Here is a 113150-nt window from a genome sequence, read left to right as displayed (position 1 = left end):
GCGTACAGGTCGCGGACCGTACGGAAGACGTCCGCGTCGACGAGGAGCCCGTCGTCGTCGAGCTCGACCGCCACGTCCACGTCGCCGAAGTCGCGCAGGCGCGCCAGGGCGACGTTGCGGCCGCCGGGGCAGCCGAGGTTGTCGTCGAGTTCGACGGTCGTGACGGTGAAGGGCAGGCCGGAGCCGGAGAAGTCGGGCAGCGGCGAGCCGTTGCCGACGAGGACGACCCGCGTCGGCGGCACGTCCTGTTTCGCGACCGCCGCCAGGAGGGCGTCGACCTCCCTGGGCCTGTTGCCCATCGTCACGATCGCGACGCCCAGACGCGGCGGTTGCTCCACGGCCGACTCCCCATTTCCTCGGACATCCCGGTGCGGTGCCCGCGATCGTAGCCGTTCACCGGGAAGTCACCGGGCAGCCAGGGGGAGTTGGGATCAGGTGCCGGGTTCCGCCGTCCATCCCGTCTCGGCCGCCCAGGGTTCCGCGACGGCCACCACCAGGTCGACCACCGGGTCCTTCACGTCGGCGTAGGTGCCGGTGTCGGCGACCCGGGAGGCGAGGGCGTACTTGAAGTGGGCGTAGGCCGTGACCGCCTCCGGGTGGGTGCGGAACCAGTCGCGGAAGAGCAGGGCCAGGCGTTCGTTGGGGGAGCCGGCGAGACGTACGTGCAGGTTGACCGGCTCCGCGGGCGTGCCGCGCCGGGACCAGAAGCGCTTGGCCCAGCGGGTCGGTACGTCGTCCAGGCCCGCCGGTACGTGGTCGCGGCGGTAGGGGGAGATCCGGAAGCCCAGGTCCGCGAGGGGGCCCGCGAAAGCGGCCTCCGCCTCGTCGAGGTCGGCGACGCTCACCTGGAGGTCGTAGACCGGCTTGGCCGCCATTCCGGGGATGGCCGTGCTGCCGATGTGTTCCGTCCGCAGGGCCATCGGGCCCAGCGCCGCGCCGAGTTCGGCACACAGCGCGCGGCCCCGCTCCGGCCAGGCCGGGTCGTACGGGGCGACGACGGGGATCTCCGACTCGGGCATCATCAGACGGCTGCCAGCGCGACGTGCGGCCCGGCCGGCAGGACCACGCGGATCGCGTCGCCGGGGCGCACCACGCCACCGGTCCGCACCACGCTCATGATCCCGCCCTTGCGGACGACCGCCCCGTTCTCGTCGCGCCCGACGACCCGCTTGAGCAGCCCGTCCTGGAAATGGTCGATCTGCCGGCACGGGTTGCGCAGGCCCGTGACCTCGACGACGGCGCCGCCCTCGCCCAGATGCAGGAGCGTGCCCGCGGGCAGGGCGAGGAGGTCGATACCGGTCGTCGTGACGTTCTCGCCGAGGTCGCCGGGAGCCACGTCGTGGCCCTGCTCGGCGACCTCGGCGAACAGCTCCTCGTGCATCAGGTGGACCTGCCGCAGGTTCGGCTGCGTCGGGTCCTTCGCGACGCGGGAGCGGTGCTTGACCGTGACGCCCGCGTGCACGTCGCCCTCGACACCGAGCCCGGCGAGCAGCGTGATGCTCTCCCGGTTCGGCTTCGTGAAGGAGTACGTCTCGTTGCTGCTGACCGCGATGACCTCGCCGCCGTCGAACCTGCCCATGCCGGGCCCCCGTTTCCGCGCCGGTGATCCCTGATCCCGGCCGCCTGATCCGTGATCCCGGCCGTCCGGACCGCGATCCACGCCGAGCCTAACCCTGCCGAACACGAAGGGCTTCAGCCCGCGTGCTCCGCGATCCGCGCCGCCACGTCACCCGGCGCCCGCTCCGTCGTGCCGACGACGGTCGCCGCGCGCGCCGGCCGGACGATCACGAGGCGAGCGACCTCTCCGCCACCCGGCGCAGATGCGCCGCCAGCACTTCGGGGGCCTCAGGGGTGAGCGAGCGCAGGGCGACCAGGGCCGTCACCACGACGTCGCACAGTTCCGACTCGACGTCCTGCCAGGAGTGGCTCTCGCCCTTGCGCGGGTTCTGGCCCTTCGCGCCGATGACCGCCTGGGCGACCTCGCCGACCTCCTCCGACAGCTTCAGCACCCGCAGCAGAAGGGCCTCGTCCGCGCTGCGGCGGTTGTGCGATTCGAGCCAGGCGTGCAGCCCGTCGACGGTCTCCCACACGCTGTCGTACGTGGGCGGGGCGAGGTCGTGCCGGGCGCTGGGCCGCGTGGTGTCGGACATACCCGCAGCCTGCCACGGATGGGCTACTCGTCCGTGCCCTCCGGGGAATACTCTCCCGGACCCGGCTGCGGACCCGGCCCGCGCACCCGCTTGTTGCGCGATGCCACGACCGCGAGCGCCGCCGCGGCGCTGCCCACGAGCGCGGCCGGGACCATCCAGTGCCGGTCCAGGGTGTGGCCGAGCGCGTGGTCGAGGGAGTAACGGCCCGCGCCGGTCACCGCGAGTCCCGCCGCGATGAAGCCGAGGAAGGCCGGGTACTCGTAGCCGCCGCCCTGGGCGAAGAAGCCGTTGGGCGCGTGCACCGCGGCCGCGCCGGCCATCGTGCCCGCCGCGGCGGCCCCGCCGACGGGGGTGGCGAGGCCGAGGGCGAGCAGGACGCCGCCGCCCGCCTCGCCTAGGCCGGCGGCCAGGGCGCTCGCCTTCGGCGGGGCGTAGCCCATGGCCTCCATCGCGGCGGTCGTGCCGCGCAGGCCCCCGCCGCCGAACCAGCCGAGCAGCTTCTGCGCTCCGTGCGCGGCGAGCACACCGCCCGTGCCCACGCGCAGCACGAGCAGTCCCAGGTCTTTGCGGTCCACACAAGGCTTGTGGCAGGTCATGGTCCTACGGTGCTTGTGACAGGTCATGCTCCTACGGTCCGGCAGGCCGGGCCGCGGCACCCGGCGCGCGGGCCCGTTCGGGTGGCGTGTCCCGGGCCGCGGTGTGAGTCTGGGCCGGGGGCCCGGGCCCCCGTGGGGCCGGGGCCCCGACCCGGCGACGAACGACCGGAAGGTCCGGAACCGTGGCGCCGGAAGGAGAGGCAGGAGAAGGCGTAATGCCCATCCAGACAACCAAGCTCAGCGACCCGGCCGTCCGGGCCTTCGTCACCGCGGTGAACGCCCACGACCGGGAGGCCTTCCGCGCCGCCCTCGCGCCCGGCGCGACCATGTCCGACGACGGGTCCGACCGGGACATCGAGGACTGGACCGGCCGCGAGATCTTCGACTCCAACGGACACATGGAGATCGAGAAGGAGTACGCGCACGGCCTGGCCCTGACCGCCCTCTACCGCAACGACGCCTGGGGCGAGATGCGGACGAAGTGGCAGTTCGTCGTGGCGGGCGGCAAGGTGACCCGCTTCGAGACCGGTCAGGCGTAACTCCCCGGTCCGCACTACCGGTCAGCCGGGAATCCGTACCGCCGCGCCGCTCACCCGGACCCGAGGGTCGCCCTCGCGCAGTGTCACCGTCAGCTCGCCCGGGCGGCCCATGTCCTCGCCCTGGTGGAGGGTGAGGACCGCCTCGGAGGGGACGAGTCCGAGTGCGCGCGCGTACGCGCCGAACGCGGCCGCGGCGGCGCCCGTCGCGGGGTCCTCCACGACACCGCCGACCGGGAACGGGTCACGGGCGTGGAAGACGAACTCCGAGGCACGCCACACCAGTTGGACCGTGGTCAGGTCGAGGCGGTGCATCAGGGCCTCGAGGCGCGCGAAGTCGTAGGAGAGGTCCGCGAGCCGCGCGCGGGTGGCGGCCGCGAGGACGAGGTGGCGGGCACCCGCGTACGCGATGCGCGGCGGGAACGCCGGGTCGAGATCGGCGGCCGGCCAGCCGAGCGCGGCGAGCGCCTCGGCCAGATCGTCGGGCGCCACGTCGGTGATGTGCGGCTCGACGCTCGTGAGCGTCGCGCGCGGGGTGCCGTCGGCGCCCCGGTCGACCGTCACCGGCACCTCGCCGGCCTGCGTCGAGAAGAGGTAGTCGCCGGGGCCGTGGATCTCGCCCAGCGCGACGGCCGTCGCCACGGTGGCGTGCCCGCAGAACGGGACCTCGGCCTTGGGGCTGAAGTAACGCACGGTGTACGAGCGCTGCGCGCCGTCGGACGCGGGGGCGCCGCCGGGCGCAGGGGTCAGGAACGCCGACTCGCTGTATCCGAGGCGCGCCGCGATGGCGAGCATCTCCTCGTCGTCGAGCGCATGCGCGTCGAGCACGACACCGGCGGGGTTGCCGCCCGCGGGGTCCGTGGTGAAGGCGGTGTACCGCAGCACGTCGGAGTTGGTGTTCATGACGGGGGAGCGTAGCGCGGGCAGCCGCAGCGCGGCCCGGGTCCTCCCGCGGTCCCGTCGGCAGGTCCCCCCTGCCCCGGGCCGTGGAACGGCTGCCCGCCTTCCCCCTCGGAAGTGGCTCAGTGGCAGCTGATCCCGCCGGGCCCGTCGCCCCACGAGCAGGAGTCGAGCTGAGCGCCGCTCGGCTTGATGAGGCGGGCCTTGTCGCCGGTGTTGTTCCAGACGTACGAGCCGCGGCCCCAGTAGCGCACACCGGAGGCGTTGGTGCCCTTGCCGGTGCGGACCTTGACGGTCTTGCCGGCGCCGATGTTGTAGCTGCCGAACGTGTACGTGTAGCCGGTGTTGTCCTTGAGCTTGTAGCCCTTGAGCTGGATCGCGGAGCGGGTGTTGTTGTGGATGTTCACCCACTCCGCGTTCAGCGAGGAGTTCGACCGGTTGTCGCTGCCGGGGCTGTCGTACTGGATGTAGCCCAGGTGCAGACCGCCCTGGTGGGCGGCCGCGGAGGCCGGGGACGTGGCGAGCAGCGAGACCGACAGGGCGCCGGCAGCCAGGGCGGCGGTGACCGTGGAACGTGTGCGCAAAGTGTGCTCCGGTTGTGAAGTTCTCATGGAGAGATGCTGAGCATACGGGCAGCGCTGCCCTGAATTGGGGTGGTAGGTCCCATTCCGCTTGTGGAGATTAACCTCTCAACCGCGCCCGATGTACGGCATGTTGGTCGCCAGGACCGTCGCGAACTGCACGTTCGCCTCCAGGGGCAGCTCGGCCATGTGCCGCACCGTGCGCGCCACGTCCGCGACATCCATCACCGGCTCCGGCGCCAGCCTTCCGTCGGCCTGGAGGATCCCGGTCTGCATGCGTTCCGTCATGTCGGTCGCCGCGTTGCCGATGTCGATCTGGCTGCACGCGATCCGGTACGGACGCCCGTCCAGGGACAGTGACTTCGTCAGCCCGGTCAGCGCGTGCTTCGTCGTCGTGTACGCGGTCGAGCGCGGCCGCGGCGTGTGTGCCGAGATGGAGCCGTTGTTGATGATCCGGCCGCCCTGCGGGTCCTGCTCCTTCATCTGCCGGAACGCCGCCTGCGCGCACAGGAACGCGCCGTTGAGGTTCGTGTCGACGACGTGGCGCCAGGCGTCGTACTCCAGGTCCTCGACCGGGACCGCCGGCCCGAACGTGCCCGCGTTGTTGAAGAGCAGGTCGAGGCGGCCGAACCGGTCGCGCACGGAGGAGAAGAGGGCGGCCACGTCCTCGGGGCTCGAGACGTCGGTGCGTACCGAGAGTGACCTGGCCGCGCTCTCGGGGGCGAGGGCCGCCGTCGCGTCGAGGGTCTCGGTGCGGCGGCCCGCGAGCGCCACCTGCCAGCCCGCGCGCAGCAGTTCGACGGCGACGGCCCGGCCGATGCCGGAGCCCGCGCCGGTCACCACGGCGGTCGGTACGTGCGGTTCCGGGGCGTTGTTCTGAGCGTTCATGGCCCCGGAGCGTACGGCAGGAGGGGTCATACGGAGATCACTCATCCGCCATGTGGCGGCCGTGCGCATGACAGGTCACCGTCGTCCCGCGGCACTCCAATTTCCTCTGACAGCAACCGTCAGGGGAGGGCCACATGACAGCCGAAGGACGCCATCCGAACCAGCACTCGCCCGAACTGCGCGTCGCGGCGGGCCACTTGGGCCGCCGCCGCTTCCTCACCGTCACGGGAGCCGCCGCCGCGCTCGCCTTCGCCACGAACCTGCCGGCCGCGGGAACCGCGAGCGCCGCCGAGTTCGACGCGGGGAAGATCACCGCCGACCCGTTCACGCTCGGCGTGGCCTCCGGCGACCCGCTGCCCGGCTCCGTCCTGCTGTGGACGCGCCTGGCCCCGTCCCCGTACGAGGCGGACAGCGGACTGCCCGCCCAGCGCGTAGCCGTCGAGTGGGAGCTCGCGCACGACGAGCGCTTCCGGCGCGTCGTCAGACGCGGCACGGCCACCGCGCACCCCGAGTTCAACCACTCCGTCCACGTCGAGGTCGACCACCTCGCGCCGGGCGGCGTCTACTACTACCGCTTCCGCGCCGGCAAGTGGGTCAGCGGGACCGGCCGGACGCGCACGGCGCCCTCCGCCCACGCCCGCACCTCGGCCCTCACCCTCGCCGCGGTCTCCTGCCAGGCCTACCACGACGGCTACTTCACGGCCTACAAGCACCTCGCCGCCGACCCCTCCGTGGACGTCGTCTTCCACCTCGGCGACTACCTCTACGAGTACGCCGTGAACTCCGCCGGCGGCGCCCGCGCCTACACGGGCGGTGAAGTACTGCCCGCCCACTTCAACCGCGAGACCGTGACGCTGGAGGACTACCGGCTGCGGTACGCGCTCTACAAGTCCGACCCGGACCTGCGGGCCGCGCACGCCGCGCACCCCTTCATCGTCACCTGGGACGACCACGAGACCGAGAACAACTACGCGGACGACATCGACGAACAGGACGGCCCGCCCGCCGAGTTCCTGCTGCGCCGCGCCTCCGCGTACCGCGCCTACTGGGAGAACCAGCCCCTGCGCCGCCCGCAACTCCCGCAGGGTCCCGACGCCCAGATGTACCGGCGCCTGACCTGGGGCAAGCTGGCCCAGTTCGACATCCTCGACACCCGCCAGTACCGCTCCAACCAGGCGTACGGCGACGGCTCCCACGTCCCCGGGCCCGAGTCGGACGACCCGGCGCGCACCATCACCGGCGCCACGCAGGAGCGGTGGCTGATCGACGGCTGGCGCCGCTCGCGCGCCCTGTGGAACGTCGTCCCGCAGCAGGTCACCTTCTCGCAGCGCAAGCTCGACCTGAACGCGGCCGCGAAGGTGTCCATGGACGCGTGGGACGGCTACCGCGCCTCGCGCCAGAGGGTCCTCGCCGGAGCCAGGGCCGCCGGCGTCGACAACCTGATGGTGCTCACCGGCGACGTGCACGTCGGCTACGCCTTCGACATCAAGGACGACTTCGACGACCCGTCGTCGAAGACCCTCGGCACGGAGATCGTCGCCACGTCCATCAGCAGCGGCAAGGACGGCTCGGACAAGCCGGCGAACTGGGGCACCTACACCCAGGCCAACCCGCACCTGAAGTTCTACAACGGACGCCGCGGCTACGTGACGGTCGCGCTCGGCGAGCACGAGGCCCGCGCCGACTTCAAGACGGTCCCGGCGGTGACGACGCCGGGAGCCCCGATCACCACGGCGGCGTCGTTCGTGACGGCGGTGGGCAAGCAGGGGCTGCGCCCGGCATAACGGGGGCGGCCGCCGCCACCCCGCGCCCCTGAGTGCTTTTCGGGGGCGCGGGAGTCGCTTCATCGGCGCGGGCAGCTTCCTTTCGAGCGGGCCCGGGGCCGCCTTCTCGGAGGCGCAGGTACTTGTCGTCAGGGGCGCGGGGAACTGCGCGACAAGCCCTCTCCGGGCGTCACCCGGCGACGAAACCGCAATGTGCCGGCCGGGATGCCGCTACCCCTCCGATGGATACCGCACCCCGATCCGCTCCCGGACGGAGTCCAAGGTGCGCATCACGGCGAGCGACCCCGCCAGCGGCACGAGCGGCGACTCCGTGTCGCCGGCCCGCACCCGGTGCATCACCTCGCCCGCCTCATGCCGGAGGCTGTCGCGCGGCCCGTCCCCCGGCTCCGCCGTGAACTCCTGCGGCTCCCGCCCGTCGCGGTGCAGCACGAACCGGTCCGGGTAGAAGAAGCCGTGCGGAATGTCGATACGGCCCTTGGAGCCCGTGATCGACGCGGTGACCGGAGTGCCCGCGTCGATGGAGCAGTTGAGCAGCGCGTGAGCGCCGCTCTCCCACGAGAGCAGCATTCCCGTGCGGAGATCGACGCCCTCGTCCGAGAGCGCCGCTCTCGCGGTCACCTCCGACGGCTCACCGAGGATCAGGTGAGCGAACGACACCGGATACACGCCCAGATCGAGCAGCGCGCCCCCGCCCTGCGCGGGATCCCGCAGCCGGTGTGCCGGAGGGAAGGGCCCGGCGAGGCCGAAGTCGGCCTGCACCGTGCGGACTTCACCGATCGCGCCGTCGTCGACCAGCGCCTTCAGCCTCCTGATCAGCGGATGGCAGTACATCCACATGGCCTCCATCAGGAAGAGGCCGCGGCTGCGGGCGAGCGTCACCAGCTCCTCCGCCTCGCGCGAGTTCAGCGTGAACGCCTTCTCGCACAGGACCGCCCGGCCCGCCTCCAGGCACAGCCCGGCGGCCGCGCGGTGCGCGGAGTGCGGGGTCGCGACGTACACGACGTCGACGTCCTCGTCCTCGGCGAGCGAGGACCAGTCCCCGTACGCCCGAGGGATCCCGAACCGCTCCGCGAACGCCTTCGCCGAGGCGTCGGAGCGGGACGCCACGGCGACGACCTCCGCGTCCGGCATGTCGAGAAGATTCGCCGTGAAGGACGCGGCGATGCCCCCGGTCGCCAGGACGCCCCACCGCACACGCTCACGTTCCACCACTGAAGGCCCCCTGCCAGGTCCCGGCCACTGCCCTGGCCGGCACGTCACGAAATGTGGTCTCAACCAATGCACCTGAGCTGAGAGCATAGGTAATCGAATGAACGACCGGGAGGGGAACCGCATGCCGGATCACGGCCGCCAGCACGCGTCCGCGCGTGAAGCGCAGCGCATACCCGGGGCACCACCCGTCGCGGGCCCCACGCTCACCGCCCGCCGCCGCACCGGCTTCCTGGTCACCCTCGTACTCGGCGGACTCACCGCCGTACCCCCGCTGTCCATGGACATGTACCTCCCGGCACTGCCGGAGGTCACCGACGCGCTGCACACCTCGGCCGCCACCGCCCAGCTCACCCTCACCGCCTGCCTCACCGGCATGGCGCTCGGACAGCTCGCCGTCGGCCCGATGAGCGACAAGTGGGGCCGCAGGCGCCCCCTTCTCGTCGGCCTCCTCGTCTACATCGTCGCCACCGCGGTCTGCGCCCTCGCCCCCACGGCCCCGCTCCTCATCGGCTTCCGCCTGATGCAGGGCCTCGCCGGGGCCGCCGGCATCGTGATCGCGCGGGCGGTCGTGCGCGATCTGTACGACGGTGTCGAGATGGCGCGCTTCTTCTCCACCCTCATGCTGATCTCCGGCGTCGCCCCGGTCGTCGCGCCCCTCATCGGCGGCCAGGTCCTGCGGATCACGGACTGGCGCGGCATCTTCGTCGTCCTCACCGTCGTCGGCATCGCGCTGACCTCCCTCGTCTGGAAGTGCCTGCCCGAGACGCTCGCCCCCGAACGGCGGCACGGCGGCGGCACCGCCGAGGCGCTGCGCACCATGCGCGGCCTCCTCACCGACCGCGTCTTCACCGGCTACATGATCGCGGGCGGCTTCGCCTTCGCCGCGCTGTTCGCGTACATCAGCGCATCGCCGTTCGTGGTCCAGGAGATCTACGGCGCCTCGCCCCAGACCTTCAGCCTCCTGTTCGGCATCAACTCGGTCGGCCTGATCGCCGTGGGCCAGATCAACGGCAAGCTGCTCATCGGCCGCGTCAGCCTCGACAAGGCGCTCGCCGTCGGCCTCTGCGTCATCGCGCTCGCCTCCGCCGCGCTCCTGCTCATGGCGACCGGGGTCTTCGGCGACGTGGGACTCGTACCGATCGCGGCCGGACTGTTCGTCCTCATGTCCGCGATGGGCCTCGCCATGCCCAACACCAACGCCCTCGCCCTGATGCGCACCCCGCACGCAGCGGGCTCCGCTTCCGCGCTCCTCGGCACCTCCTCCTTCCTGGTCGGCGCGATCGCCTCACCGCTCGTCGGCATCGCGGGCGAGGACACCGCCGTCCCGATGGCGGTGGTCCAGCTGGCCTGCGCCCTGGCGGCCATCGCATGCTTCATGGGACTGTGCCGCCCCTGGCGGCGCGGGACCGAGCCGACGCGGGAGGCGGAGCACTGAGTACCCCACGACTGCGCCCCGGCACCCCCGAACGCGCCGGGCTCGACTCCGAAGAGCTGCGCCGCCTCGTCCAGGACGTGCGCGAACTGCCCCGCGGGGCGCGCCCCTGGTGCGCGGGCGCCGTCGTCCTCGCCGGCCGCGGCCCGGTCGTCGCCGCGCACGAGGCGGCGGGCTGGGCGATGCGGTACCTCGCCTACGACGAGACGGCTGACCGGGGCGTCGAGCTCCCGCCCGCGTCCCGCGTCCCCATGCGCCCCGACACGGTCTTCGACCTCGCCTCCCTCACCAAGCTCTTCACGACCGTCGCCGCCGTGCAGCAGCTGGAGCGCGGCACCCTCGGCATCGACGCGCGGGTGGGCGCCTACGTCCCCGAGTTCACGGCCGCCGCCGAGCACGACGTCACGATCCGCCAGCTCCTCACCCACACCTCGGGCCTGCGCCCAGAACTCCCGCTGTACGACTGCCCGGACGACGCGGCGCGCCTGACGGCCCTGCGCACCGAGGCCCCGTCGTCCCCGCCCGGCGCCCACCTCTACTCCGACCTCAACATGCTGCTGCTCCAGCACGTCCTGGAGCGCATCGCGCAGCGCCCCCTGGACGCCCTCGTGCGCGACGGCATCACCCGGCCCCTCGGCATGACCGCGACGGGCTTCGGCCCGCACCCCGGCGCCGCCGCCACCGAGGACCAGCGCCGCCCCTGGGCCAAGGCAGACCGGGGCCTCGTGCGCGGCATCGTCCACGACGAGAACGCCTGGGCCCTCGGGGGCGTCGCCGGGCACGCGGGCCTCTTCTCCACGGCGTACGACCTCGCGGTCCTGTGCCGCACCCTGCTCAACGGCGGCTCGTACGGCACCGCACGCATCCTCGGCCCCGACTACGTCGAGCTGATGCTCACGGCCCCCGGCCTCGGCTTCCAGCTCGACCAGCCCTGGTTCATGGGCGAGCTCGCGGGCCGTGGCGCGGCCGGACACTGCGGGTTCACCGGCACGTCGCTCGTCCTCGACCGCGTCACGGACACGTTCCTGATCCTCCTCGCGAACACGGTCCACCCGCGCCGCAGGCCCCCGCAGAACGGGCCGCGCGCCTCGGCGGCGACGCGTCTCGCGCGGGCCGCGGGCGCGTAGGCGGCCCCCGGGGCGACCGTAGAATCACGGGGTGAACGCCCCCCTCTCCTCTTACTCGCCGGCCTCCCCGGCCGACACCCTGCGCGCGGCCCTCGCGGGGCTGCTCGACGGGCTGCCGCCCACGCAGGCGGCGCGCGCCGTCGAACGGCTGATCGCGAGCTACCGGGGGACCACCCCGACGGACGCGCCGATCCTGCGGGACCGTGCCGACGTCGCCGCCTACGCCGCGTACCGGATGCCGGCCACCTTCGAGGCGGTCCGCTCGGCGCTCGGCGCGCTCGCCGACGCGGCACCGGAGGGCTGGGCGCCCGGCAGCCAGGTCGACGTGGGCGGCGGGACGGGCGCCGCGGTCTGGGCCGTCGCCGACACCTGGGCGGGCGAGCGCGATGTCACCGTCCTCGACTGGGCCGAGCCGGCGCTCGCCCTCGGGCGTGAACTGGCCGGTTCCTGCGACCGGTTGGCCTCCGCGCGGTGGCAGCGCTCACGTATCGGAGCGGCGCTCACTATCGAGAGCACCGATCTCGTGACGGTGTCGTACGTCCTCAAGGAGCTGACCGCCGACGACCGCCGCGCCGTGGTCGACGCCGCGGCCGCCGCCGCGAGCCCCGACGGGGCCGTGGTCGTCGTCGAGCCCGGCACCCCCGACGGCTACGAGCGGATCATCGAGGCGCGCCGGCGCCTGATCGACGCCGGATTCCACGTCGCCGCGCCCTGTCCCCACAGCGCGGCCTGCCCCATCGAGCCCGGCACCGACTGGTGCCACTTCTCGGCCCGGGTCAGCAGGTCGTCGCTGCACCGTCAGGTCAAGGGCGGCTCCCTCGCGTACGAGGACGAGAAGTTCAGCTACGTGGCCGCGACCCGGTTCGCGCCCGAGCGTCCCGCGGCCCGGATCACCCGCCGTCCCCAGATCCGCAAGGGCCAGGTACTCCTGGACCTGTGCGAGGCGGAGGGCGCGCTGGGCCGGGAGACGGTGACGAAGCGGCACGGGCCGCTGTACCGGGCGGCCCGCGACGCCGACTGGGGCGACGCCTGGCCTCCGGCCCCGTAGAGGGGGTGACGCGGGGGTGCCGCCCGCCGTTTCGCCGTGGTGTGCGGGCAGCCACGACGCGGCCCGCACTCGCAGCCACGACGCGGCCCGCACTCGGCGGACCGGCTCAGGCCCCGAGTTCCAGGCCGGCGCGCGACTCCTCACCGCGAAGCTCCGACGTGCAGCACTTCACGCTGCCGCCTCCCTTGAGCAGCTCCGAGAGATCCATTCCGATTGGCTCGAACCCACGGGCCCGCAGCGGTTCGAACAGACCGACGGCCGCCTGCGGCAGCAGCACATGGAGGCCGTCGGAGACGGCGTTCAGGCCGAAAACCGCGGCGTCCGGCTCGGTGGCGATCAGCGCGTCGGGGAAGAGGCGTTCGAGGACGGCCCGGCTGCCCGGCGAGAACGCGTCCGGGTAGTACATGACCTCGTCCGCCCCGTCGTCGAGGACGGCGAGCGCGGTGTCCAGGTGGTAGTAGCGCGGGTCGACGAGGTCGAGGCCGATGACCGGGCGGCCGAAGAACTCCTGCGCCTCGGGGTGCGAGAGCGGACTGGAGCGGAAGCCGCGGCCGGCCAGGACGTACGAGGCGGTGACCGCGAAGTCGCCCTCGCCCTCGTTGATGTGGACGGGCTCGTGGACCGCCGCGTAGCCGCGCTCCCTGAACCAGTTCAGGTGGGCCGCGGCCTCGGCGGTGCGCTGGGGATGGGCGAAGCGGGCGCCGAGCACCCGTCCGTCGACGACGGTCGTGCCGTTCGCCGCGAAGACCATGTCGGGCAGGCCGGGGAGGGGTTCGAGCTCGTCGACGCGGTGACCGAGCGAGCGGTAGCGGTCCCGCAGGTCCTCCCACTGCGCGAGCGCGAGCGGGACGTCGACCGGCTTGGCGGGATCCATCCAGGGGTTGATCGAGTACGTGACTTCGAAGTGTGCCGGTGGGCACATCAGGTAACGCCGGGGTGTGGCGCGGCGACCAGGCAATGAGGGCTCCTCACGACCGCAGTGGCAGATGCGCCCATGGTGCGGTGTGAGGAGCCCTCACCGCTGTGCACCGAACGGGTGGTCCCTCTGTGTCACCGGCCCGGTTGTCGCGGGCCGGCAACCCACCGGCCCGCGTGCCACCGGCACACAGCCCGCCGACCCCGCCACGCTCAGAGGCCGCCACCCGCCCGGGCCCCGCTCTCACGACGGCGTCACGAACCCTCGCCCGCCGTGCGTTCCTCCCGGAGCCTGCGCAGCAGCTCCCGCTTCTGCGCCTGCGGGTCGAGCCCGCCGCCGACCCGGCCGCCGCGGCCGCCGCCGCGCAGGGTCTTGCGGGAGAGATTGCTGCGGGTGCCGCCGACGCCCAGCATGTTCCCGGATCCACCTCGGCTCATCGTGGTCTCCCTTCGACCTTCGAATGGTGCTGTCCCGGGCAGGAGTCGAACCGCCCGGAGCGAGACGAGGCGTCTCGCCAACGACATCCACTGTCGGCGAGACGGATCGTCTTGTCAAGAGAGTTGAGACGGTACGTCTCGCCTCGCTCGCTGATACATTCGAGCCATGGCCCACAAGACCGCTCCCGACTCCAACCGCCGCAGCGAGCGCTCACGCCGCGCGATCTACGACGCCGCCCTCGCCCTCGTCGGCGAGATCGGCTACCCCAAGACGACCATCGAGGGCATCGCCGCCCGCGCGGGCGTGGGCAAGCAGACGATCTACCGCTGGTGGTCCTCCAAGGCGGAGGTCCTCATGGAGGCCTTCATCGACCTCGGCGTCCAGGCGGCGGAGGCGGCCGGCGCGGGCGACTGGGCGGAGGCGGACGGCATCCCGGACACCGGCGACATCGAGGCCGACCTCAAGGCGGTCCTGCGCGCCACCGTCGACGAGCTGCTCGACCCCCGCTACGACGCCCCGGCCCGCGCCCTCGCCGCCGAGGGGGTCGCCAACCCGGCCTTCGGCGAGGAGTTCGTCGGCCGCCTCCTGATGCCTTCCCTCGAGCTGTACGCACGCCGGCTGCGCGCCGCGCAGGACGCCGGTCAGATCCGTGCCGACGTCGACCCGTACATCGCCCGCGACCTGTTCTCCGCGCCGCTCGCCCAGCGCTGGCTCCAGGGCACGGGCCCCCTGGACCACGCCTACGCCGACGCCCTCGTCGAGTACGCCCTCTACGGGCTCAGCCCGCGCTGACCCGCGCCCGCGCGTCCGACGGCGTGCGGGCCAGCAGGCCCGGCGCGTCCGAGATCACGCCGTTGCAGCCGAGCCGCAGCACCCGGTCCCGCTGCCGCGGCGAGTTCACCGTGTGCGCCCACACCCGCGGGATGCCGGACCGCGCGGCCCGTGTGAGATCGGCGTCGCGCGCCTGGTAGTCCACGTCGAGCAGGTCGACGAACCGGGCCCAGCGCGCCGGGCGGTCCGTGCGCATCTGGGTCTTCGAGCGCCACAGCTGCGAGGTGAGGCCCATGTGGTGGGCGCGCAGGGCGACGGCGGGGTCGTTGGAGTTCACGAACACCGACTTGACCAGGCCCCGGCGCCGGATCATCGCGGCGAGCCCGTCCAGGCTCCGCGGGTCCTTCGCCTCCAGGGTCAGCACGATGCGCCCGCCCAGGCGGTCGAGGACCTCGTCGGCCGTCGGCAGCGGCTCGGCGCGCCAGCGGCCGGGCAGCGAGGCCTTCGGGCGCATCCGCACGCGCGCCCACTGCCGCGCGTCGAGCCTGTCCACCGGGCCCGACGCGGAGGTCGTGCGGTCCAGGGTCGGGTCGTGCATGACCACGATCGTGCCGTCGCGCAGCATCCGGGTGTCGAAGTCGAGGACCTGCGCGGTACCGCGCGCGTAGGCGGCCGTCAGGCCCGACATGCTGTTCTCCGGGACCTCGAGGGCGCCGCCGCGGTGCGCCGTGTAGACGATGCCGTGGAGGCTGTCCACGGTCAGGGGGCCGGAGCCCCATTCGAGGGGGGAGAGGGTCAGTGGGGCGAGAGCCAGGAGCCCGCCGAGGCCCGTCAGCGCAATCCGTGTGACCATGCCGACCACGGTAGGCGGGCAAATCCACGTAAACCCGCTAATGACACCCGATTATCTTCCGCGTCTCGTATCGCTCGGCATCGTCCCGGGTACCCCGGATGTGGACTGTGGCCACCCGCGGCGCAGGATGGTGCGACCATGGGACATGCTTTCCGGTACTACGGCGAGGTGAGGGGATTGATGGGCGCGGAGCACGGCCGCCGGTCCGGCGGACAGGGCAGGATCTCCCAGTGGCTGCGCGCCAGGCGCCCCAAGGAGGCCGAGGGCGACGACGGCCGCGAGGCGCTGCTCCTGGCGGCGGCCGACGCGGGACTGCCGCTCGCACCCGCCGCGTACCCCACCGACTACCGGTGTTCGTGCAGCCGCATCGGCTGTCCCACGCCCGGCAGGCACCCCGTCTCGTTCGCCTGGCAGACGCAGTCCACGACGGACCGCGGCCAGATCGAGCGCTGGGCCAGGCACCAGCCGCAGGCCAACTTCATCACCGCGACCGGCATGGTCAACGACGTCCTGGACGTCCCCCTGGAGGCGGGCCGCGAAGCCCTCGAACGCCTCCTCGCGGCGGGCATCGACGTCGGCCCCGTCGCCGAGTCCGGCGGCGACCGCATGCTCTTCTTCACCGCCACCCGCGGCACCCCCGAGGACGAGGACGAGTGGTGGCCCTGCGAGCTGGACTGCCACCCCGAGACGATGGACGAGCACCCCGGCCTGCGCTGGCACTGCCGCGGCTCGTACGTCCCGGTGCCGCCCGCCCGGCTCCCCGGTGACCTGACCGTCGACTGGCTGCGCGGCCTCGAACACCCGCTGCCGGACCCGCTCACCCTGCTCGAAGCCCTCACGGACGCCTGCGCACGCTACGTGGGCGAGGAGAAGGACTTCACGACAGCCTGGCCCTCGCGCGGCTGACGCGCGAAGGCCGGAAGCCCACGGAGCGTCCCCGGGCTCCGGCGCCTAGCTTCCCTTCGCGCCCGTCAGGCCTTCGAGCCGTGTCAGTATCTCGACGTCGCCGCCCTTGGCCGGGTCGACGGCGACCTGGTTCGAGACGCGCTCCAGCGTCAGCGACTGCTTGACGTCGCCGGTCATCAGGGCCTTCACGTTCTCGTTGTCGACCGTGATGCTCAGGCCCTTGGACGCCGTCTGCTTCTCGTAGTGGTGCGTCGCGAAGAACACCAACGCCCCGCCGTCCGCGGTCCGCAGACCCAACGGCGCGTAGTCGCCCGACGTCATCGGCTCGTCGACGTACTGCCGGGCGAGACCCGGACGGCTCGCGTTCTTCTCCCGCGTGGTCCGCCACTGCGACGTGTGCCGGCCCGGAGCGAAACCGTCGCCGCCGTCCTTCAGATACGTCGCGTACTTGCGGCTCATGTCCTGCGGCGCCACCGCGAGCCCCGCGGCGTCCGCCGTCACGGGCCGCGCCCAGCCGTCCTTGTCCGTCTTGAACTCGGGGACGTCACCGGGCGACATGAGGGTCAGATACGCCACCCGCCAGGGCCGGTTCACATCGTCGCGGGTGAAGACGAGCATCCACCGGAAGTCGCCGCCCCGGTTCGCCTTCGTGTTCGCGACGAACCAGCGGGGCCAGCCCGCCTTCTTGGGGATGGTGAACTCGGCGTCCGACAGCTCCAGATCCGAGTGGTTGGGGTTGCCGTCGGGGTAATTGGTGTGCCCGGCCTTCAGCTTGGCGGCGTCGATCGCGCCGAGCGCGCCCGTCACATGGTCCTCGTCGAGGGACCCGTCGTACGCCTTGTCGGCCTTGTTGTACGCGGTGGTGAAATCCTTCAGGGCGCGGGCGGCCTCGGCCTTGGTGGCCGCCGGGAGGACCTCCCGCTCCCCGTGCACCGTCACACACCCGCTCGCCGTCAGCGCCACGGCGGTCGCGAGGGCCACCGCCGTAACCGGCTTCCTGAGACCACGAGGCCTGCGGAGGAGCTTGCTCATCGGTTCTCTTCACCTTCCCCTTCCCGGGCCCGAACCCTATCGGGGAGGGGAGCGGCGCGAGCGTCCGGATCAGGCTTTGGCGGACTCGCGGGGCGACTGTGCCTCGGACTTCGCCTTCCGGGACAGGAAACCGGCGGGCGCGAGGAACACCGCGAGCGTCGGGATCAAGTACAGCAGCCAGACGACGACTTGGAGGACCGTCGGATCGGGCTGGAAGTTGAACACGCCCTTGAGGAGCGTGCCGTACCAGCTGTCCGGCGGAATCGTCGCGCTGACGTCGAACGCCTTGCTGGACAGGCCGCCCAGGAACTGCGCCTCCTGGAGGTCGTGCACGCCGTACGCGAGGACGCCCGCCGCCACGATCACCAGCATGCCGCCGGTCCACGTGAAGAACTTCGCCAGGTTGATCCGCAGGGCGCCCCGGTAGAACAGCCAGCCGAGGACGACGGCCGTCAGCAGGCCCAGCAGGACACCGATCAGCGGCCCGTGCGTGCCGTCGTTCGACGCGCGCACCGACGCCCATACGAACAGGGCGGTCTCCAGACCCTCACGGCCCACCGCCAGGAACGCGGTCGCGACCAGCGCGGCCGTGCCCATCTGGAGCGCCGCGTCCAGCTTGCCGTGCAGCTCCGACTTCAGGTGCCGCGCCGTACGCCGCATCCAGAAGACCATCCACGTCACCAGGCACACGGCGACGATCGACAGCGAACCGCCGAGCGCCTCCTGCGCCTCGAACGTCAGCTCCTGCGAGCCGAAGGTCAGCGCGAAACCGAAGCCGAGCGCCACGGCGACCGCGATGGCGATGCCGATCCAGATGGGACGCAGCGCGTCACGCCGGTCCGTCTTCACCAGGTACGCGATGAGGATGCAGACGACGAGGCTGGCCTCGAGTCCCTCGCGCAGACCGATCAGGTAGTTGCCGAACATCGTGTCCTCATGCCTCCTTGGAGAACAGCGCCCGGCCCCACCAGTCGCCGGAGTCCCGGACGCCCGGCGGGACGGCGAAGACGGCCGAACTCACGTGCTGGATGTACTCGTTGAGCGCGTCGCTGCGCGACAGGTTGCGCTGCACGCGGATGAACCCCTTGCGCACGTCCTTCTGGTAGGCCAGGAAGAACAGGCCGGCCTCCAGACGGCCGAGGCCGTCCGTGCCGTCGGTGAAGGAGTAGCCGCGGCGCAGGATGGTCGCCCCCGCGTTGGAGTCGGGGTGCGCGAGCCGCACGTGCGCGTCCGGCTTCATCGCCTTCAGGAACGGCTCGTCGCGCTCCTTGGCCTTGCCGACCGGGGCGCCCTCGCCCTTGTCGCGGCCGAAGACGTCCTCCTGCTCCTGGAGCGACGTACGGTCCCACGTCTCGATGTTCATCCGGATGCGTCGCGCGACGAGGTACGAACCCCCGGTCATCCAGGACGAGTTGGCGTCCGTGTCCTTGGCGTCGACCCACACGTGCTCGTCCAGACGGGCCTTCTCGGTGCCGGCGATGTTGCGGGTGCCGTCCTTGAAGCCCATCAGGTTGCGCGGGGTCTGCGCGTCCGGGGTGGTCGAGGACGTCTTGCCGAAGCCGAGCTGGGACCAGCGGACGGCGACCTTGCCGAAGCCGATGCGGGCGAGATTGCGGATGGCGTGCACGGCGACCTGCGGATCGTCGGCGCAGGCCTGAATGCACAGGTCGCCGTCACTGCGGGCCTTGTCGAGATTGTCGCCGGGGAACTTCGGCAGGTCGACGAGAGCCTCCGGCCGCCGGTCCGCAAGCCCGAACTTCTCGAACAGGGACGGGCCGAAGCCGATGGTGAGGGTGAGCCGGGACGGCTTGAGGCCGAGCGCCTCGCCGGTGTCGTCCGGCGGCGCCTCGGGCAGCCCGCCGTACGCGCCCTCACCGACCGCGTGCCCCTCCGTCATCCGGGACGCGGCCTTCGTCCAGTCCTTCAGGAGCTGCACGAACTCGTCGCGGTCGTCGGTCTTCACGTCGAACGACGCGAAGTGCAGACGGTCCTGCACGGCGGTGGCGATTCCGGCCTGGTGCGCGCCGTGGAACGACACGGCGTCGCCCGAGTCGGCGACCGGCTGCGGATCGTCACCGGTCCGCGTCACGGCGACGGCGCCCCCCGCGGCGGCGGCACCGAGCGCGAGCCCGGCCCCGCCGACCGCGAGCAGCGAACGGCGCGACGGTGTACGGGCGTTGTCCGACCCGACCGAGACATCGGCGGCGGTGTCCGTCATTCCTGACCCCTTACCTGAGTACCCGGAGGGTTACTTGACGACGACGGCTGCGGCGAGCTTGGACAGCGGCTCCGCGAGCGCGTTCACGGCGTCCGAGAGCTCCTTGCGGTCCGCCTTGCCGACCTTGTCGTAGGAGGTGAACTCGTAGGAGGTCTTGTCCTTGCGGTACTTGTCGAGCAGCGTGTCCAGGGCGGCGAACTGCTTGTCGAGCTCCTTGGTCAGCGCGGCGTCGTTCTCCGCGGCGACGGGCTTGAGCAGGTCGTACGCCTTCTCGGCACCCTCGACGTTGGCCTTGAAGTCGACGAGGTCGGTGTGCGAGTAGCGCTCCTCCTCGCCCGTGACCTTGCCGGTGGCGACCTCGTCGAGGAGCTCCTTGGCGCCGTTGGCCATGGAGGTCGGCGTGATGTCCGCCTTGCCGACGCGGGTCTGCCAGTCCTTGAGGTCCTTGTCGAGCTGCGTCGCCAGCTCCTTCTCCCGCGCCCCGATCTTCTTGTCCTGCCACAGCGCCTTCTCCAGGCGGTGCCAGCCGGTCCAGTCCGTCTTCGGGTCCTGCCCCTCCTCCAGGCCGTCCGCGCGGACGTCGACCTTCGGGTCGATGTCACCGAAGGACTCGGCGACGGGCTCGGTGCGCTCCCAGCCGATACGGGACGGCGCGTACGCGGCCTGCGCGGCCTTCAGGTCACCCTTGCGCACGGCGTCGGTGAACGTCGTGACCTTGGGCAGCGTCTCGTCGGCCTGCTCCTGCGCGTACGTCCGGTAGGCGGCGACGGCCTTGTCCAGACGGGCGTCACGCTTGACGGCCTTGCCGCCGGTGACGGTCACCTTCTGCCGGATGCCGTCGCCCTTCATGCCGGGCTTGCAGGCGATCTCGTACGAGCCGGCCTTCACCTCGGCGGTGAGCTTCTGCTTGGTGCCGGGGCCGATGTTCTCGCGCTCGCTGACGATCCGGTCGTCCGGGAACAGGACGTAGACCTCGGTGACCTTGGAGCCCTTGTTCTCTATGGACAGCTCGACATGGCCGGCCGGGAACTCGGTCTTGGAGACATCGCACTTGTCGTCCGTGGCGGTGACCTCGACGACGTGGTCGCCACCGGACTTGGCGTCGCTCTTCTGGGTGCAGCCCGTGACGGCGGCCAGGGTCGCCGCGGTGGCGGCGGCGGTGACAACAGTGAGTCGGACGGCTCGCATACGGGCTCCAAGACGGTGAGGCACAGTGAGTGAGGCGGACCTAACTTAACCGAGGCTTACCTCAGTGCTACCCAGGGGTCCAGTGATTCAGCTCTCACAAGAAAGGCACCGATCGCGCCCCGGCTACGAGCGACCCATGGGCGACCCGAAGGCCGGTAAAGGGAAGGCAAAAACCCACGGCCTCCCCTCGAATGATTGACTGTCCTGGTGACGGACTACGACGTGCTCCGAGTCTTCTGCGGCCCCCACGGCGACCACGGCAATGAGCTCGGAGTCGTACGAGAGGGAAGCGACGTCCCCGACGAGGGCGAGCGGCAGGCGCTGGCGGCGAAGCTGGGCTTCAGCGAGACGGTGTTCGTGGACGACCCCGAGCGCGGCGTCATCGACATCTACACGCCGACCACGCGCCTGCCCTTCGCCGGACACCCGTGCGTCGGCACGGCCTGGCTCCTGGACGTACCCGAACTGGTCACGCCCGCGGGAGTGGTGGGCACACGACTGGACGGGGAGTTCACCTGGATCGAGGCGCGACCGGAGTGGGCGCCGCCGCGGACGCTGCGCGAGTACGGCTCGGCGGCGGAGGTGGAGAAGCTCCAGGTCCCCCCGCCGGGGGAGTGGATCTACGCCTGGGCGTGGGAGGACGCGGCGGCGGGAAGGGTGAGAGCCCGGGCGTTCCCGGGCAGGAACGACGGAATCGACGAGGACGAGGCGACGGGAGCGGCGGCACTCCTGCTCACGGCGCACCTGCACAGAGCCCTGAACATCACACAGGGCAAGGGCTCCCAGATCCTCACGGCCCCCCAGCCCGAAGGCCTGATCGAAGTGGGTGGCAGGGTCCGCCTGACCTGATCAGGCGGCGCTGCTGAACTCCTCGCCAAGAGCCCTGAAGACGGCGGTGTTGAGGGCGAACGCCCGCTTGCACTCGGCCACCATGCGCAGCTTCTCGAGCTCCTCGACACGAACCTCGTCAAGCAGGACGCGATAACTCCGCTTGAAGGCGGCGGGGTTCGGAACGCCCTCGAACACGTAGAACCGGACGCCGTCTCCCTTGCGGGCGAAGCCCCAGTTCTTCTCGGCCTTGTCGCGGATTATCTGGCCGCCGGACAGATCCCCCAGGTACCGGGTGTAGTGGTGGGCGACGTAGCCGCCGGGCCAGTCCTGGGCGCAGTCGGCGACGCGTGAGGCGTAGGCCTGCGTGGCCGGCAGCGCGGAAAGGCCGTCGCGCCATCCGGCCCCCCTCAGGTGGGCCAGATCCCGCTCGATGGCGGGAACCCGGAACAACTCGGCCTGGATGAACGGACCGGCGACGGCGGACGCTTCCAGCCCTTCCGCCGCCTCCTCCAAGGCCCGGTAGACGAACCAGAGTTGCTCGGTGTACCGGGCGTAGGCGTCGACGCCGAGGGCTCCGCCGAGGAGGTCGCTCATGAACGTGGTGCTCTCGGCCTCTGTGTGCTGCTCGTGGGAGGCGGTGCGGATCAGGGTGGAGAACGGCGTGTCCATGAGGCCTCCAGATCGCTAAACTTAGGCTTGCCTAACCTACCAGGTTCCCGACGCCCTGTCGGTAAAAACGCTACCCCGATCGCCGACCGGGGCAACACAAAAGGCCCGCCCCGCAGAGGGACGGGCCTACGGGCGATTCCGCGTCAGGGCAGAGTGAGGATGTCCGCACCGGTGTCGGTGACAACGAGCGTGTGCTCGAACTGAGCGGTCCGCTTGCGGTCCTTGGTGACAACGGTCCACCCGTCGTCCCACATGTCGTACTCGTGGGTGCCGAGCGTCAGCATCGGCTCGATGGTGAAGGTCATCCCGGGCTGGATGACGGTGGTGGCGTGCGGGCTGTCGTAGTGGGGAATGATCAGGCCGGAGTGGAACGACGAGTTGATCCCGTGCCCGGTGAAGTCCCGCACGACTCCGTAGCCGAAGCGCTTGGCGTACGACTCGATGACGCGGCCGATGATGTTGATCTGACGCCCGGGCCGGACGGCGTTGATGGCGCGCTTGAGGGACTCACGGGTCCGCTCGACGAGAAGCCGGGACTCCTCGTCGACGTCACCGACCAGATAGGTCGCGTTGTTGTCACCGTGGACGCCGCCGATGTACGCGGTGACGTCGAGGTTGACGATGTCGCCGTCCTTGAGGACGGTCGAGTCGGGGATCCCGTGACAGATGACCTCGTTGACGGAGGTGCACAGCGACTTCGGGAAGTTGCGGTAGCCGAGGGTCGAGGGGTACGCGCCGTGGTCGCACATGTAGTCGTGCGCGATCCGGTCGAGCTCGTCCGTGGTCACACCGGGCGCGATGGCCTTGGCGGCCTCCTCCATGGCCCGCGCGGCGATCCGGCCGGCGAGGCGCATGGCCTCGACCGTCTCCGGGGTCTGGATCTCCGGACCCTTGTACGGCGTCGGCGCGGGCTTGCCCACGTACTCGGGACGCCGGATGTTTCCGGGTACGGAACGAGTGGGAGAGAGCTCCCCTGGTACGAGCAGCGACTGGCCAGACATGCCAGCGAGTGTAACGAGCGGCCGTGGGGGACCATGGTCATGGCGAGAGGAGCCGCAGATGGCCCTGTTCAAGAGGCGGACCGTCGGGAAGCCCGGCGAGTGGTACTACTGCCTGGAGCACCAGAAGGTCGAGGAGGGGCCCGAGTGCCCCAACAAGGACCGTTTCGGCCCGTACACGACGCGCGCCGAGGCGGAGCACGCGATGGAGACGGCGCGTGAACGAAACCTCGAATGGGAGACGGACCCCAAGTGGCACGACGCCACGGCCAAGGACGAGAACGACAAATCCTGAAGCCGCCGAGGGGCGCCCGAAGGACGGCTGAGCCGCACCCGGCCTGGGCGCCCCACCGCCACCACCGACCCCCGCACGAGCCAAGGCCGGGCGCCAGGGACCAGCACAGCCCCTGCGAACGCCGAACGGTCAGGAGCGTACGAGACGGGGCTGGGCGTCAGCGAGCAGCGCACCCCTGCGAACGCCGAACGGTTGGCCGCGTAAGAGCCACGGCCGGGCGCCAGCGAGCAGCGCAGCCCCTGCGAACGCCGAACGGTCAGGCGCGTACGAGCCATGGCCGGGCGTCAGGGATGGCGCACCCCCGCCGAACGGTCAGGCGCGTACGAGCCATGGCCGGGCGTCAGCGAGCAGCGCACCCTCACCGAACGGTCAGGCGCGTACGAGCCATGGCCGGGCGTCAGCGAGAAGCGCACCCCCACCGGCCGTGAGGCGCCGACGAGACGGGAGGGGACGTGGGGGCATGTGCGCGCGGAGCCACCAGCACCACGTACAGGCAATCAGCTAGCTGACGTGCACCCGTAGAACAGCGAGCACGTACATGCCCCCGCGGCCCCGCACCCGAAAACACAACGGCCGACGCCACCCCGCACCCGCCGGCGCCCCAGCACCCCCACCCACCCTTCAAGCGCCCCTACCACCCGGCGGGCGGCGGCGAGGTCAGATGATCCGCGAGACGGGACAGCCGATCACGGAAGCGCCGCCGAGGCCCCCGGGCCGGCCCCCCGACAGGGTTCTCGCCGGCCGCCGCGCTGACCAGATGCTGCGCCGTATCGAGGTCGAGATCGGGCCCGGGCGTGAGCGCCTCATGAGCCATGGCATGCAGATCACGGTCACCCGAGTCGATGGCCAGGACCGTGGCCCCCGCCCGCCGAGCGTCATGCACCCGCTCCAGCAACTCCTCACCGGGCGCCCCAGGCGCCACGACGAGCAGGGTCTCGCCCCGCCGGGCCGCCTCGATGCGCCCGAGCCCCACCGCGAGATGGGCGGGATCCCCCACCCCCGCCCGGTGCCGCACGAGCGTGGGCGACAGCTCGGGCATGCCGGACCAGGCGGCTTCGTCCACCAGATGCGCCGCGAGATGCCACGGCTCGTACTCGGGCGTGCCGACGAGGAGCAGCCCACCCCCATGCGGCACGACGGAGGTCCGCAGCGCACCCGCGAAGCGGCGCGCGGAGCCCAGCCACTCGGTCCCGGCGAGTACTTCCCGCAGCAGTGCGACCCGTACGGCGTCCATGCCTGCGCATACTGCCGCAACCGTCCACTCGTCAGGCCGAGTTCACCGGGAATTCCCTCTGGGTGGGGAGGGATGGGGGGTGCTGACTGAGACGTCTGTTCCCTTCCGCGCGGGGCGCGAGGGATACGCGAGTTTCCGGATCCCCGCGGCTGTCACGACACGCTCCGGCGTGCTGCTCGCGTTCTGCGAGGGGCGCGTGGGGTCGAGGGAGGACCACGGGAACATCGACGTGGTCCTGAAGAGATCCACGGACGGCGGCCGCACCTGGGACCCGCTCCAGGTGGTGGCGGCGAACGGCGACGACCTGGCGGGAAACCCGGCGCCGGTGGTCCTGGACACGGGACGGGTGCTGATCGTCCACGTACGGAACGCGGCGCAGGCCACAGAGGCGGCGATCAGACGGGGCGAGGTGGTGCCCGAGGACGGGCGCCGCATCTGGGTGCAGCACAGCGACGACGAGGGAGTGACCTGGTCCGCACCCAGGGAGATCACGGCGCAGGTGAAGGAGAAGGCCTGGCGCTGGTACGCCACGGGCCCGGGCCACGCGATCCAGACACGGAGCGGACGCGTGGTGGTGCCGGCCAACCACTCGCTCCCGCCCGCCGGGGGCGACACCGGCACGGAGGGAAAGTACGACGGAGGCCACTGCCTGCTGAGCGACGACAGGGGGAGGACCTGGCGGCTCGGCTACGTGGACGACCACCCGGACGGCTATGTGAACGTGAACGAGACGACGGCAGCCGAACTGCCCGACGGGCGGCTGTACTTCAACGCCCGCAACGACTCGCCGGCGCCGGGCACGAGGGCGGACGCGACATCGGAGGACGGCGGCGAGAGCCTGGTCAGGGCGTTCCGGCCGCAGGCGGGCCTCGTGGGTCCGGTGGTGGAGGGGAGCCTGCTGAGGCTGGGGGAGGTGCTGCTGTTCGCGGGCCCGGCGGACCCCGGGTCCAGGGCACTGATGAGCGTGCGGGCGAGCGAGGACGAGGGCGTCACCTGGCGAGTGGTCCACACGGTGGACGGCCTGCCCGCGGCCTACTCGGATCTCGTGCAGACCGACGACGAGACGGTCGGACTTCTCTACGAGACGGGAGACTTCGGCGCGTACGAGACGATCACGTTCAGACGGATCCCGGTCGCCGTGCTACTGGCCCGTACGCCTGAGTAAGGTCACCGTATGACCTCTACCGACAGTGTGCAGAAGGCGCCCGCGAAGGACCCCTGGGACCTCCCCGACGTATCGGGCCTGGTGGTCGGCGTGCTGGGCGGCACGGGCGACCAGGGCCGCGGGCTCGCGTACCGGCTGGCCCGGGCGGGCCAGAAGGTGATCATCGGATCCCGCGCGGCGGAGCGCGCCGAGGCGGCAGCGGACGAGCTGGGCCTGGGCGTCGAGGGCGCGGACAACGCGGAGTGCGCGCGCCGCAGCGACATCGTGATCGTGGCGGTGCCGTGGGAGGGCCACGGCAAGACGCTGGAATCGCTGCGCGAGGACCTCGCGGGCAAGCTCGTGGTCGACTGCGTCAACCCGCTGGGCTTCGACAAGAAGGGCGCGTACGCGCTGAAGCCGGAGGAGGGGAGCGCGGCGGAGCAGGCCGCGGCGCTGCTGCCGGATTCGAGGGTGACGGCGGCGTTCCACCACCTGTCGGCCGTGCTCCTCCAGGACGAGGCGATCGACGAGATCGACACGGACGTGATGGTGCTGGGCGAGGAGCGGGCGGACACGGAGATCGTCCAGGCGCTGGCGGGCCGTATTCCGGGCATGCGGGGAGTCTTCGCGGGCCGCCTGCGCAACGCGCACCAGGTGGAGTCGCTGGTCGCGAACCTGATCTCGGTGAACCGCCGCTACAAGGCACACGCGGGCCTGCGCATCACCGACGTGTAGAGCGCGGCCACCGCGGTACCCGGCTCACGCGGAGCCGACGTGCAGCCGCGAAGCGGGCATGGGGGACACTTGTCGACGTACGACCTCTCCGTCCGACAGGAGCCGACCCCCATGCCCCGCCTCGCTCTGTACGCTCTCGTCGTCTGCGTCCTCTCGGTGGCCGCCGCCGTGGTCGCCTTCGTGCAGGGCAGCCTGCTCGGCATCGTCTGGGTGCTGCTCGCGGGCCTCACCTCGAACATGACCTGGTACTACGTGCGCCGGGCCAAGGCGGAGAAGCAGGCGAAGGCGGCGGTCGCGCCTACTGCGTGACGACGGGGATCTCAGGCGTGCCCTGCCAGAAGCGATAGAACTCCTGCCCCCAGTAGGTGTCCCACTCGGTGACTCCGAGGGAGCGCAGAATCGCGTGGATCGCGTCGAAGAACACCCCGTTCACCTCGGGAATCCACAGGATGCCGAAGACGGCGAGCAGCCCGAACGGGGCGAACGGCTCCACCTGCCGCCGGAAGCTGTGGGACAGCCAGGGCTCGATGACGCCGTAGCCGTCGAGGCCGGGGATCGGCAGGAAGTTCAGGATCGCCGCGGTCACCTGGAGCAGGGCGAGGAAACCGAGCGCGTAGCGGAAGGTGTCCGGCACCCCGTTCAGCGCGCCCAGCCAGAACGGCGCCGTGCACACGACGGCGAACAGGACGTTGGTCAGCGGGCCCGCCGCCGAGATGAGGCTGTGTCGCCAGCGGCCCCGGATCCGGCCCCGCTCGATGAAGACGGCGCCGCCGGGCAGGCCGATCCCGCCCATGATCACGAAGATGACGGGCAGCACGATGCTGAGCAGGGCGTGCGTGTACTTGAGCGGGTTCAGGGTCAGATAACCCTTCGCGCCGATGGAGATGTCGCCGCTGTGCAGGGCCGTGCGCGCGTGGGCGTACTCGTGCAGACAGAGCGAGACGATCCAGGCGCCCGTCACGAACAGGAAGACGGCGATGCCGGGCGTCGCGGCGAAGTCCGTCCACACGGCCCAGCCGGCGACAGCGGTGACGGCGGCGATACCGAGGAAGACGGGGCTGATCCTGCGATCGCTGCGACGGGTGGCGGCGGTGGTCATGGAGGATGGCTCCCGGGGTGCGTGCGGCCTGGTGCGGTGCGGGGTCGACGGGCTGACCGTATCGGTGGTGCGGTGTGGGGGGAACGTGCCGGGGCAGCCCCCGGGTTCCGCGAAACCGGCGAAATCGTGCCCACTGCCTCAGCCCCGACGGGTGGCTGCCCGCCGCCGAAACCGATCCTCCACGCCCCGGATCGCCCTCCCGCCGAAACCCGGGCGCGGTCCGGCGGCCCGTTTGGGGACAATGGGCCAGTGCGCTACCGCATCCTCGGCTCCACACAGGCACTCCGCGACGACGGCACGGCCGTCCCCGTCGGCGGGGCGCGGCTGCGTGCCCTGCTGACCGTGCTCGCGCTGCGCCCCGGCCGTACCGTCCCGCCGCAGGTGCTCGCCGACGAGGTGTGGGGCGCCGAACCGCCCGCCGACGCGACCGGCGCGCTCCAGGCGCTCGTGGGCCGGCTGCGCAGGGCGATCGGCGCCGACGCGGTGCACTCGCTCGACGGCGGCTACCGGCTGGCCGCCACCTCCGAGGACATCGACCTGTTCCGCTTCGACCGGCTCGTGAGGGACGGGGTACGGGCGCTGGCCGACGAAGACCCGGGCAAGGCCGCGGCCGTCCTCGACGACGCGCTCGCCCTGTGGCGCGGCCCCGCGCTGGCCGATCTGCCGGACCGCTCGGCGGACGCCGCCCGCTGGGAGGCCCTCCACCTCGACGCCCGGCGCACCCGGCTCGCCGCGTCACTCGCGCTGGGCGCGGCCGAGACCGCCCTGCCCGAACTGACCGCGCTGTGCGACGCGCATCCGCTCGACGAGCCGCTCCAGGCGCTGCGGCTGCGCGCCCTGCGCGACGCGGGCCGAACGGCCGAGGCGCTGGCCGCCTACGAGGGCGTACGCGTCGAGCTCGCGGAGCGGCTGGGAACCGACCCGGGCCCGGAACTGCGCGCCCTGCACGCCGACCTCCTTGCGCCGCACCCCTCCGCCCCCTCCCCGCAGGACGCCGGCCCGTCCGCCCGCGTCAGGGCACCCGCCCCCACCGGCAACCTCCGCGCCCGGCTCACCTCGTTCGTGGGGCGCACCGGGGACATCGGGGCGATCCGTGAGGACCTCGGACGCGTGCGGCTCGTGACGCTGCTCGGCCCGGGCGGCGCCGGGAAGACCCGGCTGTCCCAGGAGGCCGCCGAGGGCATGGATCTGCCGGACGGCGTGTGGCTGGCCGAGCTCGCGCCCGTCGAGGACCCGGACGCCGTCCCGGAGGCGGTCGTCACGGCGCTCGGGGCCCGCGAGACCGTGCTGCGCGGCGCCGGCGCCGAGGAGCTGCGGGTCGCGTCCGACCGGCACGGCGAGGACCCGCTCGTACGCCTGGCCGAGCACTGCGCGCACCGCCGCATGCTGCTGATCCTCGACAACTGCGAGCACGTGATCGAGGCCGCCGCCCACCTCGCCGAGCAGCTGCTCAGCCTGTGCCCCGGCGTGACGGTCCTCGCGACGAGCCGCGAACCCCTCGGCGTGCCGGGCGAGTTGCTGCACCCGGTGGAGCCGCTGCCGGAGCCGTTCGCCCTGCGCCTGTTCGGCGAGCGGGGCGCCGCCGTGCGGCCCGGGTTCCGGGTCGGGGACGACGAGCGGGCCGCGGCCGAGATCTGCCGCCGCCTCGACGGGCTGCCCCTCGCCATCGAACTCGCCGCCGCCCGGCTGCGGATGCTCACGCCCCGCCAGATCGCCGACCGACTCGACGACCGCTTCCGCCTGCTCACCTCGGGCGCCCGCACCGTCCTGCCGCGCCAGCAGACGCTGCGGGCCGTCGTCGACTGGTCCTGGGACCTCCTCGACGAGGAGGAGCGGACCGTCCTGCGCCGGCTGTCGGTCTTCAGCGGCGGCTGCGACCTCGCGGCCGCCGAGGCGGTGTGCGGCCCCGGCGCCCTCGACGCGATCGGCTCGCTCGTGGACAAGTCCCTTGTGGTGGCGGCCCCTTGGGGCGGCGACGAGCCTGAGGCGGAAGGCGAAGGGGGCGACGCGCGCGCCGCGGACGACACCCGTGACCAGGACGGCGCCATGCGCTACCGGCTCCTGGAGACCGTCGCCGAATACGCCGGCGACCGGCTCGACGAGGCAGGCGACCGGGCCGACGCCGAGCGCGCCCACCTCACGTACTACCGCGAACTGGCCCGCACCACCGACCCACAACTGCGCGGTCACGGCCAGCGCGCCGCCATCGCCCGCCTGGAACGCGAGTACGAGAACCTGCGCACCGCCCTGCGGCACGCCGTCGCCGCCCGGGACGAGCAGGAGACCCTCTCCCTGGTGCTCTCGCTGGCCTGGTTCTGGCAGATGCGCGACCTGCGTCTCGACGCCCGCAACTGGTCACGGGAGGCCACCGGGCTCGGCCCCGACCCGTTCACCCCGCCCGCCACCCCCGCGCCCCCGCTCCACGAGCGCTGCACCGACGTCCCGCCGCCGCTCGGCCCCGAACTCCTCGTGGAGGCGCGGCGCGGGGTGCATCTGCTCCGGCTCGCCTACATGGACATGGAGATGGAGACCTGGCAGACGGAGGAGGGCGGCGCGAAGCTGCGCGCCATCGCGCAGGCGTACAGTCCGGGCCTCCCGCAGACCTGCCGCTCGCCGGGCAACCTCTGGTTCTACGCGGTGATGATGAGCGGCGACATGGAGGCGCTGTGGAACCTCGCCGACGTCACCGTGCGGACCTGCCGCGAACTCGGCTACACCTGGGAGCTCGCCCTCACGCTCCAGCTGCGGGCCAACATCCTCGCCAACCGCAGCGACTGGGCGGGCGACGCCGTCCGGGACGCGGACGAGGCCCTCGAACTGTTCACCCGGCTCGGCGACCGGTGGGGCGTCGCCGAGGCGCTGTCCGCGCGCGGCGAGGCCCATGAGCGCAGCGGCGCGTACGCCGCGGCGGCCGAGGACTACACGGCCGCCATCGAGGGCGCCGAACGCCTCGGCGCGCAGGCGCAGGTGGCGATCCTGAACGCGCGGCTCGGGCAGGCGCTCATCGAGGACGGTGACGGCGAGCGCGGCGAGCAGCTGCTGCTCGGCATCCTCGACCCCGGCAAGCGCCATACGAACGAGGCCTGGCCGGCCGCCCGCATGTTCCTGTCCGGGCGGTACGGCTCCACCGGCCGGGTCGCCGAGGCGCGTGAGCAACTGCGGCTCCTCCAGGACGAGTTCAAGGCGATGAATTTCGTCGTCTTCCGGGGCTTCATCGTCGGGATGAACGCCTGGCTCGACTCGGAGGACGGCCTCGCGGAGGAGGCCCTGGCCGGCGTCACCGAGGCCCTGGCGCTGTCGACGGATCCGCTGTCCCTGGTGATCGCCCCGCACATGCCCGCCATGCACCTGGTCACCGCCGCCCGCTCCCTGAACCTGAGCGGCGACACGGCCGACGCCCGCGACGCCGCCCGCCTCATGGGCGCCGCCGACGGACAGCTTCCGTCCCGGCATGTGCGGTCCTACCTGGAGCGCGACGCCCGCGCGTCCGCCGAGTCCGCGATCCGTGAGGTCATCGGGGACCGCGCGTACGAGTCCGCCTACGCCGAGGGCGGCGACCTGTCTCTCGACGAGGCCGCCGCCCTGCTGGGACGCGATCGTGGTTGATCTTCCGATCCGGCTGAACGTCAGTTCTTCGTACGGAACTTGTGGATCGCGATCGGGGCCATCACGAGCGTGAGGACCGCGGACCAGATCACCGTCACCCACACGTCGTGCGCGACCGGGCCGCCCACCATCAGGCCGCGCGCGGAGTCCGCGAGCGAGGAGAGCGGGTTGTAGTCGGTGAAGGCCTGGAGCCAGCCCGGCATCGACTGCGTCGGCGCGAAGATCGACGAACCGAACTGCAGCGGCATCAGGACCAGGAAGCCCATGCCCTGCACGGCCTGGGCGCTCTTCATCACGACGCCGAGGACCAGGAAGATCCACATGATGGACGTGCCGAAGAGGGCGGTGAGGCCCACGGCGGCGAACAGGCCGGGCCAGTTCGTGATGTCGAAGCCCACCAGGATGCCGACGATCATCATGATCGTCGTCGCGATGAGGAGCCGCATCAGCTCCACCACGATCTTGGCGAAGAGGACCGAGCCCTGACCGATCGGCAGGGTCCGGAAGCGGTCCATGATGCCGTTCTGGAAGTCCTGGTTGAACCCCGTGCCCACCGCCATGGCGATGTTCATGCTCATCATCGCCATCATGCCCGGGACCACGTACTGCACGTACTGGTCTTGGCCGCCGCCGAGCGCCTGGCCGATGGAGCCGCCGAAGACGTACACGAACAGGAGCGTGAAGACGATCGGCATCAGGACCGCGTCGAACATCGACTCGGGGTCCTGGCGGATCCACAGCAGGTTGCGGCGGACCAGCGCGCCGGTGTGCCGGATGTGGGAGCGCAGGGAGATGCGCGAGTCGGCCTCGAGATTCAGGGGAGGCGTCAGCGTGGTGGCGCTCATACGGCGGCCCCTTCGAGCTCGGAGGTACGGGTGTCGTCCTGCGGGGCACTGGCCTTCTGGCCGGTGATGGACAGGAACACCTCGTCCAGGCTGGGCAGTTCGGTGGCGATCGAGCCGATCGTGATGCCGCGCGCGGTGACCGCGCCGACCACGGCGGTGAGCTGCTCGTCGCTGAGGATCGGGACCAGGACGGCGCCGGCCTCGGCGTCCACCGTCGACGTGGCGAGGCCGGTGAGGCCCATGTCGTCGAGGGCGGCGGCCAGTGGCCGCAGCTCCAGCGGGTCGGCCGGGCGGATGCGCAGGGTGCGGCCGCCGACCTTCGCCTTGAGGTCGTCGATGGCGCCGCCCGCGATGACCTTGCCGCGGTCGATGACCGTCAGCTCGTTGGCGAGCTGCTCGGCCTCCTCCATGTACTGGGTGGTGAGGAGCACGGTGACGCCGTCGCCGACCATGCGCTTGACCTCGCTCCACACCTCGTTGCGCGTGCGCGGGTCGAGGCCGGTCGTCGGCTCGTCCAGGTAGAGGACGGCCGGGCTGCCGATCATCGACGCGGCGAGGTCGAGCCTGCGGCGCATGCCGCCGGAGTACGTCTTCGCCGGGCGCGTGGCGGCGTCGGTGAGGGAGAACCGCTCCAGGAGCGCGTCGGCGCGGGAGCGGGACTCCTTGCGGGACAGGTCGAGGAGGCGGCCGATCATGTACAGGTTCTCGCGGCCGGAGAGCTTCTCGTCGACCGCGGCGTACTGGCCGGTGAGGCCTATCACGCGGCGCAGCTGCCGGGGCTGCTTCGCCACGTCGTACCCGGCGACGAAGGCCGTGCCCGAGTCGGGGGTGATGAGGGTGGACAGGCAGCGGACGAGGGTGGTCTTGCCCGCTCCGTTCGGACCGAGCACACCCATGACCGTGCCTTCGTGCACGTCCAGGTCCACGCCGTCCAGCGCCTTGGTCTCGCCGTAGTGCTTGACCAGCCCCCGCACGGTGACGGAGGCAGTCCGGCCGCCGTCACCGTGCGGGGACTTCTTGTCGATTCGCGTCATGACGTACAAGGTGCCAGGTGCCACCGACAATCCACCGACAGGCGGCCGACAGCCCCTCGTACGGCACCTGCAGAACGCCGACAGGGGTTGCGGAAACGGCAGCAGCCCGCCGACGGGGGAAGATCGGCGAGCTGCTGTGGTGCCACTGTGGTTCAGGTGGTCCGGGTCAGTGGACCGAGTGCTCCTCCTGGGGGAACGTTCCGCCGACCACGTCCTGCGCGAAGGCCTTCGCCGCCTCGCCCATGACGCCGCGGAGATCCGCGTACTGCTTCACGAAGCGCGGCATCTTGCCGCCGGTGAGGCCGAGCATGTCGGTCCAGACGAGGACCTGGGCGTCGCACTCGGCGCCCGCGCCGATGCCGACGGTCGGGATGTGCAGGGACCGGGTGACCTCGGCGGCCAGCTCGGCCGGGACCAGTTCGAGGACGACGGCGAACGCGCCGGCGTCCTGCGCGGCCTTGGCGTCACGCAGCAGTCGGTGCGCGTCCTCGTCGCCGCGGCCCTGGACGCGGTACCCCATCGTGTTCACGGACTGCGGGGTGAGGCCCAGGTGGGACATGACCGGGATGCCGGACTGCACGAGCAGCTCGGTCTGGGGCAGGGAGCGCTCGCCGCCCTCCAGCTTCACGGCGCCGACCCCGGCCTCCTTGACCAGGCGCGTCGCGGACCGCAGGGCCTGTACGGGACCCTCCTGGTACGAGCCGAAGGGGAGGTCGCCGACGACGAGGGCGCGCTTGGTGCCCCGTACGACGGCGGCCGAGAGCATCGTCATCTCGTCGAGGGTGACGGGCACGGTGGTCTCGTACCCGAGGTGACAGTTGCCCGCGGAGTCGCCGACGAGCATGACCGGGATGCCGGCCTCGTCGAAGACGGACGCGGTCATCGCGTCGTACGCCGTGAGCATGGGCCACTTCTCGCCGCGTTCCTTGGCGAGCGTGATGTCGCGCACCGTGATGCGCCGGTTGCTCTTGCCTCCGTACAGCGCCTTGCTGCTGCTGTCGGGGGTGTTCTGGGCAGCCGAGAGCTGCGTCATCGCAACGGCTCCTTCTGTTGTCTCGAGGCGCCCTTACGGCGTCCCCGGATCCCCACCATGGTGGCACCGCGTGCCGAGGAATGGCTAGAGGGACGGGTGCCGGGTGGGTCACCCCGCGAGCGGGTCGCCCGTCGGGTTCGTAAAGTCTTCTTAAGGACTTCCAATACGAGACGGTCTCGTATCGAAATGGCCTTAGGCTGAGCCTCATGACCACTCCTGCCGTTCCCGCACAGCCGCGCATACCCGAGGCTGTGCACCGCCGTCGCTGGGCGATCCTCGGCGTGCTGATGCTCAGCCTGCTGATCGTCGTGCTCGACAACTCCATCCTGAACGTCGCGATCAAGACGATCTCGACCCCGGCCCCCACGGGCCTCGGCGCCACGCAGGGCGAGCTGGAGTGGGCGATCAACGCCTACACGCTGGTCTTCGCCGGACTGCTGTTCACCGCGGGTCTGCTCGGCGACCGGCTCGGGCGCAAGAAGGTGCTCGTCGGCGGCCTCGTCGTCTTCGGCCTCGGCTCCGCCCTCGCCGCCGAGTCCGGCTCGCCGGTCCAGCTCATCATCTTCCGGGCGGTCATGGGCATCGGCGCGGCCTTCGTGATGCCCGCGACGCTCGCCGTCCTCATGAACGTCTTCGAGCGCGACGAGCAGCCCAAGGCCATCGGCATCTGGGCGGGCGGCGTCGGTCTCGCCATCGCGATCGGCCCCATCACCGGAGGCCTGCTCCTCGACCACTTCTGGTGGGGCTCGGTCTTCCTGGTCAACGTGCCGATCGTGATCATCGCGGTCGTCCTGATGCTGGCCATCGTGCCCGACTCCCGCGACCCCAAGCCGGGCCGTATCGACCTGGTGGGCGTCGCTCTCTCCGTCGTCGGACTCGTCCTGCTCGTCTACGGCATCATCAAGGGCGGCCAGCTCGCCGACTTCACGGACCCCGCGGTCCTCCTGACCAGCGGGGCCGGACTCGCCGTCCTCGTCGGCTTCGTTCTGTACGAGAAGCGCAGCGACCACCCGTCGATCGACATCTCGTACTTCAAGAACAAGGTGTTCTCCGCGGCGATCGCCGCGATCGCGCTCGTCTTCTTCGCGCTGATGGGCGTCACCTTCTTCTCGGTCTTCTACACCCAGAGCGTGCGCGGCTACTCGCCGCTGCAGACCGGCCTCCTGATGCTGCCGCTCGCCGCCGCCCAGCTGATCTTCGCGCCGCGTGCCCGGCTCGTCGTCGACCGCTTCGGCGTGCGCGCCGTCACGACCGGCGGCCTGGTGATCCTCGCCGCGATGCTCGCCGCGTTCACGATCCTCGACGCGGACACGCCCATCTGGATCCTGGAGGTCATCTTCTTCCTCATGGGCATGGGCATGGCGCACGTCATGACCCCCACCAGCGTCGTCATCATGCAGGCCCTGCCGCGCGAGAAGGCGGGCTCCGCGTCGGCGCTCAGCAACACGTTCCGCCAGGTCGGTGGCGCCCTGGGTATCGCCGTACTCGGTTCCGTGCTGTCCACCGCGTACCGCAGCGGCATCGAGGACAAGCTCGGCCTGCTGCCCGCCGGACTGCGGCACACGGCCGGCGAGTCCATCGAGGCCACCCTCGGCATCGCGGCCAAGCTCGGCCCGCGCGGTGACGCGCTGGTCGGCGCGGCCAACGACTCCTTCCTGCACGCCATGCACGTGACCGCCCTGTGCGGGGCCGGGATCGCGCTGGTCAGCGCCGTCGTCACCGTCCTGTTCCTGCCGGGTCGCCCGCCGCGGGCGACGGCCGAGGAGAGCACCGAGGAGACCGTCGGGGTGAGTCGCTGACAGCACCTGTCCGGGCAGGTCGGTGACCTGCTGAGACAATCGCCGCTACACCGGGCGGCGGGAAGGCGGAGAGGCGGAGTGGTCGTGGACGTGGATGCGGGGCGCGCGGTGCGGGGGCGCCCGCGCAGCGAGGCCGTCGAGCGGGCCATCGTCGAGGGCGTCCTCAAGCTGATCGAGGACGGTGTCCCGCTCACGGAGCTGTCCATCGAGCGGATCGCCCGCACCGCCGGCGTCGGCAAGGCGACCATCTACCGGCGCTGGTCCGGCAAGGAGGAGCTCTTCGTCGAGGTCCTGCGCATCATGGAGGAGCCCGAGCCCGAACTGCCGGGCATCTCCATGCGCGACGACCTCATCACCCTCCTGGAGCACCTGCGCAGACGGGGCGTGTCCCTCCGCTCCTCGGCCCTGCTGCACAACGTCTTCGCGCAGATGAAGAGCCTGCCGAGGCTCTGGGACGCGTACCACGCCACCGTCATCGAGCCGCGCCGCCGCGTCATGTTCGACGTGCTGCGGCGCGGCGTCGAGAACGGTGAGCTGCGCGCCGACGTCGACATAGAGCTCGCCAACGACTTCATCGTCGGGCCGATGCTGCTGCGCACGATGATCCGGCCCGACGCGCCGCTCGCCGACGACCTCTCGGCGCGGATCGTCGACTGCGCGCTCGCCGGATTGCGGCCACCGGACTGAATATGCGCGTTTCGTCACAGAGGCCCCATGCATACCGCCGATCCGGAACCCCGGGCGCCCATGCCTTCGTCCTCGTGCCCGTACGGCCGTCGTGGACGGCGAGGAGGGCGCCGATCATCCCCTAGGGTTTCAGGGCGAGGTCGGTGTGCACGGCAGGGCAGTGAGGCGACGACGGTATGGCGCAGGGGTTCAGGACGGAAACGGGTGGCGGCGGCTCGGGGCACCAGCCTTCCAGAGACCCGCTGCGCCGCCTGACCGGCGGATGGCGTGACCGCGGGATCTGGCGCCGCGGGGCGGTCCTCGCGGTGCTGGCCGTGCTGGTCGCGCTCGTGATGCTCTTCCACGCCCAGATCCCCAACACCCTCGGAAACCTGGGCTCCCTCACCGAGACCTTCCTTCCCTGGCTCGGTGTGTTCGTGCCCGTCCTGCTCGTCCTGGCCGTCGTGCGGAAGTCCGCGACGGCCCTGATCGCGGTACTGGTCCCGGGCATCGTCTGGCTCAACCTCTTCGGCGGACTTCTCACCGACAAGACCGCGAGCGGCGGCGACCTCACCGTCGCCACGCACAACGTCAACGCGGAGAACCCCGACCCGACCGGCACCGCCGACACGATCGTCGCTTCCGGGGCGCAGGTCGTCGCCCTGGAGGAGCTGACGTCCGACGCCGTTCCCGTCTACGAGAAGGCGCTCGCGAAGACGTATCCGTACCACTCCGTCGCCGGCACCGTCGGGCTGTGGAGCAAGTACCCGCTGAGCGCGACGCGGCCCGTCGACATCCAGCTCGGCTGGACGCGCGCCCTGCGCACCACCGTCGCCACGCCCCAGGGTGACGTCGCCGTGTTCGTCGCGCACCTGCCGTCGGTCCGGGTCAAGCTGCACGCCGGCTTCACCGCCAGCCAGCGCGACACCTCCGCCGACGCGCTCGGTGAGGCCATCGCCGACGAGACGCTCGACAAGGTCATCCTGCTCGGCGACCTCAACGGCACGATGAACGACCGCGCGCTGAACGGCGTCACGTCCCAGATGCGCTCCACGCAGGGTGCCGCCGGCAGTGGCTTCGGGTTCAGCTGGCCCGCGTCGTTCCCCATGGCCCGTATCGACCAGATCATGGTCAAGGGTGTGGAGCCGGTCACGTCGTGGACCCTGCCCGAGACCGGCAGCGACCATCTGCCGATCGCGGCGAAGGTCGATCTCACCCGGTCCTGACGTCCGCGTTCGCTCCCCGCACCCGTTGTTGACTCGGTGGAAACCGGGGCCTCACCTCACGGAATACTTGGCACGGGAGAGTTTGTTCCGCCCGTAAACTTACGGATTCCCGCGTCTCCCGCCCGTCTTCCCGTGGAAGGTCTCTTCTTCATGCCCCTGGCCCTGCTCGCCCTCGCCGTGGGCGCCTTCGGCATCGGCACCACCGAGTTCGTGATGATGGGCCTCCTGCCCAACGTCGCCGACGATCTGCACATCTCCATCCCCTCCGCCGGCCACCTCGTCTCCGCGTACGCCCTCGGCGTCGTCATCGGCGCCCCGCTCCTCGCCGCCCTCACCGCGCGCATGCCCCGCCGCCGCGTCCTCGTCGCGCTCATGGTGCTCTTCGTCGCCGGCAACGCCGTGTCCGCCGCCGCGCCCGACTACCACCTCCTGATGGCCGCGCGCTTCGTCAGCGGGCTGCCCCACGGCGCCTTCTTCGGCGTCGGCGCCGTCGTCGCCACCTCGCTCGTCGCGCCCGAGCGCAAGGCCCGGTCCGTGTCCCTGATGTTCCTCGGGCTCACCGTCGCCAACGTCATCGGCGTCCCCATCGCCACGCTCATGGGCCAGCAGCTCGGCTGGCGCGCCACGTTCCTCGCCGTCAGCGTCATCGGGCTCGCCGCGATAGCCGCACTCCTGCTGCTCGTTCCCGCCGACCACGGCCACGGTGAGACCGGCGGGCTGCGCGGTGAGCTCAAGGCCCTCGGTTCCCTGCCCGTGTGGCTCTCCCTCGGCACCACCGTCGCCGGGTTCGGCGCGCTCTTCGCCGCATACAGCTATGTGACGCCGATGCTCACCGGCACCGCCGGCTTCGCCGAGGCCGGCGTCACGCTGCTGCTCGCTCTGTTCGGCGTCGGCGCCACCGCCGGGAACCTGCTCGGCGGGCGGCTCGCCGACCGGTCCCTGCGCGGGACCCTGTTCGGTGGGCTCGTCTCGCTCGGTGTGGTGCTGGCGCTGTTCCCCGTGCTGATGCGTGCCGAGTGGAGCGCCGCCGTCGCTGTGGTGCTGCTCGGTATGGCCGCCTTCATCACGGGGTCGCCGCTCCAGCTCATGGTCATGGAGAAGGCCTCCGCCGCGCCCTCCCTGGCCTCCTCCGCCAACCAGGCCGCCTTCAACCTCGCCAACGCCGGCGGCGCCTGGATCGGCGGGCTCGCCCTCGCCGCCGGGTTCGGGCTCACGTCCCCCGCGGTCGCCGGGGCCGGGCTCGCCGTCCTCGGGATCGGGGTCGCCGGGGTTGCCTACGGGGTCGACGTGCGTCGCTCCCGGGCCCTTGTCGCTTCCGCTTCCGCTTCCTCCACGTCGGGGCATGGGCTCCTCGTGGCCTCGCATCTGCCCGATGTCGTTCCGGCTCCGGACGCGGGGGAGCCCACTCGTCGTCTGTGAGGTGTTGCGGTGAGGTGTTGCGCCGGGACGGGTGGGCTCTCCTGGCGGCTGGGCTTTGGGGCCGGGGGACAGGCGCGGTGACTGCTACTGCGCCGACTCCCGCCACCTGTTCGTGATCGGCAGGCGGCGGTCCTTGCCGAAGCCCTTCGCCGAGATCTTCGTGCCCGGCGGGTACTGGCGCCGCTTGTACTCCGCCGTGTCCACCATCCGCAGCGTCTTCGTCACCAGGTCCGCGTCGAACCCGGCCGCCACGATCGCGTCCGCGCCCTGGTCCCGGTCCACGTACATCTCCAGGATCGCGTCCAGCACCGGATAGTCCGGCAGCGAGTCCGTGTCCACCTGGTCCGGACGCAGTTCCGCGCTCGGCGGCTTCGTGATCGAGTTCTCCGGGATCGGGGGCGTCTGGCCGCGCTCCGCCGCCGCCCGGTTGCGCCACTCGGCCAGCCGGAAGACCGACGTCTTGTACACGTCCTTGATCGGGCCGTACGCGCCCACCGAGTCGCCGTACAGGGTCGAATAGCCCACCGCCAGCTCGGACTTGTTGCCCGGCGCGAGCACGATGTGGCCCTCCTGGTTGGAGACCGCCATCAGCATCGTGCCGCGCAGCCTCGACTGGAGGTTCTCCTCCGCGAGGCCCGACAGGCCCAGCGACCCCATGTACGCGTCGAACATCGGCTCGATCGGGACCGTACGGAAGTTGAGCCCCGTACGGTCGGCCAGCTCCGCCGCGTCGCCCTTGGAGTGGTCCGACGAGTACTTCGACGGCATCGCGATGCCGTACACGTTCTGCGCGCCCAGCGCGTCGCACGCGATCGCCGCCGTCAGCGCCGAGTCGATACCGCCCGACAGGCCGATCAGCACCGAGCGGAAACCGTTCTTCGCGGCGTAGGCGCGCAGGCCCACGACCAGTGCCGAGTAGACCTCCTCGTCGTCGTCCAGGCGGTCCGCGTAGCCGCCGGTCAGCTCCGGCTCGTACGCCGGGACGTGGTCCTCGGAGAGCGTCAGGTGGTCGATGCGCAGGCCGTCGTCGACCGTCCCCGTCGGGGCGTCCGGCTCCGCGGCCGGGAGCTCCAGGTCCAGGACCACACAGCCCTCCGCGAACTGGGGTGCCCTGGCCACCACTTCGCCCGCCGTGTCCACCACGATCGAGTCGCCGTCGAAGACGAGCTCGTCCTGGCCGCCGATCGTGGCGACGTACGCCAGCGTGCAGCCCGCCTCCTGGGCGCGCTTGCGCACCAGGTCCAGACGGGTGTCGTCCTTCTTCTGCTCGTACGGCGACGCGTTGATCGAGATCAGGAGGCCGGCGCCGGCGGAGCGCGTGGCCGGGACGCGGCCGCCGTCCTGCCAGAGGTCCTCGCAGATGGCGAGCGCCACGTCGATTCCGCGTACGCGGATCACGGGCATCGTGTCGCCCGGCACGAAGTAGCGGAACTCGTCGAAGACGCCGTAGTTCGGGAGGTGGTGCTTGGCGAACGTCAGGGCCACGCGGCCGTTGTGGAGGACGGCGGCGGCGTTCTGGGGGGCGCCGGCGGGCTGGCCGTACTTCGGCTGCGCCTTCTCCGAGCGGTCCAGGTAGCCGACGATCACGGGGAGGTCGCCGTGGCCCTCGTCGGCCAGTCGCTTGGCCAGCGCGGCCAGTTCCCGGCGGGATGCCTCGACGAAGGACTCGCGCAGGGCGAGGTCCTCCACGGGGTAGCCGGTCAGGACCATCTCGGGGAACGCGACCAGGTGCGCTCCCTGTTCGGCGGAGTGCTTGGTCCAGCGGATGATCGCCTCGGCGTTCCCGGCGAGATCTCCGACGGTCGAGTCGATCTGATTCAGGGCGAGACGTAGTTGAGGCACGGCCTCAGTTTAATCGTCTGACTGACGCGATGTCCTCTTGATCTGTGGAGTGGATGGGTGGTGGGCGGTGGTGGTGCGTTCCTGGGTGCGGGGTGTCGGTCGCCGTTGTGTTTTCGGGTGCGGGGCCGCGGGGGCATGTACGTGTTCGCTGTTCTATGGGTCGCCGTCAGCTAGCTAATTGCCTGTACGTGGTGCTGGTGGCTCCGCGCGCACATGCCCCCACGTCCCCTCCCGTCTCGTCGGCGCCCGACCGTTCGGTGGGGGTGCGCCATCCCGGGTGCCGGGTCTTCTCTCGTACGCGGGTGTCCGGTCGGTGGGGCTCGCCGCTGGCTTCCGGGCCGCGTCTCGTAGGCGGCCGGTTGTTGGGTGGGGGTGCGCCATCCCTGGCGGCGGGCCTTGGTCCGTACGCGGCTGTCCGCCCGGTGATGTCTGGCGGCGGGCCTTGGCTCGTGCGCGGGGTGTCTGTGTGCTCAGTGGTGGTGGGGGCGGACGCTGTCTCTGATCACTATGTGTGTGCCCAGGAGGTGGCGTTGCTGGCCCGGGCGAGACGTGCCTGTCAGGGCCAGTCTTACGGCCGTGCGGCCCATTTCCGCCGCCGGGATGTGCACCGTGGTGAGGCCGGGGGTGATGTCCGCCGCTACCGGGTCGTCGTTGTAGCCGACCACCGAGATGTCCTCGGGGACCCGTAGGCCCGCCTCCGCCAGTGCGCGGATCGCCGCTGCCGCCACGCGGTCGTCGCCCGCGAAGACCGCCGTGAAGTCCGGCTTGCCGTTGCACTTGTCGAGGAGGTCCCGCATCGCCTCGTAGCCGTGGTGCTGGCCGAAGCCGATGCCGTGCAGGATCGCGTCCGAGCGGGGGACCCCGTGGTCGTCCAGGGCTCTGAGGTAGCCCGTTACGCGGTCCTCGCCCGTGGTGTTGCCCGGCTGGTAGCCGATCATCGCGATCTTCCGGTGGCCGGCGCCCAGCAGATGGCTGGTTATCGCGTGCGCGCCCGCTCCGTTGTCGTACTCCACGACCAGCGCGGGGACGTCGGGTGCCGGTGCCGGCCTGCCGCACAGGACCAGGCGCGAGCCCGCCGCCGCGAGTGCCTCCGCGTAGTGCGCCATCCGCTCGCGGTACTCGTCGTCCTCGATGACCCCGCCGACCAGGACCACGGCCTCCGCCGCCTGTTCGCGCATCATCTGGACCAGGGCCAGCTCGCGGGCCGGGTCGCCGCCCGTCGAGCAGACCAGGGTGAGTCTGTTGTGCTGGGCCGCTTCCATCTCCACGCCCTGCGCCACGGCCGCGTAGAACGAGCTGACCACGTCGAACATCAGGACCGCGATCGTCTTGCGTCCGGCGCCGGCGAGGGCTCGGGCGTGCGCGTTGACCACGTAGTCCAGGTCCTTGACCGCTCTTTGGACCTTGGCGCGCGAGGCCGCCGATGTCGGGTAGTTGCCCGCCAGGACCCGCGAAACAGTCGCGACCGAGACGCCCGCGCGCGCGGCCACATCACGGATGGTGACCCGCTCACCCACTGTTGTGTCTCCTCAACTTGCCCGTCCGGGGCGGGCGATGCCGCCCCGGACCATCATGGACGATGCCGTACGGTCAGTGCGCCGCCTCGTACTCCTTGGCGAATTCCTCCAGTGCCTGCTGCCCGCCCTGGTTCAGCCACTTCTTGTACACGGCGTCCCAGTCGGAGACCTTCCGGCGCCCCGTGACCGTGGCCGTCACGCCGTCGCTGATGATCTGGTCGAGCGTCGCGCCCTGCTTGTTGTACGTGTCCGACTGCAGGCCCCAGCGGTCGTTCGGCACCATCATCGGGATCACCTTCTGCTGCCACGCGTGGAGGCGTTCGATGATGTCCCCGTAGCCCGGCGCGTACAGGACCTGCGGTGCGTCGCTCAGATACACGAACGGCAGGTTCACCTTCGACTCGACGAGGCCGAGCGGTGTCGCGATCGGGTTGTTGTCCTTGTCCCGCTTGAAGTGTGTTCCCTCCAGGCCGAAGTGCACCAGCTCGTACTCCTCGGTCCCGAACGGTGAGGCCAGGTAGTCGAGGACCCGCAGCATCATCTTCACGCGGTCCTTCGACGCCTTCTTGATCACCGTGTAGCCGAAGATGCCCTGCGACTGCTGGTAGCCGGGTGTGGTGCCCTCAGGGGTGTAGGGGACCAGTGCGTCCAGGTCGAAGGCGTCCTTGATGCCTTGCGCCGAGCCGGGGTACGAGAGGAAGCCGTCGGTCATCGAGAGGACCGTGCCGTTCCAGAACTGCGTCTTGAGGTCCACCTGGGAGACCGACGTCGCCTCCGGGTAGTACACGCCGGCCTTGCGCAGGTTCGACATGAACTCGAGCGTGGTCTTGAACTCGTCCGTGCTCGCGAAGAACGTCGCCTTGTTGTCCTTGATGCGCCACTGGTTCGGCGCCCCGTGCCACGTGGCGTGTGTCTTGAAGCCGAAGTACGCGGTCGACGAGGCGCCCAGGGCCCACTTCTTGGAGGTTGTCGTCTCCTTCGCCATCGCCGCGAAGTCCTGCGCCGACATGCCCGGCTTGTAGCCCGCCTTCGCGAACGCCTGGCCGTTGAAGTACATCGTGTCCTGCGGCTTCGGGCGCTCCACCGGGACTCCGAAGATCCGGCCCGAGATCCGGCCCATGCCCTGCCAGGCGTACGTCGGGATACCTGCCAGGTTCGGGTAGTCCTTCACCGCGTCGCCCGACAGGTACTCGGTGAGGTCCTCGCAGCGGGTCTTCACGAACTGCGCCTCGCGCGGCAGGACGTAGCCGCCGCCGATGTTGATGATGTCCGGCAGGTCGTCGCCCGCGAACAGCGTCGCCATCTTGGTGCGGAAGTCCGCGTCCGGGACCACGGTGAACTCGACGTCCACGCCGAGCGCTTCGTTGATCGCCGCCCACAGCTTGTTCTGCGCCGCCGGCTTCGGCGGGGTGCCGTACGTGATGGAGAGGACCTTGATCTTCTCCTTGCCCGTGCCGGGCTTCTCGGCGACGGCCTTGACCAGCTTCGCGGGGTACGTGGTGTAGCCCGCCTGGACGCCCTCCGCGGTGGCCGCCAGATCCGGCTTCGCGCCGGTGGCGGGGGTGTACGTCGGCCACGCGGCCGCCTTCTTGCCCGCGTTGGAGACCGAGCCGCCGCCACCGGAGTCGGTGGAACAGGCGGTGAGGAAGGACGGGGCGGCCAAGGCGGCGCCGCCGACGGCTATGGAACGCAGCAGGGTGCGACGCGACATCGAGGAACCGGACACGTGAGTGGACCCTTCGGGAAAGGCGGGCAGCTGACTAGCTCTTGACGGCGCCGGTGAGCACGCCCTTGGTGAAGTACTTCTGGAGGAACGGGTAGACGAGGAGGATCGGGACGGTGGCGATCACCAGGACCGCCATCTGCGTCGTCTGCGGGGCCGAGACCATGCCGGCCTCGCTGAGGCCCGTGTCGCTGATCTGCGCGCCGCCGATCACATAGGTGCGCAGGACCTGGGAGAGCGGCCAGTGGTCGGACTCCAGGTAGATCGAGGCGTTGAACCAGGCGTTCCAGTAGCTCACCGCGTAGAACAGGCCGACCACCGCGAGGGCCGCCTTGGACAGCGGGAGCACGATCCGCCAGAACACCGTCCAGTCGCCCGCACCGTCGAGGCGCGCCGCCTCGTACAGCTCCTCCGGTATGCCCTGGAAGAAGCCTCGCAGGACGACCAGGTTGAAGACGTTGATCAGGACGGGGGCGATGAGGGCCGCGTACATGTTCTGCAGTCCCAGGCCCTTGACCAGGAGGAACGCCGGAATCATGCCCGGGGGGAAGAGGAAGGTGAAGAGGATGATCAGGAGGATCGGCTTGCCGCCCAGGACTCCTGGGCGGCTGAGCGCGTAGGCCAGGAACGAGGTGCAGGCCAGGGAGGCCAGGGTGCCGATGAGGGTGACGCCGACGCTGACGCCCAGGGCCTTGGTGACGATGCCGCCGCTGAGGATGTTGCGGTACGCGCGCAGCGTCGGGTCCGTGGGCCACAGGACCCAGCCGCCGTTGGCCACCACTTCCTTGTTCGAGGCCAGTGACGTGGAGATGATCACCAGGAACGGGATCAGGACCAGGGCCAGGACGACGGTGATCGCCACCGCCTTGGCCGCTTGGGTGGCCGGCTTGGGGTTCTCCTTCCAGGCCGGGCGCGTGGGGTTCTTGGTGCTTACGGCTGTGGTCATTTGTAGATCCCCTGTTCGCCCAGCTTGTGCGCCACCCGGTTCGCGGTGAAGACGAGCACCGCGCCCACCAGGCCCTTGAACAGGCCCGCCGCTGCCGCGTATCCGGTGTCGCCGCCGACGATTCCCTGCCAGAACACGAAGGTGTCCAGGACCTCGCCCACCTCCGGGCCCACCGACTGGCGCTGGAGCAGCATCTGTTCGAAGCCGACCGACAGGATGTCGCCGAGCCGCATGATCAGGAGCAGCACGATGATCGGGCGGATGGACGGCAGCGTCACGTGCCAGAAGCGGCGCCAGGGACCCGCGCCGTCGATCGCCGCCGCCTCGTACTGCTGCTCGTCGACCTGCATCAGTGCCGCGAGGAAGATGATCGTGCCCCAGCCGGCGTCCTTCCAGACCACCTCGGCGACCACCAGCGGGCGGTACGCGTCGGGGTTGCCGATGATGTCGACCGTGTGGATCCCCGAGTCGCCCAGGAACGAGTTCAACAAGCCTGTGTCGGAAAGGACTTGCTGGAAGAGCGCGACGACGATGACCCACGACAGGAAGTGCGGCAGGTAGACGACGGACTGGACGAAGCGGCGCAGGAAGTCCGACGTCAGGCTGTGCAGGAGCAGGGCGATGGCCAGGGGGATCGGGAAGAAGAACGTCAGCTGGAGCACCGCTATGTAGAAGGTGTTCCACGTCGCGTGCCAGAAGTCCGCGTCGCCGAACATCCGGGTGAAGTTCTCGAAGCCCACCCAGGGGCTGGCCCAGAGGCCGTCGAACGGGACGTACTCCTTGAACGCCACGACGTTGCCGACGAAGGCGCCGTAGTGGAACAGCAGGAAGTAGGCCAGGCCCGGAACCATGAGCAGCAGGAAGGTACGGCTGCTCCGAAACCGTTTTCTGAAGCTGTCCTGCCTGGGTTTGTGCGTATTTGACCCGCTGCCCGGGATGCCGGGGGGCTTCACCGCCTCGGTCTCGGGCCTGTCCTTCGCCACCGTGGGCACGGAAACCCCTCCGTCGTTGGAACAAGGTGAGCGGGAATCTAAAACGGTTACTACGCCGGGTCAACCCCCCTGTCTCCGCCAACTCTTGACCATCTCTCAGCGTTGGGCCTAGCCTCCTGACATCTTGAGGTAACCGGTTACTAAGAATCTGCAGCTGGAGGGTGGTAGCGCGTGGCAGCACACCGACCGATCGCGGCACTGGCCATGGACGCCGAGGTGCTCGACCGGGTCATCCCGTCGGACCTGCGGCAACGGCTCGGGCGGTGCGCCGACCTCGCGCCCGTGCCGCTGACCGGACCGCTCGGCACCCCCGAGGCCCGCGCGGTCCTCTCCGGGGCCGAGCTGCTCGTCACCGGCTGGGGCTGTCCGCAGCTCACCTCGGACGTCCTGGCGCACGCGCCCCGCCTCCGCGCCGTGGTGCACGCCGCCGGATCGGTCAAGCCCGTCGTCTCGGACGCGCTGTGGGACCGGCCCGGCATCGCCGTGTCCTCCGCCGCCGACGCCAACGCGGGTCCCGTCGTCGCCTTCACGCTCGCCGCGATCACCTTCGCCGCGAAGAAGGCGCTGCCCGTCGCCGCCCGCTACTCCGGCGGCTGGCCCGGCTTCACCGCGCGCGAAGGTGCCGACGGCCGCGTCGTCGGGATCATCGGCGCCTCCCGCATCGGCCGCCGCGTCATCGCCGGGCTCCGCGCCTCGGACGCCGGGTACCGGATCCTGCTCACCGATCCGTACGTCACCGAGGCCGACGCCGCCGCCCTCGGCGCCGAGCTCGTCGGCCTGTCCGAACTGTGCCGGCGCAGCTCCATCGTCAGCGTGCACGCGCCCCAACTGCCGGAGACACGTGGATTGTTGGGAGAGGAGATGCTGAAGCTCGTGCCGGACGGGGGTGTCGTCGTGAACACGGCCCGGGGCTCGCTCGTCGACACCGAGGCGCTCGCTCGTGAGTGCGCCACCGGCCGGCTCGACGCGTTCCTCGATGTCACCGCCCCCGAACCCCTGCCGCCGGGTCACCCGTTGCTCACCCTTCCCAATGTCCTGGTCACCCCGCACATGGCGGGCGCGCAGGGCAGCGAGGTGCGCCGGCTGGGGTTGTACGCAGTGGAGGAGGCCGAGCGGTTCGCGCGCGGTGAGGAACTGCTCGGGCGGCTTCGGCGGGAGGATCTCGCCCGGCTCGCCTGAGGGGGTCCGGGGGAGTGGGGCTCGGCTCATCCGAGGGGTCGACGGGGTGTCGAGGGAGTGGCGGGGCTGGTGAATGTAACCGGTGGATGTAACCGTTTCCCGCCCGACCCATTGACCTCAACCACCTTGCTGGGCACGGTACTTGCCGAACTCCTCTCCCATCCCCAGGAGTAAGAATGGCACCGGTTACATCCGGGCTCCGAAGAGCCTGCACCACGCTCGCGGCCGGTCTCGCGCTCGCCGCCTCCGCCCTCGTCTCCCCGCCGGGCGCCCAGGCCGCCGGGTCCGCGCAGCCCGGCCATCCGCCGCACCCCTCGCAGTCCGCGAGCACCCCCTATTACGTGGACTGCTCCGCCGCAGCGAACGGCGACGGCAGCCTCGCCGCGCCCTACAACAGCCTCGCCGCGGCCAACGCCGTCACCTACGGGCCCGGCGACCGGCTCTACTTCAAGCGCGGAGCCACCTGCCGCGGTCAGCTCAAGCCCACCGGATCGGGCTCCGCGGCCGCCCCCGTCAGGGTCGCCCCCTACGGCTCCGGCGGCGCCCGGCCCGTGATCGAGGGCGGTGGCACCGTCTACGCCGCCGTCCATCTGCTCAATGTCGAGCAGTGGGAGATCCGCGGTCTGGAGGTCACCAACAAGGGCGCCACGGACGCCGAGCGCAACGGCATCCTCGTCGAGCTCGCCGACCACGGCACCGGCACCCACTACGTCCTCGACGACGTCTACGTCCACGACGTCAACGGCGGCGACACCAAGAGCAGCAACGGCATCCAGTTCCGTGTCTCCGGCACCGCGACGCCGACCCGCTTCGACGACGTACTCGTCGAGGACAGCGAGATCTACAAGGTCGACCGCGAGGGCCTGACCACCCAGTCCAGCTGGGCCTGCCGCGCCGTCTACGGCTGCACCGGCGGTCCCGCGTGGACGGCGAGTACGCGTGTCGTGTTCCGCGGCAACAAGATCCACGACATCGGCGGCGACGGCATGGTCGTCCGCGTGACCCGGGACGCGCTGGCCGAGCACAACGAGGCCTACGACATCTGGATGCGCTCGGCCGGCAACAACGCGGGCCTGTGGACCATCAACAGTGACGGGACCGTCTTCCAGTACAACGAGGTCCACCATGTGCGGCGCAAGGCGGGCATGAACGACGGCATGGCCTTCGACGCCGACTTCGGCACGCGCGGCGCCCTCTTCCAGTACAACTACAGCCACGACAACGAGGGTGGCTTCCTGCTGCTGTGCGGGGCCTGCGGCAGCGGCGCCGACACGGCCGGCACGGTCGCGCGTTACAACCTCTCCGTCGACGACGGCTCGCGCATCCTGTACGCCGTCGGCGACGCGGCCGCCCAGATCCTCAACAACACCTTCTACATGGGTGCCGGTTCCACCACGTCCGTCGTGGAGAGCAGCGGTGGCGCGTCCACCACGCTGTGGAGCAACAACATCTTCTACAACCTCGGCACCGGCGGCTACGGCGGCAAGCCCGCCGAGCACACCTGGCGCGACAACGTCATGTACGGCAACCACCCGGCGTCCGAGCCCGCCGACCCCGGCAAGGTGACCGCCGACCCGCTCCTCGCCGACCCGGGCTCCGCCGATCCCGCGGGGTACGAGCTGAAGGCCGGATCCCCGGCACGCGGCGCCGGGCAGGTCACCACCGGCTCCGGCGGCAAGGACTACTTCGGCTCTCCCGCTCCGGTCGCCTGTCGTCCCGACATCGGCGCCCACCAGGTCTCCGCGTTCGATGACGCCGCCTGTTCGGGCGGGACCAACCTGGTCGCCGATCCCGGCTTCGAGACGGGCGTCCCGCCCTGGGTGCCTTCGGGGGCCGTCGCGGCCGACACCGCGAATCCGCACGGGGGCGGCTCCAGCCTGCGCGTCTCGGGGACCCCGAGCACGGCCGAGCAGAAGATCACCGTCGCGCCGAACACCACGTACACGCTCTCCGGCTGGGGGCGCGTCGACGCGTACGACACCCAACTCGCCGTGGGCGTGAAGAACTTCGGCGGGACCGAGACCCGGATCCCGGCCTTCAGCGGCTTCGGGTGGCGCACCGGCAGCATCACCTTCACCACGGGCGCCACCAATACCTCGGCGACCCTCTACTGCTACACCCGCACCGGTAAGGGAAGCGGCTGGTGCGACGACCTGAGGGTCGTCAAGCAGTAGCCGGTGGAGGGGAATTGAGGGCGGCGCCCGTCCCGGGGACGTCCCCGGGACGGGCGCCGCTCTTCTCGGGGTCAGCGACGCCCGAAGGACGTCACATAGCCCGGCGCCGGCGAGCCGACACCCGTCACGTCGTCGTAGCCGCGGACGGCCTTGAGCGAGCTGTCCTTGCCGAGGCTGCGCAGGGAGGTCAGCAGGCCGTCGGCCGCGTCGAACCCGTTCGCGTAGTCGACACGGACCACCGCGAGGTCATGACCGTTCGGCTTGTCCGTCACGTCGTGGTAGATCTTCGAACCGGAACGGTCGTAGATCGCCGGGTTGGCGAAGCCGAGCGCGTGCCCGCCGCGGGCCTCCTGGACCAGCGCCTGCACACCCGCGATGACGGGCGCCGCCAGCGACGTGCCGCCGATGCGGTACTCGTCGTACTTGAGCGAGCCGTCGGGGAACGTCTGCGACTGGCCGACGAGGAAGCCGGTGTTCGGGTCGGCCACCGCGGAGATGTCCGGCACCGTACGCATCTTCTGCGAGCCGCCGTTGGCGCGCGCCAGCGAGTTCGGCACGACACCGCTCTGGTAGAACGGCTGCTTCACCGTCTTGCTGGTGCCGCCGCCCGCACCCGAGGTGTACGCCCCGGGGAAGGCGTCCCAGCTCTTGCCGTCGGCCGACAGGTTGGCCTTCAGCGTGCCCCAGCCGGTCTCGAACTGGTACTTGTCGCCCTTGCCGACGGCCAGCGACGTACCGCCGACGGACGTCACCCACGCCGAGTTGGCGGGCACGTCGACCTGCTTCGTGCCGGTGTGCGCCACCTCGTCGCCGTTGTCGCCGGACGAGAAGTAGAAGCCGATGCCCTCGATCGCGCCGTACTGGAAGATCTGGTCGTACGCGGCGGCGAGGTCGGGGGTCTGGTTGGCCTCGATGTCGCCCCACGAGTTCGACACGATGTCGGCGAGGTGGCCGTCGACGATCTTGCCGAGCGAGTCGAGCAGCGCGTCGTCGTAGCAGGACGCGGCGCCGACGTAGGTGATGTCGGCCGCGGGAGCCACGGCGTGCACGGCCTCGACGTCGAGGGTCTCCTCGCCGTACCAGCCGGACGCCCCGCACTCCTCGGTCTTGGTGTAGTCCGCGGGCAGGACCTGCTTCAACTGGCCGCTGCGGTAGGCCGCGTCACCGTTGCGCTTGGCGTAGGTGGCCGCGTCCTTCGCGATGGTCGGCGAGGCGTACGCGTCGGTGATGGCGACACGGACCCCCTTGCCGGTCTTCTTGCCGGCGCCGTAGGCCGCCCGCAGCTGCTTGCCGGTGTAGCCCTTCACGGCGTACGGGGCCTTCTGGCCGTACGCGGACGGCAGGGTGCTCGCCGTCTTCGAGCCGTAGTACGACGAGAAGGGGCCGGCGTTGTGGAACACGGCGTCCGGCGGCGGCAGCGTCTCGTCGTGGTCCGCCTTGTGCGGCGCGCTGTCCAGGCCGGTCACGGTGAGGACCGCGCCGTTGAGGGACGCGGGCACCGTCGCGGCGGCCGTGGGCGCGCGGTAGGTGTGCTTGCCCTTGGTGTAGTTGTGCAGCTGGGCGCCGAACGCCTTCTCGGCGGCGGCGACTTCGCCCGAGACGGAGATGTAGTGCTTGCTGACGTCGGTCACGGTGAGGCCCGAGGACTCGAGCCACTTCGTGACCTCGGCTATCTGCGCCTTGGTCGCGCCGAAGCGGGCCTGGGCCTGCTTGGCGCTGAGGTACTTGCCGTACGACGCCGACTGCGGGTCGGACACGGCCTTCGCGTACGCCGCGAGGCCCGCCGCGTCACGCCCCGCGAGGTAGACGCGGGCGTGCACGGTGGAGCTGTTCGACGTGGCACCCTGGTCGGCCTTGGCCGTGGCCCACAGCGGCTTGGTGCCGGTCAGTGCGTCGCGGGCGCCCGGGTTCGGGTCGGCCTGGGCGACGGGTGCTGCGATGGCGAGCGCGCCGGCGAGCAGTGGCAGTGTCGCTGCCAGGCTGAGCCCGGCGCGGGCCGCGGCACGGGTGGATCTCATACAACCCCCTGCGATGTGGTTCGTCGCGTGTGGCGACTGTGATGCGCGTGCACCAGGTCGACCTGGGCACGCAACTGATCACTGTTGCGCCGAACCGTTCATGCAAGGGGAATGGAAGCGCCAAGAAGAGCCCAAGGAACGCCATCCGAGGGCGATTTGGGGCGGTACGTGATCGGGGCGGGGGTTCCCGGGACCCCGTCTGGGGTCCCCCTGCCTACGACCGGTCCTTCAACATCCCCGCCATCAGGTCGATTTCAGACTTCTGCGAGGCGACCATGCCCGCCGCGAGCCGCTTCTCCACCCCGACCTTGCAGCGCTCGACGCACCCCTCGGCCATATGGACGCCGCCCTTGTGGTGCGCGGTCATCAGCTGGAGGTACAGCACCTCGGCCCGCTTGCCGTTCGCCTTGCGGAGCTCGTCGAGCTGTGTGTTCGTGGCCATGCCCGGCATCAGCGCGCCGTCCTGTCCCGGCGGCATGTCACCCATGCCCATCCAGGACATCGGCGGCTTCGCGGACACCTTCGGCAGCCCCCACAGGTCGAGCCAGCCGAGCAGCATGCCCCGCTGGTTGGCCTGCGTCTGCGCGATGTCGTAGGCGAGGCGGCGCACCTCCTCGTCATCCGTGCTGTCACGCACGATGTACGACATCTCGACGGCCTGCTGGTGGTGGACCGCCATGTCCCGCGCGAACCCGGCGTCGGCGGACTCGGCGCCCGGCACCCGAACGGCCGACGAACCGCCGCCGTCCCCGTCGGCGACCGCGTACGTGACCGCCCCGGCCGCGACGAGCACCGCCGCCACGGCCGGCGCGATCCAGGCCGCGCGCCTCACTGGGACAGGCCGTTGGTGCAGGCGGCACCCGGCTCGGGGGTCTGCTTGCCCTGGACGAACGTCGAGAAGAACGAGGCCACGTCCGGGTCGGTGGCGCTCTTCACGGTCCGCTGGTGACCCCAGGCGCTCAACATGATCGGGTCCTTCTGGTCCTGGTCCGGGCTCATCAGCGAGTACGGCGTCTGGCGGACCTTCGCCGCGAGCTTCTGCACGTCGCCCGGGTCGGCCTTGTCCGTGTACGTCACCCAGACCGCGCCGTGCTCCAGGGCGTGCACCGCGTTCTCGTTCGGGATCGGCTTCTTGTAGACGTCGCCGTTGCAGTTCATCCAGACCTGGTTGTGGTCCCCGCCCACCGGCGGCGTCATCGGGTACGTCACCTTCTTCGCGACGTGGTTGCGGGCAAGCTTCCCCGTCCAGGTCTTCACGCCGTCCGAGCCGGTCTTGAACGACCCGGCCCCCGACTTCGCGTCCGTCCCGCCCTTGGAGTCGTCACCCTTCATGAGGGCCCACGCCCCGAATCCGGCGAGGCACACGACGACGACGGCGCTCACCACGATCACGAGGACACGGCGCAGGCGCTCGCGGGAGCGCTCGGCGCGGCGCATCTCCTCTATCCGGGCCTTGCGCGACGCGGTGCCGGTGTTCTTGGCGGAACCCATGGTGAGTCCTTCTGGGAAAGGGACGGGACGGCTGAACGGGTCCGCTGATCGTAGTGGGGAGTACGGGGCTGTTGCCATGCCGTGTAGCCGGTGCTCCGGGCGGCAGGGACTATGGGACGAGGGGCCCCAGCAGGCACTATGGGCACGGAGTCGTATACATCTGCCGTTCGCACGATGTTCGGTCCCGGGTCGGCCAGTCGATCAAGGTCGGCAACGCGCATGAAACGGTGATGTGGTGGGATGCTCAGGAGCCTGCCGACGGTGTCCCGCAGGGCGCGGACGCAGGCGGCCTGACCAGCAAGGATGGGTGGAAGCGGAAGATGGACAAGCAGCAGGAATTCGTGCTCCGGACGCTCGAGGAGCGGGATATCCGGTTCGTCCGCCTGTGGTTCACGGATGTCCTCGGCTTCCTGAAGTCGGTGGCCGTGGCCCCGGCGGAACTGGAGCAGGCCTTCGACGAGGGCATCGGCTTCGACGGCTCCGCGATCGAGGGCTTCGCCCGTGTGTACGAGTCCGACATGATCGCCAAGCCTGATCCGTCGACGTTCCAGGTGCTGCCCTGGCGTGCCGAGGCCCCCGGCACCGCGCGGATGTTCTGCGACATCCTGATGCCCGACGGCTCCCCGTCGTTCGCGGACCCGCGCTATGTGCTGAAGCGGGCCCTGGCCAAGACCTCGGACCTGGGCTTCACCTTCTACACGCACCCCGAGATCGAGTTCTTCCTCCTCAAGGACAAGCCGCTCGACGGCTCACGTCCCACCCCGGCCGACAACTCCGGCTACTTCGACCACACCCCGCAGAACGTCGGCATGGACTTCCGCCGCCAGGCGATCACCATGCTCGAATCCATGGGCATCTCGGTCGAGTTCAGCCACCACGAGGGCGCCCCCGGCCAGCAGGAGATCGACCTGCGGTACGCGGACGCGCTCTCCACGGCCGACAACATCATGACGTTCCGTCTGGTCATGAAGCAGGTGGCGCTGGAGCAGGGCGTGCAGGCGACCTTCATGCCGAAGCCGTTCTCCGACCACCCCGGCTCCGGCATGCACACGCACCTCTCCCTCTTCGAGGGCGACCGCAACGCGTTCTACGAGTCCGGTTCCGAGTACCAGCTGTCCAAGGTCGGCCGCTCCTTCATCGCCGGCCTGCTCAAGCACGCCGCCGAGATCTCCGCCGTCACCAACCAGTGGGTCAACTCGTACAAGCGCATTTGGGGCGGCGGCGGCCGCACGGCCGGCGCCGGCGGCGAGGCCCCCTCGTACATCTGCTGGGGCCACAACAACCGCTCGGCCCTGATCCGCGTCCCGATGTACAAGCCCGGCAAGACGGGCTCCGCGCGCGTCGAGGTCCGCTCCATCGACTCGGGCGCGAACCCGTACCTGACGTACGCCGTGCTGCTCGCCGCCGGACTGAAGGGCATCGAGGAGGGCTACGAGCTCCCGCCGGGCGCCGACGACGACGTGTGGGCCCTGTCCGACGCCGAGCGCCGCGCCATGGGCATCGAGCCGCTGCCGCAGAACCTCGGCGAGGCCATCGCCCTCATGGAGCGCAGTGAACTCGTCGCCGAGACGCTGGGCGAGCACGTGTACGACTTCTTCCTGCGCAACAAGAAGCAGGAGTGGGAGGAGTACCGCTCCGAGGTGACCGCGTTCGAGCTGCGGAAGAACCTGCCGGTGCTGTAAGGGCAGGTCAGAGCGGTTTCGCGCCGCGTCGAGCCTCTGGGGCCGTCGGTCTGTGACCGGCGGCCCCGTCGCGTGAGCCGGCGGTTGGGCCGTCTGTGGGCCGTCAGGCGGTTGGGCCGCCTGTGGGCCGTGGGCCGTCGGATCGGGCCCCCGGATCACTCAAGGGGCCGCCTTGTAACGGCCGGCAGCTCGGCCACATCCCCAAGGGTGTCCACATCCGCAAGGGTGTCCCACATCCCGGGCCCGCCAAGGCAGAACACCGCTGGAGCACCTTCGCCCTTCGCCGACCCGGGTCGCCCGGAGCCGGACCCCGTCGTCCGTCAGCACGTCTCGTCCATGCCCATGAGTCCTGCAGAAGCCGGGCAGCAACAGTCCTGAGCTCGTGGGAGCAGCCCCGCAAGCGGTCACGTTCAGCGCAGTCCGGCTGGCAGAGCACGGTGGCGGACCAAAGGATGTGATGTGACGGTCATGGGCGTTCATTGCTGCTCGGCCGGCGCACTCATCGTGACGGCTCCCAAGAGCCGACCGGCCTGGAGGAAGAATGTCCCGAACTCCCCCTGAGCTCCTGTTGGGCGACGTCTTCGCGTCCCAACGCCGTAGCGCACGGCGCCAGTGGCTCGACCGGTCGAGCGTCATCCTGGCGGCACTTTCCATCGCTCTCCTGCCCGCCATGACTCCTCACGCCTCCGCAGCGCCGCAGAAAGACCGGCTCAGTCATCGCCTTTATGTCGTCAACGGCGGCTCGGACACCGTGTCGGTGATCGACACCAAGACCAACAAGGTCGTCGGTCGCCCGATCCACGTCGGCAAGGGCCCCGCCGGGGTGGCCGTCGACAGGGTCCGCGGCCGCGCCTACGTGACCAACTCCGGCTCGCACACCGTGTCGGTGATCAACACCAAGACCAACAAGGTCGTCGGGCACCCGATCCACGTCGGCAAACTCCCCGCGGGGGTGGCCGTCGACAGCCTCCGCCGCCGCGCCTATGTGACCAACTCCCTCTCGGACACGGTGTCGGTGATCAACACCCGTACCAACGCGGTCGTGGGCTCCCCGATCCACGTCGGCGACTTCCCGTACGCGGTGGCCATCGACAGCGTCCGTGGCTGCGCCTACGTGGTCAACGCCCACTCGTACGCCGTGTCGGTGATCGACACCAAGACCAACAAGGTCGTCGGGCACCCGATCCCCGTCGGCAACCTCCCCCTCGGGGTGGCCGTCGACAGCCTCCGCGGCCGCGCCTACGTGACCAACGGCATCTCCAAGACCGTGTCGGTGATCGACACCAACACCGACGCGGTTGTGGGCTCCCCGATCCTCGTCCGCGGACTCCCCGCCGGGGTGGCCGTCGACAGCCTCCGCGGCCGCGCCTACGTGACCAACTCCGACTCGGACAGCGTGTCGGTGATCGACACCGACACCAACGAGGTCGTCGGCTCCCCGATCCCCGTCGGCGACGGTCCCGCCTGGGTGGCCACGGACGCCCCGAGCGGTCGCGCCTATGTGGCCAACTCCGGCTCGGGCACCGTGTCGGTGATCGACACCTGGACCAACCCGGTCGTGGGCTCCCCGATCCGCGTCGGCAACGCCCGCGCCGGGGCGGCATTGGGGAAGGCGCTCCGGCCCCCGAATCACTGACCCTTCAAGGTCGGAGCCGCGACACCCGCTTCAGGAGGTCGGTCAAGGCGCAGCTCGGCCGTAGGACTGCGTCGACGCCTCTTACGGTTCTGGGCGCAGTGCCGCCGGGATCGACGCGTGTGAAGGCGCGTGCTCATCCAAGCGGTAGCGCACCGGCGTAGCTGGGGGTGGCCCGGCGAGCTGTGGAAGAACCTGCCGGTGCTGTAAGGCGCTTGGGTCCAGTCGGAGGGGCGGGGCGCGTCCCGCGTCCCGCCCCTCCGGCGTCGTGCCGGTCGCTACCGTGGTCGGGGAGCGAGAAGGGAGCGCATCATGGCCGAGCCGCTCAAGACCCTCGTCGACGGGGTCGAGGTCGAGGTGCCCAACAGCATCCCCGCCATCCGCGACGCCCTGCCGGAGCACCGGCGCGACGAGTTCGACCGGGAGATCAACGCGGCCGGGGTGCACGAGATCCACGCCGTGATGCGGCACTGGATGCTGGAGGCGGTGCCCGACCCGGCCGCCGACGCCATCATGGAACGGCTCGCCCGTGAGGAAGCGGAGAGGGCCGGAGCCGCGTGAGCCATCGTCATCGCCGTCGCCACCGCATCTCGTACGCGCCGCCCGCCGACGACGCCCTCGCGAAGATGGCGGGACCCGTGCCGTTCAGGGCGGAGCTGGAACGCACCCTCGGCGTCGACCCGTACGGGCACGGATCCCTCCCCATCGGCCGGTGGGCGGACCGCAGGGAGGCGACCGTGCGTGGCGTCATCGTCCGGTACTACGTCTCCGGGTCGATCCTGGTCGTGACGGTGGTGCGGCTGATCCCGGAGCCGTGAGCGGGTCAGTCCTGGTGCTGTTCGCGCAGCACCTCGTGCAGCGGCTGCGTGGCGCGCCTGCGGTACTCCTGGATCGCCCAGCCGTTGCCGTCCGGGTCGGTGAAGTACATGAACGTGCCGCCGTCGTCCGGGGCGTACTGCCGGGGCTCCGACACGTCGAGGCCGCGCGCCGTCAGCTCCGCGTGGGCCGCCTTGATGTCCGCGACCACGAGCTGCAGGCCGTGGTACGTGCCCGGCTGCGGGGTGCCCGTGGGGTTCGGGACGCCCTCGGCGAGCGTCACCGAACAGCCGGAGCCGGGCGGGGTGAGCTGGACGATCCGGACGCCCGGCATCACCTCGCGGTCCACGTCGACGGCGAATCCGACCTTGTTCGTGTAGAAGTCCTTCGCCCGGTCCAGGTCCGAGACGGGCAGCTGAATCACTTCCAGGGTCATGTCCATCGCCCAAGCCTTGCGGGTCGTGGGCCCCTCTGCCACCGGTATGCGCGGCTCCGGATCGCGGCCCGTCACAGGTACGCCGGTGACACCGCGGCCTTCGTGAGGCGGTGCGGGGCGCCCGTGCCGTCTGCCGGGACGGTGTAGAGGTCCGCGCCGTAGTCGCCCGGCAGCGCGTACGTGAGCGTGTGCGCGTCGCTCCAGACCGCCTGGTCGTCGACGCTGCGCGTCTCCGCCAGCGGCGTCTCGTGGAGCGTGCGCAGGTCGAGTACGTACAGCCGCCAAGGGGCGTCCGCCGAAAGGCCCTTCACACGCTTCTTGTACGCGATGCGGGTGCCGTCGGGGGAGAGGGAGGGGCACTCGACGTTCTCGTGGACGGTGGTCAGCGTGCGGGTGCGCAGATCGCCCCGTACGAGGTAGGTCTTCCCGTGCGTCGCGAGCGTCGCGTAGAAGTGGCGGTCGTCCGCCGCGAACGTGATGCCCCAGAAGTTGATGTCCGCCGCGCGGTAGGTCCGGCCGTCCTTGACGACCCGGAAGCCCTCGAGCGTCGGCGTGAGGTGGCCCGTGCGGGTGTCCACGATCGCCGCCCGCGTCGAGAAGTCCGTGCCCGCGTAACTGTCGCCGCCCACGAACACCGTCCACGCCACGTACCGCCCGCTCGGCGACACGCGGGCGCGGGACGGGATGCCCGGCAGCGCGTAGTGGGCCTTCTCCCTGAGCCGCGAGTCCAGGACGCGCGCCGTGTACGTGTCCTGCATCGCGCCCCGCTCGGCCCGCAGGCAGACGGCCGTGCCCGAAGCGGCGTAGAAACGCAGGCACTTGACGCCCGACGCCGTGCGGGGCGCGTCCGGCCGGCCCGCCGGGACCGTGGTGAGCTCGTCCCGGTGGGGGCCCCACGCCATGTTGCGGAAGACGAGGTGGCGGGGGACGTCGGAGACCCCGGCCGGCAGGGTCACCCGGCCCGCCGTGACCATCGGGCCGCCCGCGTGCGCCTCGTTCCTGCGGTCGGCGCGCGCCGCCGCGTGCAGGACCGAGGCGGTCGCGACGGCCGCCAGGGCGACGACCGCGGCGACGAGGACGAGCAGCCTGTTACGTGTCGTCATGCGGGTACTACCTCCGCGGGGGTGGGGGCTGTGGGCCGGAACGCGTACGCCACCGCCGCGCCCGCCGCCAGCGCGACCGTGGCCGCGCCCAGAGCCGTGCGGTCGCCCCACGCCGTCCAGGCGGCGCCGAAGCCGATCGAGCAGACGAAGCGCGCCAGCGCCTGGCCGGTCTGGACGACGGCGAGTCCCGACGAGCGCAGCTCCTGGGGGATGGCGGTGGAGGCCGCCGCCATCAGGACGCCGTCCGTCGCCGCGTAGAAACAGCCGTGCAGCGCCAGGACCGCGTACGGCAGGGCGGAGCCGTGCCACGACGAGAGCAGCAGGCCGTACGCGGTGAGGAGCGCGGCGTGGCCGGCGAGGAACACGCGCCAGCTGCCGAGGCGGTCCGCGACCCGGCCCAGGGGCGCGGCCAGGAGCAGGAACGCGGCCGCCGTGCCCAGGGGGAGCAGCGCGAACCACTGGTCGGGGACGCCGAGGCGGCGCTGGAGGAGCAGGTAGACGAAGGAGTCGCTGACCGTGGCGAGGCCGAGGAGCAGGGCGCAGACCGTGGTGCGGCGCACTTCGCGGCGGCGCAGGAGAGCGAGCGCGGACCGGAAGGTGGGGCGCGGGGGTGCCTGGCGGCTGTCCTTGGTGGTCTCCTGGGCGGGTGCGGGGCGGCTGTCCTCTGCGGTCACCTGCTCGGCCTCGTGCCGGTGGGGGACGAAGAGCAGCAGGACCAGTACGCCCAATGCCGCGACGCAGAAGCTGACGGTGAAGACCGCGTCGTAGCCGTCCGTCGTCGCGCGCAGGATCAGGAAGGCCGCGAGGGGGCCGAGGAGGGCGCCCGTCGTGTCCATCGCCCGGTGCACGCCGAAGGCCCTGCCGCGGGTGGCCGGGGTGCTGTTCAGCGAGATCAGGGCGTCCCGCGGAGCTGTGCGCAGGCCCTTCCCGGTGCGGTCGGCCGCCAGGACCATGCCGATCGTGGGGAGCGTGGCGGCCAGCAGGAGCAGGGGCTTGCACAGCGCCGAGAGCCCGTAGCCGAACAGGGCGACGGTCTTGTGGCGGCCGCCTCCCCGGTCCGCGAAGTGGCCGCCGACCAGGCGCACCAGCGCCGAGAAGCCGTTGTAGACGCCGTCCAGGAGGCCGAAGCCGAGGGGTGAGAGGCCGAGTCCCGCGACGAGGTAGAGCGGCAGGACGGCCGTGACCATCTCGGACGAGACGTCGGTGATCAGGCTGACCGAGCCGAGGGCCAGGACCGTGGGGGCGATCGCGGTGCCGCGCCGCCCGGCCGGTGGCCGGGCGGCGGGTTCCGCGGACGCCGCGGCGCGGCTGTCCGCTACGTACATGTCAGGACGCCCAGATGCCCGTGATGTCCTTGCCCGACGCCGCGTTGCCCGCGTGCGGGAGGCCGTGCATGTCCTCGATCGTGCGCAGGACGTCGTAGTGGTTGTAGGTGGTCGCCGAGGTGGCGCCCGGGGTGACCTGCTGGCCGTAGAGGACCGTCGGGATCTTGTTGCCGGCCAGGCGGTTGTCCTCGTCGAAGGTGACGACGAGGAGGCTGTTGTGCGTCTTCGCCCAGGTCGCGTAGGCGGAGAGGTTGTTCTTCAGCCAGGTGTCACCGGTCGACACCGAGCAGTCGTGCATGTCGCTGCACAGGTCGGGGACCACGAAGGAGACCTGGGGGAGCGTCGAGTAGTCCGAGGGGAACTGCGCGAACGTCTTCGCCGTGGAGGTGGGGACGTTGCTGAACCCGAACCACGGGTTGTGCTTGCGGGCGTAGTCGCCGGACGAGCAGGTGGTCGAACCCTGGCTCGGCAGGCCCTCGTTGTAGCTGCCCCAGGTCTTGCCGGCGGCGATCAGCTCGGAGGCCAGGTTGGGCTGGGAGGAGAAGCCCGGCGTGTAGCAGCTGTCGTCCGTGATGCCCTGGGTGGCGCCCGAGAACAGCGCGAAGTAGTTCGGCTGGCTCGGGTGCGTCAGCGCGTACGAGGCCGAGAGGCTGGCGCCGTTCGTCTTGAGGCTGTTGATGTACGGGGCGCTGGAGGAGCCGATCACCTGGTTGTAGGCGTGGTTCTCGAAGACCACGACCACGGTGTGGTCCGGGGTGGGGACGCCCGCCGCGGCCTGAGCGGACGAGCCGCCCACGCCGGACCAGAGCGCGACCGCCGCGGCGGTCAGGGCGAAGGCCGACGCGAGCGCCGCGGTGCGGCCGCGTCGGAACAGTGATCTGCCTGGCACGTGAGACCTCCGGTGGGGGGAGAGACGGCGGCGGTGCGGCTAGAGCATGCACACGCCAAGATGCCCCTGTCCCACGCACATGTGAAGGGCGGGTGAACCCTCAGCGCTCCGAGAGCGGGGCGGGCGCCTGCTGCACCGTCCAGCCGTTGCCGTCCGGGTCGGCGAAGAACATGAACGAGTTCCAGACGTCGCCGGGCCCGTCCTCCCAGCCCTTGGCCCCCACGTGCTGCACCGGGCTCACGTCCACGCCCCGCTCCAGCAGCTCGGCCCGCGCCGCGCGGATGTCCGTCACGCACATCTGGATGCCGGTCAGCGACCCCGGCCGCATCGCCTGCTGCCCCGGCGCGCCCGGCAGGCCCTCCTCCAGGGCGATCGAACAGCGCGACCCCGGCGGCGTCAGCTGCACGATGCGGACTCCCTCCGTGACGACCTGGTCCACGTCGACCTTGAAGCCGAGTCTGTTCGCGTAGAAGTCCTTCGCCCGGTCGACGTCCGAGACGGGCACGACGACCACTTCGAGGGTCCAGTCCATTGGGTGCTCCCTTTCCGGCTGCGGTTCTCGACTGCGTTCTCGGGCGTGAGTGTGTGCCGCCCGCGCGAAGCGCCGACGCCCGTCCGGCCGTACCGTGTACCGGCCGTCCACGTGGGCCTGCGGTTCCGCGTTCGTCATGATCCGCCTCCCGCTCTCCCGATGCTCCCGTCAAAGGGCAGACCCCGCACGCGGGCGGAACTCACCGGCGAAGCCTTAGGCTCTGGACCAGTGCGTGATCGAACAGGAGGCCGTGCGATGTCGGTGCCGCAAGGGCGCAGGAGCAGTACGTTCACGCGGCTGCTGCGGCACGGTTTCACGGATCCCTCCGCCGCCGAGCGGCTCCTCGACGTGCCGGACCTGTCCGCCGTGCGCTCCGACCCGCTGCTCCTCGACGCCCTCGGCGCCACCGCCGACCCCGATCTGGCCCTCCTCGGGCTCGTCCGGCTCGTCGAGGCGCAGGCCGGTGACCCCGAGCGCCGGGAGCTCCTCGACACGCTCATCACGGCCAAGCCCCTGCGCGACCGGCTCCTCGGTGTCCTCGGCGCGTCCGAGGCGCTCGCCGACCATCTGGCCCGCCATCCGCTGGACTGGCAGGCCCTCGTCACCTACGAGCCGTCCGACCTGCACCCCGGTGTGGAGGAGTTCGAGCGGGGGCTCGCGGACGCCGTCGACCCGAACTCCCTGCGGGTCGCCTACCGGCGCTGCCTCCTGTCGATCGCCGCCCGTGACGTGTGCGGGACGACCGACATCGCCCAGACCGCCGCCGAACTCGCCGACCTGGCCACGGCCACCCTGCGCGCGGCCCTCGCCATGGCGCAGGCGGACGCGCCCGGGGACGCCGCGCTGTGCCGGCTCGTGGTCATCGCGATGGGCAAGTGCGGCGGCCACGAACTCAACTACGTCTCCGACGTGGACGTCATCTTCGTCGGCGAGGCCGTCGACGGCGCCGACGAGGGCAAGGCGATCCAGGCCGCGACCCGGCTCGCCTCGCACATGATGCGGATCTGCTCCGACACGACCGTCGAGGGCACGATCTGGCCCGTCGACGCCAACCTGCGCCCCGAGGGGCGCAACGGCCCCCTCGTGCGGACGCTCTCCTCGCATCTCGCCTACTACCAGCGGTGGGCCAAGACCTGGGAGTTCCAGGCGCTGCTCAAGGCGCGGCCCGTCGCCGGTGACCTCGAACTCGGCGACGCGTACGTCAGGACGCTCTCGCCCCTCGTCTGGCAGGCCGCCGAGCGCGAGAACTTCGTGCCCGACGTGCAGAAGATGCGCAAGCGCGTCGTCGAGAACATCCCCGCCGGTGAGGTCGACCGGGAGCTGAAGCTGGGGCCCGGCGGGCTGCGGGACGTCGAATTCGCCGTACAGCTCCTGCAGTTGGTGCACGGCAGGGCCGACCTCTCGCTGCGCAGCGGCACCACCCTGGACGCGCTGGCCGCCCTCGCCGACGGCGGGTACGTGGGGCGGGTCGACGCCGTCCAGCTCGACGACGCCTACCGCTTCCTGCGCACCCTCGAACACCGCATCCAGCTCTACAGGTTGAGGCGTACCCACCTCGTCCCCGAGGGTGACGCGGACCTGCGGCGCACCGGGCGCTCCATGGGCATGCGGACCGAGCCGATCACCGAACTCCACCGGGCCTGGCGCCGTCACACCTCGGTCGTGCGGCGCCTGCACGAGAAGCTCTTCTACCGGCCGCTGCTCGACGCCGTGGCCCAACTCGCCTCCGGCGAGACCAGGTTGAGCACCGAGGCGGCACGCGAACGGCTCGTCGCCCTCGGCTACCACGACCCCACTGCCGCGCTGAGGCACCTGGAGGCGCTGGCGTCCGGCGTGACCCGCAAGGCGGCGATCCAGCGGACGCTGCTCCCGGTGCTCCTCGGCTGGTTCGCCGACTCCGCCGACCCGGACGCCGGCCTGCTCAACTTCCGCAAGGTGTCCGACGCGCTGGGCAAGACGCCCTGGTACCTGCGGCTGCTGCGGGACGAGGGCGCGGCCGCCGAGAACCTCGCGCGCGTGCTCTCGGCCGGCCGGCTCGCGCCCGACCTGCTGATGCGCGCGCCCGAGGCCGTCGCCCTGCTCGGCGACCAGCGGGGCCTCGAACCGCGCGGGCACGCCCAGTTGGAGCAGGAGGTGCTCGCCGCGGTCGGGCGCGCGGACGGCGCCGAGCAGGCCGTCGCCGCGGCCCGCGGCGTGCGGCGGCGTGAGCTGTTCCGTACGTCGGCCGCCGACATCATCGCCTCGTACGGCACCGAGGACACGCCCGCCGAGGCCGACCAGGGCGCCCTGGTGGACCGGGTCGGCGGCGCGGTCTCCGACATCACGGCCGCGACCCTCGCCGGGACGCTGCGCGCCGTCGTGCGCGAGGGGTGGGGGGACGAGCTGCCCACCCGGTTCACCGTCATCGCCATGGGGCGGTTCGGCGGACACGAGCTCGGCTACGGGTCGGACGCCGACGTGCTGTTCGTGCACGAGCCGCGCGAGGGCGTCGACGACCAGGAGGCGGCGAAGGCCGCGAACCGCGTCGTGTCCGAGATGCGGCGGCTGCTCGCCCTGCCGAGCGCGGATCCGCCGCTCCTCATCGACGCGGACCTGCGGCCCGAGGGCAAGACGGGGCCGGTCGTGCGCACCCTCAAGTCCTACGAGGCGTACTACCGGCGGTGGTCCCTGGTGTGGGAGTCGCAGGCGCTCCTGCGGGCCGAACCGGTCGCGGGCGACCTGGACCTGGGGCGGCGCTTCATCGACCTCATCGACCCGCTGCGGTTCCCGGCCGAGGGGCTCGGCGAGGACGCCGTGCGCGAGATCCGGCGGCTCAAGGCGCGCATGGAGTCCGAGCGGCTGCCGCGCGGCGCGGACCCGACGCTGCACACGAAGCTGGGCCGCGGCGGGCTCTCCGACGTCGAGTGGACGGTCCAGCTCCTCCAGCTCCAGCACGGGTGGGCGGAGCCAGGGCTGCGCACGACCCGCACCCGGGAGGCGCTCGCCGCGGCGTGCGCGGCGGAGCTGATCCCGGGCGAGGAGGCGGCGATCCTCGACGAGGCGTGGGTCCTCGCGTCCCGCGTGCGCGGTGCGGTGATGCTGGTGCGCGGCCGTCCGGGCGACACGTTCCCGTCCGACGGGCGTGAGCTCGCGGCGGTGGGACGGTACTTGGGCTACGACCCCGGCCACGTCGGCGACATGCTGGAGGACTACCGCCGCACGACGCGCCGGGCGCGCGCGGTGATGGAGGAGCGCTTCTACGGGGCGTAGCCCCCGCGGGTCACCTCCGCAGCGTGGACACGTGGGCGAGGAACCCGGTCAGCGCCAGTTCGAACGCCGCGTCGGCGCGGCCCGTGCCCATCGCGGCCAGGGCCGCCGCCAGGCGCGGCGTCGCCGTCTCGTCGGCCAGCTCCCACATCGCCTCCGGCGCCGCCATGTCCAGGGCGGAGCCGAGTACGACGTTCTCCAGGCCGATGATCACCGGCATCACGTCCGGCAGGGCGAACCCGGCGTCCAGCAGGAGCCCGGCCGCGAGCTCGTACTGGTCGAGGACGCGCTGGGCCCGCACGGGTGACGTCGTGAGCAGCGGGATCGCCTTGGGGTGCGCGGCGAAGGCGGCCCGGTAGGAGCGGGCCCAGTCCGCGAGCGCCTCGGCCCACGGCCGCTCGTCGCGGGCGAGCGTCGCGGGGTCCATCGCGGCGGAGACCCGCTCGCGCAGCAGCTCCACGATCCCGTCCCGGCCGTCCACATGGTGATACACGGATCCCGTCTGAACCCCGAGCTTCGCGGCGATCCGCGGAACGCTGAAGTCGCCCTTCTCGTCGACGAGTTCGAGTGCGGCCGTGGTGATCCGCTCCCTGTCCAGCAGTGGCTTGCTCGGCCGTCCCATCGTGCGCTCTCCGAATCTGAGGTCTTCCCGAATGCCCAAAGGGAGGCTACATTGCCGAAACCGAAAGCCTTTAGGTTTCGCTTCCCGGCCACCGGGGCGACGCCTCCGGGACCCCCGTCCCCCGCCGCCAGAAGGGCTTCCCTCCCCATGCCCGTAACCTCACCGCAGACACAGGACAGCGCGACCGCGACCGCCGCGGAGCCCACCCTGCGTGCCGGCACCCTCGGCACCGCCGACATCGCCTTCTTCGTCGTCTCCGCCGCCGCCCCGCTCACCGTCATGGCGGGCGTCGCCCCGTTCGCCATCGCGCTCGGCGGCATCGGCGCCCCCGTCGGCTACCTCCTCGCCGGCCTGACGCTCGCCGTCTTCGCCGTCGGCTTCACCACGATGAGCCGCCACGTCCGCAGCGCCGGCGCGTTCTACGCGTACATCACGCGCGGCCTCGGCCGCTCCGTCGGCATCGGTGCCGCCCTGCTCGCCATGGTCGGCTACAACGGCATGGAGATCGGCGTCTACGGCCTGCTCGGCACCGCCACGCAGGACACCCTGCACGCCCTCTTCGGCATCCACATCCCCTGGCTGCCCGTGTCCCTCGCGGGGCTCGCGCTCATCTGGTACGGCGGCTTCCGGTCCATCGACTTCGGGGCCAAACTCCTCGGCGTCCTGCTCTGCGCCGAGACCGGCATCCTCGTCCTGCTCGCGGGCGGCGTGCTCCTCAAGGGCGGCGCGCACGGCCTGTCCGCCGCGTCCTTCGCGCCGGGCAACGTGCTCGTCCCCGGCACCGCCGCCGTACTGGCCTTCGCCTTCGCCGCGTTCACCGGCTTCGAGTCGACCGTCATCTACCGCCGCGAGGCCCGCGACCCCGGCCGCACGGTGCGCCGCGCGACGTACATCGCGGTCGCGTTCCTCGGCCTGTTCTACGCGTTCATCGTCTGGACCGTCATCCAGGCCTTCGGTGACGCCCACGTCGTCCAGGCGGCGGGCAGCGACCCGGCCGGCCTGTTCTTCTCCGCCATCACCACCTTCGTGGGCGGCTGGGCGGCCGACCTGATGCACGTCCTCATCGTGACCAGCGTCCTCGCCTCGCTCCTCGCCTTCCACAACGCGATCAACCGCTACGGGCTCGCGCTCGCGGAGGAGGGCGTCCTGCCGAAGGCGTTCGGCACGGTCCACGCCAAGCACCGCTCCCCGTACCTCGCGGGCGTCGCGCAGACCGTGCTCGGCGCGGCCGTCGTCCTCGCCTTCTGGGCCGCGGGCGCCGACCCGTACGCGCAGCTGCTCCTGTGGGTGAACACCCCCGGCATGATCGGCCTGATGGCGCTCCAGCTGCTCGCCGCGATCGCCGTGCCGTTCTACTTCCGCCGCATCACCCACGAGGAGGGCGTGCTGCGCACGGTCGTCGCGCCGATCGCGGCGACGGTGCTCCTCAGCATCGCCATCGTGCTGGTCTGCACCCACCTCGACCTCTTCACGGGTGCGTCCTCCCTGGTCAACCTGATCCTCATGGCCGTGGCCCCCGCCGTCTTCGTCCTCGGCATCGGCCTCGCCCGGCGCCTGCGCCGCACCAAGCCCGACGTGTACGAGCGCTTCGCGGCGGAACCGTCCGCCGACGCGTAGGCCGCGGAGCCCGCCCCTACGGAACACAGCCCCACCCCGAACGGAGTTCATCCCCATGCCCGCAGCCGACCTCCTCCTCACCGGCGCCCGCGTCCGCACCCTCGACCCCGCGCTCCCCGAGGCGACCGCCGTGGCCGTCCGCGACGGCCTGATCGCCGCCGTGGGCGCCACCGAGGACGTGGTACGCGACTGGAGCGGCCCGGGCACGGAACGCGTCGACCTCACGGGCGCGACCCTCGTGCCCGGCCTGGTGGACGCGCACAGCCACCCGGTGTGGGGCCTGGAGATGGCGACCGGAACGGACCTGTCCGGCGTGCGGAACCTGGACGAGCTGCGGGCGGCCCTGCGCGCGGCCCCCCGTGTCGACGGCTGGGTCGTCGCCTGGGGGCTCGACCACAACGCGTTCGGCGGCCGCGCCGTCGACCGCGCCCTGATCGAGGATGTCCTCGACGGCGCGCCCGCCTTCGTCCGCCTCTACGACGGGCACTCCGCGCTGGCCGACGGGGCCGCGCTCGCGGCGGCCGGGATCACCGGGCCGCGCGCGTTCGTCCAGCGCGCCGAGATCGTGTGCGACGCGGACGGCCGCCCGACCGGGCACCTCGTCGAGCACGCCGCGATGGACCTGATGCTCGCCGTCATGCCGAGGCCCTCGTTCGCCGAGCGCCGCGCCGGGCTGCTCGCCCTGCTGTCCGACATGGCCGCCACGGGCCTGACCGGCGCCCACGTCATGGACCTCGGCCACGGTGACGTGCCGCAGCTGCTCGCCTCGGTCGAGGAGGAGGCCGTGCTGCCGCTGCGGCTGCGGCTCGCGCCCTGGTGCATGCCGGGCGTCGACCAGGCCGGCCTGGACGAGCTGATCGCCCTCCAGCGCGAGGCCGGGCGGCACTGGCGGGTCGGCGGGGTCAAGTTCTTCATGGACGGCACCGTCGAGGGCGGCACCGCGTGGCTGGAGCACGCGGACTGTCACGGCCAGGGCACCGACGCGTTCTGGCCGGACCCGAAGGCGTACGCGGACGCGGTGCGGTACCTGCACGCGGCGGGCGTCGGCACCGCGACCCACGCGATCGGGGACGCGGCCGTCCGGCACGTCCTGGACACCGTCGAGGCCCTGGGCGAGAGCGGCCGGGGCGTGCACCGGATCGAGCACATCGAGACGGTTCCCGACGACACGATCCCGCGGTTCGCCGCGCTGGGTGTCGCCGCGTCGATGCAGCCGCCGCACACCGCGTACACCCGCGGCGACCACGGCGACGAGTGGTCCAAGCGCCTCGGCGCGGACCGGGCCTCGCGCGCCTGGCGCATCAGGGACCTGCGGGACGCGGGCGCCGTGCTCGCGCTGGGCTCGGACTGGCCGATCGCGCACTACGACGTGCGCCGGGTCCTGTCCATGGCCCGGGTCCCCGAGGGCGCCGCCGGGGCCGGGCAGGGGCTCACGGGGCTCATGGCGCTGGAGGGCTGCACGTCACACGCGGCGCTGGCCGCCGGTGAGGACGCCGGACGTATCGCCCCCGGTCTGCGGGCCGACCTCACGGCGTTCGGTGTCGACCCGGTCGAGGCCCCGGCCGACGAGGTGGCAAAGGCGCCGGTCCGGCTGACCGCGGTCGGCGGTCACATCACGTACCGGGGCGCGTGACCCCGGCCGTGGCGGGCGCCGGCATGTGGCGCGGCAGGGTGTAGGGCAGCGCCCCGTACCAGAGCCGCGCCACCGTGAAGCCGAACGCGAGGCACAGCATGCCGCCCACCGCGTCCAGCCAGAAGTGGTTCGCGGTCGAGACGATGACGACCAGGGTCAGTGCCGGGTACAGGAGTCCGAGGATCCGCACCCACGGCGCCGAGGCCAGGGCGAAGATCGTCAGGCCGCACCACAGGGACCAGCCGATGTGCATGGACGGCATCGCCGCGTACTGGTTCGACATGTGTTTCAGGTCGCCGGACGCCATCGAGCCCCACGTGTGGTGGACCGCGACCGTGTCGACGAAGTGGCCGCCGTTCATCAGGCGGGGCGGGGCGAGCGGGAACAGGTAGTAGCCGACGAGGGCGACCGCCGTCGTCGCGAAGAGCGCCGTCCGGGCCGCCGCGTAGCGGCCCGGATGGTATCGGAACAGCCAGACGAGCACACCGAGCGTGACGATGAAGTGCAGTGTCGCGTAGTAGTAGTTCATGCCGACGATGAGCCATGTCACCGAATTCACGGCGTGGTTGACGCTCTGCTCCACGGCGATGGAGAGAAGGTGCTCCATGCGCCAGATCCAGTCGGCGTTCCTCAGAGCCTGCGACCGCTGCTCCGGAACGGCGTTGCGGATCAGGGAGTACGTCCAGTAGCTCACCGCGATCAGCAGGATCTCGAACCAGAGCCTGGGGCGACGCGGTGCGCGTATACGGCCGAGGAGTCCCCGCCCATCGCGGCGGTCATCCGCCATGGGTGATGCGGTGGGCCCCTGTTGGCCTTCCAGTGTCGTCACGGTCGATTCACCCATAGAGACAGAGTCTGCCAGATACCGACCCCCCCGCTCGATCATCCCCCGGGTGGGTCATCCACGCATGCTCTACGTCCTGCGGAGGACCGCCTACCTAGGGGGTGCCTGACGGTCCCCCGGGGCCGAAGCGGTTGAACCGCGGACCACCAGTTCGGGCATGAAGACGAATTCGCTGTGCGGCGCGGGCGTCCCGCCGATCTCCTCGAGGAGCGTGCGGACGGCCGCCTGGCCCATCGCCGGGACCGGCTTGCGCACCGTGGTCAGGGGCGGGTCCGTGAAGGCGATCAGCGGGGAGTCGTCGAAGCCGACCACCGAGACGTCGGACGGGACGTCGAGGCCCCGCTGCCGTGCCGCCCTTATGGCGCCGAGGGCCATCATGTCGCTGGCACACACGATCGCCGTGCAGTCACGGTCGATGAGCGCCGTGGCCGCGGCCTGGCCGCCCTCCAGCGTGTACAGCGAGTGCTGCACCAGATCGCGCTCGATCTCGTCCGGGGACAGGGGGAGGAGGTCCTGCATCGTGCGTACGAACCCCTCGATCTTCCGCTGGACCGGCACGAACCGCTTGGGGCCCAGGGCGAGCCCGATCCGCGTGTGGCCCAGCGAGACGAGGTGGGTGACGGCGAGCTGCATCGCGGCCCGGTCGTCCGGCGAGATGAAAGGTGCCTGCACCTTCGGCGAGAAGCCGTCGACCAGCACGAACGGCACGCCCTGCGCGCGCAGCTGCTCGTAGCGCTGCATGTCCGCCGAGGTGTCGGCGTGCAGCCCGGAGACGAAGATGATGCCGGAGACGCCCCGGTCGACGAGCATCTCCGTGAGCTCGTCCTCGGTGGAGCCGCCGGGGGTCTGTGTGGCGAGGACCGGGGTGTAGCCCTGACGGGTCAGGGCCTGGCCGATGACCTGGGCGAGCGCCGGGAATATGGGGTTCTCCAGCTCCGGCGTGATCAGGCCGACCAGCCCGGCGGAGCGCTGGCGCAGCCGCACGGGCCGCTCGTAGCCGAGGACGTCGAGCGCGGCCAGCACGGACTGGCGGGTGGCAGCGGCCACCCCCGGCTTGCCGTTGAGCACCCGGCTGACCGTCGCCTCGCTGACCCCCGCCTGCGCTGCGATGTCGGCCAGTCGCGCGGTCACGGGATGGGACTGTACCGGTCGCACGTCGGACTGCCCACCGTCAACCGGTCGCCGCGTGCGGGCAGTTGAACGGCCCGCTGCGGACTGCTGCGTCATGGCGCTCCCTCGTGTGACTGGCATGTGGCTCGCGTGGGGCCCATGGGGTTCCGATGATCCCCGCGCCGGCCCGGAGTAGCAAGAGCTTGCAGATTCTTGCACAAGGCATCCGTTGCCTGTCAGGACCGTCAAAGCCCCCGCACGCCCCCGAGCGCAGGTCACGGACCGATAACCGACTGGATCTCCTTGCAATATTTTTCTGCAAGGTCTTTCGCCGTGCTTGCAACGCTGTTACGTTCACGTCGCCCGGCGGCGGCAACGGTGCGGTCGGCGAGTCGGCAAGGGGTACGGACGGGACCGTCTCCCACCACTTCGGGCTTTCACCCTCTAGGAGATCTCATGCGGCGTGGCATAGCGGCCACCGCGCTGGTGGCGTCCCTCGCCCTCGCGGCGACGGCCTGCGGCGGAAGCGACAGCGGCAGCGACAAGGCGTCGGGGCCCGTCACCATCACGTGGTGGGACACGTCGAACGCCACCAACGAGGCGCCGACGTACAAGGCCCTGGTCAAGGAGTTCGAGAAGGCGAACTCCGGCATCAAGGTCAAATACGTCAACGTCCCCTTCGACCAGGCGCAGAACAAGTTCGACACCGCCGCGGGCTCCAAGGGCGCCCCCGACGTGCTGCGCGCCGAGGTCGGCTGGACGCCGGCCTTCGCGAAGAAGAGCTACCTCCTGCCGCTCGACGGCACCGAGGCCCTCGCCGACAAGGACAAGTTCCAGCCGAGCCTGGTCAAGCAGGCCCAGTTCGACGGCAAGACCTACGGCACGCCGCTGGTCACCGACACCCTGGCCCTCGTCTACAACAAGGACCTCTTCAAGAAGGCCGGCATCGACCTGCCGCCCGCCGACTGGGCCGACCTGAAGGCCGACGCCGCCAAGATCAAGTCGAAGACGGGCGTCGACGGCTACTGGGGCTCCACGCAGGGCTACTACTCCATGCCGTTCCTGTACGGCGAGGGCAGCGACACCGTCGACGCCACCGCGAAGAAGATCACCATCGGTTCGCCCGAGGCCAAGAAGGGCCTCACGGCCTGGCAGGGACTCTTCGACGGCAAGGGCCTGCACAAGGCCGACGCCACCGCCGACGCGTACGCCCACATCCAGGACGCGTTCGTCAACGGCAAGGTCGCCGCGATCATCCAGGGTCCGTGGGAGATCACCAACTTCTACAAGGGCTCCGCGTTCAAGGACAAGGAGAACCTGGGCATCGCGACCGTCCCGGCCGGCTCCACCGGCAAGGCGGGCGCCCCGACCGGCGGCCACAACCTCTCGGTCTACGCCGGCTCGGACAAGGCCCACCAGGAGGCCTCGCTCAAGTTCGTGAAGTGGATGACCTCCGCGGCCACGCAGGAGCAGATCGCCCTCAAGAACTCGACGCTGCCCACGCGTGAGGACGCGTACACCACGAAGGTCGTCACCGACCCGGGCATCGCCGGCTTCCAGAAGGTCCTCACCGCCGCCCAGCCGCGCCCCGAACTGCCCGAGTACAGCTCGCTGTGGGCCCCGCTCGACACCGAGTGGCCCAAGGTCGCCACCGGCAAGGAGTCCCTGGACAAGGGCATCGGCAACGCGCGGACCTCGTTCGCGAAGCTGGTCCCCGACTTCAGCAAGTGACCCCTCTTTGACGGCTGCCGCCGGTTCCGCCCGCGAGGGGGCGGGCGGAACCGGCGGCGCCGCGCCGCACGCACTGAGCAGCCGATCCCCAGAAGGTGCCGAACCATGACAGTCGCCGTCGACAGCACGGCCGCCAAGACGCGCGGCGGCCGCGCGCCGCGCCCCGGCCCGTTCGGGCGCCTGCGGCGCTCGTACCAGAAGCACTGGTACGCGTACGCGATGATCGCGCCGGTCGTCGTCGTGCTCGGGGTCCTCGTGATCTATCCCCTGGTACGGGGCTTCTACCTGACGCTCACCGACGCCGACAGCCTCAACTCGGCGCGCACGATCGGCGTCAACCACATCGACGCCACCTACCAGTTCATCGGGTTCGACAACTACGCCGACATCCTGTGGGGCCCGACCTCCTACGACCGCTTCTGGTCGCACTTCATCTGGACGATCGTGTGGACGGCGCTCTGTGTCGCCCTGCACTACGTCATCGGGCTCGGCCTCGCGATGCTCCTCAACCAGAAGATGCGCGGGCGCACCTTCTACCGGCTGCTGCTCATCCTGCCGTGGGCCGTACCGACGTTCGTCACCGTGTTCTCGTGGCGGATCATGCTCTCGGACTCCGGGATCATCAACTCCGTGCTCGGCTCGCTGCACCTGCCGCAGCCGCAGTGGCTGGAGGACACCTTCTTCCAGCGCTCGGCCGCCGTCCTGGTCAACACCTGGTGCGGCGTGCCGTTCATGATGGTGTCGCTGCTCGGCGGCCTCCAGTCGATCGACCCGGTGCTCTACGAGGCCGCGGAGATGGACGGCGCGAGCCCCTGGCAGCGCTTCTGGAACGTCACACTGCCCGGCCTCAGGTCGGTCAGCTCCACCGTCGTACTGCTCGGTGTCATCTGGACGTTCAACCAGTTCAACGTCATCTTCCTGCTGTTCGGCAACACCGCGCCCGACGCCCAGATCCTCGTCACCTGGGCCTACTACCTGGGCTTCGGCCAGCAGCCGCGCGACTACGCCCAGTCCGCCGCGTACGGCGTGCTGCTCCTGTCGCTCCTCGCCGTCTTCACCTCCTTCTACTACCGCTGGCTGAACCGCAATGAGCAGCTCGCCTGACGCCGCAGGAGCCGCCTCCATGAGCACCACGACCGTCGACACCCCGGCGGCCGGCGCGCAGCCGGTCACCGAAGCCGTCCGCCCGCGCCGGGCGCGCCGGCGCGGCGAACGCAGCCGCCTCGCGACGTTCCTGTCGCACGGCGTGCTGAGCGTCGCGAGCCTGATAGCCCTGTTCCCGATCGCCTGGCTGGTCTATCTGTCGCTCGGCCCGGACAAGGACGACTACCTCCACCCCGGGCGCATCCTCGACAAGGCGACCCTCTCGAACTACTCGTTCGTCCTGGAGCACACCAACTTCTTCAAGTGGCTCGAGTCCACGCTGATCGTGTCCCTGGGCACGACGGTCGTCGGCGTCCTGTTCGCCGCCACCACCGGCTACGCCGTCTCGCGCATGCGCTTCCCCGGCCACCGCAAGCTGATGTGGGTCCTCCTGCTCACGCAGGCGTTCCCGATCGCCGTCCTGATCGTGCCGATGTACGAGATCCTCGGCGACCTCGGCCTGATCGACACGTACGGCGGGCTCATCCTCGTGTACTGCTCGACCGCGGTGCCGTACTGCGCGTGGCTCCTCAAGGGCTACTTCGACACCATCCCGTACGAGATCGACGAGGCCGGCCGCATCGACGGGCTCTCGCCCTTCGGTACCTTCGCCCGCCTCATCGTCCCGCTGGCCAAGCCGGGCCTCGCGGTCGCCGCGTTCTACAGCTTCATCACCGCGTTCGGCGAGGTCGCCTTCGCCTCCACGTTCATGCTCGACGACGAGAAGTACACCTTCGCCGTGGGCCTGCGCAGCTTCGTCAGCGAGCACGACGCGCAGTGGAACTACATGGCGGCGACTGCGGTGTTGATCGCCATTCCGGTGTCCGCGTTCTTCTACCTTGTCCAGAGGAACCTGGTCACCGGCCTCACGGCGGGCGGAACCAAGGGCTGAGCCCGCCCGCTCCGCCCGCCTCCCGCACGCACGCAAACCCCTGACGCAGCAAGGACACCATGAGTCAGCACACTGCCGACACGGCGCAGGCCCCCACGACCTCCGCCTCGACCTCCGTTCCCGCGCAGGCGTCCACCGGCTGGTGGCGCGACGCGGTGATCTACCAGGTCTATCCGCGCAGCTTCGCCGACAGCAACGCCGACGGCATGGGTGACCTCGAAGGCATCCGCGCCCGGCTCCCGCACCTCAGAGACCTCGGCGTGGACGCGGTGTGGCTCAGCCCGTTCTACGCGTCCCCGCAGGCGGACGCCGGCTACGACGTCGCCGACTACCGTGCCGTGGACCCGATGTTCGGCTCCCTCCTCGACGCGGACGCCGTGATCCGCGACGCGCACGGACTGGACCTGCGCGTCATCGTCGACCTCGTCCCCAACCACTCGTCCGACCAGCACGAGTGGTTCAAGAGGGCCCTCGCCGAAGGCCCGGGATCGCCGCTGCGCGAGCGCTACCACTTCCGGGCGGGCAAGGGCGCGAACGGTGAACTGCCTCCCAACGACTGGGAGTCCATCTTCGGCGGCCCCGCCTGGACGCGCGTCGCCGACGGTGAGTGGTACCTCCACCTCTTCGCGCCCGAGCAGCCCGACCTCAACTGGGAACACCCCGCCGTCGGCGACGAGTTCCGCTCCATCCTGCGGTTCTGGCTCGACATGGGCGTCGACGGCTTCCGCATCGACGTGGCCCACGGCCTCGTCAAGGCCGAGGGCCTGCCCGACCTCGGGGCGCACGAACAGCTGAAGCTGCTCGGCAACGACGTCATGCCGTTCTTCGACCAGGACGGCGTGCACGACATCTACCGCGCCTGGCGCCTGATCCTCGACGAGTACGCGGGCGAGCGCATTTTCGTCGCGGAGGCGTGGACCCCCACCGTCGAGCGCACCGCGAACTACGTGCGCCCCGACGAGCTGCACCAGGCCTTCAACTTCCAGTACCTGTCCTCCTATTGGGACGCGACCGAGCTGCGCGACATCATCGACCGCTCGCTCGACTCGATGCGCCCCGTCGGAGCCCCCGCCACCTGGGTCCTGTCCAACCACGACGTCACCCGGCACACCACGCGCTACGCCAACCCGCCCGGCCTCGGCACCCAGCAGCGCGTCGCCGCGGAGCCGGCGCTCGGCCTGCGCCGCGCCCGCGCCGCGACCCTGCTCATGCTGGCGCTGCCCGGCTCGGCGTACGTCTACCAGGGCGAGGAGCTCGGCCTGCCCGACGTCGTCGACCTGCCCGACGAGGTGCGACAGGACCCGTCGTTCTTCCGCGCGGCCGGGCAGGACGGCTTCCGCGACGGATGCCGGGTGCCGATCCCGTGGACCGTCGACGGGCCCTCGTACGGCTTCGGGGCGGGCGGCTCGTGGCTGCCGCAGCCCGCGGGCTGGGGCGCGCTGAGCGTGGAGGCGCAGACCGGGGTGCCCGGCTCGACCCTGGAGATGTACCGCTCGGCGCTGGCCGTGCGGCGCGCGCACCCGGCGCTCGGCGCCGGTGATTCCGTCGAGTGGCTTCAGGCCCCCGAGGGCGTGCTCGCGTTCCGGCGGGAGGCGCGCGGCGACGGCGAGGCGTTCGTGTGCGTCGCGAACACGACGGGCGCCCCGGTGCGCGTGACCGTGTCGGGCCGGGTCCTGCTGACCAGCTCGGCCGCCGACGACATCGAGCAGGGTGACGGTCACGCGGTCGTTCCCGCCGACACGACCGTGTGGTGGACCGTCTGACGTTCTGAACCGTTCTCCCCGGCCCCCGCGCGGCCGGGGAGAGCATCCCCCCACAGCCCCCTGCGATTGGCAGGGACACCTCATCAGCACACCGACGTGCAGGAGGAAACATGGCTATCAGATCGCGGGCGGCCGCGCTCGCCCTCGCGGCCGGCACCCTCATAGGGGCCGCCGGATCCGCCGGGACGGCCCAGGCGGCCCCGCCCGGCACCAAGGACGTCACCGCCGTCCTCTTCGAGTGGCGGTTCGACTCGGTGGCGAAGGAGTGCACCGCCCGGCTCGGCCCCGCCGGCTACGGATACGTCCAGGTCTCGCCGCCCCAGGAACACATCCAGGGCTCCCAGTGGTGGACCTCGTACCAGCCCGTCAGCTACAAGATCGCGGGACGGCTCGGGGACCGTACGGCCTTCAAGAACATGGTCGACACCTGTCACGCGGCCGGCGTCAAGGTCGTCGCCGACACCGTGATCAACCACATGGCCGCCGGATCGGGCACCGGCACCGGCGGCTCCGCGTACTCCAAGTACGACTACCCCGGCACCTACTCGGCCGCCGACATGGACAACTGCACCGCGCAGATCAGCAACTACCAGGACCGCTTCAACGTCCAGGAGTGCGAGCTCGTCGGCCTCGCCGACCTCGACACCGGCGAGGAGTACGTGCGCGGCCGCATCGCCACGTACATGAACGACCTCCTCTCGCTCGGCGTCGACGGGTTCCGGATCGACGCCGCCAAGCACATCGCGGCCGCCGACCTCGCCAACATCAAGTCGCGGCTCAGCAACCCGAACGCCTACTGGAAGCAGGAGGCGATCTACGGCGCCGGCGAGGCGGTCTCGCCCAGCGAGTACCTCGGCACCGGCGACGTCCAGGAGTTCCGCTACGCCCGCGACCTCAAGCGCGTCTTCCAGAACGAGAACCTCGCCTACCTCAAGAACTACGGCGAGGGCTGGGGCTACATGGCCTCCGGGCAGTCCGCCGTCTTCGTCGACAACCACGACACCGAACGCGGCGGCGACACCCTCAACTACAAGAACGGCGCCGACTACACCCTGGCGAACGTCTTCATGCTGGCCTGGCCCTACGGATCACCGGACATCAACTCCGGCTACGAATGGACCGACAAGGACGCCGGACCGCCCAACGGCGGCACGGTGAACGCCTGCTGGCAGGACGGCTGGAAGTGCCAGCACGCCTGGCCCGAGATCCAGTCCATGGTCGCCTTCCGCAACGCCACCCGCGGCCAGTCCGTCACCGACTGGTGGGACGACGGCGCCGACGCGATCGCCTTCGGCCGCGGCGCCAAGGGCTACGTCGCGATCAACCACGAGTCCTCCGCGCTCACCCGCACCTACCAGACGTCGCTCGCCGCGGGCACGTACTGCGATGTGCAGAGCAACAAGGCGGTGAGCGTGAACAGTTCGGGCCAGTTCACGGCGACGCTCGGGTCGAACACGGCCCTCGCCCTGTACGCCGGCAAGTCCGGCTGCTGACCCGGATCCCGGCCCCGCTCCTTACCCGGTAACCCCCGTTCCGGCTGCCCGGCGCGTCCTCCCCGCTCGCGCCGGGCGGCCCTGTCCGCGCACCCCTGAGTCCCTCCCGCCGCCCTCCCGTCGAGGAGTTCCCGTGATACGCCCCGCCCTGCCGCGAAGAACAGCGGCCGTCCTCGCCGTCGCCCTGTGCGCGGCCCTGGCCCCGGCCCTGCCCCTGGCGGCGGCCTCCCAGAAGCCGCCCGCGCCCCCGTCCGACGCGCGGCTCGCCGCCGCGCCCGCGCGGCACGACCTCACGCGCGAGCAGTTCTACTTCGTCATGCCGGACCGCTTCGCGAACGGCGACACCTCCAACGACCGCGGCGGGCTGACCGGTTCACGCTCGGCGACCGGCTACGACCCCACGGACAAGGGCTTCTACCAGGGCGGCGACCTCAAGGGCCTGACCGAGCGGCTCGACTACATCAAGGGCCTCGGCACCACCTCGATCTGGCTCGCCCCGATCTTCAAGAACCGGCCCGTCCAGGGAGAGGGCAAGGACGCCTCCGCCGGGTACCACGGCTACTGGATCACCGACTTCACGCAGGTCGACCCGCACTTCGGCACCAACGCGGACCTCGCGAAGCTGATCGCCCGCGCGCACGCCAAGGGCATGAAGGTCTTCTTCGACGTCATCACCAACCACACCGCCGACACCGTCGACTACGCCGAGAAGGAGTACGGCTACCGCCCCAAGGGCGCCTACCCCTACCTCGACACCCAGGGCCGCCCCTTCGACGACCGCGACGGCGTGCGCAAGGTCGACGCCGACTCGTTCCCGTACACCCCGAAGAACACCGGGCAGAAGGTGCCCGCCTGGCTCAACGACCCGGCGATGTACCACAACCGGGGCGACTCCACCTTCGCCGGGGAGAGCGCCGAGTACGGCGACTTCGGCGGGCTCGACGACCTGTGGACCGAGCGGCCCGAGGTCGTCTCCGGCATGGAGAAGATCTACGAGCGGTGGGTGCGGGACTTCGACATCGACGGGTTCCGCATCGACACCGTCAAACACGTCGACCTGGACTTCTGGACCCAGTGGGCCACCGCCCTCGACGCGTACGCGAAGAAGCACGGCAGGCCCGACTTCTTCATGTTCGGCGAGGTGTACTCCGCCGACACCGACGTCACGTCCCCGTACGTCACCCGCGGCCGCCTCGACGCGACCCTCGACTTCCCCTTCCAGGACGCGGCCCGCGCCTACGCCTCCCAGGGCGCCTCCGCCGACCGGCTCGCCAAGGTCTTCGCCGACGACTACAAGTACGCCTCCGGCAAGGCGAACGCGTACGAGCAGGTCACGTTCCTCGGCAACCACGACATGGGCCGCATCGGCTCCTTCCTCGAGGCCGACGACGCGAAGGCGTCCGACGCCGACCTCGTGCGGCGCGACAAGCTCGCCAACGCCGTGATGTTCCTGTCGCGCGGCAACCCCGTCGTCTACTACGGCGACGAGCAGGGCTTCACCGGATCCGGCGGCGACAAGGACGCCCGGCAGACCATGTTCGCCTCCAAGGTCGACGACTACCTCGACGACGACGAACTGGGCACCGACCGCACCCACGCCGAGGACTCCTACGACACGGGCGCACCGCTCTACAAGGAGATCGCCGCGCTCGGAAAGCTCCGCAAGGACAACCCGGCGCTGGCCGACGGCGTACAGACCGAGCGCTATGCCAAGGGCTCCGTGTACGCGTTCTCGCGCACGGACGCGAAGACGGGCACCGAGTACGTCGTCGCGCTCAACAACGCCGCCGAGGCCAAGGACGCCACCTTCGCGACCGGCTCGGCCGGCACCCGCTTCGACGGGCTCTACGGCACCGACAAGGCCGTGACCAGCGGCTCCGACAAGGACGTCACCGTCACCGTGCCGGCCGGTTCCGCCGTCGTCTACCAGGCCGCCAAGCCGCTGCCCGCCCCCGCCGCCAAGCCGTCGGTCACCCTCCACGCCCCCGCCGCCGGGGCCACCGGCACCGTGACCCTCCAGGCCGACACCGACGGCGGACAGCTCAACCGCGTCGTCTTCGCCGCCCAGACCGGCAACGGCGCCTGGCACACCCTCGGCTCCGTCGACCACGCGCCGTACCGGATCACTCAGCACATCCCCGACACGGTGGCCGCCGGAACACCCCTGCGGTACAAGGCGGTTGTGGTCGACCGCGCCGGACGTACCGCCAGTGACCTCGCCGCGACGACGGCGGGCAAGGCGCCCGCGCCCGCGAAGCCCAGCGCCGTCGACCGCGCCTACGCCGTCGTGCACTACAAGCGGACCGACGGCGACTACGACGGCTGGCAGATCGAGTCACCTGCCGGAACGGGGGACTTCACCGGCCGCGACGCGTACGGCGCCTTCGCCTGGGTGAAGCTCGCCGACGACGCCGGCTCCGGCAGCCTCACGTACACCGTCGAGAAGAACGGCACCGCCGACGGGCCGCAGCGCACCGTCGACCTCGGCGCGACCGGCGAGGTCTGGGTCGAGCAGGGCAAGGACGGCCAGGCCACGACCGCCCCCGACGGCACCTACCCGCCGCAGGACAAGACCAAGGCCGTCCTGCACTACCACCGCGCCGACGGCGACTACGACGGCTGGGGGCTGCACACCTGGACCGGCGCCAAGAACCCCACCGACTGGTCCAAGCCGCTCGAACCCGTGAACGCCGGAAAGCCGGACGCGTACGGCGTCACCTTCGAGGTGCCGCTCGCCGACGGCGCGACATCACTGAGCTACATCCTCCACAAGGGCGACGAGAAGGACCTGCCCACCGACCAGTCCCTCGACCTCGCCGCCAACGGCAACGAGGTCTGGCTCCTCGCCGGACAGCCCCGTCCCGTCCTGCCGCAGACCGGCGGAGCGCCCGACCTGGACCTCGCGAAGTCCGAGGCGCAGTGGATCGACCGCGACACGGTCGCCCTGCCGTCGGACGGCGCGGCGGCCCTGTCCGCCCAGCTCGTCTACGACCGCGACGGCGGCATCACCGTCAAGGAAGGGGCGCTCAGCGACGAAGGGCAGTGGCTGCGCCTGAACAAGGCCGCCGGCGGGCTCACCGACGCCCAGCTCGCCCGCTTCCCGCAGCTGAAGAAGTACGACGCCTACACCGTCGACCCCCGCGACCGCGACCGGGTCGGCGACGCCCTGAAGAGCCAGCTGATCCTCACCCGCCGCATCGCCAACGGCGCGCTCGTCACGGCAACGGGCGTACAGACGGCGGGAGTCCTCGACGACCTGTACGCGCGAAAGGCCGGCGAGGCGTCACTCGGGCCCGTCTTCACCAAGGACGGAGTCACCCTGTCGGTCTGGGCGCCGACCGCCCAGTCCGTCGCCCTCGACCTCGACGGGCTCACCGTCGCCATGCGCCGCGACGACGCGACCGGCGTCTGGTTCGTGAAGGGCCCGCGCTCCTGGCAGGGAAAGCAGTACCGCTACGCCGTGAAGGTGTGGGCGCCCAGCGTCCAGAAGATCGTCACGAACAAGGTCACCGACCCGTACTCCACCGCCCTCACCGCCGACTCGGAGCGCAGCCTCGTCGTCGACCTCGACGCGAAGAACCTCGCCCCGTCCGGCTGGTCGGCGCTGAAGAAGCCGAAGGCCGTGCCGCTGCGCGACGCGCAGATCCAGGAACTCCACATCCGCGACTTCTCCGTCGAGGACCGCACCGCCAAGCACCCCGGCACCTACCTCGCGTTCACCGACAAGGACAGCAAGGGCAGCGAGCACCTGCGCGAACTCGCGAAGGCCGGCACCTCGTACGTGCATCTCCTGCCCGCGTTCGACATCGCCACGATCCCCGAGAAGAAGTCCGGACAGGCCACCCCCGACTGTGACTTGACCTCGTACGGAGCGGCCTCGGAGAAGCAGCAGGAGTGCGTCGCGAAGAGCGCCGCCAAGGACGCCTACAACTGGGGCTACGACCCGTACCACTACACCGTCCCCGAAGGCTCCTACGCCAGTGACCCGGACGGCACCGCACGCACCGTCGAGTTCCGCAAGATGGTCGGGTCCCTGAACGCCGACGGGCTGCGCGTCGTCATGGACGTCGTCTACAACCACACCGCCGCGAGCGGTCAGGCGAAGACGTCCGTGCTCGACCGCATCGTGCCCGGCTACTACCAGCGCCTCATGGCCGACGGCTCCGTAGCCACCTCCACCTGCTGCGCCAACACCGCCCCCGAGAACGCGATGATGGGCAAGCTCGTCGTCGACTCGATCGTCACCTGGGCCAAGGAGTACAAGGTCGACGGCTTCCGCTTCGACCTGATGGGACACCACCCCAAGGCCAACATCCTCGCTGTCAGGAAGGCCCTCGACGCGCTCACCGTCGAGAAGGACGGCGTCGACGGGAAGAAGATCATTCTCTACGGGGAGGGCTGGAACTTCGGCGAGGTCGCCGACGACGCCCGCTTCGTGCAGGCCACGCAGAAGAACATGGCGGGCACCGGCATCGCCACCTTCTCCGACCGCGCCCGCGACGCCGTGCGCGGCGGCAGCCCCTTCGACGCCGACCCGGGCGTCCAGGGCTTCGCCTCCGGCCTCTACACCGACCCCAACTCCTCGAAGGCGAACGGCACCGAGGCCGAGCAGAAGGCCCGCCTCCTGCACTACCAGGACCTGATCAAAGTCGGCCTGACGGGGAACCTCGCCGCCTACACCTTCACCGGCAGCGACGGCCGCACGGTCAAGGGCGCGGACGTCGACTACAACGGCGCGCCCGCCGGATACGCCGACGCGCCGGGCGATGCCCTCGCCTACGCCGACGCCCACGACAACGAGTCGCTCTACGACGCGCTCACCTTCAAACTGCCCGCCTCCACCGCCCCCGCGGACCGCTCGCGCATGCAGGTCCTCGCCCTCGCGACGGCCGCGCTCTCGCAAGGGCCCGCGCTCTCCCAGGCCGGCACCGACCTGCTGCGCTCCAAGTCCCTCGACCGCAACTCCTTCGACAGCGGCGACTGGTTCAACGCCATCCACTGGGACTGCCGCGACGGCAACGGCTTCGGGCGCGGACTCCCGCCGGCCGCCGACAACAAGGACAAGTGGCCCTACGCCACCCCCCTGCTGACCTCGGTGCCCGCCGCGAAGTGCGCGGACATCGAAGGGACGTCCGCCGCGTACCGGGACCTGCTGAAGATCCGCACCACGGAGCCGGCGTTCGGCCTCGCGACGGCCGGGCAGGTGCAGGAGAAGCTGTCCTTCCCGCTCTCCGGCAAGGAGGAGACGCCCGGGGTGATCACCATGCGCCTCGGTGACCTCGTCGTCGTCTTCAACGCCACTCCGAAGACACAGGAACAGCGCGTCGGCGCGGCCGCCGGCACGTCGTACCGGCTGCACCCGGTGCAGGCGGCGGGCGCCGATCCCGTGGTGAAGTCCGCCTCGTACGACGCCGGTTCGGGAACGTTCGAGGTCCCGGCGCGCACGGTGGCGGTGTTCACGCGCTGACCGGAAGGAAAGCCGGACGCCCGGCACGGCAGGGGTACCGAACCTGCCGTGCCGGGCGTTCTCGTCAGCCGACCCGCTTCTCCAGGAGCGTCACCGCGTACTTGCTGCCGCCCGCGCCCGACTTGAACGGCTGCTCGCCCACGACCGCGTAACCCGCGCGCTCGTAGTAGGCCCGCAGCCGGGGGTTCGTCGACACACAGTCCAGGCGGCACAGGGGACGGTCCGCGGCGGCGACCCGCTCCTCGGCGTGCGCGAGCAGCGCGCGGCCCGTACCGGCCGGGGCGCCGCGGCGCACCATGAGGCGGTGCACATAGCCGGCCTCGGGCGGCCGGACGCCCCATGCGGGCTCGTCGTCCCACCACAGCTCGTACGCGCCGGCCCCGGCGCCCTGCGCGTCGTCGGCGAACCACACCTCGCCCTCCTTGATCCGGAGGCGGAAGTGGTCCTCGGTCTTCTCGCCGGGCCGCCACTGGTCGATGCCCCGCTCCACCATCCAGCGCGCCGCCCCGTCGTACAGGGCGACGAGCGCGGCGAGGTCGTCGGGTCCGTCGGATGCCCTGCGGAACGTGAGTCGTGGCGTCATGGAGTCATGATCCAGAGGGGACGGGAACGGGCGCGAGTGCGACAAGGCGCCCGATGAGGTCGCCGAACGTCCCGTCGGCCGGCTCGTCGGCCAGGATGTGGCGCAGCAGACCCGCCATCTCCTCGTCGTACGCGGCGCTCACCGCGGCGAGCGCCGCGAAGTCGTGCACGAGCTGCTCCTCCAGCTCGCGGCGGGGGATGCGCCGCCCGTCCAGCCAGATCAGCGCCGTGGACTCGGCGAGCGAGATCCACGACCGCACCACCAGCTCGAGGCGGGGCGGCGGGTCGGTGACGCCGAGGTGCGTGAGGATCTGGACGTACGCGGCCTGCCGGACCGAGTCGATGAGCGCGTTCGTCGTCGACGAGCCGACGGCAGGGCCGCCCCGCATCAGCGCCGAGAAGCCGGGCCCGTGCTCGTCCACGAAGTCGAAGAACCGCCCCATGACCCGGACGAGGCGGGCCCCGAGCGGACCGTCCTGCGGCTCCTCGAAGCGCTGCGCGAGATCGTCCGCCGCGCGCCGCAACGCCGCCTCGTACAGGCTGAGTTTGCCGGGGAAGTAGTGGTAGACCAGGGGCCGGGAAATGCCCGCGGCAGCGGCTATCTCGTCGATGGAGACGTCGTCGGGGGAGCGGTGGCTGAACAGTTCGAGTGCGACCCCGATCAACTGCTGCCGCCGCTCCTCGACTCCCATCCTGCGGCGCACCCCGGTTGTCATACGAACACCCTACCGAGCGATTCCGGCCTCGTGCGGAGCACGTCCGCACGAGCCGGTCACAGGTCGAGCACGAGGCGCTCCCCACGCGCCCGGGAGACACAGATCAGCATCGAGTCGTCACGCTCCGAGTCCGTGAGCAGCTCGTCCCTGTGGTCGATCTCGCCCTCCAGGACCCGCTGTTGGCACGTCCCGCAGAACCCCTGCTCGCAGGAGTACGACACGTTCGGCACCTCGGCGCGCACCGCCGCGAGCACCGAAGTACCCGCCGGTACGGGGACGGTGCGGCCGCTGCGCCGCAGTTCGACCTCGAACGGCCCGTTCCCGTCGGCCGACGTGTGCGGCGCGAACCGTTCCAGATGCAGCCGGCAGTGGCCGGGAAGCGCCGCGGCCACCGCCTCCATCAGCCCTTCGGGCCCGCAGCAGTAGACCGCGGTGTCCGGCGCCGAATCCGCGAGCAGGCCGGCCAGATCGGGGCGCCCGTCCTCGTCCTCGGCGACGACGCGCACCCGGCCCCGCTCGCCGCCGAGCTTCTCCGCCTCCTCCAGGAACGGCATCGACGCGCGGGTGCGGCCCGCGTACAGCAGCCGCCAGTCGGCGCCCCGGGCTTCGAGGGCCCGCAGCATCGGCAGGATCGGGGTGATGCCGATGCCGCCCGCGACGAACACGTACGACGGGGCGCCGGCGGTCAGAGGGAAGCGGTTGCGCGGCCCGCGCACCTCGACCTCCAACCCCTCCTGGAGCTGCTCGTGCACCTCGCGCGAACCGCCCCTGCCGTCCGCGATGAGCCGCGTCGCGACGGTGTACGACGAGGTGTCCTCGGGGTCGCCGCACAGCGAGTACTGCCGGATCAGCCCCGACGGCAGGACGAGGTCGAGATGCGCGCCGGGCTCCCAGGCGGGCAGGTCCCGGCCCTCCAGGCGCAGCTGGACGACGCCGTCGGCGACGGACTCGTGCCGGGTGACGAGGAGCCGCAGGGCACGCGCGCGCGGACGCCCGGAGACGGGCTCGTCGAGCGCGGGCATCGGCCACAGCGGGGACGCCTGGATGCGGCGGCGCAGGGCGCGGCGCGCGAGCAGCGCGGATCCGGTGACGAGCAGGACGGTACGCAGCCGTGGGGTGCGGAGGCGGGGCATGGTCAGACGGCTCCGTTCGGGGTCCGGGCTTCCGCCGCCGTCGCGGCGGGCGAGGTGGCCAGATAGGCGACCGCCTGCGCGGTGCTGCCCTCCTGGGAGGGGTGGTACGAGCGGCTGAGGTAGCGCGGGATGGACTTCACCATGGCGCCGGTGGAGGGCAGGACGCCCCGCTTCCCGCCCCGGTAGAACTCCTTGAACGACGCCTTGCCGTCGAGCACCGTCGGGTCGTTCTCCATGAAGAAGCGCGCACCGCGCTGCCACAGGAACATCAGCGCCGAGAACGCGAGCGCCCAGGTCCGCACCCGGCGCCGGTAGCCGCCGTCGACGTGCTCGAACAGCTCGAAGGCGACCGAGCGGTGCTCGACCTCCTCCGCGCCGTGCCAGCGCAGCAGGTCCAGCATCGTGGGGTCCGCGCCCCTGCGGTCCAGCTCGTCCGCGTTCAGCACCCAGTCGCCGAGGAACGCCGTGTAGTGCTCGATCGCGGCGATGAGCGCGACCCGCTCCATCAGCCACCACTCGCGCGCCCGCCCCGGCGGCAGCGTCCGGTCACCGAGCAGCTTCTCGAAGAACCAGTCGACCTGAGCGGTGTACGGGGTCGGGTCGAGCCCCTGCTCCTTGAGGTGCGGCAGCACCTCGTCGTGGGCCTGCGAGTGCATGGCCTCCTGGCCGATGAACCCGATCACGTCCTCGCGGAGCCGGTCGTCGCGGATGTACGGCAGGACCTGCTTGTAGACGTGCACGAACCACCGCTCTCCGGCGGGCAGCAAGAGATGCAGCACGTTGATCGTGTGCGTGGTGAACGGGTCGTCCGGTATCCAGTGCAGCGGTGTCCTGTCCCAGGAGAAGGAGACCCTGCGTGCCTTGAGCGCGACGTGCTCGTCAGCGACGGGCCGCGGTGCCCGGCTCTGCGTATTAGACATGGCGTCAATGTACTGACGGGTAGGGGGCGGGTACACCCCTCGTGCGCCGTTTTCTTTACGGACGTGTCAGCAAGGGTGTCCCGGGGCGCCGGGGTTCAGCGCAGGGCGCCCACCTCGCGGCCCGTCGACGTGCGGCCGGTCAGCTTCGTCCTGGCCCCCTGCCGGGTGGGCGCGGCCAGCACGTTGTCCCTGGCGCGGGCTCCGCCCGACGACGCGATCGACGTGACCTGCCTGCTCGCGGCGGCCACCACGTACCAGGTGCCGCCCCGCGACTTCCACAGCACGCCCGCGAGGACCAGCGGGTCCCGGCTGCCGCAGGCCGGGGTCCCCTCCGCCTTCGCGGCGACCGCCGCCGTCGTCCCGCCGGGAGCCGTGAACAGAGCCAGCGTCCGCGCCCCGCCGCCCCGCCAGGTGTCGGCCCGCGCGCACACCCAGTCCGCCGCGCCGCTGCCCTCGGGGAGCTGCTGACGCGCGTACGCCCAGGAGTTGACGGTGCGCACGCCGTGCGAGCGTACGGAGGTGAGGGAGCAGGCCGAGTGCTGCCAGTCGGCGGCGACCGCCTCGCGCGGTGCGCCGGGGCGTCCCGCGGTGAGATGCGCGGGCACCAGCTCGCCGAGGTCGGTCGAGAGCCGCGTGCCCGCGTCGTCCCGCAGTGCGAGCGCGTTCCAGGACGCGCAGTCGCGGGCGAGCGCCGGGCTGGCGAACGGGGTCGTCACGCCGTCGGGGGCGCGGCCGAGCGGCATCGGCGCCGCCGACGGTTTCAGCAGGTTCCGCACGGCGGCGCCGCGCACCCAGGGCGCCGTCAGATAGCGCACGTTGCCGTCGGCCCGGTCCACGACCAGGGCGCCCGCCTCCGGACCCGTGGCGCCGTCCGCCCGCGCGAAGTCGAGCGCGGCGCCGCTCGTGCCGTCCTTCGGCTCCGCGTACCGCACGATGCGCAGCCCGTCGTAGAACAGCACGATCCGCGCCTGGTCGACCTCGCCCGCGTACAGCAGCTGAGGGGGGCCGGGCGGGGCGCCGGCCTGGGTGCCCGGTGTCGCGGAGACCTGGACGGAGCCGCCGGGCCGCGCCCAGACCGCGAGAGCACGCCGCAGCAGCGGCCGGTCGCCGGTCAGGGAGCCGCGCGCCGGCCAGACGGAGAAGTCCGTGCGGGCCGACGTCTGCCACGCCGTGGCCGGGACCCTCGTCAACCTGCCGGGATCCAGGGCGGCCAGGCCCGCCGGGTTCTGCGCGTACGCGGGCGCCGCGGCCCCGTCCGGTGCCCAGCCGCCGCCCGGCAGGCCGAGCAGCGCCCCGCACACCAGCGTCGCCGCGGCGGCCGCGATCACGGCTTTCACATGCTGCCTGCGTCGCATCAGGTCCGGCGGCCTGGCCTGGAGCGAGCAGGGGTCGAACTCGGTCGACTCCAGCAGGGCGAGCGCGTCCTTGCCCGCGGGCAAGGCCACGCCGTCCGCCTCGGCGAGCGCCGCGTCCGGGTCCTCGGCGCCGGCCGCGGCCAGCATGTTCCGTACGGCCCTGTCGTCGAGCCGTTCGAGGCCGCGCAGGACGAAGGCGGCGCGGCCGGGGCCGCTGAGCGCGGACAGCCCCTGGTCCAGGGCCAGTTCGTCGGCACCGCCCGAGCGCGGGAAGAGCCGCAGGCCCCACACCTGAGGGAGCAGCGGCGGCAGCTGCGAGCGCCGCGGCCAGGCCCTGCGCCGCAGCGGGCGGCCCGCGTCGAGCGCGGTGCGCAGGACCCTGAGCCGTACGAATCCGTAGCCCGGATCGCCGTTGCGGCCCTCGGCCGTGCGGGGCGCCGGGACGGCCGCGGCGTCGGCCGAGGTACGCGCGCGCGGCAGGGCGCGCTGGGTCAGGGAGTGCGCCGTGAGCACCCGGCGGTTGCGGCCGAGGCTGGGCGGGAGCACCAGATAGGCGAGCCGGACGAGCCGCGGGTAGTGCTCGACGAGAGCGGCCTCGGCCTGCTCCACGTCGACGACCGGACCGGGACGGGGGACGACATCCTGTGACTGCACCTTCGACTGCACGTTCAGCTGAACGAGCGAATCGTCGGATGGTCACTTCACACTGTCACCCCGGCTCCGGCTCCGGTTCCACCAGCAGGCGGGCGTAATTCGCCATCGACCTCTGGTATCGGGGCAGATGGGGCGCCAGCGCGCCGAGGGCGAGCGACAGGCCCTCGCGGTCCCGGCCCAGGCTCGACAGGCACAGCGCCAGCGTGGCGCGCACGGCGTCGTCCAACTCGTCCGAGGGCGCGTCGAGTTCGGGCGTGAGAAGCGCCACGCCTTCCTCGGGCCGGCCGATGTTGCGCAGGGAGCTGGAGAGCTGGATCTTCGCGCGGCGGCCCCGGTAGCCGGACAGGCCGAGCTTCAGGGCCTCCTGGTACAGCGGCACGGCCCGGTCCGAGTGGCCGGTCGAATCGAAGGCGCTGCCGCGCTCGAACGGGCCGACCGGGCTGTCGTCCGGCAGCTCGGCGACGAGGTCGTCGATGACGGCGCGGAAGTCGCCCGCGGTGGACTCGTCGTAGCCGTCGATGCCCGCCCACGCCGCGGCCAGGCGCGTTTCCCAGTCTTCGCTGCTCATCGGGTCACCATGGCACGGATGTGCCCACACGGCACAGGGGTTTCTTCGGGACCCGAGCCGTCCGAGGCCCCTGGCGATCCGCGCCCCGCGCCCCCACGCCCGCGTCACCCGGCCGTCAGCCGCTGCCGGATCCGCTCCACCGCCTCGTCCGGCACCCCGAGTCCCTCGCGCACGTACCTCGCGAAGTGCCCGTACCGCGCCACCACCTCGTCCTGCGCGGCGTGCAGGTACGACGCCCGTACGCCGATCAGCGCGAGCGCGATCTCCGGGTCGCCGCCCTGGGCGGTGAACCCCTCGACGAGCGGCGCGAAGGCCTCCCGCACCGCCGCGTTGACCGACAGGTACTCCGCCTCCAGGGCCGCGTCGTCCGCGCCGAGGAGCGTCAGGACGATCGTCGCGGCCCAGCCGGTGCGGTCCTTGCCCGCGGTGCAGTGGAAGAGCAGCGGGCCCGTGTCGGGGTCGGCCAGTTCGGTCAGGAGCGTGCGGTAGGCGGCCCGCGCGGACTGCGTCGAGACGAGGGCGCGGTAGGTGTCGGCGAAGAGCGCCTCGGCGCGCCCGCCGCCGAGCTTCTCGTCGGCGAGCGCCGGGTCGGACAGGACCTGCTTGAGCTGCGCGGCGACGGGCGCGGCCCCGGTCTGGGCGATCTTGTCGGCGAGCGCGTCCGCGACCAGGACGTGGACGCCGTCGGGGACGTGGTCCGGGTAGGAGGCGCGCTCCGCGTTGGTGCGGAAGTCCACGATCGTGCGGACACCGAGCGCGGAGAACTCCGGATCGGCGGCGGGGTCGAGCCGGTCGAGCTGCCCGGCCCGCAGGGCGAGGCCCGGGCGTACGGCACGGCCGCCGGACAGCGGGATCCCGCCGAGGTCACGGAGGTTGGCGACGGTGGTGGAGGGGATCGCGGGCATGGGCGGGACTCCAGAGGTCGCAGCCGTGACCGGACACACGGCTTTTGTCCCGCCCATTCTGACCCAGCGCCAGGCCCTACCCGAGCTGCCAGCCGTCGAACTCCACGGTGCCGCGCGCCCCGCCGCCGCCGTTCGTCGCCGTCATGAAGAGCCCCACGTCCTGTGTCGCCGCCGCCCCCGGCACCGTCACGGTCGCCACGGTCCGCCAGGTCGCCCCGTCGTCCGTCGAGCACTCACCCGTGTACGAGCCGCCGGACCGCGTCAGCCTCAGCGTCACCGGCGCCTTGATCCCGGTGATGCGCCGGTACGTGTCGAGCGTGCCGTCCCCGTTCGTGTCGTACGACAGCACGACCCCGTTGGACGGCGTCACGGACAGGTTCAGGAACCCCGGGGAGCCCGGCGTCGCCAGGGAGTTGCGGACGATGAGGCCCGCCCGCGCCCACGCGCCCGTGACGGCCTGCGACGTCACCTTCACCTGTGCCGACGACCCGTCGGCGAAGGCGCCCTCGCGGTACGCCGAGCCGAACTCCGTGGTCCCCTTCCACAGGTCGGCGCCGGCCCCGTCGATCGCGTACCGGTCGCCCAACTGTCCGAAGACGGCGGCGTTGTCGGTGACGGTCCGCCAGGCGTCGCCGAGCGGCCCGGCCTCGAAGAGCGTGCCCGCGTGGACCGACGTCACCCGGCCCTCGCCCTGCGGCCCGTACCGCACGGAGAGCTCGTAGGGCAGGGGACGCAGCGGCCGGTCCAGGGGCGTGCCGGGGGCGCTCGCCTGCCAGCGGACCTTGCCCGTGCCCGCGGGCGCGACGCTCGGCAGGGACGTGGGGCCCTCGGGCGTGGCGTCGATGCCCGACAGGGTGAAGTCCACGCGGCCGGTCGCCCGCAGCCCGTTGACGTTGCGGAAAGCGGCCTCCACGCGCGCGTGCCCGCCGGGAGGGAACGCGGCCGGCTGGGCGGTGACGGTCAGCGAACCCTGGTGGGGCGCCCGTGCGAGCACGTCCCGCACGCGCGCGGCCGTCTTGTACGCGTCCCCGATGGGCCGCAGCGGATAGTCCTTGCGCTCCAGGGTCCACTTCTCCTCGAACGCGAACCAGTCGACGGCCGCGGGCGCCGACCCGGTGGCCAGCGCGTCCTCCAGGGCGTCCAGCCACTTCTGCCAGCGCGGCACGTAGAAGTCGGACATCAGGCCGTGCCACTCGCGGTTGGCGTACTCGTGCAGGTTCCCCGGGTCGGAGGTGGCGCGGTCGCCCCACACCGTGATGAGCACCTTCGCCGTGCGCTCGAACTCGGCGCGCTCGCCGTCGCTCGTCGCGAGCCGCCGCGCGTCGTCGATCCACGGCCCGAGCAGGAACGCCGGATGCGTCCCGGTCACGTCGTCGGACAGCCGCATCAGCTTCAGCCACAGCGTCGCCAGGGACCGGAACGTGTCCCGGTCCTTCCGCGCGTAGGCCGCCCGCAGCTGCGGCAGGAGCTGCCGCGAGCGGTGCGCGAGCGCCTGCCGCGCCACGTCCACCAGGTCGTACTTGTACGCGGCGGAACCCCGGAGCCCGCCTGCGACGCCGAGCAGCCCGCTCAGGGCCGCGTCGAAGCGCCCCGGATCGTAGGTGAGGGCGCGGGGCGCGTACTCGGAGGCCCGGTTCGCGGCCAGGTCGGGCCGGGCACAGAACAGCGAGTCGTGCGCGTCGCTGCGCTCCACCGCCGTGTGCTGGTACGCGGTGTCGTGCAGGGCGCGCCAGGCGGCCCGCGCGTCCGCGTCCCGGGCCCCGTAGCGGAAGTCGGCGTACCCGGAGAACCAGGCCGCCCGGTCCATCTTGTCCCCGGTCCACGCGAGTTCGGAGAACAGCTCGAAGGCCGCCGGGTCGCGGTCGGTGCCCTCCGGCATGAAGGCGGTGCCGGTGAGCGCGCTGCCCGCCTTGTCGCGCCACGCGAAGAACTTCTCGTTCCAGACGTGGGCGCGGGCGCCGATGGTGGTCCGCCCGCCGAAGTTGGGGATCGTGCCGAAGGCGTACGGCGTGCCGCCCCAGTCCTTCTCGCGGTCGGTGACGGTCGTGAAGCGGTCGGAGACGCCGTCGACGATCAGCATGCGCTTCTTGTCGATCGCGTCGATGAGCGCGGGCAGCGGGTTGGCCTCCCAGCCGAGAATCACCCACGTGGCTCCCGGGTGCGCCTTCTGGAGGGCCTTCTCCACGCCGCGCGCCGCGTCCGGCACGGGCACGTCACCGGCGGTGCCGCCCTCGTGCAGCAGGTCCATCTTGAAGTGCCCGGCCGCACCGAACAGGTCCCGCTGATGCCCGTAGAACGAGGCGGCCACGTCGGCGAAGGACCGGGTGCGCGGGTCGAGCCAGTCGGGCCGGTCGAAGCCGTGCCACGTGCCCTGCGGCACGACGTGCGCGTCGCCGCCGTTGCGTTCCACGAAGCCGTGGGGGACATGCCCGTAGTAGCCGGGGAACACGGGCGACATGCCGAGCTCGCGCAGCCTGACGGTGATCTTCCGGCCCAGCTCCACGCGTTTCGCGATGAGTTCGGGCGAGAGCGGTCCGCCGTACCCCGACAGGTTCTGCAGGAGCCACCACGGCTGGTGCGTGGGGGCGGGCAGCCAGGCGCGCGACTCCGCGTCGCTGTACCCGAAGTCCTTCAGGACGCGCTCGTACACGGCCTCCGTGCCCGCGATGACGAGGACCTCGTTGCAGCCGTGCAGCGCGAGGACGTCGATCATCCGCTCCCAGTACGGCCAGTCGGCGTACGGCGCGGTGTAGCCGTCGTTCGTGTCGTTGAGCGCGAACCGGTGGGGGAGCGTGGTGGATCTCTCCAGCGGGCGCGGGGGCGCCGGCAGCGTCTTCGGCAGGTCGAGCTGGCTGCCGTTCCACGCGATGTGCGCCCCGCAGACGTACTTGAGATACCAGTGAACTCCCGTGAGCAGCACGGCCGGTGTCGTACCGGACACCGCGATCCTTCCCCGGGTGCCGGTCACCCGGAACCGGTCGCCGCCCTGCGGGGCGAGGAGTGTGAGGCCGAACTGGTCGGCGTGTCCGGGGAGCAGTCTGTTGAGTGCGGAGCGTACGGGAGCCGTATCGAAGGCAGGGCCCTCGGCGGCGTGAGCCGTGACGGGGAACCCCGCGACGGCTCCCAGGCCGATGGCGCCGGCGGTGCCGAGGACGGAACGTCGCGACGGTGCGGTCATAGGTGTGCCCCCTGCGTCGGATGATGCGGCGCACGGTAACCCTGTGATCCCCCTCGCTCAACGGTGTGTACAGAGCCGGCGAGTTCGTGTCGCCGCACGGGACGGAAGGAAACGATGGGAATGACGCGACGCACGCGGCGCATATGGGTGACGGGAGCGATGGTCTCGCTGGCGGTCCTGACCGGCTGCGGATCGCACGGCGACACCGTGCCGAAGACCGCGACCGGCAGCCTGGAACAGCTCGCTGCCCGGGCGAAGTGCCGGCCCGACATCCAGACGGACGCCGACGAGCTGCGCCAGGCCACCTGCGGCGACGGCGCCGACCGCTACATCCTCGCGACCTTCGCCACCGACCGCGGCCAGGCCGAGTGGCTCGACCAGGCCGACGACTACGGCGGCACCTATCTGATCGGCCGCCGCTGGATCGCGGTGGGCGACGACGATGCGGTCACAGCGCTGCGCGGCCGGCTCGGCGGGACCGTGGAGAAGTCCTCCTCGCACCACTCGGGGAGTAGCGGTGGCGGGGGTCACGAGGAGGACGGGCACTCCGGGCACAACGGTCACCGCGCGAGCTGACCGCGCAGCAGTCGACGGGGGGTCAGGCCGTCAGGTACAGCGCTGACCCCGGTTGATGCAGCTCGCGACGCGCTTCATCAGGCCGTCGTCGAAGACGTTGATGAAGTCGCCGTGGTCGGTCACGGGCTTGTGCAACTGCTCGGGGAACGAGTCGACGGCGAAGCCGGGGCCGGGCGGGACGTCGTACACGATGCGCTGCTGCAGCTGCGGGATCGCCTGGAAGCCCTGCGGGCAGGCGCCGCTGTTCGGGTCGGCGAAGGCGACGTGCGTACGGTGGTTGGCGCTGTCCGTGTTGCGCCCGTCCCAGCAGCTCTGGAACTTGAACGACCGCACGACCTTGCTGCCTTCGGGGCAGATCGGGTACTTGTCCTTCAGCTGGCGGTTCTCGAAGCCGGTGCAGCTCCAGGACGCGTTCGCGTTCGCGTCGCCGTTGGTGAAGGCCTTGGCGTCACCTGTGATGATGCGCAGGAACCGCGGCATGGCGACGACCTTGCCGGCCGGACTTCCGACGAACTTCAGCGTGACCGAGGCAGGGGTCTGGATCTCGCCGACATTCTGGTCCTTGCCGCCGCCGTCGGCCTGCGCGTCGTTCTCGTCCTTTCCGTTCTGGAGGCGCAGAACAGGCCAGTAATAGGTCGACTTGTCACCCTGATTGCGGCAGCTCGTGTCACCGTTCGCAAGATCGTCGTCACTGGCGAAAGCGTCGTTCGCCTGATTTCCCACGTAGTCGTGCATATGGTGCGCGCCATTGCTCACACCGGGCGCCACGATGACGTTGTCGGGATTGAACTTGCCGTTCTCGTTGCGCCCGCATTTCGTGGTGAACGTGCCGCGGGAGGCGGCGCGCTGGTTGCGCGGCGTCCTGACGTTGGGCTGGACGGAGTTGATGTCGACGAAGTCGGAGGCGTCGGGGCCGTTGCCGTTCTGCTGACCGCCGCCCTGCTGGCCGCCACCTTGACCGCCGTCCCCTTGCTGACCGCCGTCGCCCTGCTGACCGCCGTCGCCTTGCTGACCGCCGTCGCCCTGCTGACCGCCGTCCGCGGGGGCGGACGGCGCGGCCGAGCCCGCCGGGGGGCTGCCGTCGGTGCCGGCCGACCTGGCCGTGCAGGCCGCGAGGTCCTTCATGCCCTGCGGCGCCGTACCGCCCGCCCGGCTGATCTCCAGGCCGATCCGGTCGATGAGGGTCGAACGCCGCTCCTTCAACGGCTGCAGAATGCTGTTCTGCACGAAGTCGGGGTCCCGCGCCGCCGCGTCCCGCGAGGCCGCGAGGCGCTGGTACGACTCGGTGATCTGGCTGTCCATCGTGGCCAGTTCGCCGTCGACCTCCGACCGAGCGGCGTCCGGCACGTCGGACAGCCCGTTGCCCACGTCGGGGCAGTCGATCGTGGCGACCTGCTGCTGTTGCTGCTGCGCTCCGTCGCCGCGCTGCGCCGGGTTCTCCTCGTGGGCGGACGCGTAGACGTTCACCGCGACCAGCCCTCCTCCGCCCAGGAGCAGTGCGGCCGACGCGACCGTCATGCGCGTCGCGAGTGACGAGCGCCGTTTTCGTGATGTGCGTCCCATGGGGCTACGTACGCAACACGAGGGCCCCTTGTTCAAAGAGAGCGCCGGTGATTTCCCGGCGGATTCTCAACGGCCCTGATCCAGATAGGCGATGACGGCGAGAACGCGCCGGTTGTCGTCGTCCGACACCGGAAGTCCCAGCTTCAGAAAGATATTGGAGGTGTGTTTCGCGATCGCCCGTTCCGTGACGATGAGTTGGCCCGCGATGGCCGCATTCGACCGGCCCTGGGCCATGAGTTCCAGAACCTCCATCTCGCGCGGTGTCAGACCGCCGAGCGGAGCCTCCGTGGCCCGCCGCGAAAGCAGCTGCTGGATCACCTGGGGGTCCATCGCGGTCCCGCCCGCGGCGACCCGGCGCACCGCGTCGATGAACTGGTCCGCGTCGAACACCCGGTCCTTGAGCAGATAGCCGATCCCGCCGTTCCCGTCGGCGAGCAGCTCGCGCGCGTACAGCTGCTCCACGTGCTGTGACAGGACGAGGACCGGCAGCCCGGGCCGCGCCCGCCGCGCGGCGAGCGCGCACTGCAGCCCCTCGTCCGTGTGCGAGGGCGGCAGCCGTACGTCGACGACGGCGACGTCGGGCTCCGACTCGGCGAGCGCCTTGGTCAGTTCGGGCCCGCTCTCGACGGCCGCGACGACCTCGAAGTCGTACGCCTCCAGCATCCGCACCAGACCGTCGCGGAGAAGGAAGAGATCTTCGGCTAGGACAACGCGCAAGGGATCTCCATCGTCACCATGGTCGGACCGCCCGCGGGGGAGCTGACGGCGAGGACGCCGTCGAATGTACCGAGCCGCCGCTCGATCCCGCTCAGCCCCGACCCCGCCCCGATGCTCGCGCCGCCCTTCCCGTTGTCGGTGACGGCGATCCGCAGCATGCCCGTCGCCCCGGTGTGGTGGACGTCGACCCAGACGCGGTCGGCCCCCGAGTGCTTGACGGCGTTCGTGAGAACCTCGCTGACGGCGAAGTACGCCGCCGACTCGACGGGCGCGTCGGTGCGGCCCGGCAGGTCCACGTCGACGTCGGTGGTGACCGGCAGCCGCAGCGCGAGCGCCTTCACCGCGTCACCGAGGCCGCGCTCGGCGAGGACCGGCGGATGGATGCCGCGGACCAGGTCACGCAGCTCGGTGAGGGCGTCGGCCGAGGACCTCCGGGCCTGCGCGAGCAGTTCCTTGGCCTTCTGCGGGTTCTTCTCGACCAGCGCCTCGATCGTGCCGAGGTCCATGCCCATGGCGACGAGACGGGCCTGCGCACCGTCGTGCAGGTCGCGCTCGATGCGGCGCAGCTCCGCGGCCGAGGTGTCGACCGCGTCGCGCCGCGTCTGCGTCAACACCTCGACACGGGCGGCCAGTTCGCCCTCGTCCGGGGTGAGGACCGCGCGGGTCAGCTGGAAGTGGGCCCGCAGCAGGAACGGGGCCGTGAAGTAGCCGGCGACGAGCAGCGCCGTGGCGAGACCGGCCGCCAGGAACGCGGAACCCTGACCGCCGACGGGCACGAACCCGTACCACCAGCCGACGTGCGTGCCGTCCGTGAAGATCCGCCACAGACCGGCCGCGAGGGCGTACCCCTCCAGCGGATAGAAGATGACGGCGGCCGGCAGGAGCGCCGTCACGAACCCGGCCGTCATGTCGGCGAGCAGCCACAGCAGGTCCCGCCAGGTCGCCGGGTCGCCGAGCATCAGGCGGCAGCGCTCCGCCTGCCCGACGAGCCCGGTGCGCGCATCGGCGGGGAAAGGCCGGTACAGCGCCGGGACGCGGATCCCGTACCACTCGGCGGCGAGGACGCGCCGCCGGTTCGCCCAGGACCTGACCAGGGAGAGCACCGCGGGCGTGGTGAGCACACCGACACCCAGGACGATGAACACGATCGACAGGACGGACAGGACGAAGAGGGTGAGCGACCCGGCGAACCCCACCACCGCCAGTACGAGGCCACGCGCCCCGGCCACCAGGGCGCGGCGCGCCCGCCCGCCGTCCGCACCCGACGCGTCCATCCCGCTCTCCGTCCACCGCCCGACCCGTACGCCCCCAGTCTCCCCGGCCGGGGCCGTACGGGACATGGGGCCGGGCACCCGTCCGGGGGTGTATCTGACACCACCCCGAGCGACCCCGGGCCCCACGCAGGCCCCCGGCCTCAGGCCTCCAGGACCTTGGCCTCCGTCGCCGGGTCGAGGCCGAGGACCGGCCGGTCCGGGCGCTGCGGGGCCGTCCCGCCGATGGACTCCAGCCAGGCCCAGGTGTCGGCGACGGTCTCCTCGACGGGCCGGCACCGCAGCCCGGCCGCGACCGCCTTCGCCACGTCGGCGCTGTGCAGAGCGGCATGCATGTCACCGCCCGGCGGCACCCACACCGGCAGCTGCATCCACGGCTCGATCCCGGCCGCGGTGATCACCTCGGGAGCGGTCCAGCGCAGGTCGGCGTCACTCCCGGTGACCCGGACGCACGCGTCGAGCAGCCCTCCCATGGTGGTGTGCCCGGAGGGGCAGATCAGGGTGTACGGGCCGCTCAGTCCGGCCTGCGCCGCGTCGAGGACCCAGGTGGCGAGGTCGCGCACGTCGATGTATTGGAGCGGCAGTTCGCGGGGGCCGGGGGCGAGCACGGGGCCGCCCCGCGCCATCCGGGCCAGCCACCACGGGAGCCGGCCGATGTTCTCGTACGGGCCGAGGATCAGACCGCACCGCACCAGCAGGGAGCGGTCCGCGCCGAACGCGTCGACCGCCGCGAGCTCACCGCCCCGCTTGTCCCGCGCGTAGTCCGTCTGCTCCGCGTCGGGCGAGGCGCCGTCGACGACCGGGGCGTCCTCGGTGTAGCCGGGCGGGGGCGCCCACTCGTACACGGACGAGGTGGACACGTATATGTAGCGGCCGGCACGCCCCGCGAGCAGCCGGGCGGAGTCGCGGACCGCGCGGGGCGCCGCGGCCCAGGTGTCGACGACGACGTCCCACTCGCCCTCGCTCTGCGCGAGCGCGGCGAGCCCGCCGTCCGCGGTGCGGTCCCCGTGCAGGGACCGCACCCCTTCGGGCGCCGCGTGCCGCCCGCGATGGAACACCGTCACGTCCCAGGACCGGGCGACCGCGGCCTCCACCACGGCACGCCCCACGAATTCCGAACCACCCAGCACCAGAAGTCTCATGCCGGTGACTCTGCCCGCTCGCGACGCGTCAGGGAATCCGTTTCTGCCCGTGGGAGAACGATTCGGCCGGGGGAGATCGGCGGGGACCGGACGAGGCGGAGGCCGGCGGAGGCGGAGGACGGCACCCCGCCCGTCGGTCCCGTCGGTCACCGCCCGTCGGCTCCGTCGGTCACCGCGTCGCCGGCGGGGCGTACTTGTACCCCACTCGCCGCACCGTCTGGATCACCTGACGGTGCTCGGCCCCGAGCTTGCGCCGCAGCCGTGCGACATGGACGTCGACCGTCCGTCCGTCGCCCACGTGCCCGTAGCCCCACACCGTGGTCACGAGCTGGTCGCGGGTGTGCACCCGGTGCGGATGCGCGACGAGGTGCGCGAGCAGCTCGAACTCCAGGTACGTCAGGTCGAGTTGGCGACCGTCGACCCATGCGGTGCGCTGCACGCCGTCGATGCTGACGAGGGCGTCGGCGCCGGTGCTGATGCTGGTGCCGCTGTTCTGCGACGCGGCTTCGGGCCGGGGACCGGGCTCGTCGGGTACCGGGAGCAGCGGCTGCTGGTCCGCGGGTACGAGCACCAGGTAGCCGATCATCGGCGGCCGGCCGGGGAGCGTGGGCAGGGTGTGCGGGGGAGCGGGCAGCCAGGTCGCGCCCGGCGGCAGGAAGTCCGTGACGTCGACCACCTCGTCCCGGTCGACGGCGCGCAGCCGGTGGCGGCCGGGGACGGCGGGGGAGGGGGCGGCGGTCACGGAGGAAGCGGTGGAGAAGGAACGGGTGTTCGCCATGAGTGGTCAACTCTTTCGCGCGAGGAGTCATCGAGATCGTCGAGAACTGCGAGGTCGCAGAAGGACCTACGTCGTGCGCGCGGGCCGAACGCCGGGGTGATTCGGCTTTAGAGGGCCTGCGCGTTCTCCGCGCGGCAACACACCCGGTCGAAGTCGTGGTGCTGACGGGAAGGCCAGAAGGGCTCGAGGTCGTGGCGACCTGTCGCGGTGTTCTGGAAGCTGGCCATGGCCCCATTGAAGCAGACGGGCTCGCGGGGCAGGACCCCCCTCTCACCGGTCGGACGGCACCTTGGCGTGAACTTGACGTTCCGCGCGGCTCTCCGCACGGGCAGCGCGAAGGGCGCCCACCGGACCGGTGGGCGCCCTTCGGGAAACAGGAGCCGCGGATCAGACCTGGCCGGCCTTCTCCAGAGCGCTGCAGCAGGTGTCGACGATCAGACGCGTCACGACGTACGGGTCGACGTTCGCGTTCGGACGGCGGTCCTCGATGTAGCCCTTGCCGTCCTTCTCGACCTGCCACGGGATGCGGACCGAGGCGCCGCGGTCGGAGACGCCGTAGCTGTACTCGTTCCACGGGGCGGTCTCGTGCAGACCCGTCAGACGGTCGTCGATGCCCGCGCCGTAGTTCTTGACGTGGTCCATCGGCTTCGAGCCCTCGCCGAGCGACTCGCACGCGGTGATGATCGCGTCGTAGCCCTCGCGCATCGCCTTCGTGGAGAAGTTGGTGTGCGCGCCCGCGCCGTTCCAGTCGCCCTTGACCGGCTTCGGGTCGAGGGTCGCGGAGATGTCGAAGTCCTCGGCGGTGCGGTACAGCAGCCAGCGGGCCACCCACAGCTGGTCGGAGACCTCGAGCGGGGCGAGCGGGCCGACCTGGAACTCCCACTGGCCGGGCATGACCTCGGCGTTGATGCCGGAGATCCCGAGACCCGCCTTGAGGCAGTTGTCCAGGTGCGCCTCGACGACGTCGCGGCCGAAGATCTCGTCCGCGCCGACGCCGCAGTAGTAGCCGCCCTGCGCGGCCGGGAAGCCGCCCACGGGGAAGCCGAGCGGGCGCTCGCCCTCGAAGAACGTGTACTCCTGCTCGATGCCGAAGATCGACTCCTGCGCGGCGAACTGCTCCGCGACCTCGGCGAGCGCGGCACGCGTGTTGGACTCGTGCGGCGTCATGTCGATGTTCAGGACCTCGCACAGGACGAGGATGTCGTCGCCGCCGCGGATCGGGTCCGGGTAGGAGGCGACGGGGCGCAGTACGCGGTCGGAGGCGTGACCCTTGGCCTGGCTGGTGCTCGAACCGTCGAAGCCCCAGATCGGCAGCTCTTCGAGCGCCGGCGCGGAACCCGCGATTATCTTCGTCTTCGAACGGAGCTTGGCCGTCGGCTGGGTGCCGTCGATCCAGATGTACTCAGCCTTGAACGTCACGGGGCCACATCCTTCGGGTGGGTCTGTACGGCGCAGTCATGTGCGGGTGCGGCGCCTCGGTGTGCTGCTCCGCAGACTGTCAACAGGCGATTTCCCGTCCGTTGCCCGTATGTGAACCCCGTGTTACCCGGGCCCTTTGTGGCCGGAGTCACGTTTCGCCGGACGGCCCCGGCCCGCGCACGTCATGGGGGCACGCGCGCGGGCCGGCGCCGAAGGCCCGTGAGGTCAGCCCACCTTCTCTATCCGTGCGTTGCGGATGAGGAACTTGCCCGGTTCGCGGACCTGCTCGAACGCCGAGTTGTTCAGCAGCACGCAGCTCCCGGAGGCGGAGGTGACCTCGACGGACGTGGACTTGCCGTTGTCCAGGTTGGTGACCTTGAGCTTCGTCCCGGCCGGGAACTGCCCGCTGGACGCGGCGGGCGCGCCGCCCTCACCGGACAGCGTCACGGTCGAACCGGCACAGACCTGCTCACCGGCGACGTCCCCTCCGGCGTCACCGGCGGCGTCAGTAGGGTCGGGCTCGGCGGTGACCGTGTCCGGCGGTGCGGCCGTCACGGTCTCCATGCCGCCGGCCGCGTCATCGGCTCCGCCCCCGGCCTGCGCTCCGGCTCCCGCCGCGTCGTCAGCACCTGCTCCGGCCTGCGCGTCGGCTCCGTCCCCGGCCTCGCAGCCGGACGCCGCCTCCTTGCGCCGGATCTCCGCGATGACCGCTTCCCGGTTGGCGATGCGGGCCTCGGACTGCGCGTCCGGGGCGGCCCGCTGTCCGTCGATGAACTTCTGGTTGTTGGCGATCGCGGTCTCCAGGCCCTGGCAGACCTGGGCGTTCTGCGCGACCGGCGCCGCATTGCCCGTACTCGCGAGCGCGAACGCCGCGCCACCGGCGACGAGGGCCGCGCTCACCGCGAGCGCGGCCTTCTTCCGGGGGCCCATCCTTCTCCTGCGGGACATGTCCGCCTCCTGTCGTCGTTACGAACGTCGGTGCGCGCACCGTTACGTACGGGTAACTGGAGGGCGAAACTCAACTGACCCAAGGGGATCTCAAGTAACGTACGTCACACGAGAGTTGGGCCCGCCGGGTGAGTCTGTCGCGGCTCAGTTGCGTCCGAGCGCGTCCCGGACCGCGTCCTCGCTGCGCGCCACCACGGCCGTGCCGTCCTCCGCCGTGATGATCGGCCGCTGGATGAGCTTCGGGTGGGCGGAGAGCGCCGCGATCCACCGGTCGCGCGAACCCGCGTCCCGCGCCCAGTCCTTCAGGCCGAGCTCCTTCGCGTCGGCCTCCTGCGTCCGTGTGATGTCCCACGGCTCGAGCCCGAGCCGCTCCAGAACGGCGCGGATGTCGTCCTCGGACGGCACGTCCTCCAGGTAGCGCCGCACCGTGTAGTCGGCGCCTTCCGCGTCGAGCAGGGAGAGCGCGCTGCGGCACTTCGAACAGGCGGGGTTGATCCAGATTTCCATGGGGTCAAAGGTACGGGAAAGGCCTTGTGGCCAGCGGCTATTGTCAGTGCCCGGCAGTAGAATAGAAGCAGTGTTCGAGGGAGCGTCCGGGGCCGCGGAGGGCCTCGGAAGGTCTCCCTCCCGCGACAGGAGGATGTCTGTGCCCGCTGCCGCACCGATGCTGATCGACCTGCCCGGCAAGTCACTCGAAAAGAAGGCCCTGCCCGCGGGACGGCCGCGTGACTGGTACATCACGCACAACCGCCGCCTCAAGGCCATGCGCCTCGCGATCGCCCTGCTCGACTCGGGCGTCTACCTTCCGAACCAGGCCCACAACCGGACGATACGGAGCACGGCGGAGCGCGTCGGTATCCATCCGCCGTCGGACATCACCTGCCACATGGTGCGCGCGCTGATGCGTTACAGCCGCTGACCACCAGGTGCGCCGCCCGCCCATGTGTCTCTCAACGGGCGGACGGCCCACGGCAGTTCACTCACTTCTTCGCCGGAGCCGGTCCCGCCAGCTCCTTCTCCAGAGGCGTACGGAAGCGGGGAGTGACCCGCGCCTCGCCCACCCACTCCTGGAGTCGCGCGGCCTCCGCCTCGACGGCGGCCGCGGCCTCCCGGCCCACGTCCGCGAGCAGCCGCCACCGGACGACGCCGTCCTTGCCCTGGGCCCATCCGCCGGCGATCCGCCCGTCCCACCACACGGTGGGCCCGACGTTGCCCGCCCCGTCGAAGAGCGGCGCCCGCAGCTCCGGCGGCAGATACCAGTCGCGCTGCTGCCAGCCCATCGCGCTCGGGTCGAGCCCCGGGAGCAGGGCGGCCCACGGCTCCGCGTCGGCGGTGACCGGCTCGGCGGCGTCGGGGAGCACGAACCCGGCCCCCTCGTCCAGCTCCACCTCGACCGCCCCGACGGCCGTGAGCGCCCTGCGTACGTCGGTGACCTTCCACCCCGTCCACCACTTCAGATCGGCCTCCGTGGCCGGACCGCACGAGCCGAGCCAGTGCCGCAGGAGCTCCGACTGGGCCTCGGCCGCGGGGAGTTCGGGATGCGCGGGCATGAGCGCCCACCTGAACTGGCTGGACGTCCACGACCCGCGGGGCCGCCCGCGCACGACGCGCCCCTCCATGCCGAGCACACGCAGCAGCCGCGTGGAGATCGACTGCCACGCCTCGTACTTCTTGCCCGGCGCGTACAGCAACTGCGTGCGCAACCGGGGCTCGTCCTCGGCGAGTTCGGCCGCGGTCGCCTCGCCGCGTGCCCCGATCGCCGCCAGAGTGCCCGCCTCGACGTCCGCGAGCCACGCCGCGTCGTGCTCGCTGCCCGCCTCCAGGTGCTTGACGAAGGAGGCGCGCTCCCGCGCGGCGACCGCCACACCCGTCGACGCGTGCACCACGGCCGTGAGCGCGGCGGGGAACACGAACACCGTGTGCCGCATGCCGTGCATCCGCACCAGGGAGCGGTCCGTGTACAGGGCGCGCTCGACATCGGCGACCGTCTTCGACGGGTCCCTGAGGCGCGCGCCCACCGCCAGGTACACGGTGGCCGGGTCCGTGCCGTGCAGCGCCACGAGCGACCCGGCGACCTCCTCGGCGGACCCCGCCCGCGCGGCGGGCGCGAGCCGCTGCCCGGCCGCGAGCCTGGCCCGCCGCTCCGGCGCCCCGACGCGCCGCCGCCCACCACTCACCATGACCTCCCAGGACCGTTCTCCGACTGTGCTCCCATCCTGCCCCCCGGGCCCCGGCGCGTTCACCTGTTTGCCGTACCCGGCATGCCGCCCGGGCCCCGGCCGCCTTGACTGAGATGACGGGTGAGCGGAACTGGCAGCGGGAGGCATGATGTCGGGACGTGGCATACGGGGAGCGGCAGCCGGACTGCTCGTGACGGCGGTGCTGCTCGTGGCGGCCGGGTGCTCGGACAGCGACACCAGCCCCTCCGACGCGGTGTCCAAGGCCGCGTCCGCCGCGTCGTCCGCGGCGTCCCGGGGCGGTGACGTCGTCGCGTCGGCCACGGCGAAGGCCCAGGAAGAACTGGACCGCATCAAGGGCGGCGTGAACGCCAAGGGCGACATCGCGCTGGGCGGCGTGACGAAGGACGGCGACCGCCTGACGGTCCCCGTCACCGCGACCAACCGCTCCGGGTCCCAGGCCTCGTACGCGGTACAGGTCAACTTCCGCGACAGCAGCGGCAATCTTCTCGACACGGTCGTCGTCACGGTCGACGACGTGGACGACGGCAAGTCCAAGGAGGCGACGGCCCGCAGCAACCGCAACCTCACCGGCGACGTGAAAGCGGACGTCGGCCGAGCGCTGCGACGCTAGCCGTGACCGGCCCCGCAGGCCACGCGGACGGTGCGGCATGACCACTCCCCAGGCCAGGGCCGCCCTGGGCCGTGAGGCCCGCAAGCGCGCCTCACGCTCCTCGCACGGCGCGTGGATCCCCGCCGCCGACCGCGCCGACCCCGTCGTCGTACTGGAACGGCAGGCGGCCGACCGCGTCGCGGAACTGCTGCCCATCCGGTACGGACGGATGGCGGCCTCCCCGTTCGCGTTCCTGCGCGGCGCCGCCGCCGTCATGACCGGCGACCTGGCAACCCAGCGCGCCACCGGCCTCACGGTCCAACTCTGCGGCGACGCCCACCTGTTGAACTTCGGCCTCTTCGCGTCCCCGGAACGGTCCCTGCTCTTCGACGTCAACGACTTCGACGAGACCAGCCCGGGCCCCTTCGAATGGGACGTGAAAAGGCTGGCCGCGAGCGTGGCCGTCGCGGCGCGCGACAACGGGCACACCGACACCCAGGCCCTCAGGTCGGCCCGCGCCGCCGCGGAGGCGTACCGCACGACGATGCGCCGGCTCGCCGGGATGGGCGAACTCGCCGTCTGGTACGAGCACATCGACGCGCACGAGCTGCTGCCCCTCATCCGCTCCGGCCGCGACCGCCGCCGTGTCCAGGCGACCCTCGCCCACGCCACCCGCCGCACCAGCCTCCACGCGCTCGGCAAACTCACCGAGGTCGTCGACGGGCGCCGCCGCATCATCGACGACCCGCCGCTCCTCGAACCGGCGAGCACCCCCGACGCGGCCACGGTGCGCAAGCTGTTCGGCGACTACCGCTCCACCCTCGCCGAGGAACGCCGCCGCCTGCTCGACCGCTACCACTTCGTCGACGCCGCCCGGAAGGTCGTCGGCGTCGGCAGCGTCGGCACCCGCTGCTTCATCGTGCTGCTCCAAGGGCGCGACGCCGACGACCCCCTGTTCCTCCAGATCAAGGAGGCCACCCGGTCCGTCATCGAGGAGTACCTGCCGCACGGCCCCTACGTCCACCCGGGCCACCGCGTCGTCGCCGGTCAGCGCCTGCTCCAGGCCACCGGTGACATCTTCCTCGGCTGGATGACCGGCCCCCAGGGCCGCGCCTTCTACTGGCGTCAGCTGCGCGACATGAAGGGCTCCGCCGACGTCGCCGGCATGGGCCCCGACGAACTGCGCTTCTACGCCGAACTGTGCGGCAACACCCTGGCCCGCGCGCACGCCCGCTCCGGCGACCGCATCGCCATCACCGGCTACCTCGGCCGCGCCGACACCTTCGACCGCGCCGTGGCCGACTTCGCGCTGCGCTACACGGACCAGAACGCAGCCGACCACACCGCCCTGCGCAGGGCGGCCTCGGAGGGTCTGATCACGGTGGCGCCGGGCGTCTGAGAACGCCGGTACGGCCGTCCCCGGACGGGAACGGCCGTACCCACAGGACCGTACGGATGTCTCAGGACCCCTGCGTGGCCTCCTGCGCCGCCGCGCCACCACGGGCCGCTTCCAGGGCCGCCCGCAGATGCTCCTCCTCCTCGTTGCTCAGCGAGGTCTGGACGAGCTGACCGCCGAACGTCGCGATCTCGGGGATGACCTTGTCCGGGGAGGCCTGCTTCACCAGGACGAACAGCGCGGCGGCGCCGGGCTGCAGGTTCTGGCTCAGGTCCTTCATGAAGTCGTCGTTGATGCCGGTGTCGGTCACGGCACCACCGGCGGCCCCGGCCGCGGCACCGACGGCCGCGCCGAGCAGCGGGGCCAGGAAGAGCAGCCCGATGACACCGCCCCACAACGCCCCGCCGGCCGCACCCGTCGCCGTGTAGTTCACGGCCTGGTGCAGCTTGATCTTCCCGTCCTCGCGCCGCTCGACGACGACGATGTCCTCGAGCTCGACGAGGTGCTGCTTGGCCAGGTCGAGCATTTTCTTGCGCACCTGATCGGCCGTGGCGAGGTCGTTGTAGGCGACGACGAACAGATTGCTCATACGGCACTCCTCGGAAGTCTGTGCAACTTCGCCCGAGTTTAAGAGCGTTTATGACAACACGCAGAACGAAGCCCCCCGCCCCTCCGGGAGGAGGCGACGGGGGCCGAGTTGCCCGGAAGGCGACCGGAGGACCCGGCTGTGCTTCCTGGATGTCGAAGAACTGATGCCGCGAGACCCTTACTTGGGGCTTGCCCCAGCACCTCGTCTCTGACCAGCGAGGGAATGGTTGTCGCTGGTCATTGCCGGCCGCTCTCGGCTCCCCTTCGACGGCTCAGCGACGACCCAGCGACGGCCCGGGAGGTGCGTACGGCTGATCGCTTGAGACGGCTGGGTCGGCAGAGTTGCAGATCGCGCGATCACTCGGCGCCGAGCTGCCCGTTCCCGCAGTGGTCTGCTCCGCGCCCCACGCGTGCCCCACGATGCACCCCGAAGCGTCGCTCTCGCGCTCGGGCGAAACATGGTTGCTGCGTGGTCTCCCTCGACTTGCCACGCGTCAACCGGCCTCAGGCGGAGGCCGGGTTCGGCGGCGTCCAGGGCGTGTCCGACGGATCGGCACAGTCCCCGCGACTCTCCCGGCTACGCTCGCGCGGGACCGCCGCGGTGCGTGGCTGCGGGGCGCCTTGTGGGGTTCAGTCGATCGACTCCCCGTTGTGCATGCCGCCCTTGCAGAGGTTGTCCATCAGATCGGGCATTCCGCCGCCCTGCTTGCACTGAGAAGGGGTGACGTAGGTCGAGGCGCCGTGTGCGGCTGCGGTGGCGCTGGCTGCGCCCGTGAGGCCGAGTCCGGCGAGGGCTGCTGTGGCGATGACGGCGGGGAGGATTCGTCGAATGCGCATTTTGTTCCCCTTTCACGGATTGTCTCGTTTGGGGCACTAGTTAGCTTAATCGTCATGGGGGTGGCACGTCATGTTGCGCCATTCGGGTGACATGGCTGTCGGGAGCGGGGCCACCGACCCGGCGCGCCCAAAGCCTTCGCGGCCGGCCGGAAAGGCGGGACGGACGGCGGAGCGATGGCAGGTCTGGGGGTGGGGACGGTCTGCATGACGCGACCCGTCAGACACGCTCCAGTGCCGCGATCGCGGCCGCAGGATGGCCGCCGTACACCATGTGAGGTTCGTCGGACGCGGGAGGCACGAAGCGAGTTCGGTCCGGCTCGCGACGTTGTCCGCTGCGCGGGATCTCCGGTTCGTAGAATCCTTGGCTCGCGCCGCGCGGCTGACCCGAGCTGACGGGGAGTAACGACGTCACGTACTCGCGCCAATGCCCGCTTGAGGAGCGAGGCAGGGCGACTTGAGGGCTGACCTGCGGAAGGACGTACTCATGCGGACGTGGGGTCCGGGTCCTGCCGGTGCCTGCCCCTGGACATTTGCAACCGTTCGAACGCTGAGTAGCTGTGGGGCGCATCAGGTGCGTCCGGCCCTGGGGGCGCGCGGCACGGCTGTCCCGCAAGGTCATGGATCGGCAGTTACAGCGTCATGCCAGGTGCCCGGATCGGCCCCGGCCCAGGCGTAGCTGTCGCCAACTCAGGCGCCGCCCCCGGCCCTTGTCTTCACGTCCTGCTCGGCTTCGTGCCGAGGAACGTCCCTCCTTCGCGTACTCCGTGACCGCTGGCTGCGCGTCCCGGGCGAGGTCCCGCCAGGCGCGCCACGCCGCCTCCTACGCCGCCGTCTGCGTTTCAGCCCAACCTCCTGCGGTCGGCGGCCCGTACTCGTCACGCAGGCGCAGGACATCGCGGTGCGCGGCGTTCGCCGCCTGCTGTCTCTCGACCAGTTCATCGAAGGTGTGTGCCGCCGGCAGCGGATCTTGCACAGACGCAGTGGAGCCCCCGCGTCGACCCGCGAGGCAGGGCTCACGCACGCTCACTCGCCCACTCACCGAGCCACGGCCGCCACCTCCTCGCGACAGGCGGGCCGGTCTGCGTACACGGGAGCCAGCTGTCGGATCGGCTCCAAGACCAGCGGCACCCACGGAAAAGACCGTCGGCCGTGCCTTCCGGAGAGCGGAAGAACACGGCCGACGGCCCACAGACGGCCCAGGAGAGCAGAAACCCGCTCTGACCTGTGGCGTTCTTAGATGTCGAAGTACAGCTCGAACTCGTGCGGGTGCGGGCGGAGCTGGATCGGGGCGATCTCGTTCGTGCGCTTGTAGTCGATCCACGTCTCGATCAGGTCGGACGTGAAGACGCCGCCGGCCTGGAGGTACTCGTTGTCCGCCTCGAGGGCGTCGAGGACCGCGGGGAGCGAGGTCGGGACCTGCTGGACGTTCGCGTGCTCCTCGGGAGCCAGCTCGTACAGGTCCTTGTCGATCGGCTCGGCCGGCTCGATCTTGTTCTTCACGCCGTCGAGGCCGGCCATCAGGAGGGCCGAGAAGGCGAGGTACGGGTTCGAGGACGGGTCCGGCGCGCGGAACTCGACGCGCTTGGCCTTCGGGTTCGAGCCCGTGATCGGGATGCGCATCGCGGCGGAGCGGTTGCGCTGCGAGTAGACCATGTTGACCGGCGCCTCGAAGCCCGGGACCAGGCGGTGGTACGAGTTCACCGTCGGGTTGGTGAAGGCGAGCAGCGACGGGGCGTGCTTCAGGATGCCGCCGATGTAGTAGCGCGCCATGTCCGAGAGGCCGGCGTAGCCCTGCTCGTCGTAGAACAGCGGGTCGCCGTTGGCCCACAGGGACTGGTGGACGTGCATGCCCGAGCCGTTGTCACCGAAGATCGGCTTCGGCATGAAGGTCGCGGTCTTGCCGTTGCGCCAGGCGACGTTCTTCACGATGTACTTGAAGAGCATCAGGTCGTCGGCCGCGGCGAGCAGCGTGTTGAACTTGTAGTTGATCTCCGCCTGGCCGGCCGTGCCGACCTCGTGGTGCTGGCGCTCGACCTGGAGGCCGTTCTTGTCCAGCTCGAGGGAGATCTCCGCGCGCAGGTCGGCGAAGTGGTCGACCGGCGGGGTCGGGAAGTAACCGCCCTTGTAGCGGACCTTGTAGCCGCGGTTGTTCTCTTCCGAACCGGTGTTCCAGGCGCCGGCCTCGGAGTCGATCTCGTAGATCGAGCGGTTCGCGGAGGTCTCGAAGCGGACCGAGTCGAAGACGTAGAACTCGGCCTCGGGGCCGAAGTACGCGGTGTCGGCGATGCCGGTCGAGGCCAGGTACGCCTCGGCCTTCTTCGCGACGTTGCGCGGGTCACGCGAGTACTGCTCGCCCGTGATCGGGTCGTGGATGAAGAAGTTGATGTTGACCGTCTTGTCGCGGCGGAAGGGGTCGATGCGCGCGGTGGTCAGGTCGGCGCGGAGCGCCATGTCGGACTCGTGGATGGCCTGGAAGCCACGGATCGAGGATCCGTCGAAGGCCAGCTCCTCGGTGGGGTCGAACGCCGCGGCCGGCACCGTGAAGTGCTGCATCACACCCGGCAGGTCGCAGAACCGGACGTCGACGAACTTGACGTCCTCGTCCGCGATGAACTTCTTGGCGTCATCGGCGTTCTGGAACATCCAACTCCTCCTACTCCCACCCGGGGAGGGGCGGGGTTGCAGCTCGGTGGTGCGGCCAGTGCGGTGGCACACGCTGGGACCCGACCATAGGTACGGGGGATTTCTCAAGCATGACCCATTTGTTTCGCCGAAGTTAACCGGGCCGGGGGCCGGAGCGGGCCGGGTGGCCGAGCGCAGTACCGTGGACGGGTGGACAACAGGCAAGCAATCGGATCGTGGCTCTCCGGGCCGCGCGCGGCCGCAGAGGACGCGGGTGTCGAGTTCGGGTACCGCGGTGAGCAGCTGGGGCTGCCCGAGCAGGGGCCGGGCTCCATCGCCCGTCCCGGCAGGCGTATCGCCGCCCTCGTCATCGACTGGGCCCTGTGCATGCTGATCGCATACGGGCTCCTCACGCACGGCTACAACCAGGCGACGGGGAACTGGGCCCTCGGGATCTTCTTCGTCCTCGGCGTGCTCACCGTCGGCACGGTCGGCTTCACGCCGGGCAAGCGGATCATGGGGCTGCGCGTCGTCGCGCAGGACGGCTCCGGCCGTCTCGGCGTCGGCCGCGTCCTGGTCCGCACGGTGCTCCTGTGCGTCGCCGTCCCCGCGCTGATCTGGGACCGTGACGGCCGCGGCCTGCACGACCGCCTGGCCCGCGCGGTCCAGGTCCGCGCCTGACACCGGCCAGCCACGACGCTCCACCACGACCTACTACGACGATGAGGCCCCGGAACCGATCGGTTCCGGGGCCTCATCGTCGTAGTAGGAGGGTCAGCGCGCCTTGTTGCCGCCGCCGCGAGGCATCCGCATGCCCTTGGGCATCGGGCCCTTGGGGAGCGGCATGTTGCTCATCAGGTCGCCCATCGCCCGGAGGCGGTCGTTGGTCGTCGTGACCTGCGGGCCCGTGAGAACGCGGGGGAGCTTGAGCATCGTCGTGCGGAGCTTCTTGAGCGGCACCTGGCCCTCGCCGTTGCCGACGAGGATGTCGTTGACCGGTACGTCGGAGACGATGCGGGCCATCTTCCGCTTCTCGGCCGCGAGCAGCGTCTTCACGCGGTTCGGGTTGCCCTCGGCGACCAGGACGATGCCGGCCTTGCCGACCGCCCGGTGGACGACGTCCTGGCTGCGGTTCATCGCCACGGCAGGGGTCGTGGTCCAGCCACGGCCGATGTTGTCGAGTACCGCGGCAGCCGCGCCGGGCTGGCCCTCCATCTGCCCGAAGGCTGCTCGCTCGGCACGGCGTCCGAAGACGATCGCCATCGCGAGGAAGGCGAGCAGGAAGCCGAGAATTCCGAGATATACCGGGTGACCGATCAAGAAACCGATCGCGAGGAACACACCAAAGGTGACGATTCCCACACCCGCGAGTACAAGGGCGATCATCGGATCGGCCTTGCGGGTCATCTTAAAGGTCAGAGCGATCTGCTTGAGTCGCCCGGGGTTCGCAGCGTCCGCTGCGGTTTCCTTCCTCGCCATGCCTTGAAGTCTACGTGTCCGGGCAAGTGCCTACGACGTGCGGGCGGCCACAGCCTTCTCGAGCACCCGCTGCGCCTCCACCCGGTCCTTGGCGCGGCGGCGGTCCTCGAGCACGGAGGTCCAGGCGTTGCGGCGTGCGGTGCGCTGTCCGCTGCTCATGAGCAGCGACTCGACCGCGCGCAGGGCGTCGGTGAGGGTCGGGATGGCGGTGGCGCGTACGGGCGCGGCCTGCATTGGGAGGTCCCCCTCGGGAGCGGCTCTGACGGTGGGTACGTGGCGTGAGTACAGCGTCACTGTTTGGTGTTACCAGGGCATGACCGAAGGGTCAAACGCCCATGAAGCCTTGATGGGGGAGGGCCGAACGATGACGCGGCCCTGACGGTGCCCCCCATCTGCGGGGACTGTCAGGGCCGCGTTCTCTCGGCCATTACTGGCCGGTAATTGCTTGTGCGTGATTTCACACGGCTGGCGGGCCGTGCGGGTGGGACCGGATCAGACCGCCTGCGAGGCCACGTACGAGCCGCGCTTCTCGACCGCCATCTGGTAGAGGCGGCCGGCGCGGTACGAGGAGCGGACCAGGGGGCCCGACATGACGCCGGAGAAGCCGATCTGCTCGGCCTCCTCCTTCAGCTCCACGAACTCGGCCGGCTTCACCCAGCGCTCGACGGGGTGGTGGCGCGGCGTCGGGCGCAGGTACTGGGTGATGGTGATGAGCTCGGTGCCCGCCTCGTGCAGCTGGCGCAGCGCCTCGCTGACCTCGGCGCGCTCCTCGCCCATGCCCAGGATCAGGTTGGACTTGGTGACCAGGCCGGCCTCGCGGGCCTTCGTGATGACCTCGAGGGAGCGCTCGTACCGGAAGCCGGGGCGGATCCGCTTGAAGATGCGCGGCACCGTCTCGACGTTGTGCCCGAGAACCTCGGGGCGGGACGAGAAGACCTCGGCCAGCTGGTCCGGGTCGGCGTTGAAGTCGGGGATGAGCAGCTCGACCTTGGTGTAGCCCTCGGCGCGCTCCGCCGTCATCGCGTGGATCTGGCGCACGGTCTCCGCGTACAGCCAGGCGCCGCCGTCCTCCAGGTCGTCGCGCGCGACGCCGGTGATCGTGGCGTAGTTCAGGTCCATCGTGACGACGGACTCGCCGACGCGGCGGGGCTCGTCACGGTCCAGCGCCTCGGGCTTGCCCGTGTCGATCTGGCAGAAGTCACAGCGCCGCGTGCACTGGTCGCCGCCGATGAGGAAGGTGGCCTCGCGGTCTTCCCAGCACTCGTAGATGTTCGGACAGCCCGCCTCCTGGCAGACCGTGTGCAGGCCCTCGCTCTTCACGAGGCTCTGCATCTTCGTGTACTCGGGACCCATTTTCGCCCGGGTCTTGATCCACTCGGGCTTGCGCTCGATGGGGGTCTGGCTGTTGCGGACCTCCAGGCGCAGCATCTTGCGTCCGTCGGGTGCGACTGCGGACACGACCGGCTCCCTACAGCTTTGATTCTTCGGCGTACATCAGGGTACGCCCGTGGTCTTGATGGGCCTTACGTGTGGCCAACCTCTGGCCTTCGGGGTGCATTCCCGCTCAGGCGGTCGCCTTGTCGGGCTCCCTCTCGGGCGCCTTCTCGACGACACGCGGGGCGAGCGCCGCGTTCTCCAGGACATCGCGCAGGTGGCGCTCCACGACCGGCAGCACCTCGTCGATCGTGACCTCGCGGCCCAGCTCGTACGAGAGCGAGGTGACGCCCGCGTCACGGATCCCGCACGGGATGATCTTGTCGAAGTTCGAGGTGTCCGGATTCACGTTCAGCGCGAAGCCGTGCATCGTGACGCCCTTGGCGACGCGGATGCCCATGGCGCAGATCTTGCGGTCCTCGCGGCGCTGGCCGGCGTTCGAGGGCGCGTACTCCGGGCCGTTGAGACGGGGGTCGAACTCGGAGTCGTTCACCCGCGGGTCGAAGTCCAG

The 113150-nt window shown here is 71.2% G+C and carries 101 protein-coding genes (2 of these 101 cut by a window edge); 37 read left to right on the top strand and 64 right to left on the bottom strand.

Going from position 1 to position 113150, the window contains the following annotated elements:
- The 5 genes from LGI35_RS15380 to LGI35_RS15360 form a co-directional block, all read right to left on the bottom strand.
- Positions 1-299, bottom strand: the 5' portion of a protein-coding gene (locus LGI35_RS15380; protein WP_376219721.1) for a glycosyltransferase family 2 protein. It extends 556 nt beyond the left edge of the window; the window shows 299 of its 855 coding nt (coding positions 1-299); it begins with the start codon at positions 297-299; its stop codon lies beyond the left edge, outside the window.
- 132 nt (positions 300-431) lie between these two features.
- The gene (locus LGI35_RS15375; RefSeq protein WP_227294405.1) at positions 432-1019 is read right to left on the bottom strand and encodes a GrpB family protein; all 588 of its coding nucleotides are present in this window, start codon (positions 1017-1019) and stop codon (positions 432-434) included.
- A 2-nt stretch (positions 1020-1021) separates the two neighbouring features.
- Entirely contained in the window at positions 1022-1579 is a 558-nt protein-coding gene (locus LGI35_RS15370; protein WP_227294404.1) for an MOSC domain-containing protein, read from the bottom strand.
- Positions 1580-1784: 205 nt separating this feature from the next.
- On the bottom strand, positions 1785-2150 hold the full coding sequence (locus LGI35_RS15365; RefSeq protein ID WP_227294403.1) for a MazG-like family protein: 366 nt from the start codon (positions 2148-2150) through the stop codon (positions 1785-1787).
- A gap of 23 nt (positions 2151-2173) precedes the next feature.
- Positions 2174-2746 (bottom strand): DoxX family protein, encoded by a 573-nt coding sequence (locus tag LGI35_RS15360; protein WP_227294402.1) that lies wholly within the window; start codon positions 2744-2746, stop codon positions 2174-2176.
- A gap of 215 nt (positions 2747-2961) precedes the next feature.
- On the opposite strand from LGI35_RS15360, the gene LGI35_RS15355 reads away from it, so the two are divergent.
- Complete coding sequence (locus LGI35_RS15355; protein WP_227294401.1) at positions 2962-3285, top strand: nuclear transport factor 2 family protein; 324 nt, start codon at positions 2962-2964, stop codon at positions 3283-3285.
- Positions 3286-3306: 21 nt separating this feature from the next.
- On the opposite strand, the gene LGI35_RS15350 is transcribed toward LGI35_RS15355, so the two are convergent.
- The 3 genes from LGI35_RS15350 to LGI35_RS15340 all read right to left on the bottom strand — a co-directional run bounded on the left by LGI35_RS15350 (position 3307) and on the right by LGI35_RS15340 (position 5651).
- The gene (locus LGI35_RS15350; RefSeq protein ID WP_227294400.1) at positions 3307-4185 is read right to left on the bottom strand and encodes a PhzF family phenazine biosynthesis protein; all 879 of its coding nucleotides are present in this window, start codon (positions 4183-4185) and stop codon (positions 3307-3309) included.
- Positions 4186-4304: 119 nt separating this feature from the next.
- Entirely contained in the window at positions 4305-4766 is a 462-nt protein-coding gene (locus LGI35_RS15345) for a lamin tail domain-containing protein (protein ID WP_376539959.1), read from the bottom strand.
- Positions 4767-4871: 105 nt separating this feature from the next.
- Positions 4872-5651 carry an SDR family oxidoreductase gene (locus LGI35_RS15340; protein WP_227294398.1) on the bottom strand — a complete coding sequence of 260 codons (780 nt, stop codon included), beginning with the start codon at positions 5649-5651 and terminating at the stop codon, positions 4872-4874.
- 134 nt (positions 5652-5785) lie between these two features.
- On the opposite strand from LGI35_RS15340, the gene LGI35_RS15335 reads away from it, so the two are divergent.
- The gene (locus tag LGI35_RS15335; RefSeq protein WP_227294397.1) at positions 5786-7435 is read left to right on the top strand and encodes an alkaline phosphatase D family protein; all 1650 of its coding nucleotides are present in this window, start codon (positions 5786-5788) and stop codon (positions 7433-7435) included.
- 210 nt (positions 7436-7645) lie between these two features.
- Here LGI35_RS15335 and LGI35_RS15330 read toward each other — a convergent pair whose 3' ends face one another.
- Positions 7646-8644, bottom strand: coding sequence for a Gfo/Idh/MocA family protein (locus LGI35_RS15330; RefSeq protein WP_227294396.1), 999 nt, complete (start codon positions 8642-8644; stop codon positions 7646-7648).
- Between the two features lie 124 nt (positions 8645-8768).
- Here LGI35_RS15330 and LGI35_RS15325 point away from each other — a divergent pair, with 124 nt between their 5' ends.
- From LGI35_RS15325 to LGI35_RS15315, 3 genes are read left to right on the top strand one after another with little or no spacing between them, the layout of a single operon-like run.
- Positions 8769-10082: a multidrug effflux MFS transporter gene (locus LGI35_RS15325; RefSeq protein WP_227294395.1), complete on the top strand. Its 1314-nt coding sequence runs from the start codon at positions 8769-8771 to the stop codon at positions 10080-10082.
- On the top strand, positions 10016-11206 hold the full coding sequence (locus tag LGI35_RS15320; RefSeq protein ID WP_227294394.1) for a serine hydrolase domain-containing protein: 1191 nt from the start codon (positions 10016-10018) through the stop codon (positions 11204-11206). Before LGI35_RS15325 ends, LGI35_RS15320 begins: the two co-directional genes overlap by 67 nt.
- A 31-nt stretch (positions 11207-11237) precedes the next feature.
- A complete protein-coding gene (locus LGI35_RS15315) occupies positions 11238-12254 on the top strand; it encodes a small ribosomal subunit Rsm22 family protein (RefSeq protein WP_227294393.1) in 1017 nt (338 codons plus the stop codon).
- Positions 12255-12360: 106 nt separating this feature from the next.
- Here LGI35_RS15315 and ddaH read toward each other — a convergent pair whose 3' ends face one another.
- Positions 12361-13212 carry a dimethylargininase gene (gene ddaH / locus LGI35_RS15310; protein WP_341483364.1) on the bottom strand — a complete coding sequence of 284 codons (852 nt, stop codon included), beginning with the start codon at positions 13210-13212 and terminating at the stop codon, positions 12361-12363.
- Between the two features lie 212 nt (positions 13213-13424).
- The gene (locus tag LGI35_RS15305) at positions 13425-13607 is read right to left on the bottom strand and encodes a DUF6243 family protein (RefSeq protein WP_116502378.1); all 183 of its coding nucleotides are present in this window, start codon (positions 13605-13607) and stop codon (positions 13425-13427) included.
- 166 nt (positions 13608-13773) lie between these two features.
- On the opposite strand from LGI35_RS15305, the gene LGI35_RS15300 reads away from it, so the two are divergent.
- The gene (locus tag LGI35_RS15300) at positions 13774-14400 is read left to right on the top strand and encodes a TetR/AcrR family transcriptional regulator (protein WP_227294391.1); all 627 of its coding nucleotides are present in this window, start codon (positions 13774-13776) and stop codon (positions 14398-14400) included.
- Here LGI35_RS15300 and LGI35_RS15295 read toward each other — a convergent pair.
- Positions 14387-15232, bottom strand: a complete 846-nt coding sequence (locus LGI35_RS15295) for a glycerophosphodiester phosphodiesterase (protein WP_227294390.1) — start codon at positions 15230-15232, stop codon at positions 14387-14389. The two genes, LGI35_RS15300 and LGI35_RS15295, sit on opposite strands and share 14 nt — an antisense overlap.
- A 180-nt stretch (positions 15233-15412) precedes the next feature.
- On the opposite strand from LGI35_RS15295, the gene LGI35_RS15290 reads away from it, so the two are divergent.
- On the top strand, positions 15413-16138 hold the full coding sequence (locus LGI35_RS15290) for a bifunctional DNA primase/polymerase (RefSeq protein ID WP_227300312.1): 726 nt from the start codon (positions 15413-15415) through the stop codon (positions 16136-16138).
- Between the two features lie 45 nt (positions 16139-16183).
- On the opposite strand, the gene LGI35_RS15285 is transcribed toward LGI35_RS15290, so the two are convergent.
- From LGI35_RS15285 to efeO, 4 genes are all read right to left on the bottom strand, one after another.
- Complete coding sequence (locus LGI35_RS15285) at positions 16184-17170, bottom strand: SCO2278 family lipoprotein (RefSeq protein ID WP_227294389.1); 987 nt, start codon at positions 17168-17170, stop codon at positions 16184-16186.
- A gap of 69 nt (positions 17171-17239) precedes the next feature.
- Positions 17240-18097, bottom strand: a complete 858-nt coding sequence (efeU, locus tag LGI35_RS15280; RefSeq protein WP_227294388.1) for an iron uptake transporter permease EfeU — start codon at positions 18095-18097, stop codon at positions 17240-17242.
- Between the two features lie 7 nt (positions 18098-18104).
- Entirely contained in the window at positions 18105-19388 is a 1284-nt protein-coding gene (gene efeB / locus LGI35_RS15275) for an iron uptake transporter deferrochelatase/peroxidase subunit (protein WP_227294387.1), read from the bottom strand.
- A 30-nt stretch (positions 19389-19418) separates the two neighbouring features.
- Positions 19419-20576, bottom strand: a complete 1158-nt coding sequence (gene efeO / locus LGI35_RS15270; protein ID WP_227294386.1) for an iron uptake system protein EfeO — start codon at positions 20574-20576, stop codon at positions 19419-19421.
- A 207-nt stretch (positions 20577-20783) separates the two neighbouring features.
- Between efeO and LGI35_RS15265 the strand changes: the two genes are divergently transcribed.
- The gene (locus tag LGI35_RS15265) at positions 20784-21425 is read left to right on the top strand and encodes a PhzF family phenazine biosynthesis protein (protein WP_227294385.1); all 642 of its coding nucleotides are present in this window, start codon (positions 20784-20786) and stop codon (positions 21423-21425) included.
- Here LGI35_RS15265 and LGI35_RS15260 read toward each other — a convergent pair whose 3' ends face one another.
- Positions 21426-22076, bottom strand: coding sequence for a biliverdin-producing heme oxygenase (locus LGI35_RS15260; RefSeq protein WP_227294384.1), 651 nt, complete (start codon positions 22074-22076; stop codon positions 21426-21428).
- A gap of 143 nt (positions 22077-22219) precedes the next feature.
- On the bottom strand, positions 22220-23077 hold the full coding sequence (gene map / locus LGI35_RS15255) for a type I methionyl aminopeptidase (protein ID WP_116502386.1): 858 nt from the start codon (positions 23075-23077) through the stop codon (positions 22220-22222).
- 58 nt (positions 23078-23135) lie between these two features.
- Here map and LGI35_RS15250 point away from each other — a divergent pair, with 58 nt between their 5' ends.
- A complete protein-coding gene (locus LGI35_RS15250) occupies positions 23136-23369 on the top strand; it encodes a hypothetical protein (protein WP_227294383.1) in 234 nt (77 codons plus the stop codon).
- A 631-nt stretch (positions 23370-24000) separates the two neighbouring features.
- Here LGI35_RS15250 and LGI35_RS15245 read toward each other — a convergent pair.
- Positions 24001-24603, bottom strand: a complete 603-nt coding sequence (locus LGI35_RS15245; RefSeq protein WP_227294382.1) for a hypothetical protein — start codon at positions 24601-24603, stop codon at positions 24001-24003.
- Between the two features lie 82 nt (positions 24604-24685).
- Between LGI35_RS15245 and LGI35_RS15240 the strand changes: the two genes are divergently transcribed.
- The 3 genes from LGI35_RS15240 (at position 24686) to LGI35_RS15230 (ending at position 26791) form a co-directional block, all read left to right on the top strand.
- A complete protein-coding gene (locus LGI35_RS15240; protein WP_227300311.1) occupies positions 24686-25768 on the top strand; it encodes a sialidase family protein in 1083 nt (360 codons plus the stop codon).
- 9 nt (positions 25769-25777) lie between these two features.
- Positions 25778-26482, top strand: coding sequence for an NADPH-dependent F420 reductase (gene npdG, locus LGI35_RS15235; RefSeq protein WP_227294381.1), 705 nt, complete (start codon positions 25778-25780; stop codon positions 26480-26482).
- Between the two features lie 111 nt (positions 26483-26593).
- Positions 26594-26791 (top strand): hypothetical protein, encoded by a 198-nt coding sequence (locus LGI35_RS15230; RefSeq protein ID WP_227294380.1) that lies wholly within the window; start codon positions 26594-26596, stop codon positions 26789-26791.
- On the opposite strand, the gene LGI35_RS15225 is transcribed toward LGI35_RS15230, so the two are convergent.
- Positions 26781-27581, bottom strand: coding sequence for a site-2 protease family protein (locus LGI35_RS15225; RefSeq protein ID WP_227294379.1), 801 nt, complete (start codon positions 27579-27581; stop codon positions 26781-26783). The two genes, LGI35_RS15230 and LGI35_RS15225, sit on opposite strands and share 11 nt — an antisense overlap.
- 249 nt (positions 27582-27830) lie before the next feature.
- Here LGI35_RS15225 and LGI35_RS15220 point away from each other — a divergent pair, with 249 nt between their 5' ends.
- Positions 27831-31187: an AfsR/SARP family transcriptional regulator gene (locus tag LGI35_RS15220; RefSeq protein ID WP_227294378.1), complete on the top strand. Its 3357-nt coding sequence runs from the start codon at positions 27831-27833 to the stop codon at positions 31185-31187.
- A gap of 20 nt (positions 31188-31207) precedes the next feature.
- Here LGI35_RS15220 and LGI35_RS15215 read toward each other — a convergent pair whose 3' ends face one another.
- From LGI35_RS15215 to panB, 3 genes are all read right to left on the bottom strand, one after another.
- Positions 31208-32032: an ABC transporter permease gene (locus LGI35_RS15215; RefSeq protein WP_227294377.1), complete on the bottom strand. Its 825-nt coding sequence runs from the start codon at positions 32030-32032 to the stop codon at positions 31208-31210.
- Complete coding sequence (locus LGI35_RS15210) at positions 32029-33066, bottom strand: ATP-binding cassette domain-containing protein (RefSeq protein ID WP_227294376.1); 1038 nt, start codon at positions 33064-33066, stop codon at positions 32029-32031. The genes LGI35_RS15215 and LGI35_RS15210 overlap by 4 nt, the downstream gene beginning before the upstream one ends.
- 166 nt (positions 33067-33232) lie before the next feature.
- Positions 33233-34099 (bottom strand): 3-methyl-2-oxobutanoate hydroxymethyltransferase, encoded by an 867-nt coding sequence (gene panB / locus LGI35_RS15205; protein ID WP_227294375.1) that lies wholly within the window; start codon positions 34097-34099, stop codon positions 33233-33235.
- Positions 34100-34305: 206 nt separating this feature from the next.
- Here panB and LGI35_RS15200 point away from each other — a divergent pair, with 206 nt between their 5' ends.
- From LGI35_RS15200 to LGI35_RS15185, 4 genes are all read left to right on the top strand, one after another.
- Positions 34306-35898 (top strand): MFS transporter, encoded by a 1593-nt coding sequence (locus tag LGI35_RS15200; RefSeq protein ID WP_227294374.1) that lies wholly within the window; start codon positions 34306-34308, stop codon positions 35896-35898.
- An 84-nt stretch (positions 35899-35982) separates the two neighbouring features.
- A complete protein-coding gene (locus LGI35_RS15195) occupies positions 35983-36585 on the top strand; it encodes a TetR/AcrR family transcriptional regulator (protein WP_227294373.1) in 603 nt (200 codons plus the stop codon).
- Between the two features lie 176 nt (positions 36586-36761).
- Positions 36762-37790, top strand: a complete 1029-nt coding sequence (locus tag LGI35_RS15190; RefSeq protein ID WP_227294372.1) for an endonuclease/exonuclease/phosphatase family protein — start codon at positions 36762-36764, stop codon at positions 37788-37790.
- A gap of 150 nt (positions 37791-37940) precedes the next feature.
- The gene (locus LGI35_RS15185; protein WP_227294371.1) at positions 37941-39209 is read left to right on the top strand and encodes an MFS transporter; all 1269 of its coding nucleotides are present in this window, start codon (positions 37941-37943) and stop codon (positions 39207-39209) included.
- 84 nt (positions 39210-39293) lie between these two features.
- Here LGI35_RS15185 and LGI35_RS15180 read toward each other — a convergent pair whose 3' ends face one another.
- The 5 genes from LGI35_RS15180 to LGI35_RS15160 form a co-directional block, all read right to left on the bottom strand.
- Positions 39294-41051 (bottom strand): NAD+ synthase, encoded by a 1758-nt coding sequence (locus LGI35_RS15180; protein ID WP_227294370.1) that lies wholly within the window; start codon positions 41049-41051, stop codon positions 39294-39296.
- 470 nt (positions 41052-41521) lie between these two features.
- Positions 41522-42568 (bottom strand): LacI family DNA-binding transcriptional regulator, encoded by a 1047-nt coding sequence (locus LGI35_RS15175; RefSeq protein ID WP_116502401.1) that lies wholly within the window; start codon positions 42566-42568, stop codon positions 41522-41524.
- Positions 42569-42641: 73 nt separating this feature from the next.
- Positions 42642-44279, bottom strand: coding sequence for a sugar ABC transporter substrate-binding protein (locus LGI35_RS15170; protein WP_227294369.1), 1638 nt, complete (start codon positions 44277-44279; stop codon positions 42642-42644).
- Between the two features lie 49 nt (positions 44280-44328).
- Positions 44329-45237 carry a carbohydrate ABC transporter permease gene (locus LGI35_RS15165; protein ID WP_227294368.1) on the bottom strand — a complete coding sequence of 303 codons (909 nt, stop codon included), beginning with the start codon at positions 45235-45237 and terminating at the stop codon, positions 44329-44331.
- Positions 45234-46088, bottom strand: a complete 855-nt coding sequence (locus LGI35_RS15160) for an ABC transporter permease (RefSeq protein WP_116502404.1) — start codon at positions 46086-46088, stop codon at positions 45234-45236. The genes LGI35_RS15165 and LGI35_RS15160 overlap by 4 nt, the downstream gene beginning before the upstream one ends.
- A 345-nt stretch (positions 46089-46433) precedes the next feature.
- On the opposite strand from LGI35_RS15160, the gene LGI35_RS15155 reads away from it, so the two are divergent.
- Together LGI35_RS15155 and LGI35_RS15150 are read left to right on the top strand one after the other, a co-directional pair.
- Positions 46434-47408 carry a hydroxyacid dehydrogenase gene (locus LGI35_RS15155; protein WP_227300310.1) on the top strand — a complete coding sequence of 325 codons (975 nt, stop codon included), beginning with the start codon at positions 46434-46436 and terminating at the stop codon, positions 47406-47408.
- A 176-nt stretch (positions 47409-47584) separates the two neighbouring features.
- Positions 47585-49582 (top strand): carbohydrate binding domain-containing protein, encoded by a 1998-nt coding sequence (locus LGI35_RS15150; protein WP_227294367.1) that lies wholly within the window; start codon positions 47585-47587, stop codon positions 49580-49582.
- A 71-nt stretch (positions 49583-49653) separates the two neighbouring features.
- On the opposite strand, the gene LGI35_RS15145 is transcribed toward LGI35_RS15150, so the two are convergent.
- The 3 genes from LGI35_RS15145 to LGI35_RS15135 form a co-directional block, all read right to left on the bottom strand.
- A complete protein-coding gene (locus LGI35_RS15145) occupies positions 49654-51600 on the bottom strand; it encodes a S53 family peptidase (RefSeq protein ID WP_227294366.1) in 1947 nt (648 codons plus the stop codon).
- Between the two features lie 214 nt (positions 51601-51814).
- Positions 51815-52432 carry a DUF305 domain-containing protein gene (locus tag LGI35_RS15140; RefSeq protein WP_227294365.1) on the bottom strand — a complete coding sequence of 206 codons (618 nt, stop codon included), beginning with the start codon at positions 52430-52432 and terminating at the stop codon, positions 51815-51817.
- A complete protein-coding gene (locus LGI35_RS15135) occupies positions 52429-53091 on the bottom strand; it encodes a DUF3105 domain-containing protein (RefSeq protein WP_227294364.1) in 663 nt (220 codons plus the stop codon). Before LGI35_RS15135 ends, LGI35_RS15140 begins: the two co-directional genes overlap by 4 nt.
- A gap of 320 nt (positions 53092-53411) precedes the next feature.
- Here LGI35_RS15135 and LGI35_RS15130 point away from each other — a divergent pair, with 320 nt between their 5' ends.
- From LGI35_RS15130 to LGI35_RS15115, 4 genes are all read left to right on the top strand, one after another.
- Complete coding sequence (locus tag LGI35_RS15130; protein ID WP_116503685.1) at positions 53412-54773, top strand: glutamine synthetase family protein; 1362 nt, start codon at positions 53412-53414, stop codon at positions 54771-54773.
- A gap of 541 nt (positions 54774-55314) precedes the next feature.
- Complete coding sequence (locus LGI35_RS15125; RefSeq protein ID WP_227294363.1) at positions 55315-56409, top strand: YncE family protein; 1095 nt, start codon at positions 55315-55317, stop codon at positions 56407-56409.
- Between the two features lie 309 nt (positions 56410-56718).
- Positions 56719-56967, top strand: a complete 249-nt coding sequence (locus tag LGI35_RS15120) for a hypothetical protein (RefSeq protein WP_227294362.1) — start codon at positions 56719-56721, stop codon at positions 56965-56967.
- A 65-nt stretch (positions 56968-57032) separates the two neighbouring features.
- A complete protein-coding gene (locus tag LGI35_RS15115) occupies positions 57033-57224 on the top strand; it encodes a hypothetical protein (protein WP_100592578.1) in 192 nt (63 codons plus the stop codon).
- Between the two features lie 5 nt (positions 57225-57229).
- Here LGI35_RS15115 and LGI35_RS15110 read toward each other — a convergent pair whose 3' ends face one another.
- From LGI35_RS15110 to LGI35_RS15090, 5 genes are all read right to left on the bottom strand, one after another.
- A complete protein-coding gene (locus tag LGI35_RS15110; RefSeq protein ID WP_227294361.1) occupies positions 57230-57664 on the bottom strand; it encodes a VOC family protein in 435 nt (144 codons plus the stop codon).
- Between the two features lie 65 nt (positions 57665-57729).
- Positions 57730-58761, bottom strand: coding sequence for a TolB family protein (locus LGI35_RS15105; protein ID WP_227294360.1), 1032 nt, complete (start codon positions 58759-58761; stop codon positions 57730-57732).
- The gene (locus LGI35_RS15100; protein ID WP_227294359.1) at positions 58758-60086 is read right to left on the bottom strand and encodes an MFS transporter; all 1329 of its coding nucleotides are present in this window, start codon (positions 60084-60086) and stop codon (positions 58758-58760) included. Before LGI35_RS15100 ends, LGI35_RS15105 begins: the two co-directional genes overlap by 4 nt.
- 1 nt (position 60087) lies before the next feature.
- Complete coding sequence (locus LGI35_RS15095) at positions 60088-60975, bottom strand: alkaline phosphatase family protein (RefSeq protein WP_227294358.1); 888 nt, start codon at positions 60973-60975, stop codon at positions 60088-60090.
- Positions 60976-61075: 100 nt separating this feature from the next.
- A complete protein-coding gene (locus LGI35_RS15090; RefSeq protein WP_227294357.1) occupies positions 61076-61507 on the bottom strand; it encodes a VOC family protein in 432 nt (143 codons plus the stop codon).
- Between the two features lie 255 nt (positions 61508-61762).
- On the opposite strand from LGI35_RS15090, the gene LGI35_RS15085 reads away from it, so the two are divergent.
- Entirely contained in the window at positions 61763-64756 is a 2994-nt protein-coding gene (locus LGI35_RS15085) for a bifunctional [glutamine synthetase] adenylyltransferase/[glutamine synthetase]-adenylyl-L-tyrosine phosphorylase (protein ID WP_227294356.1), read from the top strand.
- Between the two features lie 10 nt (positions 64757-64766).
- Here the strand turns inward: LGI35_RS15085 and LGI35_RS15080 are convergent, their stop codons facing one another.
- Entirely contained in the window at positions 64767-65375 is a 609-nt protein-coding gene (locus LGI35_RS15080) for a TetR/AcrR family transcriptional regulator C-terminal domain-containing protein (protein ID WP_227294355.1), read from the bottom strand.
- A 147-nt stretch (positions 65376-65522) separates the two neighbouring features.
- Between LGI35_RS15080 and LGI35_RS15075 the strand changes: the two genes are divergently transcribed.
- Both LGI35_RS15075 and LGI35_RS15070 read left to right on the top strand, forming a co-directional pair.
- Positions 65523-66992, top strand: coding sequence for an APC family permease (locus tag LGI35_RS15075; protein WP_227294354.1), 1470 nt, complete (start codon positions 65523-65525; stop codon positions 66990-66992).
- A 55-nt stretch (positions 66993-67047) separates the two neighbouring features.
- The gene (locus tag LGI35_RS15070; RefSeq protein WP_227294353.1) at positions 67048-68625 is read left to right on the top strand and encodes an amidohydrolase; all 1578 of its coding nucleotides are present in this window, start codon (positions 67048-67050) and stop codon (positions 68623-68625) included.
- Here the strand turns inward: LGI35_RS15070 and LGI35_RS15065 are convergent.
- Both LGI35_RS15065 and LGI35_RS15060 read right to left on the bottom strand, forming a co-directional pair.
- The gene (locus LGI35_RS15065; RefSeq protein WP_227294352.1) at positions 68606-69469 is read right to left on the bottom strand and encodes a phosphatase PAP2 family protein; all 864 of its coding nucleotides are present in this window, start codon (positions 69467-69469) and stop codon (positions 68606-68608) included. The two genes, LGI35_RS15070 and LGI35_RS15065, sit on opposite strands and share 20 nt — an antisense overlap.
- 90 nt (positions 69470-69559) lie before the next feature.
- Positions 69560-70600 (bottom strand): LacI family DNA-binding transcriptional regulator, encoded by a 1041-nt coding sequence (locus tag LGI35_RS15060; RefSeq protein WP_264484673.1) that lies wholly within the window; start codon positions 70598-70600, stop codon positions 69560-69562.
- A 435-nt stretch (positions 70601-71035) separates the two neighbouring features.
- On the opposite strand from LGI35_RS15060, the gene LGI35_RS15055 reads away from it, so the two are divergent.
- From LGI35_RS15055 to pulA, 6 genes are all read left to right on the top strand, one after another.
- A complete protein-coding gene (locus LGI35_RS15055; protein ID WP_227294350.1) occupies positions 71036-72310 on the top strand; it encodes an extracellular solute-binding protein in 1275 nt (424 codons plus the stop codon).
- 105 nt (positions 72311-72415) lie between these two features.
- Positions 72416-73414 (top strand): carbohydrate ABC transporter permease, encoded by a 999-nt coding sequence (locus tag LGI35_RS15050; protein ID WP_227294349.1) that lies wholly within the window; start codon positions 72416-72418, stop codon positions 73412-73414.
- Between the two features lie 19 nt (positions 73415-73433).
- Positions 73434-74345 carry a sugar ABC transporter permease gene (locus LGI35_RS15045; protein ID WP_227294348.1) on the top strand — a complete coding sequence of 304 codons (912 nt, stop codon included), beginning with the start codon at positions 73434-73436 and terminating at the stop codon, positions 74343-74345.
- 59 nt (positions 74346-74404) lie between these two features.
- The gene (locus LGI35_RS15040; protein ID WP_227294347.1) at positions 74405-76108 is read left to right on the top strand and encodes a glycoside hydrolase family 13 protein; all 1704 of its coding nucleotides are present in this window, start codon (positions 74405-74407) and stop codon (positions 76106-76108) included.
- Positions 76109-76218: 110 nt separating this feature from the next.
- The gene (locus LGI35_RS15035; protein WP_227294346.1) at positions 76219-77601 is read left to right on the top strand and encodes an alpha-amylase; all 1383 of its coding nucleotides are present in this window, start codon (positions 76219-76221) and stop codon (positions 77599-77601) included.
- A gap of 133 nt (positions 77602-77734) precedes the next feature.
- The gene (gene pulA / locus LGI35_RS15030; RefSeq protein ID WP_227294345.1) at positions 77735-83068 is read left to right on the top strand and encodes a pullulanase-type alpha-1,6-glucosidase; all 5334 of its coding nucleotides are present in this window, start codon (positions 77735-77737) and stop codon (positions 83066-83068) included.
- Positions 83069-83132: 64 nt separating this feature from the next.
- On the opposite strand, the gene LGI35_RS15025 is transcribed toward pulA, so the two are convergent.
- The 8 genes from LGI35_RS15025 to LGI35_RS14990 form a co-directional block, all read right to left on the bottom strand.
- Positions 83133-83651: a GNAT family N-acetyltransferase gene (locus LGI35_RS15025; RefSeq protein ID WP_227294344.1), complete on the bottom strand. Its 519-nt coding sequence runs from the start codon at positions 83649-83651 to the stop codon at positions 83133-83135.
- A 4-nt stretch (positions 83652-83655) separates the two neighbouring features.
- Positions 83656-84366 carry a TetR/AcrR family transcriptional regulator gene (locus tag LGI35_RS15020; protein WP_227294343.1) on the bottom strand — a complete coding sequence of 237 codons (711 nt, stop codon included), beginning with the start codon at positions 84364-84366 and terminating at the stop codon, positions 83656-83658.
- Between the two features lie 56 nt (positions 84367-84422).
- A complete protein-coding gene (locus tag LGI35_RS15015) occupies positions 84423-85499 on the bottom strand; it encodes a PDR/VanB family oxidoreductase (RefSeq protein WP_227294342.1) in 1077 nt (358 codons plus the stop codon).
- A gap of 2 nt (positions 85500-85501) precedes the next feature.
- Positions 85502-86419 (bottom strand): metal-dependent hydrolase, encoded by a 918-nt coding sequence (locus LGI35_RS15010; RefSeq protein ID WP_227294341.1) that lies wholly within the window; start codon positions 86417-86419, stop codon positions 85502-85504.
- Positions 86420-86514: 95 nt separating this feature from the next.
- Entirely contained in the window at positions 86515-88428 is a 1914-nt protein-coding gene (locus LGI35_RS15005; RefSeq protein ID WP_227294340.1) for a hypothetical protein, read from the bottom strand.
- Between the two features lie 55 nt (positions 88429-88483).
- Complete coding sequence (locus LGI35_RS15000) at positions 88484-88996, bottom strand: tetratricopeptide repeat protein (protein ID WP_227294339.1); 513 nt, start codon at positions 88994-88996, stop codon at positions 88484-88486.
- Between the two features lie 104 nt (positions 88997-89100).
- On the bottom strand, positions 89101-89901 hold the full coding sequence (locus tag LGI35_RS14995; protein WP_227294338.1) for a tyrosine-protein phosphatase: 801 nt from the start codon (positions 89899-89901) through the stop codon (positions 89101-89103).
- 76 nt (positions 89902-89977) lie between these two features.
- Complete coding sequence (locus LGI35_RS14990) at positions 89978-93079, bottom strand: alpha-N-acetylglucosaminidase (RefSeq protein ID WP_227294337.1); 3102 nt, start codon at positions 93077-93079, stop codon at positions 89978-89980.
- Positions 93080-93199: 120 nt separating this feature from the next.
- On the opposite strand from LGI35_RS14990, the gene LGI35_RS14985 reads away from it, so the two are divergent.
- Positions 93200-93655 carry a hypothetical protein gene (locus tag LGI35_RS14985; protein WP_376220549.1) on the top strand — a complete coding sequence of 152 codons (456 nt, stop codon included), beginning with the start codon at positions 93200-93202 and terminating at the stop codon, positions 93653-93655.
- Between the two features lie 30 nt (positions 93656-93685).
- Here the strand turns inward: LGI35_RS14985 and LGI35_RS14980 are convergent, their stop codons facing one another.
- The 9 genes from LGI35_RS14980 to LGI35_RS14945 all read right to left on the bottom strand — a co-directional run bounded on the left by LGI35_RS14980 (position 93686) and on the right by LGI35_RS14945 (position 102000).
- Positions 93686-95218, bottom strand: a complete 1533-nt coding sequence (locus tag LGI35_RS14980; RefSeq protein WP_227294335.1) for a DUF1996 domain-containing protein — start codon at positions 95216-95218, stop codon at positions 93686-93688.
- A 66-nt stretch (positions 95219-95284) separates the two neighbouring features.
- Positions 95285-95935, bottom strand: coding sequence for a response regulator transcription factor (locus tag LGI35_RS14975; RefSeq protein ID WP_227294334.1), 651 nt, complete (start codon positions 95933-95935; stop codon positions 95285-95287).
- Complete coding sequence (locus tag LGI35_RS14970; RefSeq protein ID WP_227294333.1) at positions 95920-97209, bottom strand: sensor histidine kinase; 1290 nt, start codon at positions 97207-97209, stop codon at positions 95920-95922. Before LGI35_RS14970 ends, LGI35_RS14975 begins: the two co-directional genes overlap by 16 nt.
- Before the next feature lie 140 nt (positions 97210-97349).
- Positions 97350-98348: an NAD-dependent epimerase/dehydratase family protein gene (locus tag LGI35_RS14965; protein ID WP_227294332.1), complete on the bottom strand. Its 999-nt coding sequence runs from the start codon at positions 98346-98348 to the stop codon at positions 97350-97352.
- A gap of 169 nt (positions 98349-98517) precedes the next feature.
- Positions 98518-99126 carry a winged helix-turn-helix domain-containing protein gene (locus LGI35_RS14960; protein WP_227294331.1) on the bottom strand — a complete coding sequence of 203 codons (609 nt, stop codon included), beginning with the start codon at positions 99124-99126 and terminating at the stop codon, positions 98518-98520.
- A 107-nt stretch (positions 99127-99233) separates the two neighbouring features.
- Complete coding sequence (locus LGI35_RS46610; RefSeq protein ID WP_375996513.1) at positions 99234-99452, bottom strand: hypothetical protein; 219 nt, start codon at positions 99450-99452, stop codon at positions 99234-99236.
- 61 nt (positions 99453-99513) lie between these two features.
- A complete protein-coding gene (gene glnII, locus LGI35_RS14955) occupies positions 99514-100545 on the bottom strand; it encodes a glutamine synthetase (protein WP_227294330.1) in 1032 nt (343 codons plus the stop codon).
- Positions 100546-100770: 225 nt separating this feature from the next.
- Positions 100771-101493: a septal ring lytic transglycosylase RlpA family protein gene (locus LGI35_RS14950; protein WP_227294329.1), complete on the bottom strand. Its 723-nt coding sequence runs from the start codon at positions 101491-101493 to the stop codon at positions 100771-100773.
- A gap of 144 nt (positions 101494-101637) precedes the next feature.
- Positions 101638-102000 carry an arsenate reductase family protein gene (locus LGI35_RS14945; RefSeq protein WP_227294328.1) on the bottom strand — a complete coding sequence of 121 codons (363 nt, stop codon included), beginning with the start codon at positions 101998-102000 and terminating at the stop codon, positions 101638-101640.
- 133 nt (positions 102001-102133) lie between these two features.
- Between LGI35_RS14945 and LGI35_RS14940 the strand changes: the two genes are divergently transcribed.
- Positions 102134-102412, top strand: a complete 279-nt coding sequence (locus tag LGI35_RS14940) for a hypothetical protein (RefSeq protein ID WP_376544084.1) — start codon at positions 102134-102136, stop codon at positions 102410-102412.
- A 61-nt stretch (positions 102413-102473) separates the two neighbouring features.
- Here LGI35_RS14940 and LGI35_RS14935 read toward each other — a convergent pair whose 3' ends face one another.
- Positions 102474-103673: a winged helix DNA-binding domain-containing protein gene (locus LGI35_RS14935; RefSeq protein WP_227294327.1), complete on the bottom strand. Its 1200-nt coding sequence runs from the start codon at positions 103671-103673 to the stop codon at positions 102474-102476.
- Between the two features lie 145 nt (positions 103674-103818).
- On the opposite strand from LGI35_RS14935, the gene LGI35_RS14930 reads away from it, so the two are divergent.
- Both LGI35_RS14930 and LGI35_RS14925 read left to right on the top strand, forming a co-directional pair.
- A complete protein-coding gene (locus tag LGI35_RS14930; protein ID WP_323182772.1) occupies positions 103819-104304 on the top strand; it encodes a hypothetical protein in 486 nt (161 codons plus the stop codon).
- Positions 104305-104341: 37 nt separating this feature from the next.
- Positions 104342-105682 (top strand): DUF2252 domain-containing protein, encoded by a 1341-nt coding sequence (locus LGI35_RS14925; RefSeq protein ID WP_227294326.1) that lies wholly within the window; start codon positions 104342-104344, stop codon positions 105680-105682.
- 61 nt (positions 105683-105743) lie between these two features.
- Here the strand turns inward: LGI35_RS14925 and LGI35_RS14920 are convergent, their stop codons facing one another.
- The 3 genes from LGI35_RS14920 to glnA all read right to left on the bottom strand — a co-directional run bounded on the left by LGI35_RS14920 (position 105744) and on the right by glnA (position 109747).
- Complete coding sequence (locus LGI35_RS14920; protein WP_227294325.1) at positions 105744-106268, bottom strand: DUF1269 domain-containing protein; 525 nt, start codon at positions 106266-106268, stop codon at positions 105744-105746.
- Between the two features lie 629 nt (positions 106269-106897).
- Positions 106898-107104, bottom strand: coding sequence for a hypothetical protein (locus LGI35_RS14915; RefSeq protein ID WP_227294324.1), 207 nt, complete (start codon positions 107102-107104; stop codon positions 106898-106900).
- A 1233-nt stretch (positions 107105-108337) separates the two neighbouring features.
- On the bottom strand, positions 108338-109747 hold the full coding sequence (gene glnA / locus LGI35_RS14905) for a type I glutamate--ammonia ligase (RefSeq protein WP_227294323.1): 1410 nt from the start codon (positions 109745-109747) through the stop codon (positions 108338-108340).
- Between the two features lie 189 nt (positions 109748-109936).
- Between glnA and LGI35_RS14900 the strand changes: the two genes are divergently transcribed.
- Entirely contained in the window at positions 109937-110407 is a 471-nt protein-coding gene (locus tag LGI35_RS14900) for an RDD family protein (RefSeq protein ID WP_227294322.1), read from the top strand.
- A 93-nt stretch (positions 110408-110500) separates the two neighbouring features.
- Here the strand turns inward: LGI35_RS14900 and LGI35_RS14895 are convergent, their stop codons facing one another.
- From LGI35_RS14895 to lipB, 4 genes are all read right to left on the bottom strand, one after another.
- On the bottom strand, positions 110501-111205 hold the full coding sequence (locus tag LGI35_RS14895; protein WP_227294321.1) for a DUF4191 domain-containing protein: 705 nt from the start codon (positions 111203-111205) through the stop codon (positions 110501-110503).
- Between the two features lie 30 nt (positions 111206-111235).
- Entirely contained in the window at positions 111236-111439 is a 204-nt protein-coding gene (locus LGI35_RS14890) for an SCO2195 family GlnR-regulated protein (RefSeq protein WP_116502480.1), read from the bottom strand.
- 258 nt (positions 111440-111697) lie between these two features.
- Positions 111698-112663 (bottom strand): lipoyl synthase, encoded by a 966-nt coding sequence (locus tag LGI35_RS14885; RefSeq protein WP_116502481.1) that lies wholly within the window; start codon positions 112661-112663, stop codon positions 111698-111700.
- 106 nt (positions 112664-112769) lie between these two features.
- A protein-coding gene (lipB, locus tag LGI35_RS14880) for a lipoyl(octanoyl) transferase LipB (protein WP_227294320.1) crosses the window boundary here: on the bottom strand, positions 112770-113150 show its 3' portion. The gene runs 450 nt beyond the window's last position; the window shows 381 of its 831 coding nt (coding positions 451-831); its start codon lies beyond the right edge, outside the window; it ends in the stop codon at positions 112770-112772.

Source organism: Streptomyces longhuiensis (genome assembly GCF_020616555.1).
Classification (GTDB): domain Bacteria; phylum Actinomycetota; class Actinomycetes; order Streptomycetales; family Streptomycetaceae; genus Streptomyces; species Streptomyces longhuiensis.
Note: the sequence above shows the minus strand (reverse complement) of the source record. Positions and strands in the feature narration are given on the sequence as shown.

What these genes read in the sequence shown, in the direction of transcription:
- LGI35_RS15230 (WP_227294380.1), top strand. Translation starts at nt 26,594, where the DNA reads ATGCCCCGCCTCGCTCTGTACGCTCTCGTCGTCTGCGTCCTCTCGGTG.
- LGI35_RS14985 (WP_376220549.1), top strand. Translation starts at nt 93,200, where the DNA reads ATGACGCGACGCACGCGGCGCATATGGGTGACGGGAGCGATGGTCTCG.
- LGI35_RS15190 (WP_227294372.1), top strand. Translation starts at nt 36,762, where the DNA reads ATGGCGCAGGGGTTCAGGACGGAAACGGGTGGCGGCGGCTCGGGGCAC.
- LGI35_RS15120 (WP_227294362.1), top strand. Translation starts at nt 56,719, where the DNA reads ATGGCCGAGCCGCTCAAGACCCTCGTCGACGGGGTCGAGGTCGAGGTG.
- efeO (WP_227294386.1), bottom strand. Translation starts at nt 20,576, where the DNA reads ATGCGAGCCGTCCGACTCACTGTTGTCACCGCCGCCGCCACCGCGGCG.
- LGI35_RS15360 (WP_227294402.1), bottom strand. Translation starts at nt 2,746, where the DNA reads ATGACCTGCCACAAGCCTTGTGTGGACCGCAAAGACCTGGGACTGCTC.
- LGI35_RS15375 (WP_227294405.1), bottom strand. Translation starts at nt 1,019, where the DNA reads ATGCCCGAGTCGGAGATCCCCGTCGTCGCCCCGTACGACCCGGCCTGG.
- LGI35_RS15340 (WP_227294398.1), bottom strand. Translation starts at nt 5,651, where the DNA reads ATGAACGCTCAGAACAACGCCCCGGAACCGCACGTACCGACCGCCGTG.
- LGI35_RS15020 (WP_227294343.1), bottom strand. Translation starts at nt 84,366, where the DNA reads ATGACAACCGGGGTGCGCCGCAGGATGGGAGTCGAGGAGCGGCGGCAG.
- LGI35_RS15155 (WP_227300310.1), top strand. Translation starts at nt 46,434, where the DNA reads ATGGACGCCGAGGTGCTCGACCGGGTCATCCCGTCGGACCTGCGGCAA.
- LGI35_RS15115 (WP_100592578.1), top strand. Translation starts at nt 57,033, where the DNA reads ATGGCGGGACCCGTGCCGTTCAGGGCGGAGCTGGAACGCACCCTCGGC.
- LGI35_RS15325 (WP_227294395.1), top strand. Translation starts at nt 8,769, where the DNA reads ATGCCGGATCACGGCCGCCAGCACGCGTCCGCGCGTGAAGCGCAGCGC.
- panB (WP_227294375.1), bottom strand. Translation starts at nt 34,099, where the DNA reads ATGACGCAGCTCTCGGCTGCCCAGAACACCCCCGACAGCAGCAGCAAG.
- LGI35_RS15200 (WP_227294374.1), top strand. Translation starts at nt 34,306, where the DNA reads ATGACCACTCCTGCCGTTCCCGCACAGCCGCGCATACCCGAGGCTGTG.
- LGI35_RS15355 (WP_227294401.1), top strand. Translation starts at nt 2,962, where the DNA reads ATGCCCATCCAGACAACCAAGCTCAGCGACCCGGCCGTCCGGGCCTTC.
- LGI35_RS15080 (WP_227294355.1), bottom strand. Translation starts at nt 65,375, where the DNA reads ATGGGACGGCCGAGCAAGCCACTGCTGGACAGGGAGCGGATCACCACG.
- LGI35_RS15150 (WP_227294367.1), top strand. Translation starts at nt 47,585, where the DNA reads ATGGCACCGGTTACATCCGGGCTCCGAAGAGCCTGCACCACGCTCGCG.
- LGI35_RS14980 (WP_227294335.1), bottom strand. Translation starts at nt 95,218, where the DNA reads ATGGGACGCACATCACGAAAACGGCGCTCGTCACTCGCGACGCGCATG.
- LGI35_RS15110 (WP_227294361.1), bottom strand. Translation starts at nt 57,664, where the DNA reads ATGGACATGACCCTGGAAGTGATTCAGCTGCCCGTCTCGGACCTGGAC.
- LGI35_RS15210 (WP_227294376.1), bottom strand. Translation starts at nt 33,066, where the DNA reads ATGACGCGAATCGACAAGAAGTCCCCGCACGGTGACGGCGGCCGGACT.
- LGI35_RS15050 (WP_227294349.1), top strand. Translation starts at nt 72,416, where the DNA reads ATGACAGTCGCCGTCGACAGCACGGCCGCCAAGACGCGCGGCGGCCGC.
- efeU (WP_227294388.1), bottom strand. Translation starts at nt 18,097, where the DNA reads ATGTTCGGCAACTACCTGATCGGTCTGCGCGAGGGACTCGAGGCCAGC.
- glnA (WP_227294323.1), bottom strand. Translation starts at nt 109,747, where the DNA reads ATGTTCCAGAACGCCGATGACGCCAAGAAGTTCATCGCGGACGAGGAC.
- LGI35_RS15350 (WP_227294400.1), bottom strand. Translation starts at nt 4,185, where the DNA reads ATGAACACCAACTCCGACGTGCTGCGGTACACCGCCTTCACCACGGAC.
- LGI35_RS14960 (WP_227294331.1), bottom strand. Translation starts at nt 99,126, where the DNA reads ATGGCGAACACCCGTTCCTTCTCCACCGCTTCCTCCGTGACCGCCGCC.
- LGI35_RS15320 (WP_227294394.1), top strand. Translation starts at nt 10,016, where the DNA reads ATGCTTCATGGGACTGTGCCGCCCCTGGCGGCGCGGGACCGAGCCGAC.
- LGI35_RS15015 (WP_227294342.1), bottom strand. Translation starts at nt 85,499, where the DNA reads ATGCCCCGCCTCCGCACCCCACGGCTGCGTACCGTCCTGCTCGTCACC.
- LGI35_RS14935 (WP_227294327.1), bottom strand. Translation starts at nt 103,673, where the DNA reads ATGGTGAGTGGTGGGCGGCGGCGCGTCGGGGCGCCGGAGCGGCGGGCC.
- LGI35_RS15260 (WP_227294384.1), bottom strand. Translation starts at nt 22,076, where the DNA reads ATGGACACGCCGTTCTCCACCCTGATCCGCACCGCCTCCCACGAGCAG.
- LGI35_RS15105 (WP_227294360.1), bottom strand. Translation starts at nt 58,761, where the DNA reads ATGACGACACGTAACAGGCTGCTCGTCCTCGTCGCCGCGGTCGTCGCC.
- LGI35_RS14940 (WP_376544084.1), top strand. Translation starts at nt 102,134, where the DNA reads ATGTCTGTGCCCGCTGCCGCACCGATGCTGATCGACCTGCCCGGCAAG.
- LGI35_RS15055 (WP_227294350.1), top strand. Translation starts at nt 71,036, where the DNA reads ATGCGGCGTGGCATAGCGGCCACCGCGCTGGTGGCGTCCCTCGCCCTC.
- LGI35_RS15075 (WP_227294354.1), top strand. Translation starts at nt 65,523, where the DNA reads ATGCCCGTAACCTCACCGCAGACACAGGACAGCGCGACCGCGACCGCC.
- LGI35_RS14965 (WP_227294332.1), bottom strand. Translation starts at nt 98,348, where the DNA reads ATGAGACTTCTGGTGCTGGGTGGTTCGGAATTCGTGGGGCGTGCCGTG.
- LGI35_RS15295 (WP_227294390.1), bottom strand. Translation starts at nt 15,232, where the DNA reads ATGGTCACACGGATTGCGCTGACGGGCCTCGGCGGGCTCCTGGCTCTC.
- LGI35_RS15160 (WP_116502404.1), bottom strand. Translation starts at nt 46,088, where the DNA reads ATGGTTCCGGGCCTGGCCTACTTCCTGCTGTTCCACTACGGCGCCTTC.
- LGI35_RS15305 (WP_116502378.1), bottom strand. Translation starts at nt 13,607, where the DNA reads ATGAGCCGAGGTGGATCCGGGAACATGCTGGGCGTCGGCGGCACCCGC.
- LGI35_RS15165 (WP_227294368.1), bottom strand. Translation starts at nt 45,237, where the DNA reads ATGACCACAGCCGTAAGCACCAAGAACCCCACGCGCCCGGCCTGGAAG.
- LGI35_RS15100 (WP_227294359.1), bottom strand. Translation starts at nt 60,086, where the DNA reads ATGTACGTAGCGGACAGCCGCGCCGCGGCGTCCGCGGAACCCGCCGCC.
- LGI35_RS15090 (WP_227294357.1), bottom strand. Translation starts at nt 61,507, where the DNA reads ATGGACTGGACCCTCGAAGTGGTCGTCGTGCCCGTCTCGGACGTCGAC.
- LGI35_RS15000 (WP_227294339.1), bottom strand. Translation starts at nt 88,996, where the DNA reads ATGAGCAGCGAAGACTGGGAAACGCGCCTGGCCGCGGCGTGGGCGGGC.
- LGI35_RS14930 (WP_323182772.1), top strand. Translation starts at nt 103,819, where the DNA reads ATGATGTCGGGACGTGGCATACGGGGAGCGGCAGCCGGACTGCTCGTG.
- LGI35_RS14945 (WP_227294328.1), bottom strand. Translation starts at nt 102,000, where the DNA reads ATGGAAATCTGGATCAACCCCGCCTGTTCGAAGTGCCGCAGCGCGCTC.
- LGI35_RS15040 (WP_227294347.1), top strand. Translation starts at nt 74,405, where the DNA reads ATGAGTCAGCACACTGCCGACACGGCGCAGGCCCCCACGACCTCCGCC.
- LGI35_RS15035 (WP_227294346.1), top strand. Translation starts at nt 76,219, where the DNA reads ATGGCTATCAGATCGCGGGCGGCCGCGCTCGCCCTCGCGGCCGGCACC.
- LGI35_RS15365 (WP_227294403.1), bottom strand. Translation starts at nt 2,150, where the DNA reads ATGTCCGACACCACGCGGCCCAGCGCCCGGCACGACCTCGCCCCGCCC.
- LGI35_RS15285 (WP_227294389.1), bottom strand. Translation starts at nt 17,170, where the DNA reads ATGAGCAAGCTCCTCCGCAGGCCTCGTGGTCTCAGGAAGCCGGTTACG.
- LGI35_RS15130 (WP_116503685.1), top strand. Translation starts at nt 53,412, where the DNA reads ATGGACAAGCAGCAGGAATTCGTGCTCCGGACGCTCGAGGAGCGGGAT.
- LGI35_RS15065 (WP_227294352.1), bottom strand. Translation starts at nt 69,469, where the DNA reads ATGGGTGAATCGACCGTGACGACACTGGAAGGCCAACAGGGGCCCACC.
- LGI35_RS15290 (WP_227300312.1), top strand. Translation starts at nt 15,413, where the DNA reads ATGGGCGCGGAGCACGGCCGCCGGTCCGGCGGACAGGGCAGGATCTCC.
- npdG (WP_227294381.1), top strand. Translation starts at nt 25,778, where the DNA reads ATGACCTCTACCGACAGTGTGCAGAAGGCGCCCGCGAAGGACCCCTGG.
- LGI35_RS14920 (WP_227294325.1), bottom strand. Translation starts at nt 106,268, where the DNA reads ATGAGCAATCTGTTCGTCGTCGCCTACAACGACCTCGCCACGGCCGAT.
- LGI35_RS15125 (WP_227294363.1), top strand. Translation starts at nt 55,315, where the DNA reads ATGTCCCGAACTCCCCCTGAGCTCCTGTTGGGCGACGTCTTCGCGTCC.
- LGI35_RS14915 (WP_227294324.1), bottom strand. Translation starts at nt 107,104, where the DNA reads ATGCGCATTCGACGAATCCTCCCCGCCGTCATCGCCACAGCAGCCCTC.
- LGI35_RS15010 (WP_227294341.1), bottom strand. Translation starts at nt 86,419, where the DNA reads ATGTCTAATACGCAGAGCCGGGCACCGCGGCCCGTCGCTGACGAGCAC.
- LGI35_RS14990 (WP_227294337.1), bottom strand. Translation starts at nt 93,079, where the DNA reads ATGACCGCACCGTCGCGACGTTCCGTCCTCGGCACCGCCGGCGCCATC.
- efeB (WP_227294387.1), bottom strand. Translation starts at nt 19,388, where the DNA reads ATGACGGACACCGCCGCCGATGTCTCGGTCGGGTCGGACAACGCCCGT.
- LGI35_RS15300 (WP_227294391.1), top strand. Translation starts at nt 13,774, where the DNA reads ATGGCCCACAAGACCGCTCCCGACTCCAACCGCCGCAGCGAGCGCTCA.
- LGI35_RS14925 (WP_227294326.1), top strand. Translation starts at nt 104,342, where the DNA reads ATGACCACTCCCCAGGCCAGGGCCGCCCTGGGCCGTGAGGCCCGCAAG.
- LGI35_RS14995 (WP_227294338.1), bottom strand. Translation starts at nt 89,901, where the DNA reads ATGCCCGCGATCCCCTCCACCACCGTCGCCAACCTCCGTGACCTCGGC.
- LGI35_RS15170 (WP_227294369.1), bottom strand. Translation starts at nt 44,279, where the DNA reads ATGTCGCGTCGCACCCTGCTGCGTTCCATAGCCGTCGGCGGCGCCGCC.
- LGI35_RS15025 (WP_227294344.1), bottom strand. Translation starts at nt 83,651, where the DNA reads ATGACGCCACGACTCACGTTCCGCAGGGCATCCGACGGACCCGACGAC.
- LGI35_RS14970 (WP_227294333.1), bottom strand. Translation starts at nt 97,209, where the DNA reads ATGGACGCGTCGGGTGCGGACGGCGGGCGGGCGCGCCGCGCCCTGGTG.
- LGI35_RS15225 (WP_227294379.1), bottom strand. Translation starts at nt 27,581, where the DNA reads ATGACCACCGCCGCCACCCGTCGCAGCGATCGCAGGATCAGCCCCGTC.
- LGI35_RS14950 (WP_227294329.1), bottom strand. Translation starts at nt 101,493, where the DNA reads ATGTCCCGCAGGAGAAGGATGGGCCCCCGGAAGAAGGCCGCGCTCGCG.
- LGI35_RS15145 (WP_227294366.1), bottom strand. Translation starts at nt 51,600, where the DNA reads ATGAGATCCACCCGTGCCGCGGCCCGCGCCGGGCTCAGCCTGGCAGCG.
- LGI35_RS15070 (WP_227294353.1), top strand. Translation starts at nt 67,048, where the DNA reads ATGCCCGCAGCCGACCTCCTCCTCACCGGCGCCCGCGTCCGCACCCTC.
- LGI35_RS15185 (WP_227294371.1), top strand. Translation starts at nt 37,941, where the DNA reads ATGCCCCTGGCCCTGCTCGCCCTCGCCGTGGGCGCCTTCGGCATCGGC.
- LGI35_RS15085 (WP_227294356.1), top strand. Translation starts at nt 61,763, where the DNA reads ATGTCGGTGCCGCAAGGGCGCAGGAGCAGTACGTTCACGCGGCTGCTG.
- LGI35_RS15370 (WP_227294404.1), bottom strand. Translation starts at nt 1,579, where the DNA reads ATGGGCAGGTTCGACGGCGGCGAGGTCATCGCGGTCAGCAGCAACGAG.
- LGI35_RS14895 (WP_227294321.1), bottom strand. Translation starts at nt 111,205, where the DNA reads ATGGCGAGGAAGGAAACCGCAGCGGACGCTGCGAACCCCGGGCGACTC.
- LGI35_RS15215 (WP_227294377.1), bottom strand. Translation starts at nt 32,032, where the DNA reads ATGAGCGCCACCACGCTGACGCCTCCCCTGAATCTCGAGGCCGACTCG.
- LGI35_RS14890 (WP_116502480.1), bottom strand. Translation starts at nt 111,439, where the DNA reads ATGCAGGCCGCGCCCGTACGCGCCACCGCCATCCCGACCCTCACCGAC.
- LGI35_RS15335 (WP_227294397.1), top strand. Translation starts at nt 5,786, where the DNA reads ATGACAGCCGAAGGACGCCATCCGAACCAGCACTCGCCCGAACTGCGC.
- map (WP_116502386.1), bottom strand. Translation starts at nt 23,077, where the DNA reads ATGTCTGGCCAGTCGCTGCTCGTACCAGGGGAGCTCTCTCCCACTCGT.
- LGI35_RS15135 (WP_227294364.1), bottom strand. Translation starts at nt 53,091, where the DNA reads ATGGGTTCCGCCAAGAACACCGGCACCGCGTCGCGCAAGGCCCGGATA.
- LGI35_RS15245 (WP_227294382.1), bottom strand. Translation starts at nt 24,603, where the DNA reads ATGGACGCCGTACGGGTCGCACTGCTGCGGGAAGTACTCGCCGGGACC.
- LGI35_RS15250 (WP_227294383.1), top strand. Translation starts at nt 23,136, where the DNA reads ATGGCCCTGTTCAAGAGGCGGACCGTCGGGAAGCCCGGCGAGTGGTAC.
- LGI35_RS15045 (WP_227294348.1), top strand. Translation starts at nt 73,434, where the DNA reads ATGAGCACCACGACCGTCGACACCCCGGCGGCCGGCGCGCAGCCGGTC.